The sequence below is a fragment of the Solibacillus sp. FSL W7-1436 genome, assembly GCF_038007305.1.
Lineage (GTDB): Bacteria > Bacillota > Bacilli > Bacillales_A > Planococcaceae > Solibacillus.
Genome location: NZ_JBBOWV010000001.1, coordinates 3,217,300 through 3,332,642, shown reverse-complemented (window position 1 = coordinate 3,332,642; position 115,343 = coordinate 3,217,300). Strand labels below are relative to the sequence as shown.

Sequence of the window (115,343 nt, the reverse complement as noted above, 5' to 3'; positions counted from 1 at the left end):
TATTTTTTAGTAAAATAAGAATTGAACTACAATTCAGAAAGTGGGTAATAAAATGGTGAATGTTAAATATCCTGAAGTTTGGGATTTGGATGTGTTTTTCCCTGGCGGCAGTGCTTCTCCGCAATTAATCGAGCATATTGAAAGTTTGTCTCCTAAACTGGAAGTATTGAAAGAAAAAGTCGACAAATTCGAAGTTCCGCAAACTAGTGATGCGGCATTGGAAATCCAGTCAATTTTGGAAAGCATCAAAGAAGTAATGCTGCACATTTCTCAGGCAGGGGCGGTGCTTTCTTGCTTAACTGCACAAGACACAACGGATCGTGAGGCATTATTGTTGCAAGGCCAATTATCCGGAATTGCGGCAAATTCTTCGCCAATCTTAGAAAGCTTCAATCAAAAATTGGGTAAAATTGAACAGTCAACTTTCGAAGCATTATTACAGACAGAAGAATTGGCTCAATTCGAATTCATCTTAACGGAATGGCGCGAAAAATCGAAAGAGTCATTATCCGAAGAAGAAGAAGCGCTAATTTCAGCTTTAGGTGTTGATGGATACAGTTCTTGGGGCCAACTTTATAATATGCTGATCGGCGATATTAAAGTGGAAGTAGAAGTGGATGGCGAAAAGAAATTACTGTCAGTTGGGCAAGCAAACAATTTAAGTTCACATAAAGACCGCACAGTACGAAAAGCGGCATTTGATGCATTGGAAGAAGTGTTTACAGAGCGTGAAGAGTTCTTTGCCAAAACATTGAATCACTTGGCAGGTTTCCGTTTAGCCGTCTATAAAAAGCGCGGCTGGGACTCAGTTACAAAAGAGCCGCTACAAATTAACCGCATGAAACAGGAAACAATTGATGCGATGTGGGGTGCCATTACATCTCGTAAGGCGACATTTGCAGGTTATTTGCAGCATAAAGCAAGTCTGTTAGGTACAGAGCAATTGGACTGGTATGACTTTGATGCACCAGTTACGGATTCAAAAGCTACGATGTCCTACCAGGAAGGTGCCGAGTTCATCTTAAAACATTTTGGCCGCTTTGGTTCGGAAATGGAAAGCTTTGCACGTACAGCATTTGAAGACGGGTGGATCGAAGCAGAAGACCGTGATAATAAACGTCCTGGCGGTTTCTGTACAGGAATGCCATTATCAGAGCAATCTCGTATATTCATGACATACTCCGGCTCGATGTCAAATGTTTCGACATTGGCACATGAACTGGGACATGCTTTCCATTCATATGCACTGCGCCCTGTTCATCCACTGAACCGCCGCTATGCAATGAATGTTGCTGAAACAGCTTCAACGTTTGCAGAAATGATTGTTGCCGATGCAGCAGTTGAAGAAGCAGCAACTGAACAAGAAAAGATTGCATTACTGGAAGATAAAATTCAACGTTCTGTTGCCTTCTTTATGAATATCCATGCGCGTTACTTATTTGAAACTCGTTTTTATGATGAGCGCAAAAAAGGCATTGTATCAACGAAACGCTTGAACGAACTTATGGAAGAAGCTCAAATTGAAGCACATGCAGGCGGGTTGGGTGAAACACATCCGCACTTCTGGGCATCTAAAATGCACTTCTATATTACAGGTGTACCGTTCTATAACTTCCCGTACACATTCGGTTATTTGTTCTCATTAAGCATTTACGCGAAAGCAAAAGAAGAAGGTAAGGGCTTCGAAGAGAAGTATATGGCTCTGTTGCGTGACACAGCTATCATGACAGTCGAAGAATTGGCAATGAAGCATTTAGGTGAAGACATTAGGAAAGAAGATTTCTGGTTAAAAGGAATCGCACTTTGTGAAAAAGATGTCGAGGAATTTATCGCTTTAACGTCTAAATAGGTTGCAAAAAGGGGCTGTGAAAAAAACAGCCCCTTTTTTATATCCTATTATAATATCAATAAACTTATAGCGGTTTTTTGTGCAGCGTAAATCCTAATGTATCCGCATCGCGTATCGTGATCGTATACGTACCGCTTACTTGATCGTGCTTTACATCAATATTGTCCAATCCTTTATCATAACGGAAAAGAATTTCACCTTCAGCCGATTTATAAACGACATGCAAATCATCGCGTTTCACTTCAAATGTAGGCGTGAAGTCAGGATTGCGGTCAGTGAATTCATTGATAAACAATTTGGCACCTTGTTCAACAAAATCTTCCCGATTCTCCGGTGGGGCAATCGCTTCATAAATATTATGGACCGATGCGTCGAGCTCAATATATTTACCGTGTTCAAATTCCTCGTCAATCGCTCTTTGGAGTTGGGGAGTCTGCTCTTCGTTTAGAGATTCCGCAATTTTCTCATATAATTCCTTCATGAGCATTTTTGTTTTCTTTTTGTCTGATGCAATCGGAGTAGCCTGCAAGAAAGTTTCCATAAAGAACTTCGCCGGTTCACCATCCGATTGCTTATCCAATACATAAACATTTTCTTCAAGCGGATCATAATTCATTCGAATGAGTGCACATTTTTGTACACGACTGGATGCATCAGGCAAAATATTTTCGATCGTTTTCAAATGCAATGTTTCCAAATCAATCTGTACTGCATCTTTTGGATCCAGCTTTAACAGTAGAATATAATCTTCGCCAATAAGTTCAATATGCGCGACAAATACTGAACCGTTACTGTTCGATACCGTTTGCATAATTTGATACAGTTTATTTGATAAATCATTGGCCAGTGATAAGAAGTGTGTGTCATCAGGATATTCTGCATAACGGTTCATTTTCGTCAGAATATCATTGTCACGGTCTAAAAATTTGCATGCAACAGATTTCGGGCTATTCATCGTCGCATCTATGTATGATTCAAAAAACTGACTGTACACTTCAGATTGGAGTGCGGATAAATCCATTGTTTCACTTGCGGACACAAAACGGCTTTGCTGCATATCCAGCAATGTAACAGCCATCCGTTTCATTTGGATTGATAAGGTTGTTTCAACTTCATTCATCTTTACATAGCTCCTTTTAAATTCCGATTTTTAAAGTATAGCGGACATTATGAATTTTTGCACGGGCTCAAACTTAGTTTACAAACGCGAACATATGTGTTATGATAGTTTTTGTGCTATTTTAGATAGTGCTATAAATGAATTGGCATTTCTGCTAGTGTTTTTGAAGATACTTATTCACACTGGCGCAAGCTTCAGGGCTGCAAGGACATAGTAGCAGGTTGGGACTATGTTGCTTAAGTTAGAAGAGATTAGTAGAATTTTACCGCGGTTAAAACTGGAGTTGTGCACTCCGAATAAATATAAATTCCCCGGATGATCGGGTTGAGACTTTCATTTATTTATAAATCTATCTATTAAATACTAAAGGGGTCCCCAACATTTGGGGGCCCCTTGTCCAATTCACAGAATAAAAACCAACAGCTTTTAGACTTTTATTTTATTAATTAGCCTATTTGGATTCCTGCTTCTACCAAGTGATGTTCAACTTCCTTCAAAACATGGCTGGGGTAAATGGTTCATCAATAAAGTCATATACCTATGATGCGGACGGCTTTCCACTAACAATGGCTTACAATGGAAAGGTGTATTATTATTTAACTAATTTCCGAGGCGATGTTCTAGCGCTCTTAGATAGTCAAGGTAATATTGTTGCAGAGTACACGTACGATTCTTGGGGTAATATTTTATCACAAAAAGATTTAGACAATCAAGAGAATATCGATATTTCAATGGAAAACCCTTATAGATATGCAGGCTATAGATACGATAAGGAATCAAATTTGTATTATTTATTAGGAAGATATTATAATTCTGATGCAGGGGTGTTCTTATCACGTGATTCATATATAGGGGATTTAAATACTCCAAAATCTATGCATGGGTATATCTACGCAGATAATAACCCTATTGCCAATGTGGATCCAAACGGTGAACGAGCTAGGGCTATTATATTCATATTTTCAACAGTTGCTAAGAAATTTGTGAAAAAAGATAAGAAAGCCTCCTTGATTTGGTCATCATATCGAGTAAAACATGTTCGTGAACATGGGAAAAATAATCGTTCTAAACCTTATCATGGTGTCTTTAATGAAGACCCAATAGTGACTACTAATGTAGCTTGGGGAAGAAAAGGAAATCAAAAGCCTAGACTTCAAAAAGATGGTAGATTGAATTATGTGATTTGGTATAAAAATGTAGGGTATCAGGGTGGCTATAAAGGTAGTAAGAAAAAGTTAAATAATGTTAAAATTGTTGTAGGTTCCAATGGTAGGTCAGTAATAACATCTTTCCCTTGGTAATAGGTAATTCAGTGGTAGCAGCTTATTCTGCTCAATGGGAAATAAAATGACTAACTAACAAGATCTACTATAAAAGATGAAAAGGTGAAAAAATGAAATTTAATTATAAAATAACAGATGCAGGTTGGGCTACATGCGAACTGGAATCGTCAAGTCAACAATTTTCATTTGAGGCTAGTTGTATTTCTGATGCATTGAAAGAATTTTTAGAAGCTATCGTGCGGTTGAATCCAGATATTGATCCAGAGTTTTATGAAGATGAAACAGAATGTAGTTGGCATCAAGAGCCCGGTTTAATTGAGTGGGAATTCAATATTTCCGAGATAAAAAGCACTGAAGAAAATCTATTTTTTACAGTGAAACAATATGAAGATGATAGTAGAAAACATCGACCATTCATTGATGTGAAATTTTCATGTAATTACGATAAATTCGTGTCATCGATAGTAACGAGTTTAGAATCTCTCATCACAGAGTTTGGTCTAGTCGGTTATGCGGAAATGTGGGATGGAGCTGATTTCCCAATAGCAAATTACTTAAAGTTAAAACAATATACTATAGATAAAGCGGTCTTTCCAGCCGTTACAGAAACGATTGATGATAGCTTAAAAACAACGACAAGTCTGGAATATGAAATGAAATTACTCATAACAAATTTAAAAAATATCAAATAATTTATAAACATAAAATACTGCACCTTTTATAGAAAAAGAGACAATCGTTATTCAATACAAAGATTAGAGTTTCTAAAATATAATCAGTTAAATTTATAAGTACCCTTTAGCTTGCCTTTATAATTTTTTTATAAAGGTAGGCTTTTTTTAGTACAAAATACTTCAGATGATTTTGTGCAGTATTAAAGCTTTTGATACGATTGATTTTTAAATGTTAAAGCAATTTAGGATTTATGTACACCCTCTTTTTATAGAGGTACACCGGCATCTGTTGCAATAATGATTCCATTAACACCACAAGCGGCACCACCAGAAGATTAACAGATGTGCATACTTCAATTGAAAGCATTTAGGCAAAAACTTATTAAAGGAAAATTCCTGTTTTCTTAGTATGATTGTCACAGGAAGGGGAATTAAATTGAAGTCATTTTTAACAAAAATAAAATATAGTATTATAAATTCATCGACTCCAAAAATTTCAAAAAACGCATGTTACTTTTGCAAAAGAAAAGCACCTGACTTGAGAGTTTATAAAAATGAAATTAACAAGAAGGTTAAGGTCTGTCAATTATGCGTTGATTAAAGGTACGAATAAACCTTGCTATTTAATTGAAGTATGCTTTGTCAATGACAGCGTAGACGTGGCGTTGTACCGTAAACACTTTGATGCTATATGTCAAGCTATTGTAAGTGAGTTAGCAAAAGCAGTAGGTAAAACATTAAAGCCTTCCACAACTACTTCACCTGCGGAGGACAAGGAGGTACGGATATTGGATACCAGTCCATCACTCAGTGACACAGTAAAAAGCATCTTAGACAACAAAGCACAACGTGCGCATAAGTCTTGGCTTGATAAGTTAAATGACCGTACTATTACAAACGATGAGATTTTAGCATTGGCTGCTATGTCTATTGTGAATGAAAAAAATAAATTAAAGCCCGTTACTACTGAAAATCCAGTGGTAGCGGGCATTTTATTTAACAAAAATTAGATTGTTATTCTACCATCGGAACATATTGTGGAATAACTCTCAATAAGAAACATTTAGATATTCTTACGAGAATATAAAAGAACTAAAAGTTTATTGTAGGGTATTGTCTATTTATTCATTTTATTTTCTGTGATTGAAGGTATTATAATAAATTTAAAAATATAATCTTCAGTTAACGGACGCGCGTCTTCACTAAGAAAATCGCGTTTTTTATTCGTGCCAAGGTATTTCTTGAGTTTTAAGAAGAAAAATTTAATGAAGTCATGCTTCTTATTAATCTTAAAGTAAGGATTTACATTTTAATCATATGGTTTATCATAATCCCGAACTTTAAGTTCTTTAAGGAATTCAATAAAATTTATCCTATTTCTATATTTTTCTCTATAATATGATTTTTTATTAAGAAAATCTTCTTTAACAATTTTAATAATATATGGTTTCATACGTGTTTCCTCCGCATAATCATAACTTTCGGTAAGCTCTATTAGAAAGGAAACAATATAATTAAATAATACAGGAAAATCTTTTTCGATTTCTTCCTGGTATTCAATTAAAGCTTTAATATACTTATATAACTCACTTTGTTTAGTAAAACGGAAACTGCATCCTGTATTCCAATACCCAAGCCAAATAGTAAATATACCAACAGAATACCGTCTCAATTCTTTATCAGGACCCCCAAAATATAAATAATATGGGTAATGAGGAAACGACATTCCACCATCAAAACCTAATATTCTGAAGCCACTGTTCAATACTTTGTTTAATTCAGTAAGAATCATATTTTTCTCTTCCGTTGTAAGTTCTATTTGTATATTTTTATCTTTTGAGCTCATAATAACCTCCTTCTAAACTGTACACTCTTATTATATCAAAATTTTGGTAAGTGTTGCATATTACCATCATATGTAATATTATATAAATATACTATTTTTATATTAATTTTGGTATTTATATTAGGAGGAATTATAATGAAAAAAGTATTTTTTATCTTTACCATGCTAATGTTTCTATTTAGCAGCGTTTTTCTTGCAAGCCCTAAGTCTGTTAGCGCAGATCCAGGCATGTTCGCGGAAATGGTTAGGGATCAAGCATCTGATGCTTGTATTAATAATATAGCAAGAGCAAGCTTACCATTAACTCAAGAATTAGATATATATAATTATGAAATGTCGGAAGAAGAGGAAGATACTTTTACAATTATTGAAGATGAAGGTACCTATACTAGAACGGTAGAAACAAACGATTCTATTATGCCTTACGCTGTATCAGCTTTCAAAAATGAGGTTGCAACTTCAAGCCAAGGGTCGAAAATTATTTTGCCACTTGGGCAATTTACACCTGCTTATGGCTATTGTCACACTTTTAAAGGTCATATGCTTAATTCAGACGGAACCAAAAAGCACTCTGTAAAAATTGGTGGCGAACCAAAATCTCAATTTCAATACCCAAGATATCCTGAGACAACTATGGATATTATAGTAGAAGTTGTAAACGGTACTACAGATTTAAAGTGTCAAAAAGAGAGACCAACTCGTTGCACTAAAGAAGCGAATAGTAAACTAGAAGGCCAGAAAGTGAAAGTGGTGTTAGAAAGAGGTAAAAGCTTCTCTGGTTATAGTAACTACAACTGGGTTGTAATTACTGCTTATCCTAAATGGTGAAAATTAGATGGTAATAAACTTCCTTATATCATATAAACAAAGCTCTCTAAAACGCTTCGAGTAGCGTTTTAGAGGCCCTTTTGGACTTATTCAAAGCTTCTTAATGCCCATTACCTTAATTGGTAGTGGGCTTTTTTTATCAAAAAATCTATGTTGCCAAAATGCAAACGTTCGTTCTATCATATATACAAACGAGTGTTCTTACGTAAATTAAGAAAGGGGATTGGTGGCCATAATTAAAGCTGATGAGAGACAATTATTACACAGATATATACTAGTAGATCTAGCCGTTAAATCCATTCAATTTGATTATCAAAAGGCAGAACAGCTCAAAATGAAAGTGGTCTTTATGCCGTTAATAGATACGCTAATAAAGGATTTGCGCAAAGAATATATTGAACTTAAAAATCAGCTAGCACAACAAAAAATAAGGGTGGTAGAGTGGCGAACTATAGATGAATACTTTAGCGATGTGCAAGTCGCAACGGCAGGGGACGATATAGTGCTCCGATATGCCAACAAGGCTCGTAAAACCCAAGTTGAAAATTACTTCTAACCCAAATACACAATTTAAAGCCGAAAAATAAAGCCTTCCACAGACTAGTTGTGGAGGACTTATTTTATTTATTTAACTAGTCATTTGGGAACGTTTATTTAATCTATGCATTTCATAATTTGACTCATGTGCCTTATTAAAATTCAATTTATTTTTTTGTTAGAATTTTTTTTATTGAAAAACATGAGACCACCTTGAATGAATAAAAATGCTCCAATAAGTTTCACTATAATTTGCACTGAAAAATGAAGATTGAAAACATATATGGTAAGTACTTTAGCGCCTATTAAAAGTAATATAATACCTAATATTTTTTTCAAAGTTATCCCTCTTTTTTAATCTTGACTTAATAATGTACTAATTCAATAAAAATAAAAATCTTTATTTACCTATAAAATACTCCCAAAATGGTGTTGAAGTGACCCTAAAAGTTAGATACGGTTATTTCACATAGCTGTTTGGGGATGAGTTCGAAAGTGTATCGAGCTCATGCTTGAACAATTGTATACGTCCCCACGATTCGCTAGTTCACCTCGAATACGAAGGTAGCCAATACGACCTTCATGTTCTTGATAAATAGCCTGTTTTTCAGTTTTTAAATCGGCATCTAAATTAGTTCTTTACAATATCATTATATGCGTGCTACGTGGAATCTGTGTGAATGCCACAAGCGCCTTCAAAGCAATCAGAAATTAAACGTTTACGCATGAAAAATGAGTACTAAAAAAAAGTTGCATGTCTGAGTTCGAAACAATGACAAATTACCAGGTGAGACAGTTAAGAGTTCATACCAGTTAAATGCACAAATGATTCAATTAGATACGATACAAGATGCAATAGCAAAATTAATGGAGCGCATTGATGAAATCAAATATAAAGGTTGGGACCAGGATGGAGGCATGGCATTTCTATCGATTGGAGAAATTGAAAGAACGGTACGATTAATTGATATGGCTTTCCTGCCGTTAAAAAATGAAATGAAGGAATCCGTTAGTGAATTAAACAAAACATCTAGTATGACTTTCGATATAGTGATGAAAGAAAATAAAAAAGCCGATGCGCCAACATCGACTAAGGAAATATAATCCGTTTTTTATTTTAACATGTACAAAGAGCTTACTCAATCTGGGTAGGCTATTTTCGTTCACTAAAATGCCCTTTAGATTGGTAATTTCATGCTTTAATACAATAATTCCCTCTAATTTTCTTTAATTAATTTAAAATAAATTAGAAGTATGTATAATTAAATTACAGGTTATTATTTAACCACTACTTTTCTTTTTATTATGTCGACACATTTTGCTTGTCAGACGACTTTGAACTTTTTTTACTCCTTTGGGGGTACGTGTAATTATGAAAATGGATAACTATGCCCATTTTTAAAAAACGTACGTCTGGCGGAGAATTCAATTACATATTAACTGCTGAACGAACGAGATTTTTTCTTGTTCGTTTTTTTGTTTTTTAAACAGGATTTTGAAATTTTAGCTGAGACTTAGTAAAGCTTGGTATGAGGAATTACTCATACGCATACTTAAACGATTACCAAGACAATTACTGAGTAACTGCCAGGTTATAGGCATTAATGAAGCCTGAAATGCAGTGGTACCAATGATTTTAATTAGTTTAGCAATAGGTAAAATAACCGCGATAATATTAATGTAAAGAGGTGTTTGATTCGAATGCATTTAACCCCAAACGAACAATTTATTTTAAGTATTTTATTTCGGTACCGTGGATCAATCCAATCGTATATCACGAAATTTCTTTACAAGAAAAATGACATAACTTATTCGAATGAAAAATACGTATATGGGCTACTAAGCAAACTAAGAAAAAAATCATTGGTAACATATAAAACAGTAAGATATTTAGATAAGGAATTATTTCTTTATTATCTTACTCCAAGAGGACTGGAATATATTAAAGGACTTTTAGACATTGATGTGGGTGTAAACGGGACAGGTACACTTCCACATCATGATGAAACAACCTACTGGGATATTCCATACGAATTTTATAAACCGCCCTTAAAACAAGTAGATCATTTTTTAATGACACAAGAGGCCTATCAACAAATAGAAACTGAACATAAATTGATTATGAATTATGGTGTTACGTATAAAACATCTCATTATTCATCAATCAGTTTTACATACAAAGGTGAAAAATTGAAATTGCGTCCGGATTCCATGATTTATATAGGGAGAAAGCCAATCGCATTAGAGGTAGACCGTTCTACGGAATGGAGTAAACAATTGATCGATAAATTCATTCGTTATAAAAACTATTTTAATTATTGTGTTGAAAGAAATTTACCGCTGCCATTTGATTCAATTTTGTTTGTAGCTCAATCAGGATTGCCACCTAGAGCCTATAAACGAAGATGGGCTACTATTCGCTCCGCTTTTAAGGAGGTTTTTGGGGATGATTACAATGAGGTTAATTTGATGCTTTATCCAGTTGACTGTATTAAGGAATTACCATTGCAATTTGAAATTGAAACATATTATAAAAACCGTGCATTAGCTAGTAATAATACTGAAGAAGTCATAGTGACATATTACAAAACAGGGGTTGATATTAAATGAAACGTATGGTGTGTGGGCGAAATAAAGTATTAGAAAAAAACGAGGAAGAAGGAGCGCTTGAAGTGGTAGTTGAAATTGAGAAATCGGTATTAATTGAAATTATGGAAGAGCTTGTAGAATTAAAATCTCTAACTAAAGAAAATTTATTAAACAAATTAATTTTTAAGGAAAAAGTATTTAATTATCCCGGAATTTCATCAGAGGAAGTAGAAGCACATGGAGAAAAGAGTGAAGAAGAATCGTTGGAGATAGCTTACAGAATACAAAAGCTATCTGATATAATTGAAAAACAAATAGCTTAGAACACATTAGGCAGATCGTCTACGACAATTGTAGAGTTCTGCTTTTTTCATCCATATAAACATGCCCACCAAAGCGTGAATTTTAATTGTGGGGCTAGCCCCAAATTGCCCCAATTCATTGTCCCAAACAGACATAAACTGCCCCAAAAAGAAACATCATTTTGCTATATTCTGCAAAGTTGATGAAATAAGAGATACCCTAGAAATATGATGAATAAAGGATTCTAGGGCGTAATAATGTTGCTTAGTGCATAATAAAGTTATTAGTCCGTGAAGCATAAAGAAGTCATATACCCAAGCATTAGTAATAATCCAAGACCCATAACAATGTCCATTTTTTAAAACCTCCCTTAATATAACCTACAATATCTTCCTTTTTTATTGTACAATGTTTACAATAAAGATGAAACTATTTGTTATAATATTCGTATATATAAGTAAGAGCGTTTTAAAATTATACATAATAAAAGTGGGTGATAGACTTGAAGAAATGGATTTACAAATCTCTCGTTGTTTCTGTCGCGTTATTATCGTTTGGTTTAATTACACCAAAACATGAAATTTGGGCGAATTTTGATGAAGATCGTCATGGCAAATCGGTATTGGATCGTCCAAGCGACAACCATATTTCAGCTGCCTATCAGTTGGATGATATTATCGTTGATGAAAAACCCCTGCCAACTACGGATGACTTTGTGTCTGCTGCAAAAGAACAATCATACATAAAATTTGGAACAAAAGTCGGACCGGTTATTGAACAACAATTCGAAACTGATATTTTTCCGAAAATCGAAGAGGCTATTGCAATGACAGTGGAACGAGTTGGTGATGAAAAACTGCGTAACTTAACGGTTTCCGAAAAACCAAGTGGTGATTACTCGGAAAAAATCTTCCACATTGTTGACAGTAAATCAAAAACAGACGTAATCCGATTCCATGTACGAACAGAGAACCGTCCTTTTGATGGCTACTACTATAATTTCCACTATCATACGTTTGAAGACAACTACTCAAAGCATTACGACCTTGGCGAGATTTACTGGAGCAAAAACACACCGCCTAAATGGTTATCATAGCAAGATTCAGCACCCGCCTACTGGTCGGGTGTTTTTTTTATGTACACAAATATTTCTCACAATACTAGCTTCTCAAAACTATGCTTTCCATCCATTACCAAAAGAAATCTAAGGGACAAAAGCTTAAATAGTCTCCGATTGGCCAACCTTTAATTTAAGGAGCATTCCTGTTAGAAAGATTTTCGGGGACTTGAAAACAAAAAAGCCCTCCTGTATGATGCTTGAGTGTCAACGGTCATTGACTCATACATCTACAGGGAGGACCCATTCCAATGAATTTTAATACGAATGACAAAATTAATCAAGTTTCTGAAAATACTCTAGTTATCGGCATCGACATTGCTAAACATAAACATTATGCTTGTGCAATTGATGATCGAGGTCGTGTGCTCCAAAAATCATTTCCAATCATGCAATCACGTATTGGGTTTGAAAACTTTTATGAACGCCTAATGGCGCTCAAAGCAGCTTATGACAAACAAGAAATTCTCATTGGGTTTGAGCCAACAGGCCATTACTGGATGAACTTAGCTGCGTTTTTGACGAACTATGGAATTCCATTCGTAATGGTTAATCCAATGCACGTTAATCGCTCGAAGGAATTAGATGACAACCTGCAAACGAAGAATGACCAAAAGGATGCGCTAGTCATTGCTCGCCTTATGAGAGACGGTCGTTTCAGCTATCCCCGTCATCTCGAAGGAATCGAGGCTGAGTTACGAAATGGAGCAACATTACGTTCAAAGATTCAAGAAGATTTAAATGCCTTACAAAATCGCATTATTCGTTGGTTGGATCGCTTTTTCCCTGAATTCACACAAGTGTTTAAAAGCTTTGGGAAAATGGCCTATGCGGTGCTCGAAATGACACCGTTGCCAACAGATATTGTAGGAAAATCACCAGAAGAATTACTATTTTTATATCGCCAGGTAGACGGCATGAAAAGCCCACAGCTACCTAAGGCAAAGCAATTAGTCGAGGTTGCAGAAAGCTCAATTGGGCTGACAGAAGGTTTAGTGATGGCCAAATTCGAAATCGCCACGCTTCTTTCACAGCATAAATTGATGCACGCTCAACTTGACGAATTAACAGCTCAGCTCGTAGAGCTAGCCAAACAAATGATGGAATATGAATATTTAGCATCGGTACCTGGAATCGGGGATGTCACGATTGTCGATTTACTATCAGAGGTTGGTTCTTTAGCGCAATATACACATCCACGCCAATTAATTAAACTAGCGGGACTCACATTGCGTGAAAACTCTTCTGGTCAGCAAAAAGGACAAAAACGGATTTCCAAGCGAGGTAGAAGAAAACTACGCGCCCTTCTGTTCCGAGTCATGATGCCGTTAATCTTGCATAATCCAGCCTTTAAGCAATTACATGAATATTACACAACGCGCACGGTCAATCCGCTCCGAAAGAAGCAATCAATTGTGGTACTGTGTGGCAAGTTATTGAAAGTTTTACATGCCTTGTGCAAGAGAAAAACATTGTTTAACGAACACCAAATGATGAACGATTTCGCCCGTCTTCAAACGGCTGCCTAAAACGCCACCAACAGAAGTCAAAAACAAGAGGATGACACGGAGAAGCCGGCATTATTTTCACCATCCGACCGTTGAATGAATTCAATTGAGTCCACAAAGGAGCATCGCCAGCCTCTGCCTTATGAATAGACCGAACGAAGGAATGTACGCGCAAAAAGACGCCTAGAGACATGGGAGGGTCCGTCATCATAAGCTACGCAGAGATCCAAAAGTGCATCAAAATACTGCACTGGATTAGGAGAAACATTACCATATAATGGTTTGTCCTTTAGCGAAGCGTTCGGACATAATGTTAAATAAATCAAGAATTACAAAATAACGATAGATGTATGTGTCAAAAATTATTTTTTGGACATTCAAAAATGGCGCAAGCCATTGATATATCAACATTTATAGAGGGAGGTGAAGACATTAGGAAAGAAGATTTCTGGTTAAAAGGAATCGCACTTTGTGAAAAAGATGTCGAGGAATTTATCGCTTTAACGTCTAAATAGGTTGCAAAAAGGGGCTGTGAAAAAAACAGCCCCTTTTTTATATCCTATTATAATATCAATAAACTTATAGCGGTTTTTTGTGCAGCGTAAATCCTAATGTATCCGCATCGCGTATCGTGATCGTATACGTACCGCTTACTTGATCGTGCTTTACATCAATATTGTCCAATCCTTTATCATAACGGAAAAGAATTTCACCTTCAGCCGATTTATAAACGACATGCAAATCATCGCGTTTCACTTCAAATGTAGGCGTGAAGTCAGGATTGCGGTCAGTGAATTCATTGATAAACAATTTGGCACCTTGTTCAACAAAATCTTCCCGATTCTCCGGTGGGGCAATCGCTTCATAAATATTATGGACCGATGCGTCGAGCTCAATATATTTACCGTGTTCAAATTCCTCGTCAATCGCTCTTTGGAGTTGGGGAGTCTGCTCTTCGTTTAGAGATTCCGCAATTTTCTCATATAATTCCTTCATGAGCATTTTTGTTTTCTTTTTGTCTGATGCAATCGGAGTAGCCTGCAAGAAAGTTTCCATAAAGAACTTCGCCGGTTCACCATCCGATTGCTTATCCAATACATAAACATTTTCTTCAAGCGGATCATAATTCATTCGAATGAGTGCACATTTTTGTACACGACTGGATGCATCAGGCAAAATATTTTCGATCGTTTTCAAATGCAATGTTTCCAAATCAATCTGTACTGCATCTTTTGGATCCAGCTTTAACAGTAGAATATAATCTTCGCCAATAAGTTCAATATGCGCGACAAATACTGAACCGTTACTGTTCGATACCGTTTGCATAATTTGATACAGTTTATTTGATAAATCATTGGCCAGTGATAAGAAGTGTGTGTCATCAGGATATTCTGCATAACGGTTCATTTTCGTCAGAATATCATTGTCACGGTCTAAAAATTTGCATGCAACAGATTTCGGGCTATTCATCGTCGCATCTATGTATGATTCAAAAAACTGACTGTACACTTCAGATTGGAGTGCGGATAAATCCATTGTTTCACTTGCGGACACAAAACGGCTTTGCTGCATATCCAGCAATGTAACAGCCATCCGTTTCATTTGGATTGATAAGGTTGTTTCAACTTCATTCATCTTTACATAGCTCCTTTTAAATTCCGATTTTTAAAGTATAGCGGACATTATGAATTTTTGCACGGGCTCAAACTTAGTTTACAAACGCGAACATATGTGTTATGATAGTTTTTGTGCTATTTTAGATAGTGCTATAAATGAATTGGCATTTCTGCTAGTGTTTTTGAAGATACTTATTCACACTGGCGCAAGCTTCAGGGCTGCAAGGACATAGTAGCAGGTTGGGACTATGTTGCTTAAGTTAGAAGAGATTAGTAGAATTTTACCGCGGTTAAAACTGGAGTTGTGCACTCCGAATAAATATAAATTCCCCGGATGATCGGGTTGAGACTTTCATTTATTTATAAATCTATCTATTAAATACTAAAGGGGTCCCCAACATTTGGGGGCCCCTTGTCCAATTCACAGAATAAAAACCAACAGCTTTTAGACTTTTATTTTATTAATTAGCCTATTTGGATTCCTGCTTCTACCAAGTGATGTTCAACTTCCTTCAAAACATGGCTGGGGTAAATGGTTCATCAATAAAGTCATATACCTATGATGCGGACGGCTTTCCACTAACAATGGCTTACAATGGAAAGGTGTATTATTATTTAACTAATTTCCGAGGCGATGTTCTAGCGCTCTTAGATAGTCAAGGTAATATTGTTGCAGAGTACACGTACGATTCTTGGGGTAATATTTTATCACAAAAAGATTTAGACAATCAAGAGAATATCGATATTTCAATGGAAAACCCTTATAGATATGCAGGCTATAGATACGATAAGGAATCAAATTTGTATTATTTATTAGGAAGATATTATAATTCTGATGCAGGGGTGTTCTTATCACGTGATTCATATATAGGGGATTTAAATACTCCAAAATCTATGCATGGGTATATCTACGCAGATAATAACCCTATTGCCAATGTGGATCCAAACGGTGAACGAGCTAGGGCTATTATATTCATATTTTCAACAGTTGCTAAGAAATTTGTGAAAAAAGATAAGAAAGCCTCCTTGATTTGGTCATCATATCGAGTAAAACATGTTCGTGAACATGGGAAAAATAATCGTTCTAAACCTTATCATGGTGTCTTTAATGAAGACCCAATAGTGACTACTAATGTAGCTTGGGGAAGAAAAGGAAATCAAAAGCCTAGACTTCAAAAAGATGGTAGATTGAATTATGTGATTTGGTATAAAAATGTAGGGTATCAGGGTGGCTATAAAGGTAGTAAGAAAAAGTTAAATAATGTTAAAATTGTTGTAGGTTCCAATGGTAGGTCAGTAATAACATCTTTCCCTTGGTAATAGGTAATTCAGTGGTAGCAGCTTATTCTGCTCAATGGGAAATAAAATGACTAACTAACAAGATCTACTATAAAAGATGAAAAGGTGAAAAAATGAAATTTAATTATAAAATAACAGATGCAGGTTGGGCTACATGCGAACTGGAATCGTCAAGTCAACAATTTTCATTTGAGGCTAGTTGTATTTCTGATGCATTGAAAGAATTTTTAGAAGCTATCGTGCGGTTGAATCCAGATATTGATCCAGAGTTTTATGAAGATGAAACAGAATGTAGTTGGCATCAAGAGCCCGGTTTAATTGAGTGGGAATTCAATATTTCCGAGATAAAAAGCACTGAAGAAAATCTATTTTTTACAGTGAAACAATATGAAGATGATAGTAGAAAACATCGACCATTCATTGATGTGAAATTTTCATGTAATTACGATAAATTCGTGTCATCGATAGTAACGAGTTTAGAATCTCTCATCACAGAGTTTGGTCTAGTCGGTTATGCGGAAATGTGGGATGGAGCTGATTTCCCAATAGCAAATTACTTAAAGTTAAAACAATATACTATAGATAAAGCGGTCTTTCCAGCCGTTACAGAAACGATTGATGATAGCTTAAAAACAACGACAAGTCTGGAATATGAAATGAAATTACTCATAACAAATTTAAAAAATATCAAATAATTTATAAACATAAAATACTGCACCTTTTATAGAAAAAGAGACAATCGTTATTCAATACAAAGATTAGAGTTTCTAAAATATAATCAGTTAAATTTATAAGTACCCTTTAGCTTGCCTTTATAATTTTTTTATAAAGGTAGGCTTTTTTTAGTACAAAATACTTCAGATGATTTTGTGCAGTATTAAAGCTTTTGATACGATTGATTTTTAAATGTTAAAGCAATTTAGGATTTATGTACACCCTCTTTTTATAGAGGTACACCGGCATCTGTTGCAATAATGATTCCATTAACACCACAAGCGGCACCACCAGAAGATTAACAGATGTGCATACTTCAATTGAAAGCATTTAGGCAAAAACTTATTAAAGGAAAATTCCTGTTTTCTTAGTATGATTGTCACAGGAAGGGGAATTAAATTGAAGTCATTTTTAACAAAAATAAAATATAGTATTATAAATTCATCGACTCCAAAAATTTCAAAAAACGCATGTTACTTTTGCAAAAGAAAAGCACCTGACTTGAGAGTTTATAAAAATGAAATTAACAAGAAGGTTAAGGTCTGTCAATTATGCGTTGATTAAAGGTACGAATAAACCTTGCTATTTAATTGAAGTATGCTTTGTCAATGACAGCGTAGACGTGGCGTTGTACCGTAAACACTTTGATGCTATATGTCAAGCTATTGTAAGTGAGTTAGCAAAAGCAGTAGGTAAAACATTAAAGCCTTCCACAACTACTTCACCTGCGGAGGACAAGGAGGTACGGATATTGGATACCAGTCCATCACTCAGTGACACAGTAAAAAGCATCTTAGACAACAAAGCACAACGTGCGCATAAGTCTTGGCTTGATAAGTTAAATGACCGTACTATTACAAACGATGAGATTTTAGCATTGGCTGCTATGTCTATTGTGAATGAAAAAAATAAATTAAAGCCCGTTACTACTGAAAATCCAGTGGTAGCGGGCATTTTATTTAACAAAAATTAGATTGTTATTCTACCATCGGAACATATTGTGGAATAACTCTCAATAAGAAACATTTAGATATTCTTACGAGAATATAAAAGAACTAAAAGTTTATTGTAGGGTATTGTCTATTTATTCATTTTATTTTCTGTGATTGAAGGTATTATAATAAATTTAAAAATATAATCTTCAGTTAACGGACGCGCGTCTTCACTAAGAAAATCGCGTTTTTTATTCGTGCCAAGGTATTTCTTGAGTTTTAAGAAGAAAAATTTAATGAAGTCATGCTTCTTATTAATCTTAAAGTAAGGATTTACATTTTAATCATATGGTTTATCATAATCCCGAACTTTAAGTTCTTTAAGGAATTCAATAAAATTTATCCTATTTCTATATTTTTCTCTATAATATGATTTTTTATTAAGAAAATCTTCTTTAACAATTTTAATAATATATGGTTTCATACGTGTTTCCTCCGCATAATCATAACTTTCGGTAAGCTCTATTAGAAAGGAAACAATATAATTAAATAATACAGGAAAATCTTTTTCGATTTCTTCCTGGTATTCAATTAAAGCTTTAATATACTTATATAACTCACTTTGTTTAGTAAAACGGAAACTGCATCCTGTATTCCAATACCCAAGCCAAATAGTAAATATACCAACAGAATACCGTCTCAATTCTTTATCAGGACCCCCAAAATATAAATAATATGGGTAATGAGGAAACGACATTCCACCATCAAAACCTAATATTCTGAAGCCACTGTTCAATACTTTGTTTAATTCAGTAAGAATCATATTTTTCTCTTCCGTTGTAAGTTCTATTTGTATATTTTTATCTTTTGAGCTCATAATAACCTCCTTCTAAACTGTACACTCTTATTATATCAAAATTTTGGTAAGTGTTGCATATTACCATCATATGTAATATTATATAAATATACTATTTTTATATTAATTTTGGTATTTATATTAGGAGGAATTATAATGAAAAAAGTATTTTTTATCTTTACCATGCTAATGTTTCTATTTAGCAGCGTTTTTCTTGCAAGCCCTAAGTCTGTTAGCGCAGATCCAGGCATGTTCGCGGAAATGGTTAGGGATCAAGCATCTGATGCTTGTATTAATAATATAGCAAGAGCAAGCTTACCATTAACTCAAGAATTAGATATATATAATTATGAAATGTCGGAAGAAGAGGAAGATACTTTTACAATTATTGAAGATGAAGGTACCTATACTAGAACGGTAGAAACAAACGATTCTATTATGCCTTACGCTGTATCAGCTTTCAAAAATGAGGTTGCAACTTCAAGCCAAGGGTCGAAAATTATTTTGCCACTTGGGCAATTTACACCTGCTTATGGCTATTGTCACACTTTTAAAGGTCATATGCTTAATTCAGACGGAACCAAAAAGCACTCTGTAAAAATTGGTGGCGAACCAAAATCTCAATTTCAATACCCAAGATATCCTGAGACAACTATGGATATTATAGTAGAAGTTGTAAACGGTACTACAGATTTAAAGTGTCAAAAAGAGAGACCAACTCGTTGCACTAAAGAAGCGAATAGTAAACTAGAAGGCCAGAAAGTGAAAGTGGTGTTAGAAAGAGGTAAAAGCTTCTCTGGTTATAGTAACTACAACTGGGTTGTAATTACTGCTTATCCTAAATGGTGAAAATTAGATGGTAATAAACTTCCTTATATCATATAAACAAAGCTCTCTAAAACGCTTCGAGTAGCGTTTTAGAGGCCCTTTTGGACTTATTCAAAGCTTCTTAATGCCCATTACCTTAATTGGTAGTGGGCTTTTTTTATCAAAAAATCTATGTTGCCAAAATGCAAACGTTCGTTCTATCATATATACAAACGAGTGTTCTTACGTAAATTAAGAAAGGGGATTGGTGGCCATAATTAAAGCTGATGAGAGACAATTATTACACAGATATATACTAGTAGATCTAGCCGTTAAATCCATTCAATTTGATTATCAAAAGGCAGAACAGCTCAAAATGAAAGTGGTCTTTATGCCGTTAATAGATACGCTAATAAAGGATTTGCGCAAAGAATATATTGAACTTAAAAATCAGCTAGCACAACAAAAAATAAGGGTGGTAGAGTGGCGAACTATAGATGAATACTTTAGCGATGTGCAAGTCGCAACGGCAGGGGACGATATAGTGCTCCGATATGCCAACAAGGCTCGTAAAACCCAAGTTGAAAATTACTTCTAACCCAAATACACAATTTAAAGCCGAAAAATAAAGCCTTCCACAGACTAGTTGTGGAGGACTTATTTTATTTATTTAACTAGTCATTTGGGAACGTTTATTTAATCTATGCATTTCATAATTTGACTCATGTGCCTTATTAAAATTCAATTTATTTTTTTGTTAGAATTTTTTTTATTGAAAAACATGAGACCACCTTGAATGAATAAAAATGCTCCAATAAGTTTCACTATAATTTGCACTGAAAAATGAAGATTGAAAACATATATGGTAAGTACTTTAGCGCCTATTAAAAGTAATATAATACCTAATATTTTTTTCAAAGTTATCCCTCTTTTTTAATCTTGACTTAATAATGTACTAATTCAATAAAAATAAAAATCTTTATTTACCTATAAAATACTCCCAAAATGGTGTTGAAGTGACCCTAAAAGTTAGATACGGTTATTTCACATAGCTGTTTGGGGATGAGTTCGAAAGTGTATCGAGCTCATGCTTGAACAATTGTATACGTCCCCACGATTCGCTAGTTCACCTCGAATACGAAGGTAGCCAATACGACCTTCATGTTCTTGATAAATAGCCTGTTTTTCAGTTTTTAAATCGGCATCTAAATTAGTTCTTTACAATATCATTATATGCGTGCTACGTGGAATCTGTGTGAATGCCACAAGCGCCTTCAAAGCAATCAGAAATTAAACGTTTACGCATGAAAAATGAGTACTAAAAAAAAGTTGCATGTCTGAGTTCGAAACAATGACAAATTACCAGGTGAGACAGTTAAGAGTTCATACCAGTTAAATGCACAAATGATTCAATTAGATACGATACAAGATGCAATAGCAAAATTAATGGAGCGCATTGATGAAATCAAATATAAAGGTTGGGACCAGGATGGAGGCATGGCATTTCTATCGATTGGAGAAATTGAAAGAACGGTACGATTAATTGATATGGCTTTCCTGCCGTTAAAAAATGAAATGAAGGAATCCGTTAGTGAATTAAACAAAACATCTAGTATGACTTTCGATATAGTGATGAAAGAAAATAAAAAAGCCGATGCGCCAACATCGACTAAGGAAATATAATCCGTTTTTTATTTTAACATGTACAAAGAGCTTACTCAATCTGGGTAGGCTATTTTCGTTCACTAAAATGCCCTTTAGATTGGTAATTTCATGCTTTAATACAATAATTCCCTCTAATTTTCTTTAATTAATTTAAAATAAATTAGAAGTATGTATAATTAAATTACAGGTTATTATTTAACCACTACTTTTCTTTTTATTATGTCGACACATTTTGCTTGTCAGACGACTTTGAACTTTTTTTACTCCTTTGGGGGTACGTGTAATTATGAAAATGGATAACTATGCCCATTTTTAAAAAACGTACGTCTGGCGGAGAATTCAATTACATATTAACTGCTGAACGAACGAGATTTTTTCTTGTTCGTTTTTTTGTTTTTTAAACAGGATTTTGAAATTTTAGCTGAGACTTAGTAAAGCTTGGTATGAGGAATTACTCATACGCATACTTAAACGATTACCAAGACAATTACTGAGTAACTGCCAGGTTATAGGCATTAATGAAGCCTGAAATGCAGTGGTACCAATGATTTTAATTAGTTTAGCAATAGGTAAAATAACCGCGATAATATTAATGTAAAGAGGTGTTTGATTCGAATGCATTTAACCCCAAACGAACAATTTATTTTAAGTATTTTATTTCGGTACCGTGGATCAATCCAATCGTATATCACGAAATTTCTTTACAAGAAAAATGACATAACTTATTCGAATGAAAAATACGTATATGGGCTACTAAGCAAACTAAGAAAAAAATCATTGGTAACATATAAAACAGTAAGATATTTAGATAAGGAATTATTTCTTTATTATCTTACTCCAAGAGGACTGGAATATATTAAAGGACTTTTAGACATTGATGTGGGTGTAAACGGGACAGGTACACTTCCACATCATGATGAAACAACCTACTGGGATATTCCATACGAATTTTATAAACCGCCCTTAAAACAAGTAGATCATTTTTTAATGACACAAGAGGCCTATCAACAAATAGAAACTGAACATAAATTGATTATGAATTATGGTGTTACGTATAAAACATCTCATTATTCATCAATCAGTTTTACATACAAAGGTGAAAAATTGAAATTGCGTCCGGATTCCATGATTTATATAGGGAGAAAGCCAATCGCATTAGAGGTAGACCGTTCTACGGAATGGAGTAAACAATTGATCGATAAATTCATTCGTTATAAAAACTATTTTAATTATTGTGTTGAAAGAAATTTACCGCTGCCATTTGATTCAATTTTGTTTGTAGCTCAATCAGGATTGCCACCTAGAGCCTATAAACGAAGATGGGCTACTATTCGCTCCGCTTTTAAGGAGGTTTTTGGGGATGATTACAATGAGGTTAATTTGATGCTTTATCCAGTTGACTGTATTAAGGAATTACCATTGCAATTTGAAATTGAAACATATTATAAAAACCGTGCATTAGCTAGTAATAATACTGAAGAAGTCATAGTGACATATTACAAAACAGGGGTTGATATTAAATGAAACGTATGGTGTGTGGGCGAAATAAAGTATTAGAAAAAAACGAGGAAGAAGGAGCGCTTGAAGTGGTAGTTGAAATTGAGAAATCGGTATTAATTGAAATTATGGAAGAGCTTGTAGAATTAAAATCTCTAACTAAAGAAAATTTATTAAACAAATTAATTTTTAAGGAAAAAGTATTTAATTATCCCGGAATTTCATCAGAGGAAGTAGAAGCACATGGAGAAAAGAGTGAAGAAGAATCGTTGGAGATAGCTTACAGAATACAAAAGCTATCTGATATAATTGAAAAACAAATAGCTTAGAACACATTAGGCAGATCGTCTACGACAATTGTAGAGTTCTGCTTTTTTCATCCATATAAACATGCCCACCAAAGCGTGAATTTTAATTGTGGGGCTAGCCCCAAATTGCCCCAATTCATTGTCCCAAACAGACATAAACTGCCCCAAAAAGAAACATCATTTTGCTATATTCTGCAAAGTTGATGAAATAAGAGATACCCTAGAAATATGATGAATAAAGGATTCTAGGGCGTAATAATGTTGCTTAGTGCATAATAAAGTTATTAGTCCGTGAAGCATAAAGAAGTCATATACCCAAGCATTAGTAATAATCCAAGACCCATAACAATGTCCATTTTTTAAAACCTCCCTTAATATAACCTACAATATCTTCCTTTTTTATTGTACAATGTTTACAATAAAGATGAAACTATTTGTTATAATATTCGTATATATAAGTAAGAGCGTTTTAAAATTATACATAATAAAAGTGGGTGATAGACTTGAAGAAATGGATTTACAAATCTCTCGTTGTTTCTGTCGCGTTATTATCGTTTGGTTTAATTACACCAAAACATGAAATTTGGGCGAATTTTGATGAAGATCGTCATGGCAAATCGGTATTGGATCGTCCAAGCGACAACCATATTTCAGCTGCCTATCAGTTGGATGATATTATCGTTGATGAAAAACCCCTGCCAACTACGGATGACTTTGTGTCTGCTGCAAAAGAACAATCATACATAAAATTTGGAACAAAAGTCGGACCGGTTATTGAACAACAATTCGAAACTGATATTTTTCCGAAAATCGAAGAGGCTATTGCAATGACAGTGGAACGAGTTGGTGATGAAAAACTGCGTAACTTAACGGTTTCCGAAAAACCAAGTGGTGATTACTCGGAAAAAATCTTCCACATTGTTGACAGTAAATCAAAAACAGACGTAATCCGATTCCATGTACGAACAGAGAACCGTCCTTTTGATGGCTACTACTATAATTTCCACTATCATACGTTTGAAGACAACTACTCAAAGCATTACGACCTTGGCGAGATTTACTGGAGCAAAAACACACCGCCTAAATGGTTATCATAGCAAGATTCAGCACCCGCCTACTGGTCGGGTGTTTTTTTTATGTACACAAATATTTCTCACAATACTAGCTTCTCAAAACTATGCTTTCCATCCATTACCAAAAGAAATCTAAGGGACAAAAGCTTAAATAGTCTCCGATTGGCCAACCTTTAATTTAAGGAGTGGTAATCTTGGAAAACAGATTTTTCTTAGGTTTATTTAATGGCCTGATTTTAAGTATTATATTATGGACGTCTATTTTCGGATGGATAAAAATAATAGCTGGGTTATTATAAGTAGGAAAAAATATGCGAAGAGATGAGCTTTTTACTTAATCCCAAGATAAAGTTCTGAATAAGCTAAAAAGACCAGGTACTCATTACTGAGCCTGGTCTTTTGCTTTTGAATTATTTCTGAATTACTTCTCGTTATTGTTGTTATTGTTGTTTTTGTTTTTTTGCTTTGCGTATTCTGAGAAATCCGCTTCTTTCCCGGCTTCCATATTATAGTTCGGTTTGTTTGTTGCTCTTGTATGCGTAACGGTTGCATTGTCCTCTTCATCAAGGTTTTTCATTAGCAACGGTATACATGCAAGTCCGGCAAGACCAACAAGTGCATAAATAATCCGTGATAATACGGAAGTTTGTCCGCCAAATAAAGATGCGACTAAATCAAATTTGAAAAAGCCGATAAGTCCCCAGTTAATTGCTCCAATAATTACAAGTACGAGGGCAATTCTATATAATGCTCCCATTTAAAACATCTCCTTTATTTTAGATAAAGAAGTTCATTCGGTATGTAAAAAACACATACAAAAGAAATTCAAGTATCTATTTCTGCTCGTATTTTTCCCGGGAACCGATTGTTTATACTTCTTTTTTTAAAAAGAAAATGTATCAAAATACGAATAAAAATGTCCCTTTGAAAATAAAAATAATTAAAAATAGGAAATAATATCTGCAGCAACAAAGAGGGAAATATATAGTTCTGATTTCGTAATAAATAAAGCGAAAGTTATTTATTTAACGTTGGGAATAGAGTATCCGGCGATTTATCATAATATTACTATGCGGTTGATAAAGGGACCTTAATTTTTTTGTGTAATTTACAAAAATTTAAAAATTAAAGGTGAATTTTTATGTAACTCGAGGTATAATATTTGTATACTATAGTAAAAAGGAGGACTGCCGATGATAACCGGTCAGTTAGGGCGAGCATTCCAATTAGCGGAAAAACATAAGCTCGACGTAAATACAATTTTGGAATTAACAAAAATTATTGCAAAAGAAGTGAATGGTGCTCAAAAAATTGAGGACAAAATTTTACTGCAAATGATTCAAATTCTGGAAAACAACAAAACGATTCTTAGGGAGGCAACATAAAAATTGACGCAAACGATTGAGCTATACGATGACTTAGACACATTTGACTAAAGGCGCTACTCAGCAGACGAAATACGAGTAGCGCCTTTTATTGTGCCCTTTTTTATACATACATACCGATTTCATTGTTACATATAAAATTTTTCTAAGTAGTCTTTTCGGTTCGATTTTGCAGATTATGTGTTTTTCTCCACAGAAGTCTATATAATATACGGAGAACATTCTTTAGGAGTGAAAATTATTGGCACATGCAGATCATACATATTTGAATTTATTGCAATATATTTTGGACAATGGTACCGATAAATCGGACCGAACAGGAACAGGGACACGCAGCGTTTTCGGCTATCAGATGCGCTTTAATTTACAGGACGGCTTTCCGCTTTTAACAACTAAGCGCGTACCATTCAAACTCGTTGCAAGTGAACTACTGTGGTTTATTAAAGGTGATACAAATATCCGTTATTTGCTTCAGAACAACAATCATATTTGGGATGAATGGGCATTTAAAAAGTGGGTAGAATCAGAAGAGTACAGCGGACCTGATATGAGTGACTTTGGCCGACGCTCCCTTATTGACGAAGCGTTTAATAAACAGTATCAAACAGAGCTTTCTTCATTTTGCGAGCGCGTTTTACTTGATGATGAATTTGCTTCAAAATACGGAGATTTGGGTAATGTTTACGGAAAACAGTGGCGCAATTGGACAACTTCAGAGGGTGAATCGATCGACCAATTACAAGATGCAATCGATTTAATTAAACATAATCCGGATTCACGTCGTATTATCGTGAATGCATGGAACCCGGAAGATGTGATTGATGCTGGAGGAAAGGGTAGTAAAGCGGCTTTACCGCCATGTCACGCAATGTTCCAGTTCTACGTGGCTGACGGCAAATTGAGCTGTATGCTTACACAGCGCAGTGCGGATACTTTCCTAGGGGTGCCATTCAACATTGCGAGCTATGCATTGCTGACACATTTAATTGCCCATGAATGCGGGCTTGAAGTAGGCGAGTTTGTGCACAGCATGGCTGATACCCATATTTATTCAAACCATTTTGAACAAGTAAAAGAACAGCTTACACGTGAGCCGAAGCAATTACCGACCTTAAAGTTAAACGAACAGAAGCGATCGATCTTTGATTTTGAAATGGAAGACATTTCATTGGAAAGCTATCATCCGCATCCATCAATTAAAGCACCGATTGCGGTATAAAGGGGGATTTCAATGATTTCATTAATCGTTGCGCATGATGAAAACCGTGTCATTGGCTATCAAAACGATTTGCCATGGTATTTACCGGGTGATCTGAAATACTTTAAAGAAATGACAATGGGAAAACCGATGATTATGGGACGTAAAACATACGAATCAATTGGACGACCATTGCCGGGACGCCGAAATATCGTCATTACAAGAAATGATGACTTTACAGCAGAAGGAATTGAAGTGGTAGGCAGCCTGGAAAAAGCTTTGGAACTAGTTGAAGGTGAAGAAGAAGTGATGATTATTGGCGGTGCTCAAATATTCGAGCAGTCGATGGCGATTGCCGATCGATTATATATTACGTTCATCAACAATCGTTTTAAAGGAGACACTTATTTCCCATCATACGATGACTGGAAAAAAGTTTCATGCCTCGAGCCGATTGAGTCTGAAGACGGTTATACGTTCCAGTACTGTATTTATGAAAAATAGCTGATAAAACAAAAAGGACATGCTGAATCAGGAAAATTCAGCATGTCCTCTTTTTTTATATTAAATAAATATATACACAAGCCACCATGCATCCACAGCCTGCAATCACAAATATATGCCAGATCGCATGATTGTACGGAAGGCGTGTCCAAGCATAAAAAATTGCGCCAAATGTAAACAGCAGCCCGCCGGTAAGCATTAGCATAAAACCATCAAACGTCAAATATGCATATAATGGACGAATGGCGAAAATGATAAGCCAGCCCATGAAAATATAAAGTATTAAAGATAATTTTTCGAATCGGTGAATGAACAGGCATTTGAACACAACGCCCAATATGGCAATAAACCAAATAATGCACAGCATGACAATGCCCGTCACACCTCCGATTGCTACAAGTAAAAACGGGGTATAAGTACCAGCAATCAATATATATATTGATGAATGGTCCAATATGGAAAAGAACCGTTTATATTTTTCCGGAACACTATGTAATAATGTCGACATTAAAAACAGTAAAATTAATGACGAACCAAAAATGGCGTATGAAGTAATATGTACTGCTGTGCCGTTAACTGCTGAATGAATAATTAATAGTATGCAGGCCGGGATGCTGATGGCAAGTCCGACACCATGTGTTATGGCATTCCAAAGTTCTTCTTTCCAGTTTTTATAGTCAAATGCGTCTAAATTGTGCATGAGTCATCACGCTCCTTTATATTAGTATAACTCTTGTTCAAATTATTCGTGATAGATGGATGTCATGATGTTATACTGCTATATGTCATGTGTAAATAGTGATAAACTGGGTCATTCTTCAATGACAAATGTCATATTGGTAAACAATTATGATTTCTTTATAATAGTAAGGAAGATAGAAAAAGGATGTGTTTTCTTTGAGTCAAATTCATATCGTAACAGATTCAACTTGCGATTTAACAGACGCGGAAATTCAGGAACATGGAATTCATGTAGTACCACTAACAGTTCAAATTGATGATAAAACGTATACAGACCGTGTAAATTTACAGCCTGATACATTTATTGAATTATTAAAAACAGCAAAAGAACTTCCGAAAAGTTCTCAGCCGTCACCGGGTGTATTTAAAGAATTATATGATGAGCTTGGAAAAGACGGTTCAAAAATTATATCAATTCATATGACAGGAAATATGAGCGGTACATATCAGTCAGCCAATCAAGCTTCCCAAATGACTGATTCTGACGTAACTGTCATTGATTCGCGTTATATTGCTTTTGGTTTGGCATTCCAGCTTCGTGAAGCAATCCGTCTACGTGATGCAGGTGCGACTGTGGAGGAAATTGTTGCTGGTGTGAATCATATACGTGAAAACACACGCCTTTTTGTTGTATTGGACACATTGGAAAACATGGTAAAAGGCGGCCGGATCGGAAAAGGGAAGGCAGTTGTCAGTTCTTTGTTGAATATTAAGCCAATTGGACACCTGGATATCGGGGAAGTGACGATTTGTGCAAAACCGCGCAGCAATAAGCAAGTGGTGAAATATTTAATGAGTGAATTTGAAAAAGATACTCAAGGTAAAAAAGTGGCGGGTGTTGCCATTTCCCATGCAAATGCAATGGATACATTAGTGAATCCGTTGATTGAACAGGTAAAAGCATCGGGTTATACAGGACAAGTCGAAGTTGCCTTTACTTCACCGGTTATTAGTACACATACAGGTGAAGGTGCAATCGGCTTCATATATTATACAGAATAGTTCAAAGGTAATTCTAAAGGATATTCACTTTAGAATTACTTTTTTTATAAACTGAAAAAAATATTTTCTGATATATCACTATTTTTATAGGCAAATCATTCCTAAAGGCGGGAAAAATATTTTATAATGAAATAACAAAATAAAAAGGGGGAAGTTGCATGTGGCGGTTAGTACTCACATCATTAGCTGTCATTTTCTTGTCCGCATGCTCCGTTACAATTGACCCACAAATAGAAGAAGCACAACAATCCGACAATTCATCCAATGAGAAAAATGAATTGTCTATATCAGAAGAAGAAGCCGAAAACGAAGAAACAATCAATACGAGCTTTTTTGATATTATAAATGATGTATTTCAACTAGACTGGTCTGATCGTAAGGAAGAAGATGCACAATCGGTTTTTTATTTAGCATTAGGTGATTCACTTACACGTGGTGTTGGAGACGAAACCCAGGATTATGGCTATACAATTCGTCTGCAGCAGGAGCTTGAGAAATGGCCGATGGTAGAGGAAGTGGAACTCGATAATCGAGGTAAAAATGGTAGACGCAGTGACCAGCTGTTAAGTTTACTGGAACGTGGCCACTATGAAGAAGAGCTGCAAAAAGCAAATCTGATCACGATTACACTCGGTGGTAATGATGTAATGAAAATTGTAAAAAAGAATCTGTTTTCAATGAAAAAGACTATGTTTGATAAGGAATTGCCCCGATTTACTGCACGCTATGAGCAAGTCATTGCAGAAATACGTAAAGTAAATCCTGATGCACCAATAATTTTAGTTGGGTTTTATAATCCCTTTTCAATCGTAGTCGATGAGATAACACCTTTTGATCCGATTATATCGGAGTGGAATGATGAAATCGAAAAGCTTGCTGCCACAGATGAAAATGCGTGTTTCGTATCTGTAGAGGATTTATTTGTCTCAAATGAGGATATGGTATATCATGTAGACTTCTTTCATCCGAATAGCACAGGATATGATCGTATGACAAAACGCATCATTGAAACAATGCAACAATGTGATATTGAGCAGATGTCAGACGGTTTATTAGGATTTGAGGAGTGAGAAGATGAATAAATGGAAAGTCGCATTTTTATTACTGGCTGGAGCAGTACTCATAACATTTGCCACATTGCTCTATTTAATAACTGCTGACGTTAAACAGGCAACAGAACAGCCGCCACTCCCAGTCGAGGGCAATATACTGACCGTGGAAACGACAGCTAAAGAATTCGAAGCAATCGCAAAACAATATTTATCGGAAGCTATGAACCAGTCACCGGTACCGGTAGAGCTGACAGTGGATGATAAAATTTATTTATACAGTACATTAACTGTTTTTAATATCGATTTGCCGATTCAAATGGATTTCATTCCTGTTGTAAATAACGGCAATATTACACTGAGTCAAGAAGCTGTTCATGTCGGCAAGGTTAATATTCCTCCGAAAACAGTGTTAAAAATGATTGATGATGCGGTTAATTTCCCAAACTGGATTACGGTGAAACCAAATGATGAAGAGATCTATGTGGATCTTTCTCGCATAAATATCGCAAGTGGTTCCAGAGTGCGTGCGAAGGAAATTGATTTGCCGAATGATAAAATAGAGCTGGAAGTAGTTATTCCAAACCAGACGAAGTAAAATAGGAGGTAATTTTAATGGCACATGAAAAAGCGACATTTGCAGGGGGCTGCTTCTGGTGTATGGTAAAGCCGTTTGATCAACAGCCCGGTATTATAGAAGTTGTTTCCGGTTATACGGGCGGGCATGTTGAAAACCCGACATACGAACAGGTGTGCAGTGAAACAACGGGCCATCTTGAGGCAGTTCAAATTACGTTCGATCCTGAAATTTATCCGTATGAAAAACTGGTTGAACTTTATTGGACACTGATCGATCCGACAGATGCAGGCGGTCAATTTTATGACCGCGGCGAATCATACACTACGGCGATTTTTTACCATGATGATGTCCAAAAGCAGATTGCCGAGTTATCCAAGTCCAAGCTGGAGGCAAGCGGAAAATTCAAATCACCGATTGCCGTTAAAATTCTTGAAGCGAAGCCTTTCTATGCGGCGGAAGACTATCATCAGCACTATTATAGGAAGAACCCGGCACATTACGAACGCTATTCGATAGGTTCAGGGCGTGCAGGATTTATTGAAAAACACTGGGGGGCGAAATAAATGAATAAAGAGCAGCGATTAAAAGAGTTAACAGAAATGCAGTATCATGTTACACAAAACCAAGGAACGGAACCTCCATTCCGCAATGAATACAATGACGTTTTCGAAGATGGGATATATGTGGATATCGTTTCAGGAAAGCCTCTTTTCAGTTCAAAAGACAAATATGATGCGGGCTGTGGCTGGCCATCATTTTCAAAGCCGATTGAGCAAGTAGAGGTAACCGAGCATTTTGATACGTCGCACGGTATGCGTCGTGTGGAAGTCCGCAGTAAAACAGCCGATTCCCATTTAGGGCACGTATTTCCGGATGGTCCGCAAGAATTAGGCGGGTTGCGTTATTGCATCAATTCAGCAGCATTGCGCTTCATTCCGGTGGAGGATCTCGAAAAAGAAGGTTACGCTGAATACAAATCATTGTTTGAATAGGAAAACTCGCTTATGGAATATCCCATGAGCGAGTTTTTTTATACTAGATTTTAAATTCATTGACAACACTTCGCAGATGATCTGCTTGTGAAGCCAGTTCAACAGCCGATGCATTGATTTCTTCCATGGAAGCGGAGCCTTGAGATGCGGCAGCTGCACTGCGTTCCGTATTGACAGCCGTATTGTCTGCAATCGCTGCAACATGTACGAATGAAGTTGTTACACTGTGACTGTTATTTAAAGTTTGTTCAATTTGAGCAACCATCTGTGTTAAGATATCGGATGTTTTTTCTGTTTGCAGTAAAATATTCTGTAATGAAGCGGTCGTTTCATTCGTCACTTCCACACCACGGATTACTTTTTCTACCCCTGTGTGATTATGCTCGATAATGGACTTGACCTCTGTTTGAATTGATCCAACGATTGCCGAAACTTCTTTCGCTGCCTTTTGGGATTGTTCGGCAAGTTTACGAACTTCAGCCGCTACAACTGCAAAACCTCGTCCATGTTCTCCGGCACGGGCAGCTTCGATTGCCGCATTTAAAGCGAGCAGGTTTGTTTGTTCGGCAATTGCTGTAATGGTACTAATAATCGAAGTAATGTTTTTGGATTTTTCCCCTAATTTTTCAACCGTATGAGAAGTGGTTGCCATTGTTTCCTCGATTTCAAGCATGACAATTGATGAATGGTTGACCGATCTGCTTCCCTGGTGTGCAGCGTCCTTCATTTCAGCTGCAGCATGCTGAACTTCTCGTGCTCTTTCATCTAATACATGCATCGATTGTTCCAATTTCTGCATTTCATTACCGGCACTTCCGATGCTGTTTAGAATTTCACTGCTGTCGCTCGCGATATTCTTAGTAGATCCGGCAATAAAATCAATTGTTCGGGCATTTTCATCTGCTAGGGCCATCAATTCCTGTGAACTGCCGGAAACATTATCGGCTAGGTTAGAAACGCGTTTCACCAATGCAGAGATCGAATCGATTAAAATATTTGTGGAATTTCCTATAATAGAAAATTCGTCCTTTGTTTTGACATTTACGCGGCGTGTTAAGTCACCGCCAGCCTGGGCGATATCCAAAATCGATTCGTTGATTTTTCTCGTATTTCTGCGAATAGATTTCGATAAGATATAACCTAATGTAATTGTTAAAATAACAGCAACTCCAGTTAAGGCAGAAATCATTATTTTAGAGGCAAATGCAAACTGTTCCAACTCTGTAATGGTTTTTTCATTGCGCTGTTCCAGTATTTGAATCAGTTTACCTGTGTTTTCATCGATATAGCCTTTGAAATTCTGGCTGCCGCTACTTATAAAAAGTTTAGCGGCATTTTCATAGCCGTACTTTTGACGGATTTCAATTGTCGATTTAGAATAGGATAAATAATTTGCGTAAAACTGTTGGATTAAGCCGACGATTTTGAGCTCTTCGTCCTGATTTTTAAATGATGATTCTACAGAGGTTAAATTGGTATGTATTCGTTCCTTTGTCTCTTCATATAATTGAAGAAATTTTTCATCACCTGTAATTAAATAAGTCTGTTCATGGCTTGAAAGCTTCGCAATATCGGAAGCTAAACTATTAATATGCATTTGCTGTTTTAAATTTTCTTCTGCAAATTCCCGCAAGTTATTTTCCAAGTTTGTTATATTAATATACGACAAAATTTGCATAGAAATAATAATTGCCATTAAAATAGTAAAAGTAATTAAAATTTTCCCTCGTATTAGGTGAAAGAAGTGAAATAGGGCTTTCGGTTTAATAGGGTCGATTCTTTGTTTTTCTTTATTGGGCTTAGTTTTCATGTTATTTCGCAAACAAGTCACCACTTTCTGAAAAATCAATATTTAACTATTTTACTACATGGATGGGAAATTTACACTATACATTGCGAAAAATGTATAAAGGAGGGAAAATATTGAAGAAATCATTTTATCACTTTGCACTCACATTTAGAGGGGGAGAATGGTCGGATAAAAAAGTGCGATTTGCCGAAAGCATGTTTCTCGATCATGCATTTCCGAAAATGTCCGATAGCTTCGATGAACTTACGAATTATATTGAATTTCAATCCGATGAGTATTTGACGATAGGTGCCTTTGACCAATTATGGGACCTATATGAAAATAAATTTTCACTATAAGCAATGTTTTGCATGCAATACGCCAAATGGGGTATAGTGAAATAAGAGGCGCATTCATAAAAAAATCCGTTATTTTGTCCAAATATTGTTTTTTATGCAAATTTTTTTATGATGCAAGACGTCTAACGATTGAATGTTTATACGAAAACGTTTACAATTTAAAAGAATTATGATGAAAAGAGGTTTTTTGATGAGCGTTCATATTAATGCCAAAAAAGGCGACATTGCAGAAATTGTACTATTACCAGGAGATCCATTACGCGCAAAATATATTGCCGAAACATTTTTAGAAGATGTTGTACAATATAACGAAGTACGTAATATTCTTGGCTACACAGGTACGTATAAAGGAAAACGCGTTTCTGTTCAAGGGACAGGCATGGGTGTACCATCGATTTCAATTTATGCGACTGAATTAATGCAAGAATACGGTGTACAGAAACTGATCCGTGTAGGTACTTGCGGTGCGATTCAAAAAGACGTGAAAGTACGTGACGTTATTATTGCACAAACATCATCTACAGATTCAAACATGAATCGTGTTGTTTTCGGCGGTACAATCGACTATGCACCAACTGCTGACTTCGATCTATTACTGAAAGCTTACAATGCTGCTAAAGAAGCAAACTTAAACGTACGTGTAGGTAATATCTTCACTGCAGATATGTTCTATTCAGACGAAGCACAAAACGAAAAATTAGCGCAATATGGCGTATTAGCTGTAGAAATGGAAACATCAGCACTATACACATTAGCAGCAAAATTCGGTCGTCAAGCTTTAACAGTACTAACAGTATCTGACCATATCTTAACAGGTGAAGTAACTTCATCTGAAGAGCGTCAAACTACGTTCAATGACATGATGGTTATTGCGTTAGAAGCGGCTATTCAAGACTAATTACAAAATCATAAGCACTTAACAGGCCAACTTGCGCTTATTAAGTGCTTTTTTATTTGCAGAAATCTTGTTTGTAATCCAACAAGTAAACTGAAAATGTTTTTAATTAGTATAAAAAACGTCAACTTACGAATAGTAAAATGAAGGTATTGCTCGTAACCGGCTTGGATGATCATTTAGATAACGAGTAGCATTGACACATCATACAATTATGATGTGTTTTTATTTTTTTATAATAAGGCGTATAAAATTTCAAAAATTTTCTTAGCGGATGTTTGGCATATCGAATTTATGTTGTGGGCAAACTGAAATACCGGCAATTTTAAAGCACATAAGATGACGGAAAAAAAGTAAAAAGGAGTGAGGGGATGAGTCAGGAAGTCGCAAAGAAATTTATTGATCGAATATCAAGCACAGTGGATCCGTTAGCGAATATTGTCACGGTTAGTCTGTTTTGTGAAAATGCCATTAACCATCTGATACAGGAAAAGCTGCCGAAAGTACGAAGCTTTAAGGATCAGACAACTTATATCCCGATGGCAAGCTCCAATTACAGCACAAAGGTATATTCTGTTTATGCATTAGGCTTAATCGAACAGAAATTATTCGAAAACTTATGGTTACTGAATTATTGGCGTAACAAAGCCGCACATAATATTAGTGTGGATATTAAAGCTTTGCCGATGAACTTTCACATTTTTGATAACAACCTTAAAATCGAAAAAGACATGAATGAAAACGAAATTGTCATCGGGATTGCGCTTTGCACTTACAAAGAGCTGCATGTGTTCTTAAATGAACAATACGGTATTAAATTAAATTGGTGAACGGTAAAAAGTGTCTATGCCAGTAGACACTTTTTATTTTATCCGTCATTTCTAAAAAAATGCATGCTTTCCATACAAGTTTTCATTACATAATAATTTTCGTTTCATCTTATTTCCCTATAAAAGATATTAATACACTAAATTAGGGTATGGATAAGGGAAGTTTATGTAGGAAGGGTTGAAATTATTTGAAAAAACGATACTTATTCGCAATGTCTACATTATCAATTGCACTAGTTGCAGGCTGCGGAGATACAGCAGAACCGGTTGATGGTACGGAAAACGAAGCCAATTTAACTTTACAGCAAGTATATGAGAACGCCCTGCAGCGCCAGCAAAATTTGAAAAGTGTTCATGCCGAGACAAAAATGGATCAGGTGACGACTTTCATGATGGAAGGTCAGACGATGGAAATGACCAGCAATTCAAATTTGGCAATGGATATTCAGCAAAATCCGATGGCCATGTATTCAAAAGGAACAATCGAGATGGATATGGGCGAGGATAATATGGAATTGCCGATCGAAATGTATATGACAGAAGAAGACGGGTTTTACATGTATAATGGGGACTCGAATGAATGGCTGAAAATGCCGGATGAACAATATGAACAGCTTTTAGCGCAAACCGGCGCCCAGGCTGATGCATCAGAGCAACTCGAACAGCTTGAACAGTTTATCGAAGATTTCAGTTTCGAACAGGATGAAGAAAATTATTTATTGACGCTGAATATTGAAGGGGATCAGTTCAAGCAGTTTATACTGTCGCAAATGGGTGCCAGCTTAGGTGAATCAGTGGAGATGAATGGCGAAATTCTGGAGAATATGTCCTTTGAAGATTCCCAATATAATATTGTTGTAGCAAAAGATACGTTTGATATAAAAGAAATGGATATGGATCTGAAAATCATTACAAATGTTGAAGGTCAGGAAACAACGATTGAAAATGAAGCAAACATTGTCTATTCGAAATTTGATGAAGTAAAAGAGATCAATATACCGAATGAAGTGTTAAAAGAAGCTAAAACCGAATAACAAATCAAGCAGCGATCTCCCTTTATGGCGAAATTCGCTGCTTTTTCCTATTTAATATGAAACGAAATAAAAAAAATGATGTCTATCCTTTTCTAGTCGCTTGTAAACTGATATTATTGGTATAGTGTGACATCAGACAGCGTATAAATGAGAGTGGTGAAATTGAAATGGATGAACAAAAAAGAGATGAGGATCAAAACGGCTTAAACGAAGAGCAATTGACAAAGCCGGCAGGAAAGTATTTACGCATGAAACCATTTGCATTTATAATGGTCATTTTCCTGACAATTTTATGTACAGCCGGTTTAACGATTTTTGCGTTAACATTCGGCGAAAAGAAAGTAGTGGAAGTAAAAGAGCCGGTTGAACGGGCGGAATTTAAAAAACTTTACGATGCGTATGATGCACTTCAGCAAAAATATTATGAAGACATAAATGAAGAAGAAGTGGTATATGGTGCAATCAACGGAATGTTTGATGCATTGGGTGACCCTTATTCTGATTATATGAACAAAGATGAGGCAAGTTCATTTAATGAAAGTCTTTCTTCAAGTTTCCAAGGAATTGGAGCAGAGATCCAGGAACGAAATGGATATATTATGATTGTTTCCCCAATTAAAAATACACCTGCAGAAAAAGCCGGGTTACAACCGAAAGATATGGTACTGGCGGTTGACGGAAAAAGCGTCAAAGGCATGAGTTCTACAGAAGCTGTGTTATTGATTCGCGGTGAAAAAGGATCTGAAGTCACTTTGACGATTCAACGCGGAGATGCTGAAAGCTTTGATATGACAATCGTGCGTGATGATATTCCTGTTGAAACCGTATATGGTGATATTGATGAAGAAGGAATTGCACACTTCCAAATTACTTCTTTCAGCGAAAATACAGCAGTGGAGCTGGAAAAGCTGTTAATCGAATATGAAAAACAGGGGATGAAAGGGATTGTTTTAGATGTACGTCAAAATCCTGGCGGCTATTTAAAAGCGGCAATCGATATTTCAAACTTGTTTGTTGAAGAAGGAAAAACAATCGTTCAAATTCAGGAACGCGATGAAGCGCCACAAATTGTAGCTGCGGACAATCGTTCCAAATATAATCTTCCGATAACAGTATTGATCGATGAAGGAAGTGCCTCTGCTTCTGAAATTCTGGCAGGTGCGTTAAAAGAGTCTGCAGGTGCCCAAATCGTTGGATTGAATTCCTTTGGTAAAGGGACGATGCAGGAAATCATCTATTTGGAAGACGGAGCAAACTTGAAGTTTACAACAGGCAAATGGTTGACTCCGGACGGCAACTGGGTGAATGAAAAAGGAATTGCGCCGGATGTGAAGGTTGACTATCCGGATTATGCTTCATTACCGTATATCGATCCAAGCCAGCAATATGAACAGGATGCCAATCATGCGTCAATCAAAACAGCTGAGCGTATTCTGGAAGTATTGGGATATGAGCCGGGTGAAGTTGATACACACTTCGATGATGAAACTGAAGCCGCAATAAAAGCATATCAGCAAGATAATGAATTAGAAGTGACAGGTATTTTAACAGGCGATACAACATATGCCTTAATGGATGCAATTAGCGAAAAGCTGAAAAATGATGATCCTCAAATTTTAAAGGCAAAAGAATTACTGGATATAAAGCCTGAAGAAAAAACAAACGAATAAAAAAATGCGGGCTGGCAAAAAGTGCACAAACACTTTATTGCCAGCCCATTATTATAGGAAGTGGAACTATGAAAGATGTATATTTATTTAGCGGATTTTTAGGGAGCGGTAAAACGTCCATGTTAACCGATGTTATTCGACAATTGAAAGAAGCCGATTTAAAGCCTGCAGTGATTATGAACGAATTGGGCAAGCTACCGTTCGATTCACAGGGGGTGGAACAGGATGTACCGCTGAAGGAAATGCTGGAAGGCTGTATTTGCTGTAGCGGGGCTGAAAAAACGGAAGCGCAAATCCAATCACTTTTACACGATCAGGAATTTGATGTACTTATAATAGAAACAACAGGGGCTGCACACCCTGTAGAAGCACTGGATGCGGTCTATTCGCCTTTATTTGCGGATAAGCTGAATATAAAGGGGATTGTGACAGTTGCGGACAGTCGGTTATGGTTGGACCGGTCAAGCCTTACTCCGCAGGTACGTTCTCTATTTATGGAACAGATCCGTCATGCCCATCTGTTACTGGCGAACAAAACGGACTTGCTTACGGAATCGGAACAGGCACAGGTTGTCTATGAGCTGCAAGGCTTTAATAAAAATGCCTTCATCCTTCAGACGACAAATGGCCGGGTTCCTTTAAAGTTATTGCAAAATATGCAGTCTACAGCACGTGTTTCCAAAGATGACATCGTTTCCGCCCGCATTGGTGAAAGCTTTAATTTAGGTTCACGGCTTGTACGATTTGATACAAGTTTTACGCAAGAACAGTTTGAAGACTGGGTTCGCTCATTACCGGATACGGTTTATCGCATGAAAGGCTATGTTCCGATTGAGGGAATCAAAAATCCGATGCTGTTCCAATATGCTTATGGGATGGTCCAATGGCTGCCGGAATATATAAAGATGGAACCGAACTTAGTCATTATTGGAGAAAATATCAACTCTCTTGAAATTATCTCACTATCATAATTCGCCATACGCTTTTCAATATTTGTTGCCCGTCTGACCTTCAAAGATTTAGGAATCGCTTATAAATCTGCCGGCAAAAACACCGTCGAAGATCAAAAAACACCTGACGAAGTCGTGCAAGCATTGATGAATACTGAAGATTACCGAGCAACAATTTATTGAGAAGCAGTTTGGACAGGCTATTCTTTTCACAATGGAAAAGGATAGCTTTTTTATTTCCCTTTATTGATTGAATTCTTAAAACAATAAAAATACTTTTATTGAATATTAATTATTTCGTATTGCCTTTAAAATTTCATATGCGAAAACACCCATTTTTAGAGAAATGCTTTATAATGTGTCAAAATGTGCTACAATATACGGTATACTTTTAAAAGCTCTTTTCAAAAAAGCGGAAAATTCACCGGATTAGAAGTGATAAAAATTAAAAAAATTTTTTTGAAATAATAAAATATAAATAAATTTAGATTGTTATTTTGAGTTTTTAAAAAAATCAATGAAATAAAAAGTCACATCAAATAAATAAGATATTTATCGAAGCATGTTGAAATGTCATCTTGCATAAAATAGATGCAATGACAATTGCTTTGTTAGGAGAAATTTATGAACGAAAAAACAATTATTTTAACAGGCGGGGGTACGGCCGGTCACGTATCACTAAATGAAGCGATTATCCCTTCACTGCAGGAAGCGGGGTATAATGTCCATTATATAGGTTCTCATGATGGGATTGAAAAGGAGCTCATTACAAATGCCTTTCCTTCATTGCCATATCACAGTATCTCGAGCGGGAAGCTGCGTCGTTACTTTTCAGTACAGAATTTTACAGATCCGTTTAAAGTGATGGCAGGGATTACACAAGCCTTTTCGATTATCAAAAAAATTAAGCCGACTGTCATCTTTTCTAAAGGCGGATTTGTATCTGTGCCTGTCGTTATTGCGGCAAAGTTGGCAAATATTCCGGTTGTTGTCCATGAATCGGATGTGACGCCTGGTTTAGCGAATAAAATTTCATTGCCGTTTGCGTCCCATATTTTTACGGTTTTCAAAGAAACGATGAAACATTTACCGAATGACAAATCGACTTGCACAGGCTCGATTATCCGTCAGCAACTATTTGAAGGGAATCGTGAGCGGGGCTTGGCGTTATGCGGCTTCACAACCGAAAAAAAAGTTCTGCTTGTCATGGGCGGGAGCTTAGGATCGGTCATTATTAATGACGCGCTTCGTGAAAATTTGCCTGCGCTACTTGAAAAATATCAGATTATCCATTTATGCGGTAAAGGGAATGCCGACAAAAAACTTGAAAATCTGCAAGGCTACTGTCAGTTTGAATATGTGACGACAGAATTGCCTGATTTACTGTATGCGACGGATTTTGTTGTATCGCGTGCCGGCTCAAACTCGATTTTCGAATTTTTAGCATTGCATAAGCCGATGCTGCTCATTCCTCTTTCAGCTGCAAAAAGCCGCGGCGACCAGATTTTAAATGCCAACTTATTTAAAAAACAAGGCTTTGCACAAGTATTGGATGAGGAAAAATTGACAAAAGCATCCTTCATGCAAGCGATTCAGAAGCTTGAAGAGAAAGCGGATGAAATGATCGATCACATGCTTGAAGTCGAACATCCGAAAACCCCGAAAGAAATGGTTGCCTTAATTACTCAATATGAAAAATAATCAATAAAAAAGGGGTTACCTAAAAGTTCATACTTTTAAGGTAGCCCCTTGTTTTGTTTAAGGAATATTTATCATACTGATTTCATATAAGCGTAAAGAAGGGAATCGAGACTTGAAACTTTTTCTTTACATTGCCTGTTCTTCTGTTTCCTCGTGCGTGTTTGCAGTTGTTAAATAGAACAGATCTTTTGGAATTTTGAAAAGACGGAATTTATTTACGCCTTGATTAATTTCTGCGAAAAGTGACGGATTCGATTCTTCAGCATCCACTACATAAGGTAATTTTAATGCGGCTGCCTGTGAACGTGCATTTTCTTCCCGAATGCGTAAGAAAACTGTATGGAAATCATAGTCGAAAAACAGTTCATTTAAAAACGCTAATTTCGCTTTCTGATTATAACCGATGCCTTGATATGGCTTGCCGATCCATGTTCCTAAAAAGCCGGCACCATCTTGGATATCGAAAATACTGATTGTTCCGATCGGGACACCCCAATCATCTACAATTGTACGTGAGATCGTTAATCCGATTTGTTCTTCTTCTATTAATTGTTTGGTCATAAATAAATACTCTTCAGCTGATGTCGCTTTCTGACGTACGAATGGAAACACAGACGGATGACGTAATAATTCGTATAATTCTGCTGTTTCATGAAGTTCTCTTTGTTTTAACATGTGAAACGCCTCCTTTTAAGAAGAAAATGGTAGAGCCTGTTGTTAAAGAAATGGTGCAAATAATCTTCTGATGCTAAAAGGTTCTTTATCATAAGGCAGTAGTCATTTCGAGCTTGATCTTACCTAAAAGAATTTGACGTTAAACTATTATGCATAATTCGTATGTCTCGCTCTATCCTAGACAATTAATAACAATATCGAAATAAGAAATATATCTACAGTTTATTATAATATCTTCTCTTGTCGCAACTTTCAAGCTCGAAAAAAACATTTTTTTCTGTTAAAAGTCGATATATTCAGAAAAATGCGTAAATAAAAACTATTAATGACAAGATGAATTTTTTAAAAGTATAATATAATAAAATAAGAGAGAACGCGGAGGCACAAAATATGAATATCCAACTAACAAAAGTTCATGGTTCTGGCAATACATTTTATTTATACGAAGCATTATATGATGAACAATTTCATTTTGTGAATATCACAAAACAATTATGCGATCCATCCAATGATGGTGGAGCAGATGGCTTATTATTGGTGCTTCCATCCTCCGTTGCAGATGCAAAAATGCGCGTTATCAATGCAGACGGTTCGGAAGCTTCAATGTGCGGGAATGGATTGCGCTGTGTCGCGCGGTATGTGTGCGAAAAATTAAATGTAAATGAAGCGGTTATCGAAACAATGCATGCCTGTTTGAAAGTAAAACGTGAGGAATCTATTTTTGAACAGCTTCCTACATATTCGGTAGAAATCTCGCCCATCTCATTTGAATTATCATCATTGCCAATGCAGATTGATAATAAACAACAATTGCGCCATGAAATAATTCCTGCTTTTTCAGAAGAAATTCCTTTTACTGCGATTTCTGTACCGAACCCGCATTTAATCGGAGTTGTGGATCTAGAATATATCGAAAATACGACCCACCAGCAGCAGCTCGCTGCCTATTTGAACAGCGAAAATGAATATTGTCCCGATGGAGTGAATGTCAGCTATGTTCAGCCATTATCGCCAGATGAAATATTTGTCAGAACTTATGAGCGGGGCGTAGGTTTTACAAATGCCTGCGGTACTGCAATGACTGCCTCTGCACTGATTGCTTCTATTGAAGGATTCGTTACGAACAGTAAAGTAACCGTCTATAACCCGGGGGGGTTCGTTCAGTGTGAAGTTTCAAATAACGAAGGAAACTGGGAATTGGCGCTCATCGGAAATGCAACGGTATTAGGGGAATATGAATTCGAAATTCAGGACGAAAAAATACAGCTGCTACATTTTGAGCCGGCAGGAGAGCAAATCCAATATGAGAAATGCAAACTTTTTGTGAAAGATAAAATAGAAAGCTTTCTGTAAAGATCGGTAAAGTAGGGGGACGAGGATGATGAGTTCCATTTTTTCAATGGATCTATTGAATTTGTTATTCAAAAATAGTAATGATGCTGTGTTCTTTATGGAAAAAACAGATGAAAAGTATCGTTATATTTTCGTCAATGATGCTGCAGTAACTTTGATTAATACGAATCCATGCGGCAAAACGATTGATCAGGTAATCCCGTCCCAAGTGGCAAAAACGATTATTCACCATTATGACTTAACAATCGAACAAAATAAACAAGTGGAATTTGAAGATTTCACCTATGAAAAAATGAACGTTCGCAAACAAAGAACGACAACTATTCCTATAGTACAAGACGGGAAACAATATATTTTGGCAATGACAAAGGAAGTGTCGATGAGTCTTGATTTGGAAGATAAATATTTATTTATGCGTTCCTTATTTTCCAATTCGTTTTTATCAACAATTTTAGTGTCCAATGACCTGCAATTTCTTGAAGCAAACACAAAATTTTTGGAAGAGTTTAATATTCAAACAGAAGATGCTTCCCGGTTAAGTATATTGGACATGCCTTTTATAGATAGGAAAACGGCAAAAAAATTAAAAAGCTATATCAAACGTACGCAGCTCGGAGAAAATGTTCAATCAAAAATGCTGTTTTTTAACGATAAACATAATGAAAAGCGATGTTTTACCGCTTCTTTTTCCTCGCTCACGAGTAATGGTGAAAATATTGCCGTTTTTATTATATTGCAGGAAATTACGGAGTTTATAAAACAGGGACAGGCATTACGCACCGCATCACATGGTCTGGAAATGTTCAAAAATGCAATCAATTCATTCGCCGACGTTATTTTTACAGATGTTGACGGTACTATTATGGAAGTCAATGAGCGGGTGATTGAAAGTACAGGCTATACACGAGATGAATTAATCGGTAAGCCTTACCATTTTCTTCACTCAACACACCAATCCGATTCGGCTTCAACGAGTTACTGGCAAAAAGTCAGTAAAGAAGAAATTTGGCGTGATGAAGTGTGTCACCGTAAAAAGAATGGCGATATTTATTGGGTGGATTCCACTATGATCCCTTTGAAAAATGAACCGGGGAATGTTGAGCAGTTTTTAATGGTTCAATATAATATTTCGTCTGAAAAGCAATTAATGTCCGACCTTTATATAATTGAACGCAACTTCAGAGCAATTACTGAAAACACAAATGATTTTATTGTCGTAACAGACCGCTACGGCAAAATTAAATATGCTTCACCCTCCTATTCAAGAAAACTTGGCTACCTGGAAGAAGAGCTGATCGGTGTACCGTACGATGAATTGTTGAAGCCTGAAAGTGTTCAACTGTGGCACGAAGCATTGAACCCGGAAACGGTTGATCTAGTAGAAGAACAGAAAATTGAATTGCTTTTGTATAAAAAAGATAATAGTACGATATGGACGGAAGGGAATTATACGCTAACATTCGATCTGACAAACCATGAAATGACGGAAATTGTCATGGTTTCAAGAGAAATTACCGAGCGCAAGCAGCTGGAAGATCAATTAACATATTTAGCGTATCATGATAGCCTGACGCAGCTGGGGAATCGGCGGAAACTGTACAAGGACTTTCCGCTTCTAAAAGCCGAAGCGGATGAAACAGGCACTTGCCTGGCGATTTTATATCTTGACGGAGACAATTTTAAACAAGTAAATGATGTATACGGGCATGATGTCGGAGATGAGTTTTTAATTGAATTCGGTAAATCGCTCGTTCGAAGTGTACGAAACGAAGACCTTGTTATAAGATTGGGCGGAGACGAATTTTTAATTGTTTTAACAGGGCTGTCCCTTTATGAAACTGAACGCTCTGTTCAACTAGCTCAAATTATGGACAGAATCAAAGAAAATCTGCAAATCGGGTGGATGATTCGAGGATCGCATTTTTCACCTACTGCCTCGATGGGTCTATCCATTTATCCAGGGCACAGTGTAAATCTGGATGTGCTTATTGATTTGGCAGATCAGGCATTATATAAAGCGAAACAATCTTCCAATTAGCACTTCCTTCACATCCATATGTCACTTACAAGAATACGGAAATTTATTCCGTATTCTTTTTCTGATGTAAAATACAAATGGTACACTAAATATATATTGTTGATAGAGAGGGAAGCTGATGAACCAGAAGATTTTAATTATTGAAGATGAAGAAAATATTGCACGTTTCCTTGAACTGGAGCTTAAGCACGAGCAATTTGAAACCGTTGTTGCATATGATGGGAGGACTGGTCTGGAATTGGCGGAAAGTGAACAATTCGACTGTATTTTGCTCGATGTCATGCTGCCGCAATTAAACGGGATTGAAGTATGTCGCAGAATACGGAAAACAAGCGATGTACCGATTCTGTTAATAACTGCACGTGATGAAGTAATGGACCGTGTTTCAGGATTGGATGCGGGGGCAGATGACTATATCGTGAAGCCGTTTGCGATTGAAGAACTGCTAGCCCGGATCCGTTCGATATTAAGGAGAGTCCGGCATACCCAAAAACCGAAGCAGCTCATTTTAAGAGACTTGGAAATCGATGTACAGGCATATGAAGTAATGTTTGAAAATAAAAAGATCGAGCTTACAAGAAAAGAATTCGATTTATTGAAGCTGCTTGTGGAGAACCGGAATCATGTATGTACAAGGGAGCGTATTCTGGAAGTGGTTTGGGGATTTGATTCTGAGGTAGAAACTAATGTAGTCGATGTATATATTCGCCATTTACGTTCAAAACTGCAAACAGAAAATACTCCGTACATTGAAACAGTACGTGGTGTTGGATATGTGATGCGCGGGTGAGGATGATGAAGAACAAACTACTGAACCTTTCTTTAAAATCCAAGTGGATGCTTGCGGTCGGTATAACGATCTTTGTAAGTTACGCCCTTATATCTGTTGTACTGTATATCGCATTGCAAACATGGCTGATTCATAATGAGGAAAAAAATGCACTGCGGACGGTTGATGATATGACAACCTACTTCGAATCACAGGGCAACACTGTTACAGTACAGGCGCTCCAAAATAACACCGCTTTGATGAAAGCTATTTTAAATCAGGAACAAACAGTGCGTGTATTTAATCTCGATGGGATTGAAGTAATGCGTATCAATGATGCTGCGCCGGCTGCACAACTGCCAAATAATCAAACTTATTTTTCAACGGTGATTGAAAAGCAGGTGATTTCAGGATCTGAAAGCTACGTCATCCACCGAGTCGTTCAAATCGGGCAATTTCAGGGGATTATGCAGCTGATCCATCCATTAGCAGCCTTTCAATCGATGATGAATTATATTTTGACGACAATTTTCATCATTGGTTTCGGTGCCATTCTATTTTCGGTTATGATCAGCTATTACTTGGCGAATATGCTGATGAAACCGCTTGTCCAGCTACGGGACGCAATGAGTTTCGTTCGAAAAAACGGGTTTACCGCACAGCCTGAATTTGATTATACGGCAAAAGATGAAATTGGTGATTTACTTCATATGTATCGTACTTTAATGAATGAACTTGAAATTTCATTTACAAAGCAGCAGCAATTTGTTGCAGACGCCTCACATGAACTGCGAACGCCGATTCAAGTAATTGAAGGTCATTTATCATTAATCAAACGGTGGGGTAAAGATGAACCGGAAGTGATGGAAGAATCATTAAACACTTCGTTAACCGAAATTGCGCGTATGAGGAAAATGATTGAGGAACTATTGCAATTGGCAAGAAGGGAGCAAGCAGATGGGCAGGCTTCAGCTGATATAGAACAAGTATACGAACAAGTAAAAGATGAATTACTGCAGCTTTATCCTGCCGTACAGTTTCATCTGACCGTTACCGGCGAGAAAACGGCTGCCTCCATTACCGAACATGCTCTAGCGCAAATCTTTAGAAATATTTTCAGTAATAGTATACGATATAATAGCAATGTACCTAATCTTCATGTAACAATCGATTACAATGAATTACAGTCGCCGATTTCAATTACGATAGAAGACAATGGAATCGGAATTTCCGAACAGCATTTACCTCATATTTTCGACCGGTTTTACCGGGTGGATGCTTCACGCACAAATAAAATTGCCGGCACTGGACTCGGATTAAGTATTACGAAGATGCTCGCAGATAAATATGAAGTGGAAATTGATGTCGAAAGTAAATTACAGAAAGGTACCTTTTTTTACCTTAAACTTCTTAAAAAATGAATAATTTTAGTCAATCTAATTACTATTTCAATAGTTCACGAAAAAAATTGCTTAATTTGATAAAAAGAGTTGTATTTTTTGTGAAGAGTAGTAAGATTGAGATGGAAAAAATGTTCTTCCGCCGTTTAAAAATGTGCTTTTAGTCCATGTGGAAGAATGATAAAATATTATTTGCTTTGTTTTGGTAGATAAAAAGAGGGTACTTAATTTATCTACTTACAAAAGAAGGTAATTTTTGTATTGCAATATACAATATTATACCTTTTTAAGTAAATTATTGGAACAGCCATAAGGCAAAATTTGGAGGTTATTTTCATGTCGAACAATGTATTACCTGCAGGTTCTCCATGGTCAGCGTTTTCTGGTCCTAACTTAGGTTATGTATTAGAGCAGTATGACTTATTCCTGCAATCTCCTGAAGAAGTGGAACCGGAACTAGTAGAATTATTCCAAGCTTACGGTGGTCCTGTATTTGCAGATGGTCAACAACCGGTTGTAACAGCAGCAGTAACAGGTACTGGAGACTACAAAAAAGTATTAGCAGCAGTTAAGTTGGCAGAATCAATTCGTGAATACGGCCATTTAGCAGCAGATTTATACCCATTAAAAAATCGTCAATTAGATACTTCACGCATTGAAGAAAGCGTATTCAATTTAACAGCAGCAGATCTACAGGCTATTCCTGCATCAGTATTTTTTGCAAATGTTCCTGCAGGTGTTACAAACGGTAAGGAAGCGATTGATTACTTAAAATCTGTTTATACAGACAAAATCGGTGTTGAAGTTGCACATTTACAAAATGCGGAAGAACGTGCTTGGATCGAAGCGCAAGTCGAAGGCGGAGCGTTCAAAAAAACGTTATCTGCTGAAGAAAAGAAAGCAGTATTAGAGCGTTTAACACGCATTGAAAACTTCGAAAAATTCATTCATAAAACATTTGTTGGTCAAAAACGTTTCTCTGGAGAAGGTTTAGATACTCAAATTATTTTATTAGATGAAATTATCAAATCATCTGAAGCTAAAGGTGTAAAAAACGTTCGAATTGGTATGGCACACCGTGGTCGTTTAAACGTATTAACTCACGTATTAAAAAAACCATACGATATGATGTTCTCTGATTTCGCCCACGTTTCTAATGATCTTTTCTTCCCTGAAGACGGTAAATTAGAAATTACAAAAGGCTGGACTGGCGACGTTAAGTATCATATGGGTGCATCATATACTCATGATTCTGGATTGAACGTGAAATTAGCCTACAACCCGTCTCACCTTGAAGTAGGGAACCCGATTGTAATCGGTTCTGTACGTGCAGCACAAGATGATGTATCAGCAGCAGGCGTTGCGAAACATGATCCATCAAATGCATTCGGTATCATCCTGCACGGTGACGCGGCATTCGCTGGTCAAGGGATTGTTACTGAAGGCTTTAACTTCTCTCAAACAGAAGGATTCACAACTGGTGGTACAGTACAGATTATCGCGAACAACATGATCGGTTTCACAACTGAATTACATGATTCACGTTCATCTATGTATTCATCTGACCCTGCAAAAGGCTATGATATTCCGGTTATTCATGTAAACGCTGACAGCCCTGAAACAGTGGCAGCTGTTGGTCGCTTTGTAGCGGAATACCGTGCGAAGTTCAAAAAGGATATCGTAATCGACCTAATCGGTTACCGCCGTTACGGTCATAACGAAACAGATGATCCGACAGTAACAAACCCTGAAACATATAAATTAGTTGCAAAACATGAGCCGATTCGTGCATTGTATGGTGCGGAATTAGCAGAAGCCGGCATTTTATCAGCGGATGAAGTAAAAGCTTTAGATACTGCTATTTATGCGGAAATGCAAGCTGCGTATGATCATGTAAAAGAAATGGCTGAAAAAGACGAGCATGTAACGCCTAATATGCCGGAAGAACTAAAAATCGAATTCCCTGAAATCGATACTAAAGTAGATGCTGAGCGTCTGGCTAAAGTTAATGAAGATTTACTTGTGTTTGCAGATGGTTTCGAACCGCAAAACAAGTTAGGGAAAATTTTAGCAAAACGCCGTGATGCTTTCGCAGATGGCAAAATTGACTGGGGTCATGCTGAAACATTAGCATATGCAACAATCACACAAGATGGCACACCGGTTCGTTTCACTGGTCAGGATGCACAGCGTGGTACGTTCTCTCAACGTCACTTAGTATTACATGATAAAAATAATGGTTCTGAATTCACACCATTGCATCACATTGAAGGTGCAAAAGCATCATTCACTGTTTACAACTCACCACTTACAGAAGCAGGTGTTGTAGGTTTTGAATACGGGTATAATTTAGAAAACCAAAATGTACTATCTGTATGGGAAGCACAATTCGGTGACTTTGCAAACATGGCGCAAGTAATGTTTGATAACTTCATTTCAAGTGCACGCGCTAAATGGGGCCAAAAATCTGGATTCGTACTTCTTTTACCACATGGTTATGAAGGTCAAGGTCCGGAACACTCATCAAGCCGTATGGAACGATTCCTGCAATTATCTGCAGAAAATAACTGGTTCGTAGCAAACTGTTCAAATGCAGGCAACTACTACCACTTATTACGCCGTCAAGCTGCATTATTAGGTACAGAAGGTGTACGTCCATTAGTAGTGGTTTCTCCAAAATCACTTTTACGTCACCCATTAGCTGCAGCTACTGCTGAACAACTTGCAAATGGTCGCTTCCAAGAAGTAATCGAGCAAGAAGGTTTAGGTAAAAACACAGAAGCGGTTGAAAAAGTAGTGCTTGGTACTGGTAAAGTAATGATCGATTTAGCTGAACGCGTGAAAGACGGCGAAGGCTTAGATCACTTACACATTGTTCGTGTGGAACAAATTTATCCATTCCCTGCACAACAAGTGAAAGATATTATCGCTCGCTTCCCGAATGTTAAAGAAATAGTTTGGGTACAGGAAGAACCGAAAAACCAAGGTTCATGGACATACGTTCTTGAAACATTATATGATATCGCAGAAGGCAAAAAAGTGCGCTATGTAGGACGTCCTGCAATGAGCTCAACTTCTGAAGGTGACGGCGATTCACATAAAGCAGCACAAGCTAAATTAGTGAACGAAGCACTTGAAAAGTAATAAATGATTTGTTTAAAAAGAGCTGCTTCTATTTAAAATAGAAGTGGCTTGCTATACAATGAATGTGTAGCGTAATTAAAGGAGGATATGAACGTGGCTGAAATTAAAGTCCCTGAATTAGCAGAATCAATTACTGAAGGTACAATTGCCCAGTGGGTGAAAAAAGTTGGAGATCGCGTAGAAAAAGGCGAATTCATCGTTGAGTTGGAAACTGATAAAGTTAATGCTGAAATCATCTCTGAAGAAGCAGGCGTTTTAAAGCAAATTTTAGCTGAAGAAGGCGATACTGTATTAGTTGGACAAGTAATCGCAGTAGTTGAAGCTGGCGAAGGCGCAGCACCTGCACCAGCTGCTAAAGAAGAAGCTCCAGCAAAAGAGGAAGCTCCGGCTCCAGCAAAAGAAGAAGCACCTAAAGCAGCACCTGCACCAGTTGCAGTTGAAGAAACTTCAGGTGAGCGTGTAATCGCTTCACCAGCAGCTCGTAAATTAGCTCGTGAAAAAGGCATCGACTTAGCAGCAATTTCACCTGTTGATCCACAAGGTCGTGTACGTGTACAAGACGTTGCAGCACATGGTACAGCACCAGCGGCTCCTGCAGCACCAGCAGCTCAAGCGCCAGCAGCAGGTAATGGTCCAATGATCTTTACACCAGCAGCTGATACAGACCGTGTAACAGTTGAAAAAATGAGCCGTCGTCGTCAAACAATTGCTAAACGTTTATTAGAAGTAAAACAATCAACAGCAATGTTAACTACTTTCAACGAAATTGATATGACGAACATTATGGCATTACGTAAGCGTAAACAAGATGAGTTCGTGAAAGCTAACGATATTAAACTAGGCTTCATGTCATTCTTCACAAAAGCTGTAGTAGCAGCATTAAAGAAATATCCATATGTAAATGCACAAATTAACGGTGACGAAATTCACTTAAACAACTTCTTTGATATCGGTATTGCTGTATCAACTGAAGAAGGTTTAGTAGTACCGGTTGTTCGTGATGCAAATGCGAAAAACTTCGCTGAAATCGAGAAAAACATTGCAGAATTAGCTGGTAAAGCACGCGACAAAAAATTAGGCTTAAACGACATGGCTGGCGGATCGTTCACAATCACAAACGGTGGTGTATTCGGTTCATTAATGTCAACACCAATCATGAACGGTACTCAAGCTGGTATTTTAGGTATGCACTCAATCGTAAACCGTCCAGTAGCTGTTAATGGTGAAGTTCAAATTCGTCCAATGATGTATGTAGCATTATCTTACGACCACCGTATCATCGATGGTAAAGATTCTGTTGGCTTCTTAAAAACAGTTAAAGAAATGATCGAAAACCCAGAAGATTTATTATTAAATTCTTAATAGAGTTTACTCTCCTAATGCGCGATACTTTACGTATTGCGCATTAGCTTTTTTTTACAGATAAATTTCAGAAAAATGATTGTTGACGGAAATGTCGCAATAATGTAATATAAACATATCAATTTCATATCAAAACCTCACAATCTCGTGAGGTAGAGGCGCGATACTTAATAGTTTTATATGGAGCCATGAGCTGGCCGGGAAATATAAGAGAAGGAAATATCGCCGAAGTGTTGTAAACGCTCAAATTTACAATGCTGGGTCTGCAGTGAATAATTGCAGAACTGTCTCAATCATCTATATCCCTGATGGTTGAGTTGTGCTATCTCAAAATGGGAACTGTAGAGGATTCGGGCTAATTATAATTTAAACGACCTAAAGTTCTTCTTTATGGTCGTTTTTTGCATATACGGCGTCCGAAAATTAACAAATAAGGAGAGATTTTCTATGAAAAAGAGACTATTGATTTTATTGACTGCTATGACAATGTTATTGCTGGCAGCATGTGGTTCAAGCGATGAAGGTACTACAAGCGGTTCCGATTCGGATAAAAAAGTGATTAAAATCGGTATGGAAGCAGCCTATGCGCCTTTCAACTGGTCACAAAAGGATGATGCTAATGGCGGAGTTCAGATTGCAGGTTCTAAGGAATATGCAGCAGGCTATGATGTGGAAATTGCGAAAAAAATTGCAGAAGGTCTGGACATGGAATTACAAATTGTTAAAACAGACTGGGATGGCTTAATCCCATCATTGCAATCGGGTGCCATTGACCTGGTAATTGCGGGTATGTCACCAATGCCTGAACGTATGGAAGTAATTGATTTTACAGAAAACTATTACACTAGTGACTATGTCATTGTTGTAAAAGAAGACGGCCCTTATGCAAATGCAACTTCATTATCAGACTTTGCAGGTGCAAAAATTACAGGTCAGCAAGCGACAACACACTATGATGTAATCGATCAAATCGAAGGTGTTCAAAAGCAAGTAGCGGCAACTGATTTCGGTGCAATGCGCGTTCAATTACAGTCTGGTGCAATCGATGGATATGTATCAGAACGTCCGGAAGGTATCTCTGCTGAGATGGCGCTGAATAATATTAAATACATTGTCCCTGAACCAAACTTCGAAGCAGACGAAGCGTCAACAGCTGTAGCGGTAGGTTTGAAAAAAGGTTCGGATTTACGTGAACAAATTAACAAAGTTTTAGCTGAAATTTCGGAAGAAGAGCGTCAACAATTAATGGAAGACGCAATTGCAAATCAACCAGCAGCACAATAATCGTGTAGCATTAACAGTTTTAATGAGGTTGTCTTGCCGGCAGACGGAAGACAACCTTTTTCTATTAAAATTATGGTTTCATACATAAATAGTAGAAACAAAGAAATGGAGGACAAGGCGATGGCATTTTTAGAATCATCATGGAACTTGTTTACGGACAACTGGGAGTTATTTGTACGCGGAGCTTGGACTGCACTTCTCTTGGCGATAATCGGGACAATTTGCGGAACACTGATCGGATTTTTCATCGGAATTATGCACACAATTCCACAACGCAAGAAAAATATTAAAACAGCTGTTCTGAAAGTCATTAATTTTATTTTAACAGCTTATGTTGAAATTTTCAGAGGTACGCCAATGATGGTACAGGCGATGGTCGTATTTTACGGTCTTGTCTATTTAGGAATCGATATTGACCGCTTTTTAGCAGCTTCAATCGTTATCAGCTTAAACACAGGAGCCTACATGGCCGAATATGTGCGTGGTGGTATCGTATCGATTGATAAAGGCCAATTCGAGGCTGCACAAGCGATTGGAATGAATCACCTGCAAACGATGATTCATATTGTTCTGCCGCAAGTAGCGCGCAATATTTTACCTGCAACAGGAAATCAGTTTGTAATGAATATTAAAGATTCATCTGTATTAAGTGTCATTTCGGTAGTGGAACTGTTCTTTACGGCGAATTCGATTGCGGGCAGTAACTATAAATATATTGAAGCGTTCTTTATCGCGACGGTATTATACTTTATTATGACATTTACTGTAACGCGCTTCTTGCTGTTGTTCGAGAAAAAGATGGACGGACCGTCTTCGTATAAAGTGGAGCTCATTACAGGCAACAAGCTAGATAAGGATGGTGAATAAGATGACAGTAGTAATTGATATTAACCATTTAAATAAAAAATTCGGCGATCACGAAGTATTGAAAGATGTCAATTTTCAAGTAAACAAAGGGGAAGTTGTTACATTGATCGGTTCTTCAGGTTCCGGGAAATCAACACTGTTACGCTGTATTAATTTACTGGAAACACCGACAGCCGGGGAAATAATCTACAATGGTGAAAATATTCTAAATGACGGTCATCAGATTGAAAAGTACCGTACGCATTTAGGGATGGTATTCCAGCAGTTTAATCTGTTCAATAATTTGGATGTATTAAATAACTGTATCGTTGGCCAAATCAAAGTGCTAAAGCGTTCAAAGGATGAAGCAGCACGCAATGCGATGAAATATTTGGAGCTTGTCGGAATGAGCGCCTATAAAAATGCAAAACCGAAACATTTATCCGGTGGACAGAAACAGCGTGTCGCCATCGCACGGGCATTGGCGATGGATCCGGATGTCATGCTGTTTGATGAACCGACATCAGCACTTGATCCTGAAATGGTAGGGGAAGTATTAAAAGTAATGCGCCATCTCGCAGACCAGGGAAATACGATGCTGATCGTGACACATGAAATGGAATTCGCCAAGGAAGTATCGGACCGGATTGTATTCATGGATAAAGGGGTTATCGTTGAGGAAGGCCCACCGGAACAATTGCTGGTAAACCCGAAACACGACCGGACAAAAGAGTTCCTGAAACGGACATTACGGTAAAAGAAATAAGGCTGGGACATAAGCAGAATTACCGTTGAATAAGAAGAAACTCTTTATTAAGAAACGGATATTTTAAAAAATTGATTGGAATGCAGGGCGACTCCTACGGGAACAGCACGACGCCTGAGACTACAGGCTCAGGCCGTGCCCGTGGAAAGCGTCCCGAAATGGAAATCAATTTTAACGCTTAGCAAAAAAAACTATTTTTCTCTCAGAGAAAAATAGTTTTTTTGGGTTATGTCCCGGCCTCATTTTCGTGAGTTCCATTCGCTTATTAAAATAAATACAATTGCAAAAGCAATTACAATTGCGAAAAACCACATTGGAAGACTACCAAATGCCATAATTTCCACCTCTGTTTGTGAGTTTAACATGGAAAAGTTGTTCTATCAAATATCGGAAACAACGTTAAATTAAAACTAATCCTATGTATGAGGCTTTCATATATTTATATAAGAAGCATGAAAAGTCGATTTTTACTACAACGCGCTTTCCACTGGCAGGAAAATCATATAAAATAGGAGAGTATCGATATTAGTTAAAAGTGAGGGAACAACATGCTACATTTAAATTGGAAAGATGCACCGACAATTCGCACAGTTAAGTGTGTACATACAGATGCATCGAAATATTTAGTATCAAACGTATTAACGGTAGGCAAGGAATATGAAGTAAAAAACGAAACAGAAGAATTCATCTTTGTAATCGACAACACAGGTGAAGTTGGCGGATTCTACAAAGAATACTTCGCTTAGAAAATAAAAGGTGTGCGAAAAGTCATAACGGCTTTTCTCACACCTTTTTTATTTCTGTTCCAGTATCGTATGCTCGATTTCATGGCGCTTTTCGTCTGTCTGTACATGCACGCGTAATGTATCTTCAATATCGTGCAGCAGTTGCAATTGGGTTTGTTTAAACCGGTCAATATCATTATGTGATAATGCCGGGCGATTCGCTGCCTTTTTGGACACTTCCAGCATCTTGCCGTTTTTACGCATCAACTGTTCCGATGCATCCATAAGTCGTTCCTGGGACCTTATCGCACGACGCTGGTTGTTCATATTTAATAACATCGCTATTTGCGACTGCCATAAAGGGATGGTCGTCATAATCGAACTTTGGATTTTTTCAATCAGCATTTGATTCGTTTGCTGAATCATCCGGATTTGCGGTGCATATTGAATTGCCACTTCCCGCGATAGTTCCAGATCATACATACGACGGTCAATCCACTCGATCTGCATTTCAATATCTTTCAATTCATGCTGTTTAAACGGGTTTTGTCCATCGACAATTTCTTTTTGCAGTGCTGGTAAGATAACATCTCGCATATGCTGCTTTTTAATTTCTAGTGTGGCAATATAAATATTGATTTCCTGGAAATAATCTTCATTGATCGCATATAGTTTATTTAGAAACTGGTAATCATTCAATAATGCATTTTGATTATATTCCAGTTGGATGCTTAAGCGATCAATGCGTTTACTCAACTTATTGTAATGGGTCATAATCTCTTGAATGGACTGTGTGGAACGGCTGAACAGTTTGGCAAAAAACCCTTTTTCCTGTTCGACTAGCGCATCCGGATCAATCATCTCCAAATGCTGCATCAGATCGGATAATACTTCACCGACTTTCCGTACATCTTTGCGCTGAATATACTGCAGCATCTGGGTCGTGAATTTTTTCAGTGCTTCCTGTGCAGGTAAACCAAATGCCAGAACCGTTTCGTAATTTTTTGGCTCAAGATTTTGGGCTAATTGCAGCGCCCGTTGTTTCATATCATTTGATAATGATGCGAAAAGCGGTGAGGCTGCATTGTTTGCAACATTCACCGCAAATTGTTCTTTACTTACTTGCAAGTCTACATTTTCACTTGCTGTAAAGGCATCAAATGGATTGTTTGTCATATTCATATATTACTCACCGCCGATTTTTAATCGATCTTTACGCTTTTCATTCGACAATTTTGCAAAGTCGAGTTCAATTTTCAAGTTTTCGATATCCGAAGATAACGCACTTTTCAAATCAGATTCCATCGTAATTTGCAGCTCTTTTAAAGTTCTGCGCGTATCTTCCAACGCTAAATGCACTTCCGTACCAGGTACTTGTTCTTTTGTCAGCAACGTGTATTTATCGGAAAGCTGTACGGCTGACGGCAAGTGTGCATAGAAGAAATCTTCCACCGCATAGAACTTGTGCGGGTTTGTCTGCACAATATTGATAATGCGTTTTGCCAATTTAGACATTTCATTTATTTGTTTGAAGGAACGTACCGAACGCACTCTGACATACTGCTGATTTAATGCCTGAATATGTGAACGGGCCTGTTTTAATTGTGCTTCGATTAAATTGTATTCCGATTTGGGAAGCCCAATTTTTTTACTCTGTGTTGTTTTCTGAATGGCGTAAGTAACTTTATTACTTATGAAATATGCTGCCGCTCCAAGAGGTAATGCCAGCATCGTAGTTATGCCGGTAAAATTAACAAACGTAAGTGTGGCTGCTGTCGAAAAAACTAATACATTAATTAGATGCCGTGTTAGAAAATTTATAGGACCAAGCATTTTCATACCTCCTTTACTCGATACTATTGATACGTATGAAACGTAAAAAAGTTTCAGTATTACTTACTTTATTGCAGAAAAATCAGCGAAATTAATTATTTCAAATCACATATTTCAAACGAAATTGTAATAACGGCTTTTTACTAATCGTAACAAGTTTTCGCTCTATTAAAAAGTAAAAAGATTTGAAAAACCGGACAATTATTATGATTTCCATACTTACCCTTTTTATAATGAGCATTATTAGACATCGCGGACAAAAGTGTATAAAATATAGAGAAAGAAAGGATAATGTATATGTATAAAATTATTTATATGAAGGCAGATTATGAGCCTTGGTGGCAATTTGACGGTTGGGAAGAGTATATCGTATCAACGGAGCAATATGATACAGAGCATCAATTCCAAATGGCATTGAATCATTTGCTTGCTCAGTTTCGAAACAAATATGAGTTTGAAGCACATAAAAATGAACGATTTTATGCATTTTGGTCTGAAGACGAATGTGAATTTTGTGAAGCCTGTGATGATGATGCCCAAATTTACCATGGCATTATCGTATTAACGCCAGAAGCTATTACACAATAATTACATTTGATTGAAAATTTGCTTAATTTACCAAATGGTAATTGACAGTCATTATTATGATATATATACTATATTTAACAATTGAAAGATTGACCGAATACAATGGCTTCACATATTACAAACAGTAATCGAGTTAGTGGATCGGTACTCTTGTAATATGTGTTTTTTTATTTGGTTTTTTAATTGTTAACTTTTATTTTTGGAGGTATTTATTGATGAAACAAGGTACAGTAAAATGGTTTAACTCAGAAAAAGGTTTTGGCTTCATCGAAGTAGAAGGGGAAAACGATGTATTCGTACACTTCTCTGCAATTCAAGGTGAAGGTTTCAAGACATTAGAAGAAGGACAACAAGTGGAATTCGAAGTTGTAGATGGCAACCGTGGACCACAAGCATCTAATGTAATCAAACTATAATCGTACAAATTCCGAAGCTGCGTATCATTGTACGCAGCTTTTTATTTGTATGACAAATATTTACATATAATGATATAATTTATGGAAAACTGAAGGAAGGTTGAGATTCCAATAAGAAAAGTACATAGTTTAAGTACTAAGAAAAAAAGATTATTAACATGGGGAATTATTATTATTTTAGTATTGGCTGGTTTGTTTGCAACGTTTTATGAGAAAAAGCAAAGTAAGGAAAGCGATGAACAAGTGAACGTTCTTGCGGAAAGTCAAGATTATAAAAAATCCCTAATCGAGACATATTTAAAAATTAATCAATATGAGAAATTCTACCGAGACGGAAATATACGATCAAAAGAAGCGGTAAAGTCTTCTGCACTGAATGAAGCGATATCTAAATATGCACTGATCGATTATTTACAGCAGCAAAATATTACGTTAAGTGATGAAAAGCGCCAATTACAGCTGAAAATTTTAGAAGAGCAAATTACATATGATATGCAAAATCCACTATTAAAACAATATTTTGAGAAGATGTTCCAAGAGCTTGAAATTAGCAAACAGGACTATATCGAGGAATATTTACTTGTTAATAAAGAACATGAAATTTTAGAAAGGAATATGCATGATTCGGGTACAATTTATTCAAAAGGCGACCAGGAAGACTGGTATGCAAAGAAGTTGGGAATATCTTTCGATTATCAGGAATATTTAGCTTTAAGTGAATTTATTCATATCGATTCTACTGGGACAGATTTAGATTTGCCTTTTGCAGTTTCTAATCATTATCTTGATTTTGCTAAAAATCAGGCTGGAGAAATCATTCTTGCTGTTGAGGATTTAGACCGGCATCGGTTTACAGAAGAGCAATCCCGTTTGATTTATTTGATAGAAAAAGAGAACAACTTTCAGGAATTGTCGCGGCATAGTTTCAAACAGTATCAAAATGCATTAGAGCAAGAAGCAACTGCAGGAAATGAAAATAGTATAGTTGTGAGCGATTTGCTGAAACTATTTGAAATTGCGGAGAAGAGTATAGATTGGGAACTAGGTGAAGAGTTAAATTATCAGTTCAATGAAATACCTTCATTTGATCCAAGTAAGTTGAGGAAGCATAAGGGTATCACGTTACAGTTGTTGGAATATGAAAATTATCACTTGGATGAAAACATCCCTGATAAATTTTTTGCTTATCGAATTGCCAATGAAAAAATAGGGGAGATGTATGGATTATTTAATTATTTGAAGCAGGATTTCGAAATTGAATTAAATGAAGCGGCTCGTATCAATGCGCGTAAACAGATTGAAAAGTCATTAGCAGAGCAAATGGAAAATCCTTATTTTAAAAAATATATGGATGATGTACTGAAGAATTTTGAGATTCCATTATCTACGTATATCGATGATTATTTGTTAGTAAAGGAAGAATATCAACTGCTTTTAGAGCAAATGAATGAACAAAATATCGGTCTTGATACAAATCGGCGCTATAATAAAGGTTGGATCGAAGCGCGTTACCGAATGGCTGCAAACTTCACATGGGAATATAAATTCGATAAAATGTGGTCGATGAATGATGAGGAAATTGTTGATGCGCTGGAGCCACAACCTGATTTATCTTTTTCTATACCGGAATATGCACCACAGATTGGTAAGAATATTAAAGGGCAATATGTTTTCACTGAGCGTTACCCGCTTACGGTCTATTTGTCGGATGAACAGCAAATATTTTTTGATCTGCTTGTGCAAACATTTGATTTACCGGTCCTTTCCCGTTATTCAATTACACAATATATAGACAAACTGGATCAATTAAAGGCGGATGAAACAAAGAAAAAACAATTGCTTGAACTACTCGACATTTATAAAAATACGATTACAGAATAAGTTTCCAAATAAAAAGAAGGAGGGCAGAATAACTGCCTCCTTCTTTTTCGTTTATTAGTTTAAGCCTTGTGCATCTTTCCACTCTAGATACTCATCATATGTTAATGGTTTGTCTAAAATAGAACCGTCTTCACGGATTTCGATGACACGGTTTGCGATTGTTTGAATGAATTGGTGGTCATGTGATGTAAAGATCATCGCACCTTTGAAGCGGATTAAGCCTTCATTCAATGCTTGGATTGACTCAAGGTCCAAGTGGTTTGTTGGCTCATCCAATAATAATACGTTCGAGTTTGAAAGCATCATTTTAGAAAGCATACAGCGCACTTTTTCACCACCGGATAATACAGACGGAGATTTCTTCACTTCTTCACCAGAGAACAGCATACGGCCTAAGAAACCACGTAGGAACGATTCTGTTTCATCTTCAGGAGAATAAGGGCGTAACCATTCAACTAATGACTTTTCGTTACCTCCGAAGTATTGGTCATGATCCATTTCGAAGTAGCTTTGAGATGTTGTAACACCCCATTTGTATGTTCCTGCATCAGCTTTTTGACGATCCATTAAAATATCCATTAATGCTGATTTCGCATTCGGAGAACCTAGAAGGATGATTTTATCTTCTTTGTTCATAGAGAAGCGGATATCTTTGAATAAAATTTCGCCATCTTGTGAAGCTGTTAAACCATCGACTGTTAATACATCATTCCCGATTTCACGACCAGCTTGGAAGTTAATGAACGGGTACTTACGGCTTGATGGACGGATGTCATCCAGCTCAATTTTATCAAGCATTTTTTTACGGGAAGTTGCTTGAGAAGATTTCGATGCGTTTGCAGAGAAACGTGCAACGAATTCTTTTAATTCTTTAATTTTTTCTTCTTTTTTCTTGTTTTGGTCAGCCATCATTTTTTGAGCTAATTGACTAGACTCATACCAGAAATCGTAGTTCCCAACATAAAGCTGAATTTTACCAAAGTCTAAGTCTGCGATATGTGTACATACTTTATTTAAGAAGTGACGGTCATGGGATACAACGATAACTGTGTTTTCAAAGTTAATTAAAAACTCTTCCAGCCATTTAATCGCTTTTAAGTCCAAGTGGTTGGTAGGCTCATCCAGCAGTAATACGTCCGGCTTACCAAATAACGCCTGCGCCAGTAATACTTTTACTTTGTCAGAACCTTCTAAGTCAGCCATCATCATGTAGTGCAAGTCATCACCGATACCTAGACCGTTTAAAAGTGTGGCAGCATCAGATTCAGCTTCCCAACCGTTCATGTCAGCGAATTCGCCTTCAAGTTCAGCAGCACGCATACCATCTTCGTCTGTCATTTCCGGTTTCATGTAGATTGCATCTTTTTCGGCTTTTACTTCCCAAAGACGTTTGTTACCCATTACAACTGTATCTAATACGTTGAATTCATCGTATTCGAAGTGGTTTTGCTTTAATACTGAAAGACGCTCATCTTTACCCATTGATACGTGGCCTTCTTGTGCCTCAATATCACCAGATAAGATTTTTAAGAACGTCGATTTACCAGCACCGTTTGCTCCAATTAGACCATAACAGTTACCTGGTGTGAATTTAATATTTACATCGTCAAATAATTTACGGTCACCATAACGTAGACCTACACCTGATACTTGAATCATGCAAGTACCTCCTTGAATTGTTTCTTTGTATTTTCGATTGCTTAAAAAAGAGAATTCTCTTTTGCACACAATGTTTCTATTATAGCATGTCTTATAGTTAAATTAAATAACAGCGCATCGGAAATAAATGATTGTACTAAGCAGAATCATTTAGCTGTCACACAATTCCAGTCCGTTTTACTATTGCATTATGAAAAGAGAATCGAGGAATGAATTATGAAGCAATTATCAAAATGGAAATCTGTATTCATTATTTTTTCCATTATACTTGTTTCCATCAATCTGCGTCCGGCGATTACTTCTGTAGGTCCGATTTTATCGACGATTAGGGATGCTTTACAAGTTTCAAGTACCCATATGAGTTTACTGACATCGATCCCGGTATTTTGTATGGGGTTGTTTGCACCGCTTGCCGTTCCAATACAAAAAAAATACGGCTATCGCTGGTCGGTAACAGTTTTAACGGCATTAATAGGTCTTGCTACAGCGGCAAGAATCCTATTTTCAAATTATAGTGCTCTAGTAATGACGAGCTTTTTGGCGGGTTTTGCCATCGCTATCATCAGTCCGATTATAAACGCCTATATAAAAGAAATGTTTCCGACAAAAATGGAACCGGTTATTGGAGTCTATTCTTTCGCGATGGGGTTCGGGGCTACTCTAAGTGCCGGGTTCACGGCTATTATTTATAAAAACTTCGATGGAAATTGGGCCCTGGCGTTAGGTATTTGGGGTGTTTTGGCAATTATCGCAATGATCGGCTGGTTCACTACAGTGGAGGAGTCGCATGTTACATCCATCAGAAGTTCTCAAAACGAAGAAAAGCGGAATCCGTGGAAAAATAAAGTAGCATGGTCAATTCTTCTATACTTCGGTTTCCAAACATCCCTGTTCTTCAGTTTGACGACATGGCTCACTTCTGTTGCATTGGAGCAGGGGATGGCATTGTTGACGGCGGGTTCTGTATTAACATTGATGACAATCGTTCAGTTGGCAGGAAATTTACTCATTCCGTCTCTCGTTAACCGTTATCCTAATCGAATTATTTGGCTGCACAGTCTGATTTTGATTGGATTGGTCGGTTCGGCCATCTTCTTTATCAATCAGAATTGGGCAATTTGGGCCAGCGCAGTGATATTCGGTTTTGTTCTCAGCGGATTATTCCCGATCGGGTTAATGCTGCCTTTGGATGAAGCAAAAAATAAAGCCGAAGCAAACGAATGGAGTTCAATGGTATTGTCAGGCGGTTTTATGATGAGTGCGGTAGTCCCGCTTATCATTGGAATTGTGTATGATATGACTGGTACACATTATGTAACGAAGTGGATTATCGTCATATTATTCGTTTTTATGTCACTTTCGATCATCGGAATGCAAAGACAAAAGAAAGCAGTATAATGGGGAAGTGTCTGAATCCGTTCAGTCACTTCTTTTTTTAGAGTCTTTTTAGTTTACATAATACTGTTATGGTTAATTAGAATTTTAGCGGTTTTATTAGAAGATTGCAGGGTGTTATTAGAACAATTCGGGGCGATATTAGAAGATTTTAAAAAGAAATTAGAAGAATGCGTTCAAATCACTGCTTTTAACAGGGGATTCGGTAAGGGAGTAGTATGCTTTGGCTTTTATTAGAACAACACAGCGTTATATTAGAAAAAGTCAGGATGATATTAGAACATCTGTAAGCGATATTGGAACTTCCTTTACACTTAATAGAACATTCACAGCATTTATAAGAAAATCGGCATTTTATTCGAAAAAATATAATGATATTAGAACAATTCTGATGATATTAGAAAATCCAACCACGAAATCGCCTAGTTTCTCATAAGAAAAGACAAAAGGGAACAACTATCACATAAAACATATTATCCGACACTATAATACAGAAAATTAAAGACTAAATAAAGTTCATAAAAAATAAAGGACCCCGAAAAATTATGCAAATAAATTGTTTGCCTATTTGGAAAGGTTTCTATTTGTATATGTCGAAAATATTGCAAATAGGGGACATAAACATCAAAATTAGTTCATTAAGACCGACAGTAAAATCTATAAATATATTATGTAAACTAAAGATTCTTTTACGAACTTTTATTTGCATGTATAATAGAGAAATTGAAGTTATTGAGGAGGGATTATGATTTCACTTGCATTACAACATCTAAAAACAAACTTTGGTTATGACTCTTTCCGTCCTGGTCAAACCCAAATCATCGATAACGTATTAAATAATAAAGATACACTTGTTATTATGCCGACAGGTGGAGGGAAATCCCTTTGCTATCAGATACCGGCACTGTGTATGGAAGGGACAACACTTGTTATTTCACCGTTGATCTCTCTAATGAAAGACCAGGTAGATATGCTGGTATCCAGTGGGATTTCAGCGGCTTACATTAATAGCTCCCTTAATTATGAAGAAGTTCAGGACGTTATGTATGGTGTACAAAGCGGTAAAATCAAATTGCTTTACATTGCTCCGGAACGACTGGAAAATGAACGCTTTTGCATGGAACTTTCACAAATAAATGTGCCACTTTTAGCAATTGATGAAGCCCATTGTATATCGCATTGGGGGCATGATTTTCGTCCAAGTTACCGTTCAATCCAGCAACTGCTGCATCTATGGGAAAAGAAACCGACCGTTATTGCATTGACGGCTACTGCTACCGAAGAGGTAAGTGCAGACATTCAACAGCTTCTTTCCATCGAAAAAGAAAATACTTTCATTACCGGTTTCGCGCGTGAAAATTTAACATTTTCAGTTTTACTTGGAGAAAACAAAGAAGCCTATATAAAGAAATATGTAAAAGCGAATGAAAATGAAGCAGGGATAATTTACGCAGCAACCCGAAAATCAGTGGAAGCAGTGTATGAGATGCTGAACAAATCCGGTTTTGCTGTAGCAAAATATCATGGCGGTATGTTTGAAGAAGACCGTACATATGAACAAAATCGCTTTTTAAATGATGAAGTTCAAATAATGGTCGCAACAAATGCTTTTGGAATGGGAATCAACAAGACCAATGTTCGGTATGTACTTCATTACAATATGCCTCGTAATATGGAGAGCTATTATCAGGAGGCAGGACGAGCTGGACGTGATGGACTGGATAGTGAGTGTATATTATTATACAGCTCTTCCGACGAACAAACCCAGCGTTTCTTAATCGATCAGGCACAGGATCGCTCTCGTATTCCTTTTGAGCTTCAAAAGCTGCATGCAATGATTGATTACTGTCATACAGAGCGCTGTCTGCAAAGTTATATCATTGAATATTTTGGAGACGAAGCGGGTCAAGATTGCGGGAAATGTGCGAACTGCACAGATAACCGGCCACAGCTCGATGTAACAACTGATGCACAGAAAGTATTGTCCTGTATTGTAAGGATGGGCCAGAAATTCGGTAAACAGTTAACCGCTTCTGTATTGGCTGGTTCGCGCAGTAAGAAAGTTCTTGAATTCAATTTTCAGAAGCTGCCGACATATGGCATTTTACGTGCAATGAATGCAAAAGAAATTGCCAATTTTATCGAGTTTTTGATTTCAGAAAAACTGATTGTCGTTAATAATGGGCAGTTCCCGACATTATCGATCTCAGATGCAGGAAAAGAAGTACTGCTTGGCCAAAAAAAGGTATTGCGTAAAGAGGCACGCATTATTGAATCAGCAGTAGAGCCAAACGATCCTCTATTCGAAATTCTTCGTAAAATACGAAAAGAAATTGCCGATCGTGAGAAAGTTCCACCTTTTGTTGTTTTCTCTGATAAATCTTTAAAAGATATGTGTCTCCGTAAACCTAAAAACAGTACACAGTTTTTAGAGGTAAGCGGCGTAGGGGAGAATAAATTAGAAAAATACGGTAAAACTTTCATTGAGGCAATTATTGAAAACACGTAATATAATGTTAAATAATTACAGTGTTGCGATTACTCGATATTAAACTTTTCATAAATATTATAAATTTATCCATTATGTTCTAACAAATACTTTTAGCGAATAATTTCAATTTACTCATTAAATATGCTATCTCACTATACTAAAGGAATGTATTGCCAAGTGCAGTGCATTCTTTTTTTACTATTTTGAGGTTTAAAACATTAAACTTTAAGTTAAGATATTGTAAAAATTCTGTATTCATAGTTTAATAAGAATATTCAGTTAAGAAGTGTAGGTGAAATATTGAATATACTAGGAGAACGCATCAAAAAGCTGAGAAAACAGAAAAAATTAACTCAGACCGAGTTAGTAGGGGAACGTTTAACGAAAGGTATGCTAAGTTTAATCGAGAACGGTAAAGCGCAGCCTTCAATGGAAAGTCTTCGTTTTATAGCAAAACGATTAAATGTCGATGTCGACTACTTGCTGGATGACGGGACACTTACAATGCTCAGAAGCTTGTATACCACAATTGAAGAAGATGTAGAGCGTAGAAAGCTCATACGCGACCCCGAGGAACTCCAATCACTTACGATTAAAATAATCGAAAAAATTGAACCTTATTTACCGGAAATTCAAGGTACGAACTATGAACAAATACGTTTAAGAGAAGTTTATTTTTTAATGAATCGCACAATCAACAAAGCCAAATCACTCGACGAATACTGGAAGTTTATCGATCAATACGAGGAAATCCATGCATACAGTCGAATGCTTCGATGTTATTTTTATTTATGCCAGGCTGCAATCGATCAGCGTAATTACAATGAAACGTTAGCTATTTTAAAGCAAGGGGAAAAACGGATCGAACCATATGAACTGATGATGGATCCAATGGTAATCCTTGATTTGTATTATAATTTAACGATTTCCTATTCAGCAGTCGATGATGTTAAAATGTCGGATCATTATTTACAAAAGGCATTGAACATGGCAAAAAAGAAGCAAATATTTTATCGAATGGACCGCTTTTATCATTTGTTGTTTATTCAATCTATTTCGAATGAAGATACTGCAAAAAGTAAAGAGTACATAGAAAAATTAATGCTTTTATCTGAGTTTGCCGATGATCCGGCAATTTCGGTCCGGTATTTATACAGTAAGTTGCATTTTATGAACATTGTTGAAAAGAAGTATTCCCACATTGTCCCGGAAATTGAGCATTATAAAGCAAAACTGCAGGATTACTTATTTTTATTTAAAAATCCAATCTTCGTAGGTGAAGAGATGTATGCCGAGTTTAAATTGCAAAACTACTCGAAGGCACTCCAAATCGGGACTGCATTAACCATTCCTGACTATTTACACCACCCCATTGATTTAGCAAAATATTATCAGTTCTTTGCGGTAAGGGCATTAGCTTCTTACTATGAAAAGGATGAAGTTGCTGCAAAGCGTGATATCATCTTCGCGAAAAATGGCGTAGAAGACTTTCCCGAGACGATTTACAAAAAATTTATTTACAAAGCTTTCAATGAAATCTTCATTTAACTTAAAAAAGGAACGTACCGCTCGAAATATCGAATGGTACGTTCTTTTATGCAGAAAGATTAACTTTTTTTCCAGTGTGTGTCGATGAACTCGTCACGTCCGGATTTGGCACGGTCTTCTTGATAATGCTCTTCTTCTTTTTTGTAATAATCCTGATGGTAATCTTCAGCCGGCCAAAAAGTTTCTGCCTGTTTGATTTCAGTTACAATCGGCTTTTTGAAACGTCCGCTTTCCGCCAGATTTTTCTTCGATTGCAATGCAGCCGTATACTGTTCATCGTTATGTGTAAAAATCACTGTTTTATAAGACTCGCCGCGATCTTGGAATTGACCGCCAGCATCTGTTGGGTCTATTTGCATCCAATATATATCTAATAGTTTTTCATAGCTGAAAATCTCCGGGTTAAATTCAATCTCGACAACTTCCACATGTCCGGAGTCTCCACGCTTAACATCTTCATATGTAGGGTTTTTCACATGACCGCCCATATAACCGCTCGTTACTTTTTCAATGCCTTCCCATTGATCAAAAGGTTTGACCATACACCAAAAACAACCACCTGCAAATGTTGCCTTTTCCATTTAGACTCACTCCTCATAAACAAGTAAACATATTCAAACTGTACTTTACTTCAATAAAGCTGTTAAATATGCTGTATTCTATCATGGATAAGAATGACTTTCAATTTATTAAACTTTTAATAGCATATAATATGGTGCCGCGTAATAAAAATAAAGAAAAAGAAATGCGGACATTTCATTAGTTAGGAAGAAAATTTGGATAAAATGGTATACTATAAGTAATTTGCAACTAAATTTAATGTAAATCGTCTAAACTTCACAGAAATAGAAAGGAAGTTGTAGGAATGGAAGAACAGACACGTCAAACCCGCTATCGAAAGAAAAAAATGCGTAAAGGCCGGGTACTATTCGTAGTCGTATTTCTTTTGCTTTTAAGTGCAATTGGATATAGCTATGTCCAATTTAATAAGGGAAAACAATTGGCAAGTGACAATAAAATTGAAGTGGAAGACTTTGAACCCGATGACAATCATCCGACTATAGAAAATTATTTAATCTTAGGTGTTGATACTCGCGGTGAGGAAAAATCGCGTTCCGATACGATGATGCTGCTTTCATGGAACCGAAAAACGAATGATATGAAGCTCGTGTCCTTTATGCGTGATATTTATGCGGACATACCGGGGTATCAATCGTATAAACTGAATACAGCATATTATTTAGGCGGGGTACCGTTACTTCAGGAAACGTTAAATAATATGTTCGATATACCGATCCACCATTATGCCATGATTGATTTTAAAAGCTTTGAAACTTTAATTGATATTTTGGCTCCAGAGGGTATTGAAATGGATGTTGAAAAAGATATGGGCGGATTAATCTATGTGGAGATTAAAAAAGGTCTGCAAAACCTGAATGGTAAAGAACTGCTCGGCTACGCCCGTTTCCGTGGTGATGCTGAAGGTGATTTTGGGCGTGTAGCACGTCAGCAAAAGGTTATTGAGGCTTTAAAGGATCAGCTGTTTTCACCAAAAAATATAGCGAACATGCCTAAATTCATCGGGGCTACACAAGGTTATATTACGACAGATCTAACAAACAAAGACCAGCTGACTACTGTATTAAAAGCAGTGTCTGGCGGGGAAATCAATGTTGAAAAAATGACGATTCCAGCAGAGGGGACTTACAAAATTAACAACTACCGACATGCAGGGGAAGTTCTGGAAATTGATGTGGCAAAAAATTCTCAAATTTTACACGATTTTTTAAATTTAAACGAGTAAGCATTATATATGCATCGGTTTTTCATGCTAAAATAAGATATAAATTAAATATTGTTGAAATATTGAGGTGGTCTTTTGCAGAGAAAAAATGAAATGAATAAAGTAAATTCATTACCCCAGGAAACGTCTAAATTTTTCTCTTCTATGTTTATTCGATTTTTAGGTGGTAAAAATTTATTATTCTTATTAGTGATCATCTTATTAGTTGGCTGTACGGTATTCGTATACGATAAAATTTCGTTTATATTCGAGCCGTTACATGTGTTGTTTGAAGTCATCATATTGCCCGGAGTACTAGGGGTCATCTTGTTTTACTTATTACGGCCCCCATTAAAGCTTTTAGTAAGGTGGAAAGTGCCGCGTGCCTTGGCGATTTTAATTTTGTATATAGTGGTAATCGCATTGATCACTTTACTTGTCTTGCTTGTTTTCCCGTTTTTACGTGATCAGTTTACAAACTTAGTACAAGAATTCCCTGTAGTTTTAATGGCGCTTGCGAATGATTTATTAGCATTTTTAAATAACTCCCATTTCAGCGAGTATTTTGAAAAGATCAATTTTGACTACAATCAGATTCTAACGGACTTTACAGACAGCTTTATAACAACGGTAAAAGTAACTTTAGGCAGTATAGCTACTGGAGTGGCTACGGGAATAACTGGGTTCCTGTCTACAGTTACCGGCATCATTTTATCGCTTGTCATTGTGCCGTTTATTACATTTTATTTATTGTATGAAGGCGATAAAATGCCGCGCTTCATTCTGTTCCTTTTTCCGCCACGTATGCGTGAGCAAATTGGAGAAGTACTGCATGATATGGACAAGCAAATCAGTTCCTACATACAAGGCCAGATTTTAGTATCATTTTGTATTGGTGTCATGATGACAATCGGTTTTTTAATTATTGGAATGCCATATGCTTTACTACTTGGCTTCCTCGCAATGATCACAAGTGTCGTTCCATATTTAGGGCCTGCCATTGCAGCAACCCCTGCAGCAATCATTGCCATTGTGAATTCACCATGGCTGTTGGTAAAGTTGGCAATTGTATGGACAATTGTACAATTAATCGAAGGGAAGTTTATTTCCCCTCAGATTATGGGTAAATCATTAAGTATCCATCCTATTACAATTATTTTTGTATTATTAACAGCTGGTTCTTTATTTGGAGTTCCGGGTGTTGTGCTAGGTATTCCTGGTTATGCTTTAATCAAAGTTCTCATTTCACATACGTATCGACTCTTTAAACAACGCTACAATCGTTTCCAGTCAGACGAGACGAATCTGTATGAAGAATTGAAATAAGAAAACAGGAAAATGTAAAGATGGGGTATGTTAAAAGCGAAAACTTTTAACATGCTCCCTTTTTAAAATCGATTGTCAATTACATATTTAAATGGAGGAATATACATGTTAAGCAAATGGCTAACATCATTAGAAGAGAATGGCGTGAAGGTTGAGACCGTTATCGAAAAAACAGAACTAGTAGAAGGTGACATATTAAACGGTTCTGTTTATGTGACAACACATACAGAAGAGGATAAAATCGATTACATTTCCTTATTAGTCCTTTGTGAAGAATTGGATGGCGAATTAACTATCGTAGGGAAACACTCGTTTCAGCTAGTTGGCGGAATCCGATCAAAAGACGGTGAAATTATTCCATTTGAGATTATTCCAGACGAGCGCTGGGTATGCGGAAAAGATGAGCAGCTCATCTTGCAGACGACCGTTGTATTTTTGGATGGAGTGGCAATCGAAGAACAAGGTGTTATTACATATAGCGCCATCGAATAAATGAAAAGGCGTTGCTGAATAAAAATATCAGCAACGCCTTTCGTTTATAGTTTTATTGTTGCCAGTCGTTTAACAGCTTCCTGAAGCTTTTCGACCGGCTGCACTAATGCAAGACGCATATAGCCTTCACCCGCTGTGCCAAATACTGTACCCGGTACCATGACAACACCTGTTTGTTCGATTGCTTTATAGGCAAAGTCGATGCATTTACTATCATACGGATATTTTGCCCAAACGAACATTCCGCCATCGCTCGGTGCAACTTCCCACCCGATTGATGTTAACCCTTCCATAAGGGCTTTATGACGGACAGAGAACGTTTCTCTCAGTACACTTGTAACTTGCTCTGCATTGTCCAATGCCAAAGCGGCAACTTGCTGAATCGGTTCGAAAATACCAAAATCCAAGTTTGACTTCAGCTGTTTCATAATCCCGACTAATTGAGCATTTCCGACTATGTAGGCAATACGAGTCCCAGCCAGACTGAAACTTTTCGATAAAGAGTTGATTTCCAGACCGACTTCCTTCGCACCCGGCGTCGCAAGGAAGCTGACAGGAGCATCCCCTTTAAAGTAAAATTCGGAATAGGCCGCATCATGCAGTACAATAATATTATATTTTTTGGCGAATGCCACGACTTCTTCAAAATACGCGAATGATGGCATGGCCGGTACCGGATTGCCCGGCAAGTTTAAAATCAGTAATTTTGCTTTTTGGCGAATCTCTTCCGGAATGGCTGTTAAATCCGGCAAATACTGATTTTCCTTAGTCAATGGCATATAGTAAGGCGTTGCACCAGCCAAATGAATCCCAGCATCATACGCGACATATGCCGGGTTTGTAGTGAGTACAATATCTCCAGGATCGCAGAATGCTACCGGCAGATGGACTAGACCTTCCTGTGAGCCAATTGTTTGCACAACTTCAGTTTCCGGATCCAACTCAACATTGTTTACTCGTTTATAATAACGACATACCGCTTCATTGAATGTTTGAATACCCGTTAAAGTATAGCCGTAAGAAGACGAGAGTGCCGTAAGCTCGGACATTTTTTTACGTAAATTCTCTGCTGGAGCGATATCAGGGCTCCCAAGGCTTAAATCGATAAGTTCCGTTCCTTTTTGCTCTTGTAATTTGGCATGCTTTTTCAAGTCACCAAATATAGCCGGCACAAATAATGACATTTTTTTAGACGGTTGGATATTCAATCTTTAACACTCCTTAAATCTTTCAATTGTAAGCACCATTTTATCATAGACATCACGTATAATGGGTATGAAATCAGAAAAGAGAATTAATTCACTACATAAAGCATGAAACCGTAGTGGAATAGCAATATAGGGACTGAAATTATTATTTCAGCGAAAATAAATTAGTAAGAGGTGTAGGATGAAAATCTATTCGTTAAGTGGGCCAAGCGGGACAGGAAAGAGTACGAGTGCTTTGCAATTTGCACATGACTATGAAATCGAGGCCATCATTGATGACGGCATATTGATTATAAACGGAGAAAAAGCCGCGGGGACGTCCGCTAAATTCGAGAAAAACACATTAAAAGCAGTGCGCCGCGCCATTTTGGATGATGACATACATAAAGCGGAAGTACTGGACGCGATTAGCGCTCATAATGTGAAGTCCCTTTTACTGATCGGCACTTCCGACAAGATGACGAAAAGAATTGCAGCCCGTCTACAGCTTGGGGACATCGATGAATATCATTATGTCCATAATATCCGAACGGAAAAGGAAATTCGTATGGCCAAATATGTACGGGAAATTCAGGGCAAACATGTCATGCCTGTTCCGTACCGTCAAGTAGAACAAAACTTTTTCAAACGCCTTATTCAGCGGGGGAAGGAAATTTTCTCCTCATCACAAGTTAAGCTTGGTGAAACGACGATCGTACAGCCGGATTTCCATCAAAACAGTGTTTATATTTCCAGGACTGTGTTTACCGATGTGTTGGACCACGTACTTGAAAAGCAGGATAAACTGGCTAAATTCGAAATAGCCAACATTCAGACTGACGGCATACCGCAAATAACCATTGCGCTTTTTTTAAAGCCGCCTGTATCCTATGTGGTACCGGAATATCTATTTGAACTTCAAAAAGAAATTTCACAGGAATTTTCACTGCATTTCGGTATTGAACCCGAAACGATTCATGTACAAATAAAAGGAATTAAATAAATAGTTATCACAGGAGCCGGCATGAAAATGTCGGCTCTTTTTATATGGAAAATATCGTATAATGAATAAGTAGTTTCTATTTTTTGATGATTAAGTATATTCTAATAATTAAGTGTTGCATGGACCAAAACTTTTGAAGGGCCAACATTAACAGTCAGGGGGAAATATAGTGAATTATATTGAACAGTTACAGCAAATTTTATCAAGTGAGCAAGTGACAACAAATGAAGTGTTACGTACACAACACGGGAAAGATGAATCGTATCATGAACCTCATTTACCGGATGTTGTCATCTATCCGAAAACCGCACAGGAAGTAAGCGAAATTGTAGCACTGGCAAATGAGCAGCGTATTCCCGTAGTGCCATTCGGACTTGGTACAAGTCTAGAAGGACATGTCATCCCTTATCATGGCGGAATCTCTTTGGATTTATCGCTCATGAATGCCGTATTGGAAGTACGACCTGAAGATTTTCTCGTAAAGGTCCAGCCGGGGGTAACGCGCAGCCAGCTGAATAAAGAATTAAAAAAATACGGTTTATTCTTTTCGGTTGATCCGGGTGCCGACGCGACATTAGGTGGAATGGCCGCGACAAATGCGAGCGGAACAACATCTGTACGCTACGGTATTATGCGTGACCAAGTACGTGATCTAGAAGTAGTGTTGGCGAATGGTGATGTGATCCATACTGGCGGATTGGCGGCAAAATCTTCTTCTGGCTATCATTTGAACGGTTTGATGGTCGGTTCAGAGGGCACACTGGGGGTCATTACTGAACTGACCGTACGAGTTTTCGGAATTCCGGAAAGAATTGTTGCGGGCCGCGCGACATTTGAAACAGTACAACAAGCAGTCGATGCTGTTGTTGCATTGAAACAGGCCGGTATACCGATGGCACGAATGGAACTTGTCGATAAACAAAGTATTGAAAAAGTAAACATTGCATCCGGCGCAAATTTCCCGGCAACGCCTACGCTATTTTTGGAATTCCACGGGAATGAGGCGGGCTTGCAGTCAGACGTTGTTTTTGCGACCGAATTATTGAACGACAATGGCTGTATCGAGCTAGCATTTGAACAAGATGAACGTGCACGCAATCATTTATGGGAGCTTCGGCATAATATGGCCTATACATATATTCATTCCGCTCCAGGGAAAAAGCTGATGTCTACAGATGTTGTTGTTCCAATCAATTCACTGCCGGATGCGATTCAAAACTCCCGCGAGAAAATTGAACGCATGCAGATCGACGCGGGAATTGTCGGGCATGTAGGAGACGGTAACTATCATATATTGCTGATGGTAGATATGGACAGTAAAGAAGAAATTGCACAAGCAAAAGAACTGAATGAACATGTCGTTGAATACGCCTTGTCACTTGGAGGTACTTGTACCGGGGAACACGGTGTCGGTTATGGCAAGAAAAAGTACCAGCAGCAAGAACACGGACTTGCGTATACGTGGATGAAAGAGATTAAACGGGTATTTGATCCGAACAACATTTTTAACCCCGGCAAAATCTTTTTGGATTAAGAGCTGATGAAATATAACGATTTGTCGAAATCCGTTATGGATACAGAAATTATATAAAAACCATATGCACTACAGGCAATTCAACAGCAATTGACAAGCGTCGTGTTAAAAACCGTTCAAACGACTTTGTCTGTTCACCGCGAATGTCGTCTAATCCTGAAATTTAATTTACTGCCTTCATAACAAAAAAACTGCCCCGCGCAAAGGAGGCAGTTTTTTTATTGTTTTGGAAGCTGTCTTGTGAAAGCCGGCTGACGTTTTTCAACAAATGCACGGACACCTTCATAAAAGTCTCTTTCGGAAACAAACGGTGTCGATCCTTCCCATAAAACAGGGGCTGAATCCATACATTCCTTAACCGAGCGTTTTACTGCTAATAAAGAGTCCGGTGACATGCCGGCAACAAGTTTACCCATACGGATTGCAAAACGGTTCAGATCTTTTTCGGCAACCAAATAATTAAGCATTCCGGCTTTAAACGCTTCTTCTGCTTTATACATGCGTCCCGTAAATACAAAATCTTTCGTTGCGGATGGACCGACCAAATCGACTAAACGCTTGGCAAATTTATTATTCAATGTAATACCGAGCTTACCGACCGGAATGCCCATTTTCGCTTTGTCCGAGCCGATGCGGATATCACATGCAAGAGCCAGCTCCAGTCCAGCGCCCATTGCCGGTCCGTTGATGACACCGATTACCGGAATCGGCAGGTTTTCAATCGTTGAAATCGTTCTTTCCATATGCACGAAAGCTTCTTCCGCCTTTTCCAAGGAAATCGAGTTAAATTCTTTAATATCCGAACCCGCTGTAAAGTTCTCGCCGGAACCGCGCAATAACAGCACCTTATTTTTCGGATTTTCCAATGTGCCTAATGCGATTTTGGCAAGCTGATCCCACATATTCGCCGTTAATGCATTTTTAAGCTGCGGGCGATGAATCGTAATAATGGCGAGCCCCGCAGTTTCCTGATAAATGATTTTCGCTTCTTCCGCTTCAAGTCTTGTCGTACGTACTTGCATCTGTGGTCCCCCTTAACTATGTATACATAGTCATTATAGACGAAACAATATACAATAACATGCATTCCGGACGGTTCAAGTAAATTTAACGAATATTCAGCAATTTCCTGTATGAAATCCGTGTAATTCTTACCACTTCGCATGATACAATAAAAAGAAAGGGGCGAAAAATGTGGAAGAAATTCAACCGTATGTTAAAGCGTTTACAGCTTATTTAAAATCATTAAATAAATCTTTTCATACGACGAAACAGTATACATTGGACGCAAAACAATTCGCGGAGATCATTCAGCAAGAGAATCAGATCAATGAGGCGTTGCAGCTTTATTCGAAGACGATTCAGGAAAAGTATCTTTCGTTCAATTCGGTCAACCGCAAGTTCGCATCCATTCGCCATTTTCTTGTTTTCCTGCAGCTGCGAGGTGTCATTTCCGTATATAATGAGGAACTCATCGCTCCGTTGACTAAACAGGAAACGGAACTGAATGTGCTGAAGGAAAAACAATTCAACCGGGCATTGGCTTATTGGCCGAAGCAGTATGAGATTGCTTTGAATGAGGAACATGAATGGCTCGCATTACGCAATACCGTCATTGTGTTTACCGTTGCGGAGCTGGGTATTAAACCAGCAGAACTTGTACGGATGGAATGGAAGCATATACATGCCGAAAAGCTTGAAATCATTGTACTCGCTTCGAAAAGCTACCGTGTTTTGCAGTGTTCGAAAAAATTGATTGAATTGCTTGAAGACTATAAACGCCACACAATAGAATTCATGCCGTTAACGGAGCAGTCACCGTATGTTTGGCTAGGTGTCGGCAATAAAATGGGGGAACCGGTCACAGTCAAAACAATTGAACGGATTTTTAAAGCGATGTCCGAACAGCTTCAATTTAAAGTGACCGCTACCAATATGCGCTACCATGCCATTCAAAAACTGTTAACAAAAAAAGAGGATCCGAAAATTTTGTACGAGCAGTTCGGCTATGCGAGAAAAGGCGTCCTGCTTGAACGAGAACAACGATTCCCGAAAAACGGCTAGTAAAAAATATGATTGATGAAAGATTGAGAGGAAGAACCAATGGCAATTTCAATGATGGAAGCATATATGATTGAATTACTGAAAACCCATCCTTATACATTTGAACAAGTAAAACATTATATCGAAAATGATGAGCTTCATCTATTAACAGATACTGATGATATAAATCCCGAGAGTCTAAAAATATTATTGAATGAAAACGCGGAAGAGATGGAACAGGCTTTCGCGGGGAACTATGAGGTCAAGTTTGTAACGATCAATGGTTTGAAAAACTTGCTGCGCATGCGTTTTCAAATAACAGATGACCAGTACGAACTGCTGCCTGAAGGGAACGGCCTGCAATCATTACAAATCGATCCGATCACTGAACAGCAAATTCGCGGAATGCTATCTTCAAACTGGAAAGTCGAGCGTAACGGGAAACAGATTACACTATTTGTCTAATTAATGAAAAAGGGATACGGGAAAAGTCAAATTGACTTCCCGTATCCCTTTTAACGTTGCCGTCGCCTGTTTATTTTCCCGTAATAGCTAATTGAATATTTATAAACCTGATTCAAAATAAGCAGTACCAGTGTCATTAAGCCGATAACCATCAGTACAAGTGCTGTCCATTCAAAGAAAGTGAAACTGAAAATTTCGGATAATTTAAATGGTTCTGCCAGCATTTCAATAACCAGATTCATTCCGTATATACCGGAAATCATACTGAAAATCGTTAAAATAAAAATGAGTTTGTTCAACCGGTCTGTTGAACGATCCTCCTGTATCCGGTACAGTTCTTCAAGCGTTTCTTTCGTCTCGCGGTAAAGTCCGTCAATCCGAAAGACTTTTCTGAAATAATGTGAGATTTCTTTTCCCTCTGTACGTGCCGCTACCTCCGGAAAATAATACCTTGATGCAAACTTCGTTATCTGTTCAATTAATTCTTTTACAATATCCTTATCTTTTGAAAACTTCAGTTCACTATGTTCGAAAACGAGTTTCAGCAGCATCAGTTTATAAAAATAGTGGATGAGCAATGTATAGTAAGAGACAGAATGAAAGCTGTTTAAATATTTATTCATGCTTTTGTCATCCACGGATGATAGGTAAATATGGCCTTGCAATGTTGTAATAATATGAAATTTAGGTGCCCATCTTTCGTAGCAATGTTCCTCAACGAAACGTTTGATATACTCCTCATTTGTACTCGATATATAAGGATCCCCGTTATTATCACGTCCATTTAACTGTCCTGCACGATACAGGAAATATTCGTCGATTTCCTCATCTTCGTCCATATGAAAAAAGGCACTGACATACATGCGCTCATCTTCGAAAAAGGGGATTTTGCTGATGTTTTTGTGAATGGATGAATAATCAACGAAATACTTCTCCAAAAAAGGCGCAATTTTCTTTAATAATAATTCATCCGTATTTTGAAAGACAAAATTGTCGTAATAAATTTCCGTTCCCAGCTCTTCATCAATTTTCGGCCGCAAAACTCTAAAATAATGACCGAATGATAACGCGGCATTCATATCCACATCATCTGCCAATTGAATCCTTAGCGCTAAAATTCCAATACCGAATGGACACAGATTAATATCTGCACTCAATATTGTAAATGGCACTTCATCGAACGCCGTTTTCATTTTTCCTTCACAATGGATTTTTTTTGAGTAGCGGTTGAAGTTGCGTACGGAAATTTCGTCATTCAATAATTTCTCTTCCATAAAAGGATAAAAGAATTGTGTCAACAATTGGGGGGATACTTTAATATCGGGACCATAAAGCGTTTCGTTAAATTCCTCTTCATCGATTGTAAAATGATAAAATTTGTTGCGTTTTAGTACTTGCTGTAATTTTTCAAAATCGTACTGTCGATAATTGAAAGGATAATAAAAAACATAGTGGGTTTTTAACGAATTCATCCTTTCACCTCCTGGAACATCTATTCCCAAAATTCGATAAATTTAACCAAAAAGGGCTTCGACAAAAATCGCTCTCAGACGATTCGACACGGGTCATCATCCACGAATCGACATTTCACTTCGTCTGAGAGCGAAATTGCAAAACAGGAACATATGTTTCCTTTTATTGTCGAAAAAGCGCTTAAATCTTCTAAATCAGCAAAAATGTTCCCAAATATCAATTTGGGAACATTTTTTATGCTATAATAAGAGCTAGATAGAGGGGGAATGGACGTAAATGAAGCTGCCGAAATTTTTACGAGATTTTTTGATTTACTTAACAACAATTACCGGAAAGTCCCAAAGAACCCGAAAAGAATACGAATATGATCTTATTTTATTTATTCGATTTCTAAAAGCGATTGAAGAAGATATTCCGTTGGACCGTTTACATACAATCGACATTTCTGCGTTTACAATCGATCAAATTAAAGAAGTGTCTTTGGAAGACTTATATTTGTTTATGGAATATTGTGAATTACAGCGCGGCAATTCATCAGCAGCCCGTGCCCGTAAAGTAGCAACATTAAAAGCCTTTTTCAAATACTTGAAAGGAAAGCGCCGTCTCATCGATGAAAACCCGGCGGAACATTTGGAAACCCCGAAAATCGGGCGACGCCAGCCGGTTTATTTAAACTATAATGAGGCAAAGGATTTTATTGGCGCTGTGCAGACACAGTCGTACAGTGCACGCGATGAATGCATGATGGTCTTTTTCCTGAACCTCGGCATTCGTGTTTCCGAATTATGTTCCCTGAATATCGATTCCATCAATGGGCGGATGCTGACGGTGATCGGTAAGGGGAATAAAGAACGGCATGTATATTTAAATGATGCATGTATGCATGCAATGGAAAAGTATTTACAGGAGCGGCATTCATATAAAGGGGACGGGAAAGAACCGCTGTTCATTTCTCAAAAAGGGACACGTTTTGCAAGACAGTCGATTGCACGGATCGTGAAAGTGATTAATGCCAATAGCCCGTCACCGAAAGAAAAGCTGACACCGCATAAACTTCGGCACACTTCCGCGACAATGATGTATAAATCCGGAGCGGACATTCGAACATTGCAGCATATTCTTGGGCACTCCAGTGTTGCAACAACGCAAATCTATACACATATCGAAGACGAACAAATTCAGGAAGTCCTGAAAAACAACCCGTTTAATAAATTATAATAATAATAATATTATGTAAACTAAATGATGTTACGACATCTATAACAGGTAATTTCCAGCGGCAAGACACGTGGTAAAATCGTTAAAAACCCCCATTTTTCTATTAAAGAGAAAATGGGGGTTTTGATTATGATTCGCCTACATTTTTATTCAGTTGTAAGGAACTCATTGCTTTAAAATCATTGCCGGTCGGATTTTGGAATAGTCTCAAGTCAAACTCAGTTGCGACTGCAAAGAGATGATCGAATATATCCGCTTGAATCGACTCATATACCGCCCAGTTAATATCATTTGAAAAGGCATAGATTTCAATTGGTAATCCATTTTCACTCGGCGCTAATTGTCTTACCATCGTTGTCATGTCTTTATGAATTCCCGGATGGTTTTTTAAATAGTTGCTAATATATGTCCGGAACAACCCGATATTTGTCAATGCTCTGCCATTCACCTGATTGCTCGTATCGATACGGTGTTTACTATTGTATTCCGTAATTTCCTGTTGTCTCGTATCAATATAGTCCTTCAGATAATGAATGTTCCGTAACTGCTTGATCTTTTCCTCCGAGCAAAACGCGATGCTTGTTGTATCAACAAAGAGCGAGCGTTTGATCCTTCTGCCACCAGTAACCTGCATACCTCTCCAGTTTTTAAAAGAATCCGAAATCAATGCATAACTAGGGATTGTCGTAATGGTTTTATCAAAGTTCTGGACTTTTACTGTATTTAATGAAAGATCAATGACATCACCGTCCGCGCCATATTTCGGCATTTCAATCCAATCACCTACACGTACCATATCATTCGATGTTAACTGGATCCCGGCAACAAGGCCTAATAAGGAATCTTTAAAAACAAGCAGCAATACAGCTGAAAGGGCACCGAGTCCGCTTAGAATGATCAGCGGATTTTCACCGATTAAGTTTGCTATGACCAAGATAATCCCGAGGACATAGACAATGATTTTCACGACTTGAATATAGCCTTTGATCGGTTGTACTTTAGAAATTTCAAACGTTTGATAAATATCATGCACAGCATTTAATAAACTGCCTAACAAGCTTAATACAACGATTATGATATACGTAATGGCTCCTTTTTCGATAAGGGCTTGATACGTAAAGGCTTCAGCAAAATAATAAATAATGATCGCCGGCACGATATGCGATAACTTATGGAACACCTTCTTTTCCAACAGAATGTTATCCCACTGATACTTATTGTTATTCACAATATGTGTAATAAAACGGATGACGATCTTTTTCGTGATGAAGTTTGCGATTAAACAAATGATTACAATAAATATAATCATAAGCGCTACTGAAAGGTATTCAGCAAATAATGGACTTAATCCAAGTTCAATAAGTTTTTTGTAAATAAGGTTCATCTAATTCCTCCCGACTCCTATGGTAACAAAGAAGTCGATAAGATGAAATGATTGTCTACTGCGGATTCCTGATAAAAATCATTGTCGAAAAATTTAAAAAAGTCAAATAAAAATTCAGATAATTCATTGACACTGTTCATAAACTGTTATATATTTAATTTACAAATAAAAACTGTTATATAACAAAGGGGAGAAAAACAATGAGTTATTTTGAAAAAGGATATCAAATGTATGTAGAGAAGTGCGAGCAGTTTGGATTACAGCCGGTGAATTTCCGATATTACGTAAATCAGCTTTCTCATCAGCAATTACTTGCGTACAACGGCTATGCAATGGAACAGGAGATGAGACGAAATGATTAGTCCTCAAACTGAAACAGTTTATTATAAGGATGTGATGCCTGTTCATTCAATCGAACTTGTGAACATTCACTATATCCAGCCTGATCTGACGATGGAAATGTCTCACATATGCGCAAACTACGCCATGCTGCACCGAGGTGTCTATGAAATTACAACATAATCTGCTGTATTAAATCAATCTACGAATCAGTTGTAGATTGATTTTTTTATCGTCTGATCGTTTAGAAATCAAAAAGGCTGCTTTGTAATCGAGTTACAGAGCAGCCATTTATTAATCAAGCAAATAACTTTCAATTCTTAAAAACTCTTCCTCGTCAATATTGTCCATATATTTATAGAGCAAATCGAGGTCAACTTTGATTTCATCTTTATGAGTTAAATAAAACTGCTCTGTTAAATGGGAAATGATTAACGGAACAGCTTTTTGATGGTTGAACCGGTGTAAATAGGTTGATAAAAAATCTGCATTTACCACTATATCCGTATTCAGGCCCAGTGCATCGAAATCGACATAATTGATATGTGCTGTTAAAAACTGTTCAGTCAAATTCACATTATATTGGCAAATGTATGACCAATCCAGCTCATTTTTATATTTATTCAGCCAATGAAGCTCCGCAATCGCGGTGAATAGCTGCTTTTGTTCATCACTGTATGCCTTAAACTTTTTATCCATTTCGGCATTTGTCAAGCGTCGATCCCCATATCGGTTATACTTCTGACTTACCAGTGATGGAATTCCTTTCACTAAATGCTCACTGCCGGCCCATTTATACGTACCGCGGTCATATTCGAAAAGCTGCAAATCCATATCGGGGATTTCATCGGCTTCCGGTAAATAAATAAGCTCAAATGATTGATAAAAGACATTGCTTTCAATGAAATCATCCAGCTGATCGACAAAGTCCGGATTCAGACGCTTTTTATCCGCCATTAAAGTTGTTACTAAATAACGTTTAAAGGACATCGACAACCGCTCAAGTACCGGTTTGTTGTACTGAAGTGCTTCCAGATCCACTTCAGGCAAATAATCGATTAAAAACTGCTCTGATAGTAGCGGATTTGCATAACTCACATACGTAAACGGCAAGTAATGAAAATAAGCTGTTAAGCGTGAAGGATGCAACTGAACAGCTTGATGGCACCAGTTTCTATAAGCTTCTAAAAATACACGGTCATATGGAAGCTGCTCGTAAACAGTTTCATCATTCGATTCCAGCTGTTTCACAATGGACAGATCATTAAAATCATCTACTGAAAACTGTGCAGGGAACGGGATTTCCTGAAAAGCCTTATTTAAATGGAAAGTTGCTTTCGGCTTCGTCGAAATAAAACTGTACGTTCCGATTGCTCCGCGCTCCTCCAGTAAGATATAGGCAAGTTCCTGGCGTTCATCCCGTGTTAAGTCACAGTCTTTAGGAAACTTTACTGCTGCAAAATATTGCGCTTTTGCCAAGTCATAGTAGAACTTGTAGTCGCCTTCTTTTGTATAAGGTTCCTTTGATTCATTTTGCTGCCAGTAGAGGAGGGCTCCTTGTATCGGACTTCTATTTGAAAACGTAATATTCGCGATCGAAAAGATATTTTGCGCTAATGCGTCATCATACAGAACTTTAATAAACTCGATCTTTTTAATTTTTAGCATGCTAAGACACCTCCGTTCCTACTATTATATACTTGAATCATAGAAATTCCGAAAAAAAAGTTCCCAAAATAGGTTTAAGGATGTTTTTACGTGGTATATTACTTGTAAGTAAAGTTGCGGTCACTGAAGAGTAGATGTAAGTTAACCACTAGTTTAGATTGTTTATATGATGATTTCTATTAGCTTCGTTGTATGCGTTTATCAAGCAACATTTACAGTTTATTGTAGGCAATTAATGAACAAAATGCTTTAACGAAGATTTTCGAAAGATGCCAACTAAAGTTAGGCGAGCGAAATGCATACACGAATTGAGATATACCATTGAAAATTTCAGCTCAAGCGTTTTATAAGATGTTAAACTAACTTAAGAAACATTACAACTTAATAGGCAATACCGACCGCAACTTTACGCCTTTCACTCCTTATGCCATAAGGAGTGTTTTCTTTTGTGCAATAATGGCTATAATATACGTAATGAATTGCTGATAGGAGAATGACAATGTGGAAGATACATAATGGGAAACTGATTCAAACAACGGATGAATCAAGAATCCGGTACAAAACGCGAATGAGTGCGGCAATTATTAACAGTTTAAAGCAGCTTGCCGAAAAATATGACACACATATCGGTTATTTATTGGAAAATGGTTATAGTAATTTAATCGAATCCGGTACAATTGTTTACGATAAAAAAAACCGGCCTAAAGATCGCATCGAATTTCGGACGACATGCGATAAAGAATTACTGGATAGCCTAAAGGAATTTGCAAAGGATCATAGCCTGAACTTAAACGACGTCATTGAAGCAAGTGTTGCGTATATCAATTATGAGGATGTTAAGCACGCAAATTGGCGTTACCGGGTAGAAGTTTAATAAGAAAAGTGGGGGAAGCAATTGGGGAACCGATTGCTTTTTTTATTTACATGGATATTGCGGATAAAGAGATTCTCTAATTAACAGTACCTAATTTATGGCAAACTTCGCAATTTTAATTTTATTGGTGCTATACTATGAAAATCTCTATAGAAAATAAGGAGGTTTGCAGAAATGATCAAATTCAGCTGGGTAGGAAGCGAAGCGCATTTTGTAGATTCACCACACATTCAGCAACTCGGGAACCTTACGATTGGACGGTTTGGCGGCAATTCATCAGCAGGGCAATATAAAAACGAAGATGGGTGCCTCGTCTGGATGAATGAAAAACAGAACTGGGAATTTGTTATGATTTTGGACGCTCATAACAGTGCAGAAAGCGCGGAACTAGTCGTGGAGACCATATTGCAAGAAGAGCATAACCTGACTGAAATTTTTAACAAGCCGCTTTTCGAAGCTTTTCAGGAATTGGATCAACAGATCATACATATTTTTCAAAATCCGCACTTTTTAGCCCGCTGCCGTGAAATACAGGGGGAAACGGCGTGTCTGATCGTGTTCAGAAAAGACAAATATATTTGGTGGTTTTCAGTTGGGGACTGTATTCTTTATCTATTTCATCCTGAACTGGCAGACATGCAGCAATATCATTTAAATCAGAGAAATTTCTATGAATGGATCGGGAATGTCAATACGTTTGAATTGGAGGTACCATGTTACAGTACTGGACGCAGAGAGTTAAGAAAAGGGAGAAATCAGCTTTTTATGACAACGGACGGACTAACGGAATGTCCCCATACTGCATTTGATAACCCGAAGTATATTATGAAGGTATTTGATCATTCCCAGTCTCAGCATGATTCTGTATGGCAGTTATTAAAGGAGATTGAGGCAAAGGGCGTACGGGACAGTACAACGATTGTTTCATGGACTGTTGATGTCGATCAACATGCAACTGAACCGAGTAATAAATAATCAATAAAAGGGGTTAAGTATATGTTTAAAGTAAAATCAGATTCTGTTACTGGTTATAAAGAAAAGGATATTCATTATACAGTTTTAAGTACCGATGAGCATGCCTCAAAATTGGCGATTTTGCTTCCAGGAGCGGGATATACCGCGCAAGCACCACTTCTACATTATTCGACGGGCGTGTTTTTACATAAATCGGTTGATGTGCTGCAGGTGAATTATACGTATAACGATAAGTTTTACGATGCTTTCACTATGGATGAGCTCGTTGAAGCGATTAAACATGATGTAGATGCAGTCATTAATAAAGTTTTAGAAGAGAATTCATATAACGGCTATTATCTTGTCGGAAAGTCTCTAGGAACGATTGCTATGGCGTCACTGGTTGATAGGGAAATCTTTCAAAATGCAAAAGCTGTATGGTTAACGCCGCTTCTTAATCAAGATGATGTATTTGAATCGATGTTACACAGCCGTAACGAAAGTTTATGTTTTATTGGAGATGATGACACGCATTATAATGCGGAAAGATATCGTCAATTCGCCAATAATCCAAAACTGGTGACAAGACTACTGGCAGGAGCGGATCACAGCCTGCAGTATAAGAGCGATCCTGTCCGTTCAATTGACCTATTAAGAACGGTCATTAAGGAAATCGATGCATTTTAACGAAAAAAGCCTTCCACCAATACGATGGAAGGCTTTCATTTTATTCTAAGTTAACAATTGCGTACTGTGCTTCTTCAGCCGTAAATTTTTCTCCGTATTCGGAAATCAATTGATCATAAATGGCAGAGTCAGACATCGCCATTGTTTCAGCGTATGATTTTGCTTTTTCTAATGCATTCGCTTTCCAGTCAAACTCCAGGTTATCGATTGCATATTGCGCGGCTTCTTTAGGGAAACCTTCACCATATTCCGAAATTAACTGATCATAAATACCGGCTTTAGACATTTGCATTGTTTCCGCATACATTTCCGCTTTTTTCAACGCAGTTTTATATTCGCGCGGTACATTATCTTCTTTCGCTTCCTCTTTTGGCTCTTCTTTTACAATTTCTTTTGTTTCAGCTGTTGCTTCTTTTGGTTCAGTTGTCGTTTCAACTTTTGTGTCTGAATCCACTTCAGTAGTTTCTCCGTCACTGAACATACCGATGATGATTGCTAGTAGAATAATTGCTAAAAATCCGCCACAACCCATTTTAAATACTTTTTTCAACGCGGTAAATCCTCCCTTTCAGTTATATATATATTTTACTAGTTATTACAGGATAATAATACTGGTAAAATCTTTATTTCAAGCAAAAGTTTATTGAATAATCGTTAAATATCTATTAAAATTGATATAAATTATTATCGTCCTATAATGCGTATATGGATTTGAAGAAGTATTTGCAGCAGATGCATATCGGATGAGCAAGGAGGGCTTAATTGCGTGTATTAGCAATGAGATCTATTTAGGGTTTGCGTTGATGTGAGTGGAATAAATCTAAAAGAATGAACTTACTGTAAAATCTAATAAAACCGAATTGCGGGCTGTCCCCAAAAAATTTTCAACAGCCCGTAGTTCGGTTTTCTAATAGCTGAAATGCCTCAATTCAGCTCTTTATCCTAAAATTTCTTCCATCGCTTGTACACAAATCATAATTGCTTCGTCAATCGCTTTTTCGTCAATAATCAGGGGGGGATTAAAGTATAATACGTCTCCTAAAGGACGTAAAATCAATCCTTTTTCTAATGCTTTTTTATAAATCTGGTAACCCGTACGAAGCTCCGTGTTAAAAGGCATTTTCGATTGTTTATCTGCCACTAATTCAATTGCATGAATGAGTCCAAGATGGCGAATTTCACCGACATTTGGATGGTTACCAAGTGCAGTAAATAATGCGTTCGTTAAGTACTCGGCACGTACAGCAGCTTGTTCTAAAATATTTTCTTCTCGTAACACCTTTAAAACAGCTAATGCAGCGGAACAGCCAAGTGGATTCCCACTGTATGTATGGCTATGCATAAATGCTTTGCCTTCACGGTATTCAGCGTAAAAGGCATCGTAAATTTTGTCCGTTGTAATGGTAATGGCCATTGGCATGTAACCACCCGTTAATCCTTTAGATAGACACATCATATCAGGGCTTACCTCAGCATGATCAAACGCAAACATTTTACCTGTTCGACCAAAGCCCGTTGCGATTTCATCGGCAATTAACAGCACATTATAATCGTCGCATAATTTTCGTAGCTTTTTTAAATAGAGAGGGGGATACATACGCATACCTGCAGAGCCTTGCAGTAGCGGTTCTACAATCATCGCACACGTTTCATGACCGTGCTGTTCAAATGCTTTTTCAGCTTGTACAAAGCATTCCACATGACAGCTATCGCGTGTTTTGCCAAATGGGCAACGGTAACAGTCTGGTGCCTCAATGCGAATTGTATCCATCAGCATTGGATTATAAATTTTGGCATATAAGTCCAAGCTTCCGACAGAAAGGGCGCCGATTGTTTCGCCGTGATAGCCATCAGTAAAGCACATAAATTTCGTTTTTTCAGGATGTCCTGTTTGGTACTGATATTGAAACGCCATTTTTAACGCGGCTTCAACAGCAGCTGAACCGTTGTCAGAGAAGTTGAATTTCGTTAAATTAGGAGGAATGATCTCTGATAATTGCTCACAAAGTGTAATGGCTGGCTCATGGGTAAAATTTGCAAAAATAACATGCTCTAACCGATCGAGCTGTGCTTTAATGGATGCTGTGATAGTCGGGTTACGATGGCCAAGTAAATTACACCACCAAGAGCTGACAATGTCGATATACGATTTATCATCAATGTCGAATAAATAAACACCTTCCCCGCGGTCAATGACGATGGGCTTTAATTCCTCATAATCCTTCATTTGTGAGCATGGGTGCCACACATATTTTAAATCTTTCTCTACTAAGTTCATACGAATCCTTCTTTCGCCTAAAATTTACGCAAATAATGATGCTAAGTACTGTGAGTCTATATTTAAATCCGTTGTATCTGCTTCTACTAAAGCAATCACTGGAATATTTGTTAATTGTTCAACCATGGCTTTATTATCGACTTTCATCACATCATGCGCGTCGTAATGATTGAAGATAATACCTTTGATCTCAATCCCTTTTTGCTGTAAATAGGCAACGGTTAGGACAACGGAATTGATCGTGCCAAGTCCAGCATCTGCTACAATAATTGTTGATAGCTGTAAATGTTGAATGATGTCCTCTAACAGTAGCTTTTGTTCGTCCCAGCGAATCGGACAAACGATGCCACCACTTCCTTCTACAGCTACATAGTCATATTTTTCACAACACGCTTTATAGTCTTTTTTTACGATGGCCATATCAACCGGATTGCCTTCCAGTTTTGCGGCTAAATGGGGAGAAACGGCTTGCTCGTATACATAAGAGACGAGATTGTCTAAGTTTTCACCAAGGTTGGCTACTTCATTGACGTATTGAGCATCGCTAGGAATAATCCCATCTACCGTTCGTTCATTGCCACTCATTGCCGCTTTATAATAGCCGCATGCATAGCCACTTTCACGCAGTTTTTTGACAATTAAAGCCGTTACGTATGTTTTGCCGACCTCTGTACCCGTTGCAGTTATAAAAATACCTTTACTCATGTTTATATCCCCTTTAAAATGTAACCAATTTTGGCTGCTACGTTAGCTAGCTCTTGTTTTGTATGGTCTGCCATTAATGCAATGCGTAGTCGCGCACTACCTTTTGTCACCGTTGGGTAGCGAATGGCAGAAATGTAATATCCGTGTTCCAGTAGTGTTGCAGAGACGTCCATTGCCTTTTTTTCATCCCCAACAATAATAGGGAAAATCGCCGTTTCTGAAAGGGTAGGGATGCCTTGCGCCTGTAGGCAAATGTTAAAATGCCGAATATTTTCCTGCAGTTTTTTGACTTGCCCCGAATCTTCTGTAAGTAGGTTAAGGGCAGCGATAGAAGACGCCATTGTGACAGGGGAAAGCGAAGTGGAAAAGATAAAACTGCGTGCTTTATTTTTCAAAAACTCAATGAGCTTCTGTTGCCCACAAACGAAGCCACCTTCACCACCTAAAGCTTTACTCAGTGTACCCATCAAAATATCTGGCTTTTGTGTTAACTGGAAATGCTCACAAATGCCACGGCCTGATGCCCCAAGAACACCTGTAGAATGGGCTTCATCAATCATCGAAAACAACTCATATTGATCAGCAATGCGCAATAGCTCTGGTAAATTGACGATATCTCCGTCCATACTAAAGACAGCGTCACTGACGATTAACCCGCTGCAGCCTGCATGCTGGCGCACTTTCTCCTCTAAATCGTTCATATCGTTATGCTTATACACGACAATTTTTGCCTTGCTCATTTTGCAGCCGTCAATAATACTTGCGTGATTCAGTTCATCACTGAAAATCACATCGTCCTTCGAACAGAGGGCAGAAATGATGCCAATATTGGCGACATAGCCACTATTGAAAGCAAGTGCAGCTTCTGTGCCTTTAAATTCGGCTAACTTTTTTTCTAAAAGTCTGTGAATCGTTGTCGTGCCAGTCGTTAACCGAGAGCCACCCGAGCCTATGCCGTACGTTTGTCCAACCCCAAGTGCATAATCCTTTACTCGTGCATCATTGGCGAAATTGAGATAGTTATTCGATGCCATCATCACGATATCCTTACCGCAGTATGTGACATGTACATCTGGAGCCGATTCGATTTCTTTCATTGTTCGGTAAAGATTGTCCTGCTTTAGTTGTTGTAAGCCTTGCTCTAACTTCGCCCATTTGTCAGCTTTTTTAGGCTGTTTTGTATGAACGAGTACTTTTTGCTGCTGTAAATAGTGAATGGTGTCATGAACAGCACCTTCTTGCTGCTTATATAAAAAGATTCGACCACCGTGCTCACTGCCGAATTCTTTAAGTTTTGTAATACGGACGTAGCCAAGTTCCTTTGAAGCGACGTAACCAGTAACATAATCGGGATCATCAGATATGCAGATTTCCCCAATAATATTCGGTGCATATGCCACCTTAGTTGCTAACACAAGTGCTTCATCAAAGTGATTTTTAGCTATATCTTCTTGTTCAAAGGGCTGTCTAACCCTGTCCATATAAGTTGCCCGAATACCTCGTGCTTGATCGGGCTCTAATCTCTTGAATGTATCGACATCAAGGAGAATAGCACCTCGCATGAAAGAAGCTTCTTTTAAGATTTCCAGTAAGTGCCGGTTATTTGTAACACCGATCTGCTCCATTAGCTTTTGAACCGTTCGTAATCCTTCGTCTGCATCTGCTACCTCTATTGTTCGAACGGGCAAAGCATCGAGTTGAAGAATATCGTCCGGAGCTGTTTTTTCAAGCTTGATATTAATAAAATCGGCTTCTCCTTTCGGATGATTGAATGCTCTATGAATCAAAGCTTGTGTTTGCATAGATACTTCATTTCCTTGCACAATTTTCTCTGCACCTGAAATATGTTTGTTTTGCTCAGCGTTATTTTGACTTGCTCGCATTTTTATGCAGTATAGATTCATTGAAGCCAACTCCTTGTTTTGCATGAACTAAAAAGTGTTTAAAAGGTGTTCGTTGAATGATTTTACGAGCAATCGGATAAATGAGAAACGTTACGATGGCTGTGAAAATCATACCTGGTAGGGCAGAAACTATTAAAATTTTTGGGTTTATATCCAGTAAAGCAGCTAGCACAAATCTGGCAACTAACGTACCTAACGGACCCGCAATGATTAAAATGATAATTCCTGTCCCAAAAAGACCAATAGTTCCTCCTGCGACGATTCGAAAAATAATCGCAACGAACACGTTGATAATTGTATGTGTGCCAATCAACAGGCTGACACCACTTGCGATTAATCCTGCATAAAAATATCGTTTAAACCCGAACAATGCAGCGATGATGACAGCAATCGGAGCAGATAGCTGAAATTCTGTGCCAATCAGTGGAGACGGAATTTTAAAGGTTCCCGTTACGACAATGATGGAAGCAAGCATGGCGATTAAGGGTAATTCCTGCGTTTTTTTCTGTTTTCTTTTTTCCAAATGCATCTATTCCTCCCAAACACCTTGAAAAGCATTGTATTATAACCAAAAAAATATGTAAACCTATTTTTGAAAATGGTTAACACAAAACCGTAATTATTTAAATTTTCTCAAAATAAAATCCAAATACTATTGACATAAAAATTTTTAAAAATTATATTTATGTTAACCTTTTTAGTGTTTTGGGTTAACGTAAAAAATTTCAGAATAAATTTTACTAAATGTTTAGCACTAGAAAAGTAGATTTCGAAGTTGTTATATACCTTCGTAGCATTGAATTGTTTTCTTATGAACGAGGAAAATAGAGTTTAAGCTGCAGTTGGTGCCAAAAAATATGTTGTTTGAGCGAGGGATTTAGACATGAACTGGAACGAATTAGCCCAGGAAGTTATTGAAGGAAAGTTACTTTCAAATGAAGAAGCACTGCAAGTTTTGCACACAGATGATGATGATTTATTGCCATTATTACACGCTGCGTTTACAATCCGTAAACATTACTACGGGAAAAAAGTAAAGCTGAATATGATTTTGAATGCGAAAAGCGGGTATTGCCCAGAAAACTGCGGATATTGTTCACAATCATCTATTTCATCAGCACCAATCGAAAAGTATTCGTTTATAACAAAAGAAGAAATTTTGGAAGGTGCTAAAAAGGCATATGAAAACCAAATCGGCACATTTTGTATCGTAGCCAGTGGACGTGGACCGACACGTAAAGATGTTAACGTTGTGAGTGAAGCAGTAAAGGAAATTAAAGAGCAATACGGCTTAAAAGTTTGTGCATGTCTTGGGTTACTGAGAGACGAGCAAGCAGAACAATTAAAGGATGCTGGGGTTGACCGTTACAACCACAACTTAAATACATCTGCCCGCCACCACGATTACATTACAACATCGCATACATACGCAGATCGTGTAAATACAGTTGAAACTGCCAAAAAACATGGTCTATCACCATGCTCAGGCGCCATCGTAGGGATGCGTGAAACAAAGCAAGACGTAGTGGATATTGCTTACGCGTTACATGCTTTAGACGCAGACTCGATTCCTGTAAACTTTTTAAATGCCATTGATGGGACGAAGCTAGAAGGCACAAAGGAATTAGATCCACGCTATTGCCTAAAAGTATTAGCTTTATTCCGATTCATTAATCCAACGAAGGAAATTCGTATTGCCGGCGGTCGTGAGGTAAACTTAGGCTCATTACAGCCATTTGGTTTATATGTGGCAAACTCTATTTTCGTAGGGGATTACTTAACGACAGAAGGGCAAGAAGAAAACGCCGATTATTTAATGTTAAAAGACCTAGGCTTTGAGATTGAGTTTGTTCAAAAAGCACCTCAATGTAACTAAAAAAACTAAAAATTTTAATTGATTTACGACTCGATTCATCTGAACATGAATTAACTCTTCTAAAATTAATAAGACCCCGAATTGTGAATATTTATAATACGATTCGGGGTTTTTATTGGTAATATACACCGGTTTTTTCATTATAATTAATCCCAGTTTTTAGAATGCTTCTTTATTAAAGCAATCATACTGTTGATTGATGGAGAGAGCCACTTGTCCTTATGGTAAGCAAGGAACGTAGAAATAGCTTGATGTTCTGGCTCTACTTCCTCTCCATGCAATTTCTGACTTTCTAATTCTTCTTTTACTGAAAAATAGGGTACCAATGAAATCCCTAACCCACTTTTAACGCAGTGTTTAATTGCTTCAATACTCTGGAAATCTAAACTTTCTTTCACATCGATTTGTTTAAATTTTATATAGTTATCAAAAACAGACTTATAACTACACGATCTTTCCGTATATAAAACAGTTCTAGAGTTTTCTTGCTTTGGAGGGCTTATTAAAACCATTCTTTCTCTTTTTAAAATTTCACATTTCAGCTCGGGAAGAGACCAATCATCTTTTTCCAATATTAGAGCTAAATCAATGTCCCCGTTTTGAAGGGTTGATGTAACCTGATAATTTTCTATTGATTTGAGTGAAAGGTTAACTTTAGGGTAAGACATTTTATATTCGAGAAGAATAGATGGAATCCGACCGATAGTAAGTGATTCCGATATCCCTATGGTCAAATCACCTGTTGGTTCATCATTTGTATTTAATGCTTGAGAATAAAGTTCTATTATCTTCACAGCATAAGGAAGGAAATGATGACCATATTGAGTTAAAATAACTTTTTTCCTTAGACGATCAAATAATGGTTTTCCTACCTCTTCCTCCAGTTCTTTAATATGAGCTGTTACAGAGGACTGGGCGTAACCAAGATGTTCAGCTGCTTTTTTAAATCCTCCTTTCTCAACAATTGTCTTTAGAGTTATTAAATGACGAAGCTCCATGAAATTACATCTCCCAATACTTATCAGTTTTACTGAATTAAATATTCAATTATATCTATTTTACTAGGGATTCCTATCAAACTTTCAAAAACACCAGGAAAGATCCGATTGGCACCACCGAAACTAGGTGAACATAATGATGAAATTTTTAGTGAGTTAGGTGTTAAACAAAAATAGAACAATATTATTATTGGGGAACTGCCTGGAATTGGCAGTTTTTTTATTTGCTACAAAAATATATCGGATGTTCTATAAATATGGGGCCAGTTGGTGTTCCAGTTAAACGACCCTTAGTAAAAGGCTATACATTAAAGTGTGTTTTTCCTATTTATCCTTTAATAAACATACATTAGAGGATAAAGTTAAGGAGGAAATTCATGATAAGATTGCTTGAACACACTCAGAAAGAAAACTTTAATCATTTTGTTATGGAAGGTGTGAAAGGGAAATATCACATAACTGTAATCCAACCACCTATTGATTTTCATGGGGAGGGATGGGGGCGTAATGAACATGATGGTCACTACATTGTAATAAACAATGATAGAAATACAAAGTATGGCTCCTGCCATTCCTATAATTTCATTTCTAGTTATTTTATAGATAGTAGCCCCTACTTTTTACCATACAGAATAGGCATACATGAAAGTTGTTGGGAAGACTTTATGAAATGTTCTAGGAGATTTATTTACCCTGTTATAAAGAATTGTGAAAAAGTAATTAATAATTGATAGTCTAAGATTAATCAGATTAAATAAATTCTTAGTTTAGGTATAAAAAAACCATTTTTATTTAAAAGAGATGCTTCATTTAGAAGCATCTTTTCTGTTCTATCCCTTAAATTTTAGTAATCTGATTGAATTTAAAATTACAATTAAAGCTGCGCCAGTATCACTTAATACGGCCATCCAAAGTGTAAGGTATCCAGGGAAGATTAAGGCTAAAGCAGCTACTTTAATGATGATAGAGAACCATATATTTTGTTTAATAATCCTTAACGCTTTTTTACTTAACTTCATTGTGTGTGGTAGTTTTTCAAGATTATCAGCCATTAAAACAATATCAGCCGTCTCCATAGCTGTGTCCGTTCCAGCACCACCCATTGCAATACCTAAATCGGCTGATGCGAGTGCAGGAGCATCATTTATACCGTCACCAACCATTGCTACTTTATGACCTTCATTTTGTAATTGCTTAACTGCATCTACTTTGTCTTCTGGTAATAATTCTGCAAAATATCGGTTTACATTTGATTCGGATGCAATCAATTTCGCTGTTCCTTCATTATCTCCTGTCAACATGACTGTTTGTTTAACGCCACTTTGTTTTAATCCATCTAAGGCAGAGGCAGATGTTTCTCGGATTGTATCAGAAACTGCGATAATCCCCATGATCCCTTGTTGCGATCCGATGATGACAACAGATTTACCTTTACTTTGGATTTCTTGAACATGTACAAACACATTTTCTAAAGAGACATGGAGATCTTCAAATAATTTTAGATTTCCAGCGTAATATGTTTCCTCTTGAATCGTCGCTTGAACACCTTTCCCCACAATACTCTTAAAAGAATCCCCATTTTTAGGTTTGATTCCTTTGCCAGTCACATGATTCACGATTGCTTTTGCTATAGGGTGTGTAGAATATTCTTCAAGAGTGAGTGCAATTGAAAGTAATTCGTCTTCAGAATTGTCGAAGGTTTTTATTTCAGTTACTTTCGGTTTACCTTCCGTTAACGTACCAGTTTTGTCGAAAGCAATTGCAGTGATTGCACCTGCTTTTTCAAGGAACGTGCCTCCTTTTATCAAAACACCATTCTTCGCCGCATTTCCAATTGCTGAAACGATGGCAACTGGCGTAGAAATAACTAAAGCACAAGGACAGGCTACAACAAGTAGTTCCAAACCTTTGTAGAACCATTCACCCCAAGTGCCAAAACCAAATAGGGGTGGAAGTACCATCATGACTAATGCCACAATAAATACAATCGGTGTATAGATACTTGCAAATTTATCGACAAAGGCTTCTGTTGGTGCTTTTTTCTCTTGTGCCTCTTCAACTAATTGGATAATTTTTGATATCGTCGTATCTTCAACTAATTTCGTTACCTTAATATCAAGGGAACCGTGTTCGTTAATCGTACCTGCATAGACAGCATCACCAATCGTCTTATCAACAGGAATTGATTCTCCTGTAATCGGTGCTTGATTTATACTAGAGTCTCCAAGAACGATTTCACCATCGAGCGGGACTTTTTCACCTGGTTTCACAACAATAATGTCACCAACGTTTACTTCTTCGACAGATACTTTTGAAATTTCGGTTCCAACCTTCACCCATGCTTCCGCAGGAGCTAAGTCCATCAAATTACGAATTGAATTTCGAGTCCGTTCAATTGAACGATTTTGAAGGTACTTACCTATCGCAAATAACCAAACAACGGTTGCACCTTCAAACCATTCTCCGATCAAAGCAGCCCCAATAGCTGCAGCAGACATGAGTACATTCATATCCAATGAACGACTTTTAATTGCATAGAAAGCACTTCTAATGGGCTTAACTCCACTAATCACCATTACAATAGCGTATAGAATGGTCGACAGTAAAGGAGGTATTCCTATAAATGATCCAATAAAACCAAATGCCAACAATACACCAGACAATATCACGAAAGTGCTGTCGTTTATTTTTTTACCTTTTTGTTCCGATAGAGACTGTTGGTTTTCACCTACTAATGATGCTTGAAAACCGATTTTAGAAACTTCAGAAATGACTTCCTGTACACTATTCGAATGTTCAATTTTCATTTTTCCGGTAGAGAAATTGACGTTTACACTTTTAACTGATGGAAGGGTATTTAAGTGATTTTCAATGCTTTTTGCGCAACTACTGCAATCCATTCCACTGATATTAAATGTTTTCGTATTTTCTTTTTGGATTAAAGGTTCTGCGGAAAAGCCAAGTTTTTTAATTTCCTTTTCAATTGGAAGTAATGCATCAGCGCTAGCCGCAGCAACTTGCATTTTCCCTGTGCTAAAATTAACTTTAACTTCTGCAACATCTTTCAGTTTGCTTAACCCTTTTTCAATGGTTACTGCACATGCACCGCAATCCATTCCATGAACCCGATATGACATTTTTTCTACTGGTAGGGAAGAAGTTGGAATTGACTGGGTTGTCTGTTGTTCTGGATCGCTTGAACAACTCTCTATGGATGAATTACTACAACAAATTGCTTCTTCTTTTGATTCTTTTGAACTGTTACTGCTACAACAACTCGATATTTCTTTTAAGTTTGCTGGTTCAGCCTGTGATTTACTACAGCAACTTGCTTCTTCTTCATCTTCAGATTCTTTCGAGCTGTTATTACTGCAACAACTCGCGATATCTTGATTTGAAACCGAAATAGACGTACTTCCAGAACCTTTGTCACTTGAACAACAACTTGATTTTTCTTGATTTGTATCCTTTTTAACAGTAGAACTGCAACAATTATTCTCCACTGTTTTAGGTATATTTTTTGAGCTACAGCATTCTTGAGCCAAAACAATCTCCTCCTAATCTATATGACGCTCGCAACATGCAACATCATTTTCAACATCTTCAAGAACAACATCAAACATGGTTAACAAATCTCTTATATGTTGATTTCGTAAGCTGTAGTAAATGTATTTACCTTCATTTCGACCGACAATAATTCCACAGCCTTTTAAACAGGCAAGGTGTTGTGAAATGTTCGACTGATTTCCATTAATTTCGTCTACAATTTCGGTCACTGTTTTTTCTTTATTCTTTATACATTCAAGAATTTTTATCCTTGTCTTGTTTGAAAACCCATGAATTAACTTAACTTTCATATCGGTATTAATGTTTTCCACAAAATTCCTCCAATTGTATTAGTAAAAACGAATACGTTATGCTATCATCATATTAGCTTTTACTAATATGTGTGTAAATCTTTTTATTTAAATGAAAAATAAAATTAGAAAGAGAGTTGAATTTGCATAACAAACTGATTTTAATTAAAAACTGCGTATCTAAAATAGGTAATTAAAGCAGAGGGGGAGTTAGATTGTATGACACAATCGTTATAGGAGCTGGACAAGCAGGTCTTGCTGTCGGTTACTATTTAAAACAACAAAAGCAGAACTTTTTAATTTTAGATAAAGCAAAAGAAGTGGGCGAAAGTTGGACCAACCGATATGATTCTTTAGTTTTATTCACACCAAGAATGTATGATGCCTTACCAGGATTATCATTTGAAGGAGATGCTCACGGTTTCCCGACAAAGCAAGAAATAGTTCGTTATTTAAAGCAATATGCGTCTGTATTCGAGCTACCACTTCAGTTCCAAACTCGCAAGTTGGATACCACGCTTTTTATAAGGCTCTAAATCCTCCTTATAATAAAGCTCGCAGAGATAATTGGCATTAATGATATCTAACTTTAGTGGGGGAGTGAAAGATAGATGTTATTATCCGAAGCGTGGAATAAATACCAACAAGATAAAAAAATTGAGGGATATTCAACACTAACATTAAAAACATATTGTTTTCAATACAAACTTTTATTGCGGTATTTTGGTGATATTGATTTGAATGAATTTAGTACAGAGAAATACTTCTTGTCCTTTTACAGATAGGAGCAGTGTCCTTTATATATGTACTTAATAAAAATAGGGACACCGTCATAATATATATTATAGGAAGTTAAGTCTCGTTTCAAAAGTATACTTATAATAGTGAGACAAAATGCGATTTTAATGAAATAGCCATAATATAATCAGACCCGTTATATTATGGCTATTTGCTTACTTTTTCAGTTGGATCGTTACGCTTTTATACAGCTTTATATAAATAAATTGTTCATCAGCAAAATAATCCAACGCGTTTTGTTTGCTTAATTGCTGCTCCAATCCCGGTATTAACACAATTGGCAACTTCAATTGTGCCGGCTGTTTAAATTCCACGTTTTTACGGTTACTCGTTAGTTGAATATGTAAACCTCTATGAATATATAAATCTACCGTCAGCTGTTTATAATGATCATCTACTGTCAATTCGACTCCATCCGCGCTTTTAAACACAATTGGCTGACATTTATCTTGCTGATCTGCTGATGCTACCCAGCTGTCCCCAAATGCATTTAACGGGACTTGCAGGCGATTTTCAGCGGCTTCAACCTGAAATGAATTTTCAATTACGTTATCCGCTAAAATCAATTTCTGAATGCGTTCAGCTGTCTGATTCGCATACAAGACTTCAAGTGTCTTCTCAGTTTCATAGATTTGTAGAACTTGTTCCGCGCTTAGCTGTGTCAATTCCTCAGCATCCAGCTCTAATTGATACAAATAGCCATTATGAGAATCATTCCTGAAATATAAAAGCCCATTTACATAGAAACAAAACTGAAATTTAACAGCAAGTTTCTGTTTTGCCTGAAATGGATAATCAGCAAAATTGATTTCATACAAATAACCATTACGAGGATTTGCATAATAGAAACTAGTATTGACGAGACAGCCATCATATAAACGATGAAATGCTTCAAATTTTTTACTCGTACACATGGGATAATGATTTTCATTCCATTCATGATCAATACGCATTTTCTCATCCGCAACTAAAAAATAGCGATAGCGAACTTCTCTGCCAGGAATCGAACCGATATCATCCCAAGTGACGTCCACATGATACCACTGATCCTCAATCTGCACCATATTCCATGCATGTCCCTCTGTCCCCTCACCCGCCGCTTTTCCGATCACATAATAACAAGGAATTTCAAGTGCTTCCATCATCTTTTCAAACAGAAGCGCGTATGCCATACAGACTCCATGCTTTTCATTCATAAACGTATACACAGCAAACGGCGAACCTTCTGTATGCCGTTCATAGCTATACGTTCTTGCAATATAGTCGTGCACAGTGAATACCTTTTGTAATGTTGACATGTCCGGATCAATTCGATTTTTTAAAATGGCTTCAATTTCATCAAGCATCCATTTTTCTTCCTGACGCGCCATACGATAACGCAGCGTAAATTCCACTTTAATCCGATTTTTCGTTAATTGGCGATATTTGTAGCTGCGCTTTTCACAATGCTGGGTATAAAATGGCTGTTCCAGATGACACTGATCAAAAGCTTCCTGAATTAAAGCATCGATCGGCATTGGCAGCTGGCCGTTAATATGCAGCGTAAACTGCCTGTCCATGCGCTCCATATGGGCAATAAGCGCCGGCAGCAGCTGTTTTGCTGTAACAGTCGTTGTTTTGATTGAATTTCCTTTCCTTTTATACTGTTTGTAGCTTTCAAAATACGTTTTCACAATATGTCGATACTCCTCTTATAACGCTTCGGTTTCGTCTTCTTCAAATGAATTGAGCTTAACATATATTTCAACCATTTTCCCGTCCATTTCAATGATTTTCTCCAAATGCATTCCGTTTTTTATAGCAATTCTTTTAGACCCTTCATTGCCTGCTTGAATCGCTGAAATATACCGGTGCAGCCACATTTCTTCGTCTGCATATGTTGCCAGCGCCTGTGCTGCTTCAAATCCGTAGCCTTGTCCCCAATAAGCACGTTTAATCCAGTACCCGAGCTCGATTTCAAATGTATCGTCAATAACTTGCGCAACAAGCCCCGCGTGTCCGATAAATTCTCCCGTTTGACGATGAATCAGTTTATGTAACCCGTAATCCCCAAAGTTTCGGTACTGTTCAACCATCCGTTCAATTAAATGGATCGCATATTGTTGATCCTTTACTTGCCCGTCGCCAATAAATTTCATCATAAACGGATCCGAAACAAGCTCGATAACATATGGAAGATCCTTTTCCGTATAACGTACAAACGTTAACCGCTTCGTATTTAAATTCAACATCGTATTCCTCCAATTTAGTACTTTTATGATTAGTCCTTTATAATATCTCGGGTTTTTTCTCATATGCAGTCAAAATATTATCATTTCTCTTTCATTTTTTTTGTAAATAATTAGATTTCTTCCATAAATGAATTCCCTTAAATAAAATAAAAATTTTTATATTGATAGTATATCAAATTTTTATCATTTCTTTTGTGTTATAGTACAATGTGCTGAATGACTTAGATTCAGATTAAATCATAAATATTTTAAGTATCGAAATATAATATTGTGCTTTATGTAATCTAATTTCTGTTTAAAATTTGTTTTTCTTTACTCCCTTTCCGTAAATAATAATGTTTTGTAAATTTTTAATTCATCTTCTTAAATTTTCTCTCCTTAAAACTTGATAATTCTGTTCCATTCGCATTTTAAACATTCTAATTTTTCAGAAAAAATGTTATTGCATTATATTCTTTCCCCTCTTACAATGAGTACTATTAACGGATTTCATTAGTAATATTCCGTTTAAAACAGAAAAATTTTTCATAAGGGGGAATTACGTTGAGTCAATTAGGGGATAAAATCTCAACGAAATGCGATGGTATTAACTATGATAAAATCGATCGCATGGAAACATTCAATCAGTTTGTAAAGAAGAAAAACACATTTTTATTTGGAATAACTATAACATTTTTGACATTGTACATCTTACTGCCGGTATTGGCGTTCACACCTGTGTTACAACAGAAGGCTGTTGGCAGCATTACTTGGGTATGGGTCTACTCGCTTGCCCTATTCATTATGACAATTATTTTATGTACACTCTACGTAAAAATGGCAGCTAAATTCGATAAAGCGGCAGCTGCTGTTTTACAAGAATATGAAAAGGCAGGTGCATAACGATGAATCTTGTTTCAGCAGGTTTCTTTCTCGGTATCGTAGGTTTAACATTGATCGTTACATATATCGCTGCTAGAAGAACTTCTTCAGCAAGCGATTTCTATACAGCTGGCGGTGGTTTAAAAGGTTGGCAAAACGGCTTTGCCATTGCTGGTGACTACTTATCTGCAGCTGCATTCCTTGGGGTTTCCGGGGCGATTGCATTAACAGGTTTTGACGGCTTCTTCTTCTCTGTCGGATATGTTGTAGCCAATTTAGTTCTACTATATATAATAGCGGAACCGATGCGTAATTTAGGACGCTATACATTGGCGGATATGCTGACGGCACGTTTCAATGAAAAACGGATTCGCGGTGTAGCGGCAACAGGAACGATTATTATCGTTATTTTGTATATGATTGCCCAATTAGTTGGTGCCGGTGCACTAATTAAACTTTTATTCGGTATTGAGTATTGGATGGCTGTTTTAATAGTAGGAGTTATGATGACGACGTACGTACTGTTCGGCGGAATGACGGCAACGAGCTGGGTACAGATTATTAAAGCGGGTCTATTGTTGTTCGGTACAACATTGTTGGCATTTTTAGTATTTTCGAAGTTTGATTTCAATTTAGTGAAAATGTTTGATACGGTCAGCACTAATTACGGGGAACAGTATCTGGTTCCTGGTATGAAGTACACATCAACGATCGATTCGGTTTCGATGATGCTTGCATTAGTATTAGGTACATCTGGTTTACCGCATATTTTAATGCGCTTCTTTACTGTAAAAGATGCGAAGACGGCCCGCGCTTCCATTTCATGGACAACATGGATTACAGCGATCTTCTTCTCGTTGACAATTTTCTTAGGCTTTGGTGCCATGCATTTCGTCGGCTTTGATAAAATCATCGCAGAAAATTCTGCGGGTAATACGGCTGCCCCACTGTTGGCAGAGTTTTTAGGCGGCAATATCTTATTATCATTCATTTGTGCGGTTGCCTTTGCTACTATATTAGCGGTTGTATCCGGTTTAGTATTAACAGGTGCATCGGCAATTTCCCATGATATTTATGGTGAAATTCTTAAAGACGGTAAATTAACGGAAAAGCAACAAGTTTTAGCTGCCCGAATCGGTTCGATTTCGATTGCGATTGTTTCAATCATTTTGGCATTATTTGCACAGAGCTTAAACGTTTCCTTCTTAGTATCGTTTGCATTCTGTATCGGGGCATCGGCAAACTTACCGGTTATTCTCTATACGATCTATTGGAAGAAATTCAATGCAAACGGCGCGGTTGCTGCAATGGTAACAGGTTTAGTTTCCTGTCTCGTATTAGGTGCGCTTGGTCCGAACATTTGGAGTCCTACAGGAAATGCAATTTTAGTAGGTGAACCAATCGTGAACTTGGCGGTGCCTGCCATTATTACGATTCCTTTAAGCTTCTTTGCAGGCTACTTAGGCTCGATTTTAACGGCACATAAAGTGGAACAGGCAGAGGCTGAACGTGTTTATAAAGAAATCCGCGTAAAAGCACATACAGGGATTTCTGTACAGGATGTTTCCCATTAATTATTATAAGAAATAATAAATAGAACTAAAAATTGAAATTAAACAAAACTGTCTCGAAAATATTCTCTATTTTTGAGCAGTTTTTTCGTTTTTTATACCATTTTTTTCATGAATATAACTTTTCGAATATACTGAATTTATTTTTTTGTAAAATAAATCATTTTTTAAATATTACTTTTACTTATTAAAATGAATAATATTTTCTTATAATTATTTTCTGATTTTTTGTAATTTTTTAAAGTTTTGGGTCCTACAAACCCACGTAATGACTAGTTTTATCGACAATATCCAAAATCTAACAAATTAATATTTTCCCCTTAATGTATTATTTTTTCTCTATTAAACTTATTTTTTCAAGAAATTTTTCTGCATAATTTATTTAAAAAGTGTTGCAATTTTGTTACAGCTAAAATAGAATGAAAATGTAAAATCCTAAAAGTAGAATTTTACGTACATTAAGCAGTAATAATTATCACAAAATGGGGGAATGTTTATGGGGAATAAGCAAAAGCCGATTATTGATTATGAAAGAATTGCATCACAGCAATCTTTCAGGCAACTTGCGAAGAAAAAGAATTCGTTTTTATGGTCGGTTACCGCAATCTTTTTAGTACTTTATATGTTATTGCCAATCTTAACTTCGTTTACAGAAATCTTACATCAAAAAGCGATTGGTGATATTACATGGGTATGGGTGTATTCAGCAGGTCTGTTCATAATGACTTGGGGGCTGGCTCACTTCTATGTAGCACGTGCTAATAAATATGACGCAGAAGCGAAAGCGATCATTGCGGAATATGAAGGAGGTCGTAAATAATGAATGGGATGAGTTTTACAGCCGTCTTCTTCTTCGTAGCAATCGTAGGTTTAACGTTAGTCATTACTTGGTGGGCTTCTAAACGTACATCCAGTGCGTCGGATTTCTACACAGCTGGCGGCGGGTTAACAGGCTGGCAAAATGGTATGGCCATTGCCGGTGACTACTTATCGGCAGCATCATTCCTGGGTATCGCGGGTTCGATTGCCTTATTCGGATTCGATGGCTTCTTCTTCTCGATCGGTTACCTTGTAGCCTATTTAGTAGTTTTATATATCGTAGCTGAGCCATTACGTAACTTAGGCCGATTCACATTGGCCGACATGATTACAGCTCGTTTCGATAAAGCGAAGGTTCGTGGTACAGCAGCATTATCTACGATTACAATCGTATTATTCTACATGATCGCACAGCTTGTAGGTGCAGGTGCTCTTATTCAATTACTTTTAGGTATTGAATACTGGATGGCGGTACTATTAGTTGGTGTCATGATGACGATTTACGTATTATTCGGTGGTATGACTGCCACATCTTGGGTACAGATCATTAAAGCAGCGCTATTAATGTTAGGTACTGTCATTATTTCATTCTTAGTATTAGCAAAATTCGACTTCTCGATTGCACAAATGTTTACGCAAATGACAACTGAAACTGAACATGGTGCAGCTTACTTAAATCCAGGTTTACGTTATACAAACGGTATTGATACAATTTCAATGCTAATGGCGTTAGTACTTGGTACAGCAGGTCTTCCACACATCCTAATGCGTTTCTTCACAGTAAAAGACGCACAAACAGCCCGTTCTTCAGTAATTTGGGCTACTTGGATTGTTGGTTTATTCTATGTATTAACAATCTTCCTAGGTTTCGGTGCAGCAGCATTCGTTGGTGCAGACAAAATCATAGCAGCGAACCCGGCAGGAAACATGGCTGCTCCACTATTGGCACAAGCGCTTGGTGGCGATATTCTGTTCTCATTCGTTTGTGCGGTAGCATTCGCGACAATCTTAGCGGTAGTAGCAGGTTTAGTACTTTCAGGTGCATCTGCCCTATCTCATGATATTTACGGACAGATTATTAAAAAAGGGAAAGTTTCTGAAAAAGAGGCGGTTAAAGCAGCCCGTATCGGTTCAATCATTATCTCGGTTGTTTCGATTCTGTTAGCATTGGGTGCTCAAACATTAAACGTGGCGTTCCTAGTATCATTAGCATTCTGTATCGCGGCATCAGCGAACTTACCGGTAATCATCTACACAATTTACTGGAAACGTTTCAACACATCAGGTGCGGTTACAGCAATGTTGACAGGTTTAATCTCTGCATTGATTTTAGTTGCCGTTTCTCCAAACGTATGGAATCCGGTTGAAGGTAAAGCAATCTTTGTGGGTGAACCGTTAATTATGTTAACGAACCCTGCATTAATTTCTGTACCTCTTGGATTCTTAGGCGGATTTATCGGTACATTAATTTCTAAAGAAAGAAATGATCTGAAATACCGTGAAGTAGAAGTAAAAGCTCAAACGGGTATTTCTGTACAAGACATTTCTCACTAAAATAACCTTCCTTACTTTGACTTGACGAGTTGAGGAAAAAAACGAATCAGCTTCTAACAGTGTTAGAGGCTGATTTTTTATAACCCTACTGTTTTTGTGAAGTCTCCCCTATTCTTTGTTGAGGAGTGAAGCGATGACGTTTGGACAACATTTACGCGTTTTCATTTGTGTCGTAGTGATGGGCTGTATTGTCGGCTTTGTACTGAACGGGGAAGAAATTGATACGGATTCCCCCTATATCGATTATGTAAAAGCGCAGCAATGGCCTTTTAACGAAGAGTTGCATATTGCTGAAGTATTTGATGGTCAATACGAATTAACGTATTGGGAGTACTTTACCGCCCGAAATGGCCAGCATGTCGTCCAGTTGACAGGAACGAAAGATCAGCAGCAGGATATTTACCAATTTGTAGTCGAGGAAGGTTATACGGGGTTCAAGATCGGTGCGGTCAAGCGGAATAATATCCTTCTGCCGCCTGAACAGAAATGGATCTTTGTAAAAACACTCACGAATAAAAAAGCGTCAAAATCCGGAGAATTTCTAGCCGGAATTTGACGCTTTTACTATGGTTTTTTCTATTAAAAACAGGAATATTCTCCTTAATATTTCATGGTACAATAGAAAAGCAGCATCCAGCTGACTCCTTTTGTAAAGGAGGTGTACTACTGTGTCTTATCCATCACGCAAAGAAAAGGCTAAGGCTGTTTCGGAAAAAAAGCGTAAGGAAAAACTCGCCATTTTTCGCTACGCGACAGACATTTTTCGTATTGTCGATACCATTTATCGTTTTTTCCGGATGATGCTGTAAAAAATAATTTTCACCACTTAGACTAGCCATCTAGGTGGTGTTTTTAATCTGCCATAAAAAAGGTAAATAAAAAAGCGGTTGGGGGCCACCCAACCGCTCTGTACTACTGTAGATCCATCACGCATGAATCTTACTAACTTCATTGTATGAAAGTATGCCTTTCATGTCAATGAATTACTTTTATCTTATGTTTGGATTCCGGCTAATATACATGAATCCTACTCTGTCTTTTCGACATAGGCGCGGCAGATTGCCCCATCGCCTTCTGTATCAATCCGTAGTGAACCGTTTGAATAACGGTCCGCTCTCGTTAAGGATGTCACCGAAATCGTTTCCTTTACGCCTTTTTCGGTCTCGATTGTCAACGTATTTCTAAAGTTGACAACTAAAATTGTATAAATACGGTGCGGGTTCGATTTAAGCTCTTTTAAAATGACGACACCGCGTTTTGCACGGTTGCCCAGCTCAAGTTCCGATAACAACATGCGTTTAACTGCACCGCGCTGTGTGACAATAACAAGTTCTTGTTCCTGCTCCGGATTCAATAATGCAACCGCCGCAAGGTACTCACCCTCTTTAACAATAATCCCTTTAACTCCTGCAGTTTTTACACCAGTTACCGGAAGATCTTCCATAGGGAAACGGATTGTATAGCTCGTGTTTGTCGAAAGCAATACTTCTTCCTTATCCGTAACAAGACGCGCAAAAATCATCTCGTCTGCACCTTTTAAATTCATTGTCTTAATCGGTTTCGAATAACGAGTGACAATATAATCGGCAAGTGCCGAACGCTTAATCTGTCCGTCTTTTGTAGCGGTAAATACATAAGTATCCGGCTGCTCGAACGTTTCAATACCGATGACTTCGATAATTTCCTCGTTTGAATCGATCGGGACAATACTTGAAATATGCTGTCCGAGATCTTTCCAGCGAATATCCGGCAATTCATGTACCGGCTGGTAAATATAGTGCCCTTTGCTCGTAAACAGGAGTAAATGATGCTGTGTATTCAAGTTGGCTTCATACAGCAAGTAATCGGACTCTTTCATCGCAAAATCCTTGCCGTTTGACGCACTGTGCGAACGAAGGCTTGTCCGTTTCACATAGCCGTCCTTTGTTACGGTTACGACAACTTCTTCACTTGGCACCAACACATCACGCGTTACTTTAATTTCTTCGATTTCTGCTTCGATTGTAGAAAGACGAGGTAAAGTAAAGCGTTTTTTAATATCGTTCAATTCGGACTTTATCACACGGATCAATTTCTTCTCGTCCTCTAAAATGGCTTTCAGTTTCACAACAAGCTCATGCAGTTCATCTTGCTCTTTTTGCAGTTGTGTAATATCGGTATTTGTTAAACGGTAAAGTTGAAGGCTGACAATCGCTTCTGCCTGTTCTTCCGAAAAGCCGAATTTCTCGATAATGTTATTTTTTGCATCGCGTTTATCTTTTGAAGCACGGATTGTTTCAATCACTTCATCCAAAATGGATAAGGCTTTCATAAGACCTTCTACGATATGTAAGCGATCCTCTGCTTTTGTTAAGTCATATTGGGATCTGCGTCGTACAATTTCCTTCTGGTGATCAATGTACGCATCCAGCATGAGCGGCAATGTCATCATCATCGGACGACGGTTATGAATCGCTATCATATTGAAGTTATATGAAACTTGCAAATCCGTTGATTTTAACAGGAAATTTAAAATACCTTGTGCAGGCACATCTTTTTTCAGCTCAACAACAATCCGTAAACCGTCACGGTCCGACTCATCGCGAATTTCTGAAATTCCGTCTAAACGGCGGTCATTGACGCGCAGCTCGTCCATTTTACGGATCATATTGGCCTTGTTAACTTCAAACGGAATTTCGGTAATGATAATCTGTTCTTTATTGCCTTTTAACTGTTCAATTTCTGTACGTGAACGGACAATGATTTTCCCTTTTCCTGTTTCGTATGCTTTTTTAATGCCGTCAATACCTTGAATAATCCCGCCCGTAGGAAAATCGGGACCTTTAATAACGGTCATCAGTTCATCGACTGTACAGTTTTTGTTGTCAAGACGCATTAAAACCGCATCAAGTGCTTCCTGCAGATTATGTGGCGGAATATCCGTCGCATAACCGGCCGAAATACCTGTTGCGCCGTTGACTAATAAATTCGGGAATCGGGATGGCAATACAGTCGGTTCCATATCCTGATCATCAAAGTTCGGTACGAATTCAACTGTATTTTTATTAATATCACGCAGAAGTTCTGCGGCAATCGCCGAAAGACGCGCTTCCGTATAACGCATTGCGGCTGGCGGGTCCCCATCGACAGAACCGTTGTTACCATGCATTTCAACCAGCATCTGACGGCTTTTCCAGTCCTGACTCATACGGACCATCGCATCATATACCGAGCTATCGCCGTGCGGATGGTAGTTACCGATTACGTTACCGACTGTTTTTGCCGATTTACGGAACGGTTTGTCAAAAGTATTACCTTCATGGAACATTGCATATAATATACGACGTTGTACAGGTTTTAGCCCGTCACGCGTATCCGGTAATGCCCGGTCCTGAATAATATATTTGGAATAGCGACCAAAACGGTCACCCATTACTTCTTCTAATGGCAGATCTTGAAATTTTTCTACAAAACTCATTATTCGTTAACCTCCTCATGCTGGATGAATTCATTTTCTAAAATGCTTGCATCCTCTTCCATGCCGAAGTTGACGTTCGATTCAATCCATTTACGGCGGGGCTCTACTTTATCGCCCATCAATGTTGTAATACGACGTTCTGCACGTGCACCATCTTCAATTTTTACGCGGATCAATGTACGTGTTTCCGGATTCATCGTTGTATCCCAAAGCTGGTCGGCATTCATCTCACCTAAACCTTTATAGCGCTGAATAATATAGCCTTTACCGATTTTTTTCGTTGCGGCACTCAGCTCCTGTTCTGTCCAGGCATATATAAGCTCCTGCTTTTTGCCCGACCCTTTCGATACTTTATAAAGAGGCGGCAATGCGATATACACTTTCCCTGCTTCGATGAGCGGACGCATATAACGGTAGAAGAATGTCAGCAATAATACTTGAATATGGGCGCCATCTGTATCGGCATCGGTCATAATAACCACTTTATCGTAAGCGGCATCTTCCACCGAGAAATCAGCTCCGACACCGGCACCGATCGTATGAATAATCGTCGCGATTTCTTCATTTTTCATAATATCCTGCAGCTTCGCCTTTTCGGTATTGATGACTTTACCGCGCAATGGCAAAATCGCCTGGAATGTCCGGTCACGGCCTTGTTTTGCCGAACCGCCCGCCGAATCACCCTCTACCAGGTACAGTTCATTTCTGGAAGCATTTTTCGATTGGGCAGGTGTCAGCTTACCGGACAGAAGCGTGCTCGATTTTTTCTTTTTCCCGTTGCGGGCATCATCACGTGCTTTACGTGCAGCTTCACGCACTTGTTGGGCACGAATCGCTTTACGCACTAAAGAAGCCGACAGCTCGGCGTTTTCTTCAAGTACATACATTAATTTCTCTGAAACAACGGTATCAACGGCCGAGCGTGCTTCTGATGTACCAAGCTTCCCTTTTGTCTGCCCTTCAAATTGCAGCAGATTTTCAGGAATACGTACCGAAACAATTGCTGTCAGACCTTCACGAATATCCGTGCCTTCCAGATTTTTATCTTTTTCTTTCAGTAAACCGATTTTGCGTGCGTATTCATTGAATACACGTGTCAACGCTGTTTTAGCACCAGTTTCATGTGTACCGCCATCACGTGTACGAACATTATTGACGAACGACAAAATTGTTTCGGAATAGCCGTCGTTAAATTGCAGTGCGAACTCCACTTCAATTTCCTGAATGGTACCTTCTACATATTTAACCGGGTGCAGTACATCTTTTTCTTCGTTTAAGTATGTGACGAATGCTTCAATACCGTTTTCATAATAGAAAACATCGTGCTGTCCTTCTCCGCGGGCATCAATCAGTTCGATTTTTAATCCTTTTAATAAAAACGCAGATTCACGTAAGCGCTCTGCTAATGTATCATAATTATATTTAACGACAGAAAAAATCGTTGGATCCGGCAGGAAATGCACAAGTGTTCCTGTTTCCTTCGTTTTTCCGATCATATCAAGCGATGTTGCCGGTTTCCCGCCCTTTTCAAAGCGCTGACGGTAAATTTGGCCATCACGGTAGATGGTTACTTCCAAAAATGTTGATAAGGCGTTTACAACTGATGAACCTACACCATGTAGACCGCCACTTGTTTTATAGCCGCCTTGTCCAAACTTTCCGCCTGCATGAAGGACGGTGAAAATAATTTCTGGGGTTGGTTTACCCATTTTATGCATACCTGTTGGCATACCACGTCCATGGTCACGCACGCTAATACTATTATCTTCATGAATCTTCACGATGATATGATGTCCAAATCCAGCAAGCGCTTCATCCACTGCATTATCAACAATTTCATACACTAAGTGGTGAAGACCTCGACTATCTGTAGAACCAATATACATCCCTGGTCTTTTGCGTACGGCTTCTAAACCTTCTAATACTTGAATGGCATCTTCATTATATGAAATACCGGTTTGGTTTTTTACCAAATGTAATCCCCTCCAAAAATACAAACAAACGTTCTATTTACTACCTAATCGTACGCTCAAATATGCATGATGTCAATGTTTTAAGCTATTGATTTAGGCTTTGCAAAGATTAATTGTATCATCAAAAACGAACGTTTAAAAGCATATCCTTCAGCAGCAAACATTAAAATGTAACTTTTTACCTGTTTTTAACGACCGACGAAAAAATAATACCTCTTTCCTTCTATTAAAAAACATTGTAAAATATTCAATACATACTATTAGTACCAAGTAGTAATTCTGAATTCGAAAGGAGCACAACACTTGATCAACGCATTAATTATTATTTGTGCTTATTTAATCGGTTCCATTCCATCAGCTTTGTGGATTGGCAAAATCTTTTACAAAACGGATATTCGACAACAAGGCAGCGGCAATCTAGGAACGACCAATACATTTAGAGTATTAGGCAAAAAACCGGGCATCGCCGTATTGCTTATTGATATATTGAAAGGGACGGCTGCGGTATTGCTCCCGTTATTGCCGTTTTTCGCTGACAGCACTGTCCATCCTTTAATCTTGGGTGTCATCGCGGCTGCTGGCCATATGTTCCCGATTTTTGCTAGTTTCCGTGGAGGAAAAGCGGTTGCTACCAGCGGCGGTGTTATTTTAGGCTATAATTTACCATTATTTTTAATTTTAATCATCGTATTTGTCATCGCCCTAAAGTTAACAAAGATGGTCAGCTTGTCTTCTATGATTGTATCCGCTGCAGCGGTTATTTATGTAATTGGGCATTGGATGATAACAGGTGAATATGCATTATTCATTTTAGTTGTTGTTCTGGCAGGCTTCATTTTTTACCGTCACCGTGAAAATATTAAGCGGATCAAAGCCGGTACCGAACCAAAAATCAAAGGATTTTAAACACTTGACTGAAGGAGTTTCCCTTCAGTCTTTTTTATACTTAAATTTTGGAACGCGGCCTTTGTAAGTTTTTTTTATTTACTGCATAATGACAGTAGAGGTGAAATATATGGAAATCAAACTGTCAGAAAAAGCACTCAATTGGTTTAAACAAGAGATGGAAGTAGAAAAAGGTGATTTTATTCGCTTTTATGCACGATATGGGGGTTCTTCACCTTTTCATGAAGGGTTTTCGCTAGGCATGACACGGGAGCAGCCCCATGAAATAGGCATCGAAAAGGTTGTGGAAGATATTCATTTCTACATCGAAAAATCCGACGAATGGTTTTTTAATGAACATCATTTAGTTGTAGATGTCGCCGATTCGTCCGATGAATTAACTTATTCGTATGAAAAATAAATGCCCTGTTCCCGCTTCCTAATACGAACAATTTGCCGCTCAAAAAGTTCAAATGTTTCGAATTTATTGTAAATCCATTTTTGCCGATTCAATCGTTATAATGAGTAAGGATTATATCGAGGATTGATGAGGGATTACATGTGAAAGTGAAACAGGAATTTTATTGGCGCTGCGTATTTTTCATCGCAGGCATCATTGTTTTATCATTAGGCGTCGCATTGACGATTAAAGGCCAAATACTTGGCGTCGGGTCGTGGGATGTCCTTCATATCGGACTGCAAAAAAACTTAGGCTTAACGGTCGGTATGTGGTCGATTATTTTAGGCTTGCTCATTCTGGCTGTCGATACGTTTTTCACGAAAAGATTGCCGAAAGTCGGAACTTATTTGGACATGTTCCTGACAGGGATTTTTATTGATATATTTTTGATTGTATTACCGGATGCGAATACGCTGTTGGAACAAACGTTGGCGTTTGCTGTCGGCGTAGTCCTGCTGGGCTTCGGCTGCGGAATGTATATGGTCGCAAACCTTGGTGTAGGACCTCGTGATACGCTAATGCTGCTGTTAGTGCACCGTCTCGGCTGGAGTGTCAACCGCGCACGTACGACAATGGAAGTAACGGTTGCCGTATTAGGGTTTGTATTGGGCGGACCAGTCGGAGTCGGTACGGTATTTATGGCGTTCGGCTTAGGGCCTGTCGTACAATGGGCGCTCAAATGGAACGGAAAGCTGTTCCACCGCGCAGCAGGTGTCGAAGGCGTTATTATATAAATAATGAGGAGAGCAAACATTATGCGTTTGCTTTTTTTTGTATTTAATTGTTACAATTTTCAAAAAATACTTTCGTAATAATGGAAAAAAGTGCATAGTAATAAGTGGAGGTGTTTTTAAATGATACATATTGAAAATATCCATTTATATCGCAATGACAAACAGATTTTAAACGATTTAAGCTGGCATGTACAAAAGGGACAGCATTGGGCTATTTTAGGGTTAAACGGCTCCGGCAAGACGACATTGCTGAAAGTAATTAACGGCTATATTTGGCCGAATGAAGGTAAGGTCCAAGTATTGGGTGAAACATACGGGAAAACATATATACCGAAACTGCGGACGCGGATCGGCTGGGTGAGCAATGCGATGATCGATAACTTCAACTGGCAGGATAATGCGATTGAAATCGTGCTCAGCGGAAAATTCGGTGCCCTTCGTCTGTTCAATGATGTGACGGAAGAAGAAATCGATCATGCGGTTTCGATCATGAAGCATTTTCACTGTGACCATTTAGCGAATAAATCATTCGAACATTTGTCGCAAGGTGAACGCCAGCGTGTGCAAATCGCAAGGGCGATTATGGCGGATCCGGAAATTCTAATATTGGATGAGCCGTGTGGCGGTCTGGACTTGATCGAACGGGAAAACCTGCTGCAAACGATTGAACAGATTGCAGAAGCAGACAACGGCCCTACCCTTATTTATGTGACGCACCATGTAGAAGAAATTCTGCCTTGTTTTAGCCATGTGCTATTAATGAAAGACGGAAAAAATATCGAAGCCAATGCACGCGAAGTTGTGTTAACAGACGAATTATTAAGCGATTTCTTCGGGCGGGAAATCAGTTTGCAGATCGAACGCGAACGTGCCTGGGTCGCGATTAAATAAAGAAGTTGGAAAATAAGTAAAAGTACCCTTGGATAAGAAGAAAATCCTTATTAAGAAATGGATACTTTTTAAAATTGATTGGAATGGAGGGGAGGCGACTCCTGCGGGAATAGCACGACGCCTGAGACTACAGGCTCAGGCCGTGCCCGCGGAAAGCGTCCGACCCGGAATGGAAATCAATTTTTAACGCTCAGCAAAAAAAGCTATTTTTCTCCTAGAGAAAAATAGCTTTTTGGGTTATGTTCCAGTTTTTAATTTATAAGCATTAAATATGATATTCAATATTTTCATCGACGTAATGCCATTCGTACGGTGTTTCTTGGTATACGTAGTAGTTCAGCCAGTTGTAGAACAACAGATGCGAATGAGCACGCCAAACATTTTTCGGTGCCTGCAGCGGGTCATTATTCGGGAAATAGTTGACCGGAATCTCCGTATTGTCCGGATCCTTCTCCTTATCGCGGAAGTACTCATCCGATAAAGTCGTTGCATCATATTCCAGATGCCCTGTGATCATAATATGTTTATTGTTTTTCGACTGAACGATAAACACGCCAGCATCATCCGAGTAGCTTAGTAGACGCAAGTCAGGGTGTGCCCGCACTTCATCAATCGAAACCGATGTGTGGCGTGAATGCGGTGCCACATACTCATCACTGAAACCCCGTACTAAATCAACGGTTAAATCCGTAATCACATGGGAATAAACACCGGAGCACTTTTTCGGCAATTCGAATTTTCCGATGCCAAAATGGTGATACAGGGCAGCTTGTGCGCCCCAACATATATACATGATTGAAGTGACATGATCATTTGCCCAGTCCATAACATGCGTAATTTCATTCCAGTAGCCTACATCTTCAAATTCCATTTTCTCGACTGGCGCTCCTGTAATAATGAGCCCATCAAAACGACGGTGCTTCACTTGGTCAAACGTCCGGTAAAAAGTATCTAAATGCGATTTGGAGACATTTTTTGATTCGTATGTAGCCGTGTTTAAAAATGTCACATCTACCTGTAATGGTGTATTACCGAGTAAGCGCAGCAATTGCAGTTCGGTTTTCTCTTTTTCAGGCATTAAATTAAACACTAAAATATTTAACGGTCGGATTTGTTGCGTTTTCGCACGGTCTTCCTCCATGACGAAAATCTTCTCTTTTCTAAGCAGCTCACCCGCCGGTAAATGTTTCGGAATATTAATCGGCATTCCACTTTCCCCCTCATAAACTTTTTCAACTATCCTTTAATAATCTGTGGTATTCAGGCAATGCATTGTTTTACGAGCGAAACGAAACCGTTCCGGAACAATATAAAAAGCCCCTCTCAATCCAGCAAAACAGAATTGAGAGGGGCTTTTTTACCCGTTCTTATCTGCCAAGGTTCACACCTTGCTGGAAGTAGCACCTTTCTAGTATGACTAGAGGTTGCTGAAGCATCATAAGGCCAAGTCCCTCCGCTTCTCTTGATAAGACTATTAAATTGTCATTAGTGTATCATGTACTTTATAATTTTGCAATAATTCCAAAAATATTATTTTACTCTTCCTGCAGCTGTTCTTTTTCTATATTGAATAAGATGGTTTCCAGCCGTTCATCCCATACACGTGTCAATGTATTGTATACCCGCACAAAATGCCTGTTTTCCTTTTGATCGAACAGTAAAAAACACAGGACCGGAATATCATTAATCTGAATCGATTCCGTCGAAACAACACTTGTTATATAATGCGGTACTTCATCTTCCGCCACCGGCTGTTCCGAAAGTTGCTGTTGAATAAAATCAACGAGC

General features: G+C 37.5%; 110 protein-coding genes, 1 pseudogene and 2 riboswitches (1 of these 113 running past the window's edge). Of the genes and pseudogenes, 78 read left to right on the top strand and 33 right to left on the bottom strand.

The window, feature by feature from the left end; genetic code table 11:
* The first annotated feature begins 52 nt into the window (after positions 1-52).
* Positions 53-1,849, top strand: coding sequence for a M3 family oligoendopeptidase (locus MKX73_RS16445; protein ID WP_340718379.1), 1,797 nt, complete (start codon positions 53-55; stop codon positions 1,847-1,849).
* A 64-nt stretch (positions 1,850-1,913) separates the two neighbouring features.
* Here MKX73_RS16445 and MKX73_RS16440 read toward each other — a convergent pair whose 3' ends face one another.
* Positions 1,914-2,969: a nucleoid-associated protein gene (locus tag MKX73_RS16440; protein WP_340718377.1), complete on the bottom strand. Its 1,056-nt coding sequence runs from the start codon at positions 2,967-2,969 to the stop codon at positions 1,914-1,916.
* Between the two features lie 500 nt (positions 2,970-3,469).
* Here MKX73_RS16440 and MKX73_RS16435 point away from each other — a divergent pair, with 500 nt between their 5' ends.
* The 3 genes from MKX73_RS16435 to MKX73_RS16425 all read left to right on the top strand — a co-directional run bounded on the left by MKX73_RS16435 (position 3,470) and on the right by MKX73_RS16425 (position 5,936).
* The gene (locus MKX73_RS16435) at positions 3,470-4,270 is read left to right on the top strand and encodes an RHS repeat-associated core domain-containing protein (RefSeq protein WP_340718376.1); all 801 of its coding nucleotides are present in this window, start codon (positions 3,470-3,472) and stop codon (positions 4,268-4,270) included.
* Between the two features lie 92 nt (positions 4,271-4,362).
* Complete coding sequence (locus tag MKX73_RS16430; protein WP_340718375.1) at positions 4,363-4,944, top strand: hypothetical protein; 582 nt, start codon at positions 4,363-4,365, stop codon at positions 4,942-4,944.
* Between the two features lie 536 nt (positions 4,945-5,480).
* Positions 5,481-5,936 carry a hypothetical protein gene (locus tag MKX73_RS16425; RefSeq protein ID WP_340718374.1) on the top strand — a complete coding sequence of 152 codons (456 nt, stop codon included), beginning with the start codon at positions 5,481-5,483 and terminating at the stop codon, positions 5,934-5,936.
* A gap of 299 nt (positions 5,937-6,235) precedes the next feature.
* On the opposite strand, the gene MKX73_RS16420 is transcribed toward MKX73_RS16425, so the two are convergent.
* On the bottom strand, positions 6,236-6,772 hold the full coding sequence (locus tag MKX73_RS16420; protein WP_340718373.1) for a carbamoyl-phosphate synthase small subunit: 537 nt from the start codon (positions 6,770-6,772) through the stop codon (positions 6,236-6,238).
* Positions 6,773-6,907: 135 nt separating this feature from the next.
* On the opposite strand from MKX73_RS16420, the gene MKX73_RS16415 reads away from it, so the two are divergent.
* Both MKX73_RS16415 and MKX73_RS16410 read left to right on the top strand, forming a co-directional pair.
* Entirely contained in the window at positions 6,908-7,600 is a 693-nt protein-coding gene (locus tag MKX73_RS16415) for a hypothetical protein (protein ID WP_340718372.1), read from the top strand.
* Between the two features lie 226 nt (positions 7,601-7,826).
* Entirely contained in the window at positions 7,827-8,156 is a 330-nt protein-coding gene (locus MKX73_RS16410; RefSeq protein WP_340718371.1) for an aconitate hydratase, read from the top strand.
* A 143-nt stretch (positions 8,157-8,299) separates the two neighbouring features.
* Here the strand turns inward: MKX73_RS16410 and MKX73_RS16405 are convergent, their stop codons facing one another.
* Complete coding sequence (locus MKX73_RS16405; protein ID WP_340718370.1) at positions 8,300-8,476, bottom strand: hypothetical protein; 177 nt, start codon at positions 8,474-8,476, stop codon at positions 8,300-8,302.
* Between the two features lie 486 nt (positions 8,477-8,962).
* Between MKX73_RS16405 and MKX73_RS16395 the strand changes: the two genes are divergently transcribed.
* The 6 genes from MKX73_RS16395 (at position 8,963) to MKX73_RS16370 (ending at position 14,169) form a co-directional block, all read left to right on the top strand.
* Entirely contained in the window at positions 8,963-9,241 is a 279-nt protein-coding gene (locus tag MKX73_RS16395; protein ID WP_340718369.1) for a hypothetical protein, read from the top strand.
* Between the two features lie 597 nt (positions 9,242-9,838).
* Positions 9,839-10,747, top strand: a complete 909-nt coding sequence (locus tag MKX73_RS16390; RefSeq protein WP_340718368.1) for a replication-relaxation family protein — start codon at positions 9,839-9,841, stop codon at positions 10,745-10,747.
* Complete coding sequence (locus MKX73_RS16385) at positions 10,744-11,049, top strand: hypothetical protein (RefSeq protein WP_340718367.1); 306 nt, start codon at positions 10,744-10,746, stop codon at positions 11,047-11,049. The genes MKX73_RS16390 and MKX73_RS16385 overlap by 4 nt, the downstream gene beginning before the upstream one ends.
* A gap of 482 nt (positions 11,050-11,531) precedes the next feature.
* A complete protein-coding gene (locus MKX73_RS16380) occupies positions 11,532-12,125 on the top strand; it encodes a YpjP family protein (protein ID WP_079526847.1) in 594 nt (197 codons plus the stop codon).
* Positions 12,126-12,397: 272 nt separating this feature from the next.
* A complete protein-coding gene (locus MKX73_RS16375) occupies positions 12,398-13,675 on the top strand; it encodes an IS110 family transposase (protein WP_340717204.1) in 1,278 nt (425 codons plus the stop codon).
* 362 nt (positions 13,676-14,037) lie between these two features.
* The gene (locus tag MKX73_RS16370; protein WP_340718378.1) at positions 14,038-14,169 is read left to right on the top strand and encodes a hypothetical protein; all 132 of its coding nucleotides are present in this window, start codon (positions 14,038-14,040) and stop codon (positions 14,167-14,169) included.
* 64 nt (positions 14,170-14,233) lie between these two features.
* On the opposite strand, the gene MKX73_RS16365 is transcribed toward MKX73_RS16370, so the two are convergent.
* Positions 14,234-15,289 carry a nucleoid-associated protein gene (locus MKX73_RS16365; RefSeq protein WP_340718377.1) on the bottom strand — a complete coding sequence of 352 codons (1,056 nt, stop codon included), beginning with the start codon at positions 15,287-15,289 and terminating at the stop codon, positions 14,234-14,236.
* A 500-nt stretch (positions 15,290-15,789) separates the two neighbouring features.
* On the opposite strand from MKX73_RS16365, the gene MKX73_RS16360 reads away from it, so the two are divergent.
* The 3 genes from MKX73_RS16360 (at position 15,790) to MKX73_RS16350 (ending at position 18,256) form a co-directional block, all read left to right on the top strand.
* Complete coding sequence (locus MKX73_RS16360) at positions 15,790-16,590, top strand: RHS repeat-associated core domain-containing protein (protein ID WP_340718376.1); 801 nt, start codon at positions 15,790-15,792, stop codon at positions 16,588-16,590.
* A 92-nt stretch (positions 16,591-16,682) separates the two neighbouring features.
* Entirely contained in the window at positions 16,683-17,264 is a 582-nt protein-coding gene (locus tag MKX73_RS16355) for a hypothetical protein (RefSeq protein ID WP_340718375.1), read from the top strand.
* A 536-nt stretch (positions 17,265-17,800) separates the two neighbouring features.
* Entirely contained in the window at positions 17,801-18,256 is a 456-nt protein-coding gene (locus tag MKX73_RS16350; RefSeq protein WP_340718374.1) for a hypothetical protein, read from the top strand.
* 299 nt (positions 18,257-18,555) lie between these two features.
* On the opposite strand, the gene MKX73_RS16345 is transcribed toward MKX73_RS16350, so the two are convergent.
* Positions 18,556-19,092, bottom strand: a complete 537-nt coding sequence (locus MKX73_RS16345; RefSeq protein WP_340718373.1) for a carbamoyl-phosphate synthase small subunit — start codon at positions 19,090-19,092, stop codon at positions 18,556-18,558.
* Positions 19,093-19,227: 135 nt separating this feature from the next.
* On the opposite strand from MKX73_RS16345, the gene MKX73_RS16340 reads away from it, so the two are divergent.
* Both MKX73_RS16340 and MKX73_RS16335 read left to right on the top strand, forming a co-directional pair.
* Positions 19,228-19,920, top strand: coding sequence for a hypothetical protein (locus MKX73_RS16340; RefSeq protein ID WP_340718372.1), 693 nt, complete (start codon positions 19,228-19,230; stop codon positions 19,918-19,920).
* A gap of 226 nt (positions 19,921-20,146) precedes the next feature.
* On the top strand, positions 20,147-20,476 hold the full coding sequence (locus MKX73_RS16335) for an aconitate hydratase (protein ID WP_340718371.1): 330 nt from the start codon (positions 20,147-20,149) through the stop codon (positions 20,474-20,476).
* A 143-nt stretch (positions 20,477-20,619) separates the two neighbouring features.
* Here MKX73_RS16335 and MKX73_RS16330 read toward each other — a convergent pair whose 3' ends face one another.
* Positions 20,620-20,796: a hypothetical protein gene (locus tag MKX73_RS16330; protein WP_340718370.1), complete on the bottom strand. Its 177-nt coding sequence runs from the start codon at positions 20,794-20,796 to the stop codon at positions 20,620-20,622.
* A gap of 486 nt (positions 20,797-21,282) precedes the next feature.
* Between MKX73_RS16330 and MKX73_RS16320 the strand changes: the two genes are divergently transcribed.
* The 4 genes from MKX73_RS16320 to MKX73_RS16305 all read left to right on the top strand — a co-directional run bounded on the left by MKX73_RS16320 (position 21,283) and on the right by MKX73_RS16305 (position 24,445).
* Positions 21,283-21,561 carry a hypothetical protein gene (locus MKX73_RS16320; RefSeq protein WP_340718369.1) on the top strand — a complete coding sequence of 93 codons (279 nt, stop codon included), beginning with the start codon at positions 21,283-21,285 and terminating at the stop codon, positions 21,559-21,561.
* 597 nt (positions 21,562-22,158) lie between these two features.
* Positions 22,159-23,067 (top strand): replication-relaxation family protein, encoded by a 909-nt coding sequence (locus MKX73_RS16315; RefSeq protein WP_340718368.1) that lies wholly within the window; start codon positions 22,159-22,161, stop codon positions 23,065-23,067.
* Positions 23,064-23,369, top strand: coding sequence for a hypothetical protein (locus MKX73_RS16310; RefSeq protein ID WP_340718367.1), 306 nt, complete (start codon positions 23,064-23,066; stop codon positions 23,367-23,369). Before MKX73_RS16315 ends, MKX73_RS16310 begins: the two co-directional genes overlap by 4 nt.
* Before the next feature lie 482 nt (positions 23,370-23,851).
* Positions 23,852-24,445 (top strand): YpjP family protein, encoded by a 594-nt coding sequence (locus tag MKX73_RS16305; protein ID WP_079526847.1) that lies wholly within the window; start codon positions 23,852-23,854, stop codon positions 24,443-24,445.
* A 397-nt stretch (positions 24,446-24,842) separates the two neighbouring features.
* Here MKX73_RS16305 and MKX73_RS16300 read toward each other — a convergent pair whose 3' ends face one another.
* Positions 24,843-25,178: a DUF378 domain-containing protein gene (locus MKX73_RS16300; RefSeq protein ID WP_340718366.1), complete on the bottom strand. Its 336-nt coding sequence runs from the start codon at positions 25,176-25,178 to the stop codon at positions 24,843-24,845.
* Between the two features lie 436 nt (positions 25,179-25,614).
* Between MKX73_RS16300 and MKX73_RS16295 the strand changes: the two genes are divergently transcribed.
* From MKX73_RS16295 to MKX73_RS16285, 3 genes are all read left to right on the top strand, one after another.
* Positions 25,615-25,806: an ABC transporter permease gene (locus MKX73_RS16295; RefSeq protein ID WP_251687797.1), complete on the top strand. Its 192-nt coding sequence runs from the start codon at positions 25,615-25,617 to the stop codon at positions 25,804-25,806.
* Between the two features lie 241 nt (positions 25,807-26,047).
* A complete protein-coding gene (locus MKX73_RS16290) occupies positions 26,048-27,025 on the top strand; it encodes a thymidylate synthase (protein WP_340718365.1) in 978 nt (325 codons plus the stop codon).
* Between the two features lie 12 nt (positions 27,026-27,037).
* Positions 27,038-27,508, top strand: a complete 471-nt coding sequence (locus MKX73_RS16285; protein ID WP_340718364.1) for a dihydrofolate reductase — start codon at positions 27,038-27,040, stop codon at positions 27,506-27,508.
* A 55-nt stretch (positions 27,509-27,563) separates the two neighbouring features.
* Here MKX73_RS16285 and trhA read toward each other — a convergent pair whose 3' ends face one another.
* Positions 27,564-28,208: a PAQR family membrane homeostasis protein TrhA gene (trhA, locus tag MKX73_RS16280; protein ID WP_340718363.1), complete on the bottom strand. Its 645-nt coding sequence runs from the start codon at positions 28,206-28,208 to the stop codon at positions 27,564-27,566.
* A gap of 197 nt (positions 28,209-28,405) precedes the next feature.
* Here trhA and MKX73_RS16275 point away from each other — a divergent pair, with 197 nt between their 5' ends.
* From MKX73_RS16275 to msrB, 5 genes are all read left to right on the top strand, one after another.
* Complete coding sequence (locus tag MKX73_RS16275; protein ID WP_340718362.1) at positions 28,406-29,251, top strand: DegV family protein; 846 nt, start codon at positions 28,406-28,408, stop codon at positions 29,249-29,251.
* Between the two features lie 158 nt (positions 29,252-29,409).
* A complete protein-coding gene (locus MKX73_RS16270; protein WP_340718361.1) occupies positions 29,410-30,321 on the top strand; it encodes a GDSL-type esterase/lipase family protein in 912 nt (303 codons plus the stop codon).
* 4 nt (positions 30,322-30,325) lie between these two features.
* On the top strand, positions 30,326-30,898 hold the full coding sequence (locus tag MKX73_RS16265; RefSeq protein WP_340718360.1) for a YpmS family protein: 573 nt from the start codon (positions 30,326-30,328) through the stop codon (positions 30,896-30,898).
* Between the two features lie 17 nt (positions 30,899-30,915).
* On the top strand, positions 30,916-31,443 hold the full coding sequence (msrA, locus tag MKX73_RS16260) for a peptide-methionine (S)-S-oxide reductase MsrA (RefSeq protein ID WP_340718359.1): 528 nt from the start codon (positions 30,916-30,918) through the stop codon (positions 31,441-31,443).
* Positions 31,444-31,872 carry a peptide-methionine (R)-S-oxide reductase MsrB gene (msrB, locus tag MKX73_RS16255; protein ID WP_340718358.1) on the top strand — a complete coding sequence of 143 codons (429 nt, stop codon included), beginning with the start codon at positions 31,444-31,446 and terminating at the stop codon, positions 31,870-31,872.
* A gap of 43 nt (positions 31,873-31,915) precedes the next feature.
* On the opposite strand, the gene MKX73_RS16250 is transcribed toward msrB, so the two are convergent.
* The gene (locus MKX73_RS16250; protein ID WP_340718925.1) at positions 31,916-33,703 is read right to left on the bottom strand and encodes a methyl-accepting chemotaxis protein; all 1,788 of its coding nucleotides are present in this window, start codon (positions 33,701-33,703) and stop codon (positions 31,916-31,918) included.
* 92 nt (positions 33,704-33,795) lie between these two features.
* On the opposite strand from MKX73_RS16250, the gene MKX73_RS16245 reads away from it, so the two are divergent.
* The 7 genes from MKX73_RS16245 (at position 33,796) to MKX73_RS16215 (ending at position 41,100) form a co-directional block, all read left to right on the top strand.
* A complete protein-coding gene (locus MKX73_RS16245) occupies positions 33,796-34,020 on the top strand; it encodes a YozE family protein (protein WP_340718357.1) in 225 nt (74 codons plus the stop codon).
* A gap of 190 nt (positions 34,021-34,210) precedes the next feature.
* Positions 34,211-34,918, top strand: coding sequence for a purine-nucleoside phosphorylase (gene deoD, locus MKX73_RS16240; RefSeq protein WP_079526826.1), 708 nt, complete (start codon positions 34,211-34,213; stop codon positions 34,916-34,918).
* A gap of 368 nt (positions 34,919-35,286) precedes the next feature.
* A complete protein-coding gene (locus MKX73_RS16235; RefSeq protein ID WP_079526824.1) occupies positions 35,287-35,745 on the top strand; it encodes an RND transporter in 459 nt (152 codons plus the stop codon).
* 188 nt (positions 35,746-35,933) lie between these two features.
* Complete coding sequence (locus tag MKX73_RS16230; protein WP_340718356.1) at positions 35,934-36,779, top strand: DUF6612 family protein; 846 nt, start codon at positions 35,934-35,936, stop codon at positions 36,777-36,779.
* 167 nt (positions 36,780-36,946) lie between these two features.
* Positions 36,947-38,449: a lmo1851 family serine protease gene (locus tag MKX73_RS16225; protein ID WP_340718355.1), complete on the top strand. Its 1,503-nt coding sequence runs from the start codon at positions 36,947-36,949 to the stop codon at positions 38,447-38,449.
* A gap of 68 nt (positions 38,450-38,517) precedes the next feature.
* Positions 38,518-39,420: a CobW family GTP-binding protein gene (locus MKX73_RS16220; protein ID WP_340718354.1), complete on the top strand. Its 903-nt coding sequence runs from the start codon at positions 38,518-38,520 to the stop codon at positions 39,418-39,420.
* 603 nt (positions 39,421-40,023) lie between these two features.
* The gene (locus MKX73_RS16215; protein ID WP_340718353.1) at positions 40,024-41,100 is read left to right on the top strand and encodes an undecaprenyldiphospho-muramoylpentapeptide beta-N-acetylglucosaminyltransferase; all 1,077 of its coding nucleotides are present in this window, start codon (positions 40,024-40,026) and stop codon (positions 41,098-41,100) included.
* Between the two features lie 126 nt (positions 41,101-41,226).
* On the opposite strand, the gene MKX73_RS16210 is transcribed toward MKX73_RS16215, so the two are convergent.
* Complete coding sequence (locus tag MKX73_RS16210; protein ID WP_340718352.1) at positions 41,227-41,775, bottom strand: GNAT family N-acetyltransferase; 549 nt, start codon at positions 41,773-41,775, stop codon at positions 41,227-41,229.
* A gap of 390 nt (positions 41,776-42,165) precedes the next feature.
* Between MKX73_RS16210 and dapF the strand changes: the two genes are divergently transcribed.
* From dapF to MKX73_RS16160, 10 genes are all read left to right on the top strand, one after another.
* Positions 42,166-43,128 carry a diaminopimelate epimerase gene (gene dapF / locus MKX73_RS16205; protein WP_340718351.1) on the top strand — a complete coding sequence of 321 codons (963 nt, stop codon included), beginning with the start codon at positions 42,166-42,168 and terminating at the stop codon, positions 43,126-43,128.
* Positions 43,129-43,153: 25 nt separating this feature from the next.
* On the top strand, positions 43,154-45,166 hold the full coding sequence (locus tag MKX73_RS16200; protein WP_340718350.1) for a diguanylate cyclase domain-containing protein: 2,013 nt from the start codon (positions 43,154-43,156) through the stop codon (positions 45,164-45,166).
* Positions 45,167-45,284: 118 nt separating this feature from the next.
* Entirely contained in the window at positions 45,285-45,956 is a 672-nt protein-coding gene (locus MKX73_RS16195) for a response regulator transcription factor (RefSeq protein ID WP_340718349.1), read from the top strand.
* Between the two features lie 2 nt (positions 45,957-45,958).
* The gene (locus MKX73_RS16190) at positions 45,959-47,356 is read left to right on the top strand and encodes a HAMP domain-containing sensor histidine kinase (RefSeq protein WP_340718348.1); all 1,398 of its coding nucleotides are present in this window, start codon (positions 45,959-45,961) and stop codon (positions 47,354-47,356) included.
* Between the two features lie 315 nt (positions 47,357-47,671).
* Complete coding sequence (locus MKX73_RS16185) at positions 47,672-50,479, top strand: 2-oxoglutarate dehydrogenase E1 component (RefSeq protein WP_340718347.1); 2,808 nt, start codon at positions 47,672-47,674, stop codon at positions 50,477-50,479.
* A 93-nt stretch (positions 50,480-50,572) separates the two neighbouring features.
* Positions 50,573-51,841, top strand: a complete 1,269-nt coding sequence (odhB, locus tag MKX73_RS16180; protein WP_340718346.1) for a 2-oxoglutarate dehydrogenase complex dihydrolipoyllysine-residue succinyltransferase — start codon at positions 50,573-50,575, stop codon at positions 51,839-51,841.
* A 145-nt stretch (positions 51,842-51,986) separates the two neighbouring features.
* Positions 51,987-52,174: riboswitch (Lysine riboswitch) on the top strand.
* A gap of 114 nt (positions 52,175-52,288) precedes the next feature.
* Positions 52,289-53,125, top strand: coding sequence for a transporter substrate-binding domain-containing protein (locus tag MKX73_RS16175; RefSeq protein ID WP_340718345.1), 837 nt, complete (start codon positions 52,289-52,291; stop codon positions 53,123-53,125).
* Positions 53,126-53,245: 120 nt separating this feature from the next.
* Entirely contained in the window at positions 53,246-53,992 is a 747-nt protein-coding gene (locus tag MKX73_RS16170) for an amino acid ABC transporter permease (protein WP_340718344.1), read from the top strand.
* A gap of 1 nt (position 53,993) precedes the next feature.
* Positions 53,994-54,728, top strand: a complete 735-nt coding sequence (locus tag MKX73_RS16165) for an amino acid ABC transporter ATP-binding protein (protein ID WP_340718343.1) — start codon at positions 53,994-53,996, stop codon at positions 54,726-54,728.
* Between the two features lie 557 nt (positions 54,729-55,285).
* Positions 55,286-55,483 carry a DUF6501 family protein gene (locus MKX73_RS16160; RefSeq protein ID WP_079526794.1) on the top strand — a complete coding sequence of 66 codons (198 nt, stop codon included), beginning with the start codon at positions 55,286-55,288 and terminating at the stop codon, positions 55,481-55,483.
* Positions 55,484-55,531: 48 nt separating this feature from the next.
* On the opposite strand, the gene MKX73_RS16155 is transcribed toward MKX73_RS16160, so the two are convergent.
* Positions 55,532-56,644 (bottom strand): toxic anion resistance protein, encoded by a 1,113-nt coding sequence (locus tag MKX73_RS16155; protein WP_340718342.1) that lies wholly within the window; start codon positions 56,642-56,644, stop codon positions 55,532-55,534.
* Positions 56,645-56,647: 3 nt separating this feature from the next.
* Positions 56,648-57,295: a 5-bromo-4-chloroindolyl phosphate hydrolysis family protein gene (locus tag MKX73_RS16150; protein ID WP_340718341.1), complete on the bottom strand. Its 648-nt coding sequence runs from the start codon at positions 57,293-57,295 to the stop codon at positions 56,648-56,650.
* A 297-nt stretch (positions 57,296-57,592) separates the two neighbouring features.
* Here MKX73_RS16150 and MKX73_RS16145 point away from each other — a divergent pair, with 297 nt between their 5' ends.
* From MKX73_RS16145 to MKX73_RS16135, 3 genes are all read left to right on the top strand, one after another.
* Entirely contained in the window at positions 57,593-57,883 is a 291-nt protein-coding gene (locus MKX73_RS16145) for a DUF1033 family protein (RefSeq protein WP_251687892.1), read from the top strand.
* A 215-nt stretch (positions 57,884-58,098) separates the two neighbouring features.
* Positions 58,099-58,299 carry a cold-shock protein gene (locus MKX73_RS16140; protein ID WP_079526785.1) on the top strand — a complete coding sequence of 67 codons (201 nt, stop codon included), beginning with the start codon at positions 58,099-58,101 and terminating at the stop codon, positions 58,297-58,299.
* Between the two features lie 192 nt (positions 58,300-58,491).
* On the top strand, positions 58,492-60,180 hold the full coding sequence (locus MKX73_RS16135; protein ID WP_340718340.1) for a hypothetical protein: 1,689 nt from the start codon (positions 58,492-58,494) through the stop codon (positions 60,178-60,180).
* A gap of 54 nt (positions 60,181-60,234) precedes the next feature.
* Here the strand turns inward: MKX73_RS16135 and MKX73_RS16130 are convergent, their stop codons facing one another.
* On the bottom strand, positions 60,235-61,839 hold the full coding sequence (locus MKX73_RS16130) for an ABC-F family ATP-binding cassette domain-containing protein (protein ID WP_340718339.1): 1,605 nt from the start codon (positions 61,837-61,839) through the stop codon (positions 60,235-60,237).
* Between the two features lie 216 nt (positions 61,840-62,055).
* Between MKX73_RS16130 and MKX73_RS16125 the strand changes: the two genes are divergently transcribed.
* The 3 genes from MKX73_RS16125 (at position 62,056) to MKX73_RS16115 (ending at position 67,273) form a co-directional block, all read left to right on the top strand.
* Positions 62,056-63,237, top strand: coding sequence for an MFS transporter (locus MKX73_RS16125; protein ID WP_340718338.1), 1,182 nt, complete (start codon positions 62,056-62,058; stop codon positions 63,235-63,237).
* 742 nt (positions 63,238-63,979) lie between these two features.
* Positions 63,980-65,743, top strand: a complete 1,764-nt coding sequence (gene recQ / locus MKX73_RS16120) for a DNA helicase RecQ (RefSeq protein ID WP_340718337.1) — start codon at positions 63,980-63,982, stop codon at positions 65,741-65,743.
* A 282-nt stretch (positions 65,744-66,025) separates the two neighbouring features.
* Positions 66,026-67,273: a helix-turn-helix domain-containing protein gene (locus MKX73_RS16115; protein ID WP_340718336.1), complete on the top strand. Its 1,248-nt coding sequence runs from the start codon at positions 66,026-66,028 to the stop codon at positions 67,271-67,273.
* Between the two features lie 59 nt (positions 67,274-67,332).
* Here the strand turns inward: MKX73_RS16115 and msrA (MKX73_RS16110) are convergent, their stop codons facing one another.
* A complete protein-coding gene (gene msrA / locus MKX73_RS16110) occupies positions 67,333-67,854 on the bottom strand; it encodes a peptide-methionine (S)-S-oxide reductase MsrA (RefSeq protein ID WP_340718335.1) in 522 nt (173 codons plus the stop codon).
* Positions 67,855-68,138: 284 nt separating this feature from the next.
* Between msrA (MKX73_RS16110) and MKX73_RS16105 the strand changes: the two genes are divergently transcribed.
* From MKX73_RS16105 to MKX73_RS16095, 3 genes are all read left to right on the top strand, one after another.
* Positions 68,139-69,077: an LCP family protein gene (locus MKX73_RS16105; RefSeq protein ID WP_340718334.1), complete on the top strand. Its 939-nt coding sequence runs from the start codon at positions 68,139-68,141 to the stop codon at positions 69,075-69,077.
* Positions 69,078-69,170: 93 nt separating this feature from the next.
* Positions 69,171-70,382: an AI-2E family transporter gene (locus MKX73_RS16100; protein ID WP_340718924.1), complete on the top strand. Its 1,212-nt coding sequence runs from the start codon at positions 69,171-69,173 to the stop codon at positions 70,380-70,382.
* Between the two features lie 105 nt (positions 70,383-70,487).
* Positions 70,488-70,874 (top strand): cysteine synthase, encoded by a 387-nt coding sequence (locus MKX73_RS16095; protein WP_340718333.1) that lies wholly within the window; start codon positions 70,488-70,490, stop codon positions 70,872-70,874.
* A gap of 44 nt (positions 70,875-70,918) precedes the next feature.
* On the opposite strand, the gene MKX73_RS16090 is transcribed toward MKX73_RS16095, so the two are convergent.
* On the bottom strand, positions 70,919-72,082 hold the full coding sequence (locus MKX73_RS16090) for an aminotransferase class I/II-fold pyridoxal phosphate-dependent enzyme (protein ID WP_340718332.1): 1,164 nt from the start codon (positions 72,080-72,082) through the stop codon (positions 70,919-70,921).
* 181 nt (positions 72,083-72,263) lie between these two features.
* Between MKX73_RS16090 and MKX73_RS16085 the strand changes: the two genes are divergently transcribed.
* Positions 72,264-73,064 (top strand): hypothetical protein, encoded by an 801-nt coding sequence (locus MKX73_RS16085; RefSeq protein ID WP_340718331.1) that lies wholly within the window; start codon positions 72,264-72,266, stop codon positions 73,062-73,064.
* A 169-nt stretch (positions 73,065-73,233) separates the two neighbouring features.
* The gene (locus tag MKX73_RS16080; protein WP_340718330.1) at positions 73,234-74,598 is read left to right on the top strand and encodes an FAD-binding oxidoreductase; all 1,365 of its coding nucleotides are present in this window, start codon (positions 73,234-73,236) and stop codon (positions 74,596-74,598) included.
* A gap of 218 nt (positions 74,599-74,816) precedes the next feature.
* Here MKX73_RS16080 and MKX73_RS16075 read toward each other — a convergent pair whose 3' ends face one another.
* Positions 74,817-75,620 carry an enoyl-CoA hydratase/isomerase family protein gene (locus tag MKX73_RS16075; protein WP_340718329.1) on the bottom strand — a complete coding sequence of 268 codons (804 nt, stop codon included), beginning with the start codon at positions 75,618-75,620 and terminating at the stop codon, positions 74,817-74,819.
* Between the two features lie 172 nt (positions 75,621-75,792).
* On the opposite strand from MKX73_RS16075, the gene MKX73_RS16070 reads away from it, so the two are divergent.
* Positions 75,793-76,662: a tyrosine-type recombinase/integrase gene (locus MKX73_RS16070; RefSeq protein WP_340718328.1), complete on the top strand. Its 870-nt coding sequence runs from the start codon at positions 75,793-75,795 to the stop codon at positions 76,660-76,662.
* 39 nt (positions 76,663-76,701) lie between these two features.
* Positions 76,702-77,106 (top strand): hypothetical protein, encoded by a 405-nt coding sequence (locus MKX73_RS16065; RefSeq protein WP_340718327.1) that lies wholly within the window; start codon positions 76,702-76,704, stop codon positions 77,104-77,106.
* A gap of 50 nt (positions 77,107-77,156) precedes the next feature.
* Here MKX73_RS16065 and MKX73_RS16060 read toward each other — a convergent pair whose 3' ends face one another.
* On the bottom strand, positions 77,157-78,578 hold the full coding sequence (locus MKX73_RS16060; RefSeq protein WP_340718326.1) for a sugar phosphate isomerase: 1,422 nt from the start codon (positions 78,576-78,578) through the stop codon (positions 77,157-77,159).
* A gap of 277 nt (positions 78,579-78,855) precedes the next feature.
* Here MKX73_RS16060 and MKX73_RS16055 point away from each other — a divergent pair, with 277 nt between their 5' ends.
* Positions 78,856-79,797, top strand: a complete 942-nt coding sequence (locus tag MKX73_RS16055) for a tyrosine recombinase XerC (protein WP_340718325.1) — start codon at positions 78,856-78,858, stop codon at positions 79,795-79,797.
* A gap of 127 nt (positions 79,798-79,924) precedes the next feature.
* Here MKX73_RS16055 and MKX73_RS16050 read toward each other — a convergent pair whose 3' ends face one another.
* A complete protein-coding gene (locus MKX73_RS16050; protein WP_340718324.1) occupies positions 79,925-81,181 on the bottom strand; it encodes a mechanosensitive ion channel family protein in 1,257 nt (418 codons plus the stop codon).
* A gap of 200 nt (positions 81,182-81,381) precedes the next feature.
* Between MKX73_RS16050 and MKX73_RS16045 the strand changes: the two genes are divergently transcribed.
* On the top strand, positions 81,382-81,543 hold the full coding sequence (locus tag MKX73_RS16045; RefSeq protein WP_340718323.1) for a transcriptional regulator: 162 nt from the start codon (positions 81,382-81,384) through the stop codon (positions 81,541-81,543).
* Entirely contained in the window at positions 81,536-81,703 is a 168-nt protein-coding gene (locus MKX73_RS16040) for a hypothetical protein (protein WP_340718322.1), read from the top strand. Before MKX73_RS16045 ends, MKX73_RS16040 begins: the two co-directional genes overlap by 8 nt.
* Before the next feature lie 111 nt (positions 81,704-81,814).
* Here MKX73_RS16040 and MKX73_RS16035 read toward each other — a convergent pair whose 3' ends face one another.
* A complete protein-coding gene (locus tag MKX73_RS16035) occupies positions 81,815-83,188 on the bottom strand; it encodes a nucleoside-diphosphate sugar epimerase (RefSeq protein WP_340718321.1) in 1,374 nt (457 codons plus the stop codon).
* 499 nt (positions 83,189-83,687) lie between these two features.
* Here MKX73_RS16035 and MKX73_RS16030 point away from each other — a divergent pair, with 499 nt between their 5' ends.
* From MKX73_RS16030 to MKX73_RS16020, 3 genes are all read left to right on the top strand, one after another.
* Positions 83,688-84,062 carry an rRNA methyltransferase gene (locus MKX73_RS16030; RefSeq protein ID WP_340718320.1) on the top strand — a complete coding sequence of 125 codons (375 nt, stop codon included), beginning with the start codon at positions 83,688-83,690 and terminating at the stop codon, positions 84,060-84,062.
* 174 nt (positions 84,063-84,236) lie between these two features.
* Positions 84,237-85,037 (top strand): protein phosphatase 2C domain-containing protein, encoded by an 801-nt coding sequence (locus MKX73_RS16025; protein WP_340718319.1) that lies wholly within the window; start codon positions 84,237-84,239, stop codon positions 85,035-85,037.
* Positions 85,038-85,058: 21 nt separating this feature from the next.
* The gene (locus MKX73_RS16020) at positions 85,059-85,703 is read left to right on the top strand and encodes an alpha/beta family hydrolase (RefSeq protein WP_340718318.1); all 645 of its coding nucleotides are present in this window, start codon (positions 85,059-85,061) and stop codon (positions 85,701-85,703) included.
* Between the two features lie 40 nt (positions 85,704-85,743).
* Here the strand turns inward: MKX73_RS16020 and MKX73_RS16015 are convergent, their stop codons facing one another.
* The 5 genes from MKX73_RS16015 to MKX73_RS15995 all read right to left on the bottom strand — a co-directional run bounded on the left by MKX73_RS16015 (position 85,744) and on the right by MKX73_RS15995 (position 91,113).
* Positions 85,744-86,253, bottom strand: coding sequence for an Ltp family lipoprotein (locus tag MKX73_RS16015; protein ID WP_340718317.1), 510 nt, complete (start codon positions 86,251-86,253; stop codon positions 85,744-85,746).
* 387 nt (positions 86,254-86,640) lie between these two features.
* Positions 86,641-87,981: an adenosylmethionine--8-amino-7-oxononanoate transaminase gene (bioA, locus tag MKX73_RS16010; RefSeq protein ID WP_340718316.1), complete on the bottom strand. Its 1,341-nt coding sequence runs from the start codon at positions 87,979-87,981 to the stop codon at positions 86,641-86,643.
* A gap of 24 nt (positions 87,982-88,005) precedes the next feature.
* Complete coding sequence (bioD, locus tag MKX73_RS16005; protein ID WP_340718315.1) at positions 88,006-88,686, bottom strand: dethiobiotin synthase; 681 nt, start codon at positions 88,684-88,686, stop codon at positions 88,006-88,008.
* Positions 88,687-88,688: 2 nt separating this feature from the next.
* Entirely contained in the window at positions 88,689-90,590 is a 1,902-nt protein-coding gene (bioF, locus tag MKX73_RS16000; RefSeq protein ID WP_340718314.1) for an 8-amino-7-oxononanoate synthase, read from the bottom strand.
* Positions 90,550-91,113, bottom strand: a complete 564-nt coding sequence (locus MKX73_RS15995) for a hypothetical protein (RefSeq protein ID WP_340718313.1) — start codon at positions 91,111-91,113, stop codon at positions 90,550-90,552. The genes bioF and MKX73_RS15995 overlap by 41 nt, the downstream gene beginning before the upstream one ends.
* 360 nt (positions 91,114-91,473) lie before the next feature.
* Here MKX73_RS15995 and bioB point away from each other — a divergent pair, with 360 nt between their 5' ends.
* Positions 91,474-92,466: a biotin synthase BioB gene (bioB, locus tag MKX73_RS15990; protein WP_340718312.1), complete on the top strand. Its 993-nt coding sequence runs from the start codon at positions 91,474-91,476 to the stop codon at positions 92,464-92,466.
* A 146-nt stretch (positions 92,467-92,612) separates the two neighbouring features.
* On the opposite strand, the gene MKX73_RS15985 is transcribed toward bioB, so the two are convergent.
* Complete coding sequence (locus MKX73_RS15985; protein WP_340718311.1) at positions 92,613-93,464, bottom strand: LysR family transcriptional regulator; 852 nt, start codon at positions 93,462-93,464, stop codon at positions 92,613-92,615.
* Between the two features lie 377 nt (positions 93,465-93,841).
* Here MKX73_RS15985 and MKX73_RS15980 point away from each other — a divergent pair, with 377 nt between their 5' ends.
* Positions 93,842-94,195 carry a hypothetical protein gene (locus MKX73_RS15980; protein WP_340718310.1) on the top strand — a complete coding sequence of 118 codons (354 nt, stop codon included), beginning with the start codon at positions 93,842-93,844 and terminating at the stop codon, positions 94,193-94,195.
* A 99-nt stretch (positions 94,196-94,294) separates the two neighbouring features.
* Here MKX73_RS15980 and MKX73_RS15975 read toward each other — a convergent pair whose 3' ends face one another.
* Together MKX73_RS15975 and MKX73_RS15970 are read right to left on the bottom strand one after the other, a co-directional pair.
* Positions 94,295-96,748 (bottom strand): heavy metal translocating P-type ATPase, encoded by a 2,454-nt coding sequence (locus MKX73_RS15975; RefSeq protein WP_445783330.1) that lies wholly within the window; start codon positions 96,746-96,748, stop codon positions 94,295-94,297.
* Positions 96,749-97,021: 273 nt separating this feature from the next.
* On the bottom strand, positions 97,022-97,321 hold the full coding sequence (locus MKX73_RS15970; RefSeq protein ID WP_445783329.1) for an ArsR/SmtB family transcription factor: 300 nt from the start codon (positions 97,319-97,321) through the stop codon (positions 97,022-97,024).
* 215 nt (positions 97,322-97,536) lie between these two features.
* Here MKX73_RS15970 and MKX73_RS15965 point away from each other — a divergent pair.
* Positions 97,537-97,821: pseudogene (locus tag MKX73_RS15965) on the top strand (NAD(P)-binding domain-containing protein); the annotation flags it as partial.
* Between the two features lie 453 nt (positions 97,822-98,274).
* On the opposite strand, the gene MKX73_RS15960 reads toward MKX73_RS15965, so the two are convergent.
* Positions 98,275-99,792, bottom strand: a complete 1,518-nt coding sequence (locus tag MKX73_RS15960; RefSeq protein WP_340718308.1) for a transglutaminase domain-containing protein — start codon at positions 99,790-99,792, stop codon at positions 98,275-98,277.
* 18 nt (positions 99,793-99,810) lie between these two features.
* Positions 99,811-100,350, bottom strand: coding sequence for a GNAT family N-acetyltransferase (locus MKX73_RS15955; protein WP_340718307.1), 540 nt, complete (start codon positions 100,348-100,350; stop codon positions 99,811-99,813).
* A 543-nt stretch (positions 100,351-100,893) separates the two neighbouring features.
* On the opposite strand from MKX73_RS15955, the gene MKX73_RS15950 reads away from it, so the two are divergent.
* The 6 genes from MKX73_RS15950 (at position 100,894) to MKX73_RS15925 (ending at position 105,964) form a co-directional block, all read left to right on the top strand.
* A complete protein-coding gene (locus tag MKX73_RS15950) occupies positions 100,894-101,232 on the top strand; it encodes a DUF485 domain-containing protein (RefSeq protein ID WP_340718306.1) in 339 nt (112 codons plus the stop codon).
* Between the two features lie 2 nt (positions 101,233-101,234).
* The gene (locus tag MKX73_RS15945; protein WP_340718305.1) at positions 101,235-102,785 is read left to right on the top strand and encodes a solute symporter family protein; all 1,551 of its coding nucleotides are present in this window, start codon (positions 101,235-101,237) and stop codon (positions 102,783-102,785) included.
* A 493-nt stretch (positions 102,786-103,278) separates the two neighbouring features.
* Positions 103,279-103,602: a DUF485 domain-containing protein gene (locus tag MKX73_RS15940; RefSeq protein WP_340718304.1), complete on the top strand. Its 324-nt coding sequence runs from the start codon at positions 103,279-103,281 to the stop codon at positions 103,600-103,602.
* Between the two features lie 8 nt (positions 103,603-103,610).
* Entirely contained in the window at positions 103,611-105,155 is a 1,545-nt protein-coding gene (locus MKX73_RS15935; protein WP_340718922.1) for a solute symporter family protein, read from the top strand.
* A gap of 133 nt (positions 105,156-105,288) precedes the next feature.
* Positions 105,289-105,711, top strand: coding sequence for a hypothetical protein (locus MKX73_RS15930; protein WP_340718303.1), 423 nt, complete (start codon positions 105,289-105,291; stop codon positions 105,709-105,711).
* 112 nt (positions 105,712-105,823) lie between these two features.
* Positions 105,824-105,964, top strand: a complete 141-nt coding sequence (locus tag MKX73_RS15925) for a hypothetical protein (protein ID WP_176142089.1) — start codon at positions 105,824-105,826, stop codon at positions 105,962-105,964.
* 218 nt (positions 105,965-106,182) lie between these two features.
* Here the strand turns inward: MKX73_RS15925 and parC are convergent, their stop codons facing one another.
* Both parC and parE read right to left on the bottom strand, forming a co-directional pair.
* Entirely contained in the window at positions 106,183-108,612 is a 2,430-nt protein-coding gene (gene parC / locus MKX73_RS15920; protein ID WP_340718302.1) for a DNA topoisomerase IV subunit A, read from the bottom strand.
* Positions 108,612-110,585 (bottom strand): DNA topoisomerase IV subunit B, encoded by a 1,974-nt coding sequence (parE, locus tag MKX73_RS15915; protein ID WP_340718301.1) that lies wholly within the window; start codon positions 110,583-110,585, stop codon positions 108,612-108,614. The genes parC and parE overlap by 1 nt, the downstream gene beginning before the upstream one ends.
* 303 nt (positions 110,586-110,888) lie before the next feature.
* Between parE and plsY the strand changes: the two genes are divergently transcribed.
* The 4 genes from plsY (at position 110,889) to MKX73_RS15895 (ending at position 113,555) form a co-directional block, all read left to right on the top strand.
* Positions 110,889-111,491 (top strand): glycerol-3-phosphate 1-O-acyltransferase PlsY, encoded by a 603-nt coding sequence (gene plsY, locus MKX73_RS15910; RefSeq protein WP_079526708.1) that lies wholly within the window; start codon positions 110,889-110,891, stop codon positions 111,489-111,491.
* A 109-nt stretch (positions 111,492-111,600) separates the two neighbouring features.
* On the top strand, positions 111,601-111,891 hold the full coding sequence (locus tag MKX73_RS15905) for a HesB/YadR/YfhF family protein (RefSeq protein ID WP_340718300.1): 291 nt from the start codon (positions 111,601-111,603) through the stop codon (positions 111,889-111,891).
* 146 nt (positions 111,892-112,037) lie between these two features.
* Positions 112,038-112,664 carry a YczE/YyaS/YitT family protein gene (locus tag MKX73_RS15900; protein ID WP_340718921.1) on the top strand — a complete coding sequence of 209 codons (627 nt, stop codon included), beginning with the start codon at positions 112,038-112,040 and terminating at the stop codon, positions 112,662-112,664.
* Between the two features lie 120 nt (positions 112,665-112,784).
* Positions 112,785-113,555 (top strand): ABC transporter ATP-binding protein, encoded by a 771-nt coding sequence (locus tag MKX73_RS15895; RefSeq protein WP_340718299.1) that lies wholly within the window; start codon positions 112,785-112,787, stop codon positions 113,553-113,555.
* Between the two features lie 265 nt (positions 113,556-113,820).
* Here MKX73_RS15895 and metA read toward each other — a convergent pair whose 3' ends face one another.
* On the bottom strand, positions 113,821-114,762 hold the full coding sequence (gene metA, locus MKX73_RS15890; RefSeq protein WP_340718298.1) for a homoserine O-acetyltransferase MetA: 942 nt from the start codon (positions 114,760-114,762) through the stop codon (positions 113,821-113,823).
* Between the two features lie 157 nt (positions 114,763-114,919).
* Positions 114,920-115,027, bottom strand: a riboswitch (SAM riboswitch).
* A gap of 63 nt (positions 115,028-115,090) precedes the next feature.
* A protein-coding gene (locus MKX73_RS15885) for a nucleoside-diphosphate sugar epimerase (protein WP_340718297.1) crosses the window boundary here: on the bottom strand, positions 115,091-115,343 show its final stretch. It continues 500 nt past the right edge of the window; only the last 253 of its 753 coding nucleotides appear in the window; its start codon lies beyond the right edge, outside the window — the gene reads right to left on this strand; the stop codon is at positions 115,091-115,093.

What these genes read in the sequence shown, in the direction of transcription:
- MKX73_RS16445 (WP_340718379.1), top strand. Translation starts at nt 53, where the DNA reads ATGGTGAATGTTAAATATCCTGAAGTTTGGGATTTGGATGTGTTTTTC.
- MKX73_RS16440 (WP_340718377.1), bottom strand. Translation starts at nt 2,969, where the DNA reads ATGAATGAAGTTGAAACAACCTTATCAATCCAAATGAAACGGATGGCT.
- MKX73_RS16435 (WP_340718376.1), top strand. Translation starts at nt 3,470, where the DNA reads ATGGCTGGGGTAAATGGTTCATCAATAAAGTCATATACCTATGATGCG.
- MKX73_RS16430 (WP_340718375.1), top strand. Translation starts at nt 4,363, where the DNA reads ATGAAATTTAATTATAAAATAACAGATGCAGGTTGGGCTACATGCGAA.
- MKX73_RS16425 (WP_340718374.1), top strand. Translation starts at nt 5,481, where the DNA reads ATGAAATTAACAAGAAGGTTAAGGTCTGTCAATTATGCGTTGATTAAA.
- MKX73_RS16420 (WP_340718373.1), bottom strand. Translation starts at nt 6,772, where the DNA reads ATGAGCTCAAAAGATAAAAATATACAAATAGAACTTACAACGGAAGAG.
- MKX73_RS16415 (WP_340718372.1), top strand. Translation starts at nt 6,908, where the DNA reads ATGAAAAAAGTATTTTTTATCTTTACCATGCTAATGTTTCTATTTAGC.
- MKX73_RS16395 (WP_340718369.1), top strand. Translation starts at nt 8,963, where the DNA reads ATGATTCAATTAGATACGATACAAGATGCAATAGCAAAATTAATGGAG.
- MKX73_RS16390 (WP_340718368.1), top strand. Translation starts at nt 9,839, where the DNA reads ATGCATTTAACCCCAAACGAACAATTTATTTTAAGTATTTTATTTCGG.
- MKX73_RS16385 (WP_340718367.1), top strand. Translation starts at nt 10,744, where the DNA reads ATGAAACGTATGGTGTGTGGGCGAAATAAAGTATTAGAAAAAAACGAG.
- MKX73_RS16375 (WP_340717204.1), top strand. Translation starts at nt 12,398, where the DNA reads ATGAATTTTAATACGAATGACAAAATTAATCAAGTTTCTGAAAATACT.
- MKX73_RS16370 (WP_340718378.1), top strand. Translation starts at nt 14,038, where the DNA reads ATGGCGCAAGCCATTGATATATCAACATTTATAGAGGGAGGTGAAGAC.
- MKX73_RS16365 (WP_340718377.1), bottom strand. Translation starts at nt 15,289, where the DNA reads ATGAATGAAGTTGAAACAACCTTATCAATCCAAATGAAACGGATGGCT.
- MKX73_RS16360 (WP_340718376.1), top strand. Translation starts at nt 15,790, where the DNA reads ATGGCTGGGGTAAATGGTTCATCAATAAAGTCATATACCTATGATGCG.
- MKX73_RS16355 (WP_340718375.1), top strand. Translation starts at nt 16,683, where the DNA reads ATGAAATTTAATTATAAAATAACAGATGCAGGTTGGGCTACATGCGAA.
- MKX73_RS16350 (WP_340718374.1), top strand. Translation starts at nt 17,801, where the DNA reads ATGAAATTAACAAGAAGGTTAAGGTCTGTCAATTATGCGTTGATTAAA.
- MKX73_RS16345 (WP_340718373.1), bottom strand. Translation starts at nt 19,092, where the DNA reads ATGAGCTCAAAAGATAAAAATATACAAATAGAACTTACAACGGAAGAG.
- MKX73_RS16340 (WP_340718372.1), top strand. Translation starts at nt 19,228, where the DNA reads ATGAAAAAAGTATTTTTTATCTTTACCATGCTAATGTTTCTATTTAGC.
- MKX73_RS16320 (WP_340718369.1), top strand. Translation starts at nt 21,283, where the DNA reads ATGATTCAATTAGATACGATACAAGATGCAATAGCAAAATTAATGGAG.
- MKX73_RS16315 (WP_340718368.1), top strand. Translation starts at nt 22,159, where the DNA reads ATGCATTTAACCCCAAACGAACAATTTATTTTAAGTATTTTATTTCGG.
- MKX73_RS16310 (WP_340718367.1), top strand. Translation starts at nt 23,064, where the DNA reads ATGAAACGTATGGTGTGTGGGCGAAATAAAGTATTAGAAAAAAACGAG.
- MKX73_RS16300 (WP_340718366.1), bottom strand. Translation starts at nt 25,178, where the DNA reads ATGGGAGCATTATATAGAATTGCCCTCGTACTTGTAATTATTGGAGCA.
- MKX73_RS16295 (WP_251687797.1), top strand. Translation starts at nt 25,615, where the DNA reads ATGATAACCGGTCAGTTAGGGCGAGCATTCCAATTAGCGGAAAAACAT.
- MKX73_RS16285 (WP_340718364.1), top strand. Translation starts at nt 27,038, where the DNA reads ATGATTTCATTAATCGTTGCGCATGATGAAAACCGTGTCATTGGCTAT.
- trhA (WP_340718363.1), bottom strand. Translation starts at nt 28,208, where the DNA reads ATGCACAATTTAGACGCATTTGACTATAAAAACTGGAAAGAAGAACTT.
- MKX73_RS16270 (WP_340718361.1), top strand. Translation starts at nt 29,410, where the DNA reads ATGTGGCGGTTAGTACTCACATCATTAGCTGTCATTTTCTTGTCCGCA.
- MKX73_RS16265 (WP_340718360.1), top strand. Translation starts at nt 30,326, where the DNA reads ATGAATAAATGGAAAGTCGCATTTTTATTACTGGCTGGAGCAGTACTC.
- msrA (WP_340718359.1), top strand. Translation starts at nt 30,916, where the DNA reads ATGGCACATGAAAAAGCGACATTTGCAGGGGGCTGCTTCTGGTGTATG.
- msrB (WP_340718358.1), top strand. Translation starts at nt 31,444, where the DNA reads ATGAATAAAGAGCAGCGATTAAAAGAGTTAACAGAAATGCAGTATCAT.
- deoD (WP_079526826.1), top strand. Translation starts at nt 34,211, where the DNA reads ATGAGCGTTCATATTAATGCCAAAAAAGGCGACATTGCAGAAATTGTA.
- MKX73_RS16235 (WP_079526824.1), top strand. Translation starts at nt 35,287, where the DNA reads ATGAGTCAGGAAGTCGCAAAGAAATTTATTGATCGAATATCAAGCACA.
- MKX73_RS16225 (WP_340718355.1), top strand. Translation starts at nt 36,947, where the DNA reads ATGGATGAACAAAAAAGAGATGAGGATCAAAACGGCTTAAACGAAGAG.
- MKX73_RS16220 (WP_340718354.1), top strand. Translation starts at nt 38,518, where the DNA reads ATGAAAGATGTATATTTATTTAGCGGATTTTTAGGGAGCGGTAAAACG.
- MKX73_RS16215 (WP_340718353.1), top strand. Translation starts at nt 40,024, where the DNA reads ATGAACGAAAAAACAATTATTTTAACAGGCGGGGGTACGGCCGGTCAC.
- MKX73_RS16210 (WP_340718352.1), bottom strand. Translation starts at nt 41,775, where the DNA reads ATGTTAAAACAAAGAGAACTTCATGAAACAGCAGAATTATACGAATTA.
- dapF (WP_340718351.1), top strand. Translation starts at nt 42,166, where the DNA reads ATGAATATCCAACTAACAAAAGTTCATGGTTCTGGCAATACATTTTAT.
- MKX73_RS16200 (WP_340718350.1), top strand. Translation starts at nt 43,154, where the DNA reads ATGATGAGTTCCATTTTTTCAATGGATCTATTGAATTTGTTATTCAAA.
- MKX73_RS16195 (WP_340718349.1), top strand. Translation starts at nt 45,285, where the DNA reads ATGAACCAGAAGATTTTAATTATTGAAGATGAAGAAAATATTGCACGT.
- MKX73_RS16190 (WP_340718348.1), top strand. Translation starts at nt 45,959, where the DNA reads ATGATGAAGAACAAACTACTGAACCTTTCTTTAAAATCCAAGTGGATG.
- MKX73_RS16185 (WP_340718347.1), top strand. Translation starts at nt 47,672, where the DNA reads ATGTCGAACAATGTATTACCTGCAGGTTCTCCATGGTCAGCGTTTTCT.
- MKX73_RS16175 (WP_340718345.1), top strand. Translation starts at nt 52,289, where the DNA reads ATGAAAAAGAGACTATTGATTTTATTGACTGCTATGACAATGTTATTG.
- MKX73_RS16170 (WP_340718344.1), top strand. Translation starts at nt 53,246, where the DNA reads ATGGCATTTTTAGAATCATCATGGAACTTGTTTACGGACAACTGGGAG.
- MKX73_RS16165 (WP_340718343.1), top strand. Translation starts at nt 53,994, where the DNA reads ATGACAGTAGTAATTGATATTAACCATTTAAATAAAAAATTCGGCGAT.
- MKX73_RS16160 (WP_079526794.1), top strand. Translation starts at nt 55,286, where the DNA reads ATGCTACATTTAAATTGGAAAGATGCACCGACAATTCGCACAGTTAAG.
- MKX73_RS16155 (WP_340718342.1), bottom strand. Translation starts at nt 56,644, where the DNA reads ATGAATATGACAAACAATCCATTTGATGCCTTTACAGCAAGTGAAAAT.
- MKX73_RS16150 (WP_340718341.1), bottom strand. Translation starts at nt 57,295, where the DNA reads ATGCTTGGTCCTATAAATTTTCTAACACGGCATCTAATTAATGTATTA.
- MKX73_RS16145 (WP_251687892.1), top strand. Translation starts at nt 57,593, where the DNA reads ATGTATAAAATTATTTATATGAAGGCAGATTATGAGCCTTGGTGGCAA.
- MKX73_RS16140 (WP_079526785.1), top strand. Translation starts at nt 58,099, where the DNA reads ATGAAACAAGGTACAGTAAAATGGTTTAACTCAGAAAAAGGTTTTGGC.
- MKX73_RS16130 (WP_340718339.1), bottom strand. Translation starts at nt 61,839, where the DNA reads ATGATTCAAGTATCAGGTGTAGGTCTACGTTATGGTGACCGTAAATTA.
- MKX73_RS16125 (WP_340718338.1), top strand. Translation starts at nt 62,056, where the DNA reads ATGAAGCAATTATCAAAATGGAAATCTGTATTCATTATTTTTTCCATT.
- recQ (WP_340718337.1), top strand. Translation starts at nt 63,980, where the DNA reads ATGATTTCACTTGCATTACAACATCTAAAAACAAACTTTGGTTATGAC.
- msrA (WP_340718335.1), bottom strand. Translation starts at nt 67,854, where the DNA reads ATGGAAAAGGCAACATTTGCAGGTGGTTGTTTTTGGTGTATGGTCAAA.
- MKX73_RS16105 (WP_340718334.1), top strand. Translation starts at nt 68,139, where the DNA reads ATGGAAGAACAGACACGTCAAACCCGCTATCGAAAGAAAAAAATGCGT.
- MKX73_RS16100 (WP_340718924.1), top strand. Translation starts at nt 69,171, where the DNA reads ATGAATAAAGTAAATTCATTACCCCAGGAAACGTCTAAATTTTTCTCT.
- MKX73_RS16095 (WP_340718333.1), top strand. Translation starts at nt 70,488, where the DNA reads ATGTTAAGCAAATGGCTAACATCATTAGAAGAGAATGGCGTGAAGGTT.
- MKX73_RS16085 (WP_340718331.1), top strand. Translation starts at nt 72,264, where the DNA reads ATGAAAATCTATTCGTTAAGTGGGCCAAGCGGGACAGGAAAGAGTACG.
- MKX73_RS16075 (WP_340718329.1), bottom strand. Translation starts at nt 75,620, where the DNA reads ATGCAAGTACGTACGACAAGACTTGAAGCGGAAGAAGCGAAAATCATT.
- MKX73_RS16065 (WP_340718327.1), top strand. Translation starts at nt 76,702, where the DNA reads ATGGCAATTTCAATGATGGAAGCATATATGATTGAATTACTGAAAACC.
- MKX73_RS16060 (WP_340718326.1), bottom strand. Translation starts at nt 78,578, where the DNA reads ATGAATTCGTTAAAAACCCACTATGTTTTTTATTATCCTTTCAATTAT.
- MKX73_RS16055 (WP_340718325.1), top strand. Translation starts at nt 78,856, where the DNA reads ATGAAGCTGCCGAAATTTTTACGAGATTTTTTGATTTACTTAACAACA.
- MKX73_RS16050 (WP_340718324.1), bottom strand. Translation starts at nt 81,181, where the DNA reads ATGAACCTTATTTACAAAAAACTTATTGAACTTGGATTAAGTCCATTA.
- MKX73_RS16045 (WP_340718323.1), top strand. Translation starts at nt 81,382, where the DNA reads ATGAGTTATTTTGAAAAAGGATATCAAATGTATGTAGAGAAGTGCGAG.
- MKX73_RS16040 (WP_340718322.1), top strand. Translation starts at nt 81,536, where the DNA reads ATGATTAGTCCTCAAACTGAAACAGTTTATTATAAGGATGTGATGCCT.
- MKX73_RS16035 (WP_340718321.1), bottom strand. Translation starts at nt 83,188, where the DNA reads ATGCTAAAAATTAAAAAGATCGAGTTTATTAAAGTTCTGTATGATGAC.
- MKX73_RS16030 (WP_340718320.1), top strand. Translation starts at nt 83,688, where the DNA reads ATGTGGAAGATACATAATGGGAAACTGATTCAAACAACGGATGAATCA.
- MKX73_RS16025 (WP_340718319.1), top strand. Translation starts at nt 84,237, where the DNA reads ATGATCAAATTCAGCTGGGTAGGAAGCGAAGCGCATTTTGTAGATTCA.
- MKX73_RS16020 (WP_340718318.1), top strand. Translation starts at nt 85,059, where the DNA reads ATGTTTAAAGTAAAATCAGATTCTGTTACTGGTTATAAAGAAAAGGAT.
- bioA (WP_340718316.1), bottom strand. Translation starts at nt 87,981, where the DNA reads ATGAACTTAGTAGAGAAAGATTTAAAATATGTGTGGCACCCATGCTCA.
- bioD (WP_340718315.1), bottom strand. Translation starts at nt 88,686, where the DNA reads ATGAGTAAAGGTATTTTTATAACTGCAACGGGTACAGAGGTCGGCAAA.
- bioF (WP_340718314.1), bottom strand. Translation starts at nt 90,590, where the DNA reads ATGAATCTATACTGCATAAAAATGCGAGCAAGTCAAAATAACGCTGAG.
- bioB (WP_340718312.1), top strand. Translation starts at nt 91,474, where the DNA reads ATGAACTGGAACGAATTAGCCCAGGAAGTTATTGAAGGAAAGTTACTT.
- MKX73_RS15985 (WP_340718311.1), bottom strand. Translation starts at nt 93,464, where the DNA reads ATGGAGCTTCGTCATTTAATAACTCTAAAGACAATTGTTGAGAAAGGA.
- MKX73_RS15980 (WP_340718310.1), top strand. Translation starts at nt 93,842, where the DNA reads ATGATAAGATTGCTTGAACACACTCAGAAAGAAAACTTTAATCATTTT.
- MKX73_RS15970 (WP_445783329.1), bottom strand. Translation starts at nt 97,321, where the DNA reads ATGAAAGTTAAGTTAATTCATGGGTTTTCAAACAAGACAAGGATAAAA.
- MKX73_RS15955 (WP_340718307.1), bottom strand. Translation starts at nt 100,350, where the DNA reads ATGTTGAATTTAAATACGAAGCGGTTAACGTTTGTACGTTATACGGAA.
- MKX73_RS15945 (WP_340718305.1), top strand. Translation starts at nt 101,235, where the DNA reads ATGAATCTTGTTTCAGCAGGTTTCTTTCTCGGTATCGTAGGTTTAACA.
- MKX73_RS15940 (WP_340718304.1), top strand. Translation starts at nt 103,279, where the DNA reads ATGGGGAATAAGCAAAAGCCGATTATTGATTATGAAAGAATTGCATCA.
- MKX73_RS15935 (WP_340718922.1), top strand. Translation starts at nt 103,611, where the DNA reads ATGAGTTTTACAGCCGTCTTCTTCTTCGTAGCAATCGTAGGTTTAACG.
- MKX73_RS15930 (WP_340718303.1), top strand. Translation starts at nt 105,289, where the DNA reads ATGACGTTTGGACAACATTTACGCGTTTTCATTTGTGTCGTAGTGATG.
- parC (WP_340718302.1), bottom strand. Translation starts at nt 108,612, where the DNA reads ATGAGTTTTGTAGAAAAATTTCAAGATCTGCCATTAGAAGAAGTAATG.
- MKX73_RS15905 (WP_340718300.1), top strand. Translation starts at nt 111,601, where the DNA reads ATGGAAATCAAACTGTCAGAAAAAGCACTCAATTGGTTTAAACAAGAG.
- MKX73_RS15895 (WP_340718299.1), top strand. Translation starts at nt 112,785, where the DNA reads ATGATACATATTGAAAATATCCATTTATATCGCAATGACAAACAGATT.
- metA (WP_340718298.1), bottom strand. Translation starts at nt 114,762, where the DNA reads ATGCCGATTAATATTCCGAAACATTTACCGGCGGGTGAGCTGCTTAGA.